Annotated in this window: 92 protein-coding genes, 1 rRNA gene, 15 pseudogenes and 1 other annotated feature; of the genes and pseudogenes, 21 read left to right on the forward strand and 87 right to left on the reverse strand. The window is 41.4% G+C overall.

Annotated elements, in window-relative coordinates; translation table 11 throughout:
- Together MFLO_RS02325 and MFLO_RS02330 are read right to left on the reverse strand one after the other, a co-directional pair.
- Nucleotides 1–90, reverse strand: a 16S ribosomal RNA gene (locus MFLO_RS02325); the annotation flags it as partial.
- A gap of 328 nt (nt 91–418) precedes the next feature.
- Complete coding sequence (locus tag MFLO_RS02330; protein ID WP_241433512.1) at nt 419–1075, reverse strand: HD domain-containing protein; 657 nt, start codon at nt 1073–1075, stop codon at nt 419–421.
- Nucleotides 1076–1523: 448 nt separating this feature from the next.
- Between MFLO_RS02330 and MFLO_RS17110 the strand changes: the two are divergent.
- Nucleotides 1524–1643 (forward strand): annotated as a pseudogene (locus MFLO_RS17110) (DUF2975 domain-containing protein); the annotation flags it as partial.
- A 10-nt stretch (nt 1644–1653) separates the two neighbouring features.
- Complete coding sequence (locus MFLO_RS02340) at nt 1654–1881, forward strand: helix-turn-helix domain-containing protein (RefSeq protein WP_036096110.1); 228 nt, start codon at nt 1654–1656, stop codon at nt 1879–1881.
- A gap of 14 nt (nt 1882–1895) precedes the next feature.
- Here MFLO_RS02340 and MFLO_RS02345 read toward each other — a convergent pair whose 3' ends face one another.
- From MFLO_RS02345 to MFLO_RS02355, 3 genes are all read right to left on the reverse strand, one after another.
- Nucleotides 1896–2768: a VOC family protein gene (locus tag MFLO_RS02345; protein WP_036096111.1), complete on the reverse strand. Its 873-nt coding sequence runs from the start codon at nt 2766–2768 to the stop codon at nt 1896–1898.
- Nucleotides 2769–2859: 91 nt separating this feature from the next.
- Nucleotides 2860–4092 (reverse strand): peptidase T, encoded by a 1233-nt coding sequence (gene pepT / locus MFLO_RS02350; protein WP_036096113.1) that lies wholly within the window; start codon nt 4090–4092, stop codon nt 2860–2862.
- A 69-nt stretch (nt 4093–4161) separates the two neighbouring features.
- Nucleotides 4162–4671, reverse strand: coding sequence for a DUF1697 domain-containing protein (locus MFLO_RS02355; RefSeq protein ID WP_036096114.1), 510 nt, complete (start codon nt 4669–4671; stop codon nt 4162–4164).
- Nucleotides 4672–4759: 88 nt separating this feature from the next.
- On the opposite strand from MFLO_RS02355, the pseudogene MFLO_RS02360 reads away from it, so the two are divergent.
- Nucleotides 4760–5516, forward strand: a pseudogene (locus MFLO_RS02360) (exodeoxyribonuclease III).
- Nucleotides 5517–5564: 48 nt separating this feature from the next.
- Here MFLO_RS02360 and rplT read toward each other — a convergent pair.
- From rplT to MFLO_RS02385, 7 genes are all read right to left on the reverse strand, one after another.
- On the reverse strand, nt 5565–5924 hold the full coding sequence (gene rplT / locus MFLO_RS02365) for a 50S ribosomal protein L20 (RefSeq protein ID WP_036096115.1): 360 nt from the start codon (nt 5922–5924) through the stop codon (nt 5565–5567).
- Nucleotides 5925–5968: 44 nt separating this feature from the next.
- The gene (gene rpmI / locus MFLO_RS02370) at nt 5969–6169 is read right to left on the reverse strand and encodes a 50S ribosomal protein L35 (protein ID WP_036096117.1); all 201 of its coding nucleotides are present in this window, start codon (nt 6167–6169) and stop codon (nt 5969–5971) included.
- Nucleotides 6170–6191: 22 nt separating this feature from the next.
- Complete coding sequence (gene infC, locus MFLO_RS02375; RefSeq protein WP_077913138.1) at nt 6192–6707, reverse strand: translation initiation factor IF-3; 516 nt, start codon at nt 6705–6707, stop codon at nt 6192–6194.
- A 73-nt stretch (nt 6708–6780) separates the two neighbouring features.
- Nucleotides 6781–6922, reverse strand: a sequence feature (ribosomal protein L20 leader region).
- A gap of 244 nt (nt 6923–7166) precedes the next feature.
- The gene (locus MFLO_RS14460) at nt 7167–7655 is read right to left on the reverse strand and encodes a DUF3324 domain-containing protein (protein ID WP_077913130.1); all 489 of its coding nucleotides are present in this window, start codon (nt 7653–7655) and stop codon (nt 7167–7169) included.
- Nucleotides 7656–7707: 52 nt separating this feature from the next.
- Entirely contained in the window at nt 7708–8007 is a 300-nt protein-coding gene (locus MFLO_RS14465; protein WP_077913131.1) for a WxL protein peptidoglycan domain-containing protein, read from the reverse strand.
- 17 nt (nt 8008–8024) lie between these two features.
- Nucleotides 8025–8177 carry a hypothetical protein gene (locus tag MFLO_RS15540; RefSeq protein WP_206538300.1) on the reverse strand — a complete coding sequence of 51 codons (153 nt, stop codon included), beginning with the start codon at nt 8175–8177 and terminating at the stop codon, nt 8025–8027.
- Nucleotides 8178–8251: 74 nt separating this feature from the next.
- On the reverse strand, nt 8252–9001 hold the full coding sequence (locus MFLO_RS02385; protein ID WP_036096120.1) for a WxL domain-containing protein: 750 nt from the start codon (nt 8999–9001) through the stop codon (nt 8252–8254).
- Between the two features lie 452 nt (nt 9002–9453).
- Between MFLO_RS02385 and MFLO_RS02390 the strand changes: the two genes are divergently transcribed.
- Both MFLO_RS02390 and MFLO_RS02395 read left to right on the forward strand, forming a co-directional pair.
- The gene (locus tag MFLO_RS02390; RefSeq protein WP_036096122.1) at nt 9454–10734 is read left to right on the forward strand and encodes a hypothetical protein; all 1281 of its coding nucleotides are present in this window, start codon (nt 9454–9456) and stop codon (nt 10732–10734) included.
- Nucleotides 10735–10822: 88 nt separating this feature from the next.
- On the forward strand, nt 10823–11776 hold the full coding sequence (locus MFLO_RS02395; RefSeq protein WP_036096124.1) for a hypothetical protein: 954 nt from the start codon (nt 10823–10825) through the stop codon (nt 11774–11776).
- Nucleotides 11777–11862: 86 nt separating this feature from the next.
- Here MFLO_RS02395 and MFLO_RS02400 read toward each other — a convergent pair.
- The 12 genes and pseudogenes from MFLO_RS02400 to MFLO_RS02455 all read right to left on the reverse strand — a co-directional run bounded on the left by MFLO_RS02400 (nt 11863) and on the right by MFLO_RS02455 (nt 22933).
- Nucleotides 11863–13198: pseudogene (locus tag MFLO_RS02400) on the reverse strand (GntT/GntP/DsdX family permease).
- Between the two features lie 18 nt (nt 13199–13216).
- Nucleotides 13217–14224 carry a sugar kinase gene (locus MFLO_RS02405; protein WP_036096126.1) on the reverse strand — a complete coding sequence of 336 codons (1008 nt, stop codon included), beginning with the start codon at nt 14222–14224 and terminating at the stop codon, nt 13217–13219.
- Nucleotides 14225–14236: 12 nt separating this feature from the next.
- The gene (dagF, locus tag MFLO_RS02410; protein WP_036096128.1) at nt 14237–14977 is read right to left on the reverse strand and encodes a 2-dehydro-3-deoxy-phosphogluconate aldolase; all 741 of its coding nucleotides are present in this window, start codon (nt 14975–14977) and stop codon (nt 14237–14239) included.
- Entirely contained in the window at nt 14974–16077 is a 1104-nt protein-coding gene (locus MFLO_RS02415; protein ID WP_036096129.1) for a DgaE family pyridoxal phosphate-dependent ammonia lyase, read from the reverse strand. The genes dagF and MFLO_RS02415 overlap by 4 nt, the downstream gene beginning before the upstream one ends.
- Nucleotides 16049–17173, reverse strand: coding sequence for an amidohydrolase/deacetylase family metallohydrolase (locus MFLO_RS02420; RefSeq protein WP_036096131.1), 1125 nt, complete (start codon nt 17171–17173; stop codon nt 16049–16051). Before MFLO_RS02420 ends, MFLO_RS02415 begins: the two co-directional genes overlap by 29 nt.
- Before the next feature lie 60 nt (nt 17174–17233).
- Nucleotides 17234–17938, reverse strand: a complete 705-nt coding sequence (locus tag MFLO_RS02425; protein ID WP_036096133.1) for a GntR family transcriptional regulator — start codon at nt 17936–17938, stop codon at nt 17234–17236.
- 140 nt (nt 17939–18078) lie between these two features.
- Nucleotides 18079–18546: a MarR family winged helix-turn-helix transcriptional regulator gene (locus MFLO_RS02430; RefSeq protein ID WP_051993444.1), complete on the reverse strand. Its 468-nt coding sequence runs from the start codon at nt 18544–18546 to the stop codon at nt 18079–18081.
- Nucleotides 18547–18572: 26 nt separating this feature from the next.
- Nucleotides 18573–19643 (reverse strand): alkene reductase, encoded by a 1071-nt coding sequence (locus tag MFLO_RS02435; RefSeq protein ID WP_077913132.1) that lies wholly within the window; start codon nt 19641–19643, stop codon nt 18573–18575.
- A 269-nt stretch (nt 19644–19912) separates the two neighbouring features.
- Complete coding sequence (locus MFLO_RS02440; RefSeq protein WP_036096137.1) at nt 19913–20350, reverse strand: hypothetical protein; 438 nt, start codon at nt 20348–20350, stop codon at nt 19913–19915.
- 1025 nt (nt 20351–21375) lie between these two features.
- Entirely contained in the window at nt 21376–21666 is a 291-nt protein-coding gene (locus MFLO_RS17115) for a DUF5960 family protein (RefSeq protein ID WP_051993446.1), read from the reverse strand.
- 397 nt (nt 21667–22063) lie between these two features.
- On the reverse strand, nt 22064–22294 hold the full coding sequence (locus MFLO_RS02450; protein WP_036096139.1) for a hypothetical protein: 231 nt from the start codon (nt 22292–22294) through the stop codon (nt 22064–22066).
- Nucleotides 22295–22312: 18 nt separating this feature from the next.
- Nucleotides 22313–22933, reverse strand: a complete 621-nt coding sequence (locus tag MFLO_RS02455; protein WP_036096141.1) for a hypothetical protein — start codon at nt 22931–22933, stop codon at nt 22313–22315.
- A 228-nt stretch (nt 22934–23161) separates the two neighbouring features.
- Here MFLO_RS02455 and MFLO_RS02460 point away from each other — a divergent pair, with 228 nt between their 5' ends.
- Nucleotides 23162–23929 (forward strand): tyrosine-type recombinase/integrase, encoded by a 768-nt coding sequence (locus MFLO_RS02460; protein WP_077913139.1) that lies wholly within the window; start codon nt 23162–23164, stop codon nt 23927–23929.
- A gap of 95 nt (nt 23930–24024) precedes the next feature.
- Here the strand turns inward: MFLO_RS02460 and rplS are convergent, their stop codons facing one another.
- The 7 genes from rplS to MFLO_RS02495 all read right to left on the reverse strand — a co-directional run bounded on the left by rplS (nt 24025) and on the right by MFLO_RS02495 (nt 28049).
- Complete coding sequence (rplS, locus tag MFLO_RS02465; RefSeq protein WP_036096142.1) at nt 24025–24369, reverse strand: 50S ribosomal protein L19; 345 nt, start codon at nt 24367–24369, stop codon at nt 24025–24027.
- Nucleotides 24370–24504: 135 nt separating this feature from the next.
- A complete protein-coding gene (locus MFLO_RS02470) occupies nt 24505–24888 on the reverse strand; it encodes a hypothetical protein (protein ID WP_036096143.1) in 384 nt (127 codons plus the stop codon).
- A 1-nt stretch (nt 24889) separates the two neighbouring features.
- Nucleotides 24890–25630, reverse strand: a complete 741-nt coding sequence (gene trmD / locus MFLO_RS02475) for a tRNA (guanosine(37)-N1)-methyltransferase TrmD (RefSeq protein ID WP_036096144.1) — start codon at nt 25628–25630, stop codon at nt 24890–24892.
- Nucleotides 25630–26148, reverse strand: coding sequence for a ribosome maturation factor RimM (rimM, locus tag MFLO_RS02480; protein WP_036096145.1), 519 nt, complete (start codon nt 26146–26148; stop codon nt 25630–25632). Before rimM ends, trmD begins: the two co-directional genes overlap by 1 nt.
- 9 nt (nt 26149–26157) lie before the next feature.
- Nucleotides 26158–26544 carry a YlqD family protein gene (locus MFLO_RS02485; RefSeq protein ID WP_036096146.1) on the reverse strand — a complete coding sequence of 129 codons (387 nt, stop codon included), beginning with the start codon at nt 26542–26544 and terminating at the stop codon, nt 26158–26160.
- Between the two features lie 90 nt (nt 26545–26634).
- A complete protein-coding gene (locus MFLO_RS02490; protein WP_241433513.1) occupies nt 26635–27084 on the reverse strand; it encodes a YdcF family protein in 450 nt (149 codons plus the stop codon).
- Between the two features lie 218 nt (nt 27085–27302).
- Nucleotides 27303–28049 carry a gamma-glutamyl-gamma-aminobutyrate hydrolase family protein gene (locus MFLO_RS02495; RefSeq protein ID WP_036096223.1) on the reverse strand — a complete coding sequence of 249 codons (747 nt, stop codon included), beginning with the start codon at nt 28047–28049 and terminating at the stop codon, nt 27303–27305.
- 194 nt (nt 28050–28243) lie between these two features.
- Here MFLO_RS02495 and MFLO_RS02500 point away from each other — a divergent pair, with 194 nt between their 5' ends.
- Together MFLO_RS02500 and fghA are read left to right on the forward strand one after the other, a co-directional pair.
- A complete protein-coding gene (locus tag MFLO_RS02500) occupies nt 28244–29362 on the forward strand; it encodes an S-(hydroxymethyl)glutathione dehydrogenase/class III alcohol dehydrogenase (RefSeq protein WP_036096147.1) in 1119 nt (372 codons plus the stop codon).
- A 5-nt stretch (nt 29363–29367) separates the two neighbouring features.
- Nucleotides 29368–30207, forward strand: a complete 840-nt coding sequence (fghA, locus tag MFLO_RS02505; protein WP_036096148.1) for an S-formylglutathione hydrolase — start codon at nt 29368–29370, stop codon at nt 30205–30207.
- A gap of 77 nt (nt 30208–30284) precedes the next feature.
- Here the strand turns inward: fghA and MFLO_RS02510 are convergent, their stop codons facing one another.
- The 20 genes and pseudogenes from MFLO_RS02510 to MFLO_RS02600 form a co-directional block, all read right to left on the reverse strand.
- Nucleotides 30285–30515 (reverse strand): KH domain-containing protein, encoded by a 231-nt coding sequence (locus MFLO_RS02510; protein ID WP_036096149.1) that lies wholly within the window; start codon nt 30513–30515, stop codon nt 30285–30287.
- 15 nt (nt 30516–30530) lie between these two features.
- A complete protein-coding gene (gene rpsP / locus MFLO_RS02515) occupies nt 30531–30803 on the reverse strand; it encodes a 30S ribosomal protein S16 (protein ID WP_036096151.1) in 273 nt (90 codons plus the stop codon).
- A gap of 92 nt (nt 30804–30895) precedes the next feature.
- Nucleotides 30896–32533 (reverse strand): hypothetical protein, encoded by a 1638-nt coding sequence (locus MFLO_RS02520; RefSeq protein ID WP_036096153.1) that lies wholly within the window; start codon nt 32531–32533, stop codon nt 30896–30898.
- Between the two features lie 65 nt (nt 32534–32598).
- A complete protein-coding gene (locus MFLO_RS17120; RefSeq protein ID WP_420912510.1) occupies nt 32599–33234 on the reverse strand; it encodes an LPXTG cell wall anchor domain-containing protein in 636 nt (211 codons plus the stop codon).
- A gap of 87 nt (nt 33235–33321) precedes the next feature.
- A pseudogene (locus MFLO_RS17125) lies at nt 33322–34254 on the reverse strand (Lmo1799 family Asp-Ala repeat surface protein); the annotation flags it as partial.
- A 477-nt stretch (nt 34255–34731) separates the two neighbouring features.
- A complete protein-coding gene (ffh, locus tag MFLO_RS02530) occupies nt 34732–36090 on the reverse strand; it encodes a signal recognition particle protein (protein WP_036096154.1) in 1359 nt (452 codons plus the stop codon).
- 12 nt (nt 36091–36102) lie between these two features.
- Nucleotides 36103–36415: pseudogene (locus MFLO_RS02535) on the reverse strand (putative DNA-binding protein).
- A 136-nt stretch (nt 36416–36551) separates the two neighbouring features.
- Nucleotides 36552–37523, reverse strand: coding sequence for a signal recognition particle-docking protein FtsY (gene ftsY / locus MFLO_RS02540; RefSeq protein ID WP_036096156.1), 972 nt, complete (start codon nt 37521–37523; stop codon nt 36552–36554).
- A 35-nt stretch (nt 37524–37558) separates the two neighbouring features.
- A pseudogene (gene smc / locus MFLO_RS02545) lies at nt 37559–41120 on the reverse strand (chromosome segregation protein SMC).
- A gap of 18 nt (nt 41121–41138) precedes the next feature.
- Complete coding sequence (gene rnc, locus MFLO_RS02550) at nt 41139–41828, reverse strand: ribonuclease III (protein ID WP_036096158.1); 690 nt, start codon at nt 41826–41828, stop codon at nt 41139–41141.
- A gap of 177 nt (nt 41829–42005) precedes the next feature.
- Nucleotides 42006–42242: an acyl carrier protein gene (locus MFLO_RS02555; protein WP_036096159.1), complete on the reverse strand. Its 237-nt coding sequence runs from the start codon at nt 42240–42242 to the stop codon at nt 42006–42008.
- A 62-nt stretch (nt 42243–42304) separates the two neighbouring features.
- Nucleotides 42305–43051 carry a 3-oxoacyl-[acyl-carrier-protein] reductase gene (gene fabG, locus MFLO_RS02560; RefSeq protein WP_036096161.1) on the reverse strand — a complete coding sequence of 249 codons (747 nt, stop codon included), beginning with the start codon at nt 43049–43051 and terminating at the stop codon, nt 42305–42307.
- On the reverse strand, nt 43052–43993 hold the full coding sequence (gene fabD / locus MFLO_RS02565; protein ID WP_036096162.1) for an ACP S-malonyltransferase: 942 nt from the start codon (nt 43991–43993) through the stop codon (nt 43052–43054). It lies immediately after the preceding gene.
- Nucleotides 43986–44996, reverse strand: a complete 1011-nt coding sequence (plsX, locus tag MFLO_RS02570) for a phosphate acyltransferase PlsX (RefSeq protein WP_036096164.1) — start codon at nt 44994–44996, stop codon at nt 43986–43988. The genes fabD and plsX overlap by 8 nt, the downstream gene beginning before the upstream one ends.
- Nucleotides 44993–45583 (reverse strand): transcription factor FapR, encoded by a 591-nt coding sequence (gene fapR / locus MFLO_RS02575; RefSeq protein ID WP_036096165.1) that lies wholly within the window; start codon nt 45581–45583, stop codon nt 44993–44995. Before fapR ends, plsX begins: the two co-directional genes overlap by 4 nt.
- 173 nt (nt 45584–45756) lie before the next feature.
- Nucleotides 45757–47776 (reverse strand): annotated as a pseudogene (gene recG, locus MFLO_RS02580) (ATP-dependent DNA helicase RecG).
- 22 nt (nt 47777–47798) lie between these two features.
- Entirely contained in the window at nt 47799–48689 is an 891-nt protein-coding gene (gene sdaAA / locus MFLO_RS02585) for an L-serine ammonia-lyase, iron-sulfur-dependent, subunit alpha (protein WP_036096167.1), read from the reverse strand.
- Between the two features lie 18 nt (nt 48690–48707).
- Nucleotides 48708–49370 (reverse strand): L-serine ammonia-lyase, iron-sulfur-dependent subunit beta, encoded by a 663-nt coding sequence (sdaAB, locus tag MFLO_RS02590; protein ID WP_036096169.1) that lies wholly within the window; start codon nt 49368–49370, stop codon nt 48708–48710.
- Between the two features lie 38 nt (nt 49371–49408).
- Nucleotides 49409–51073: a DAK2 domain-containing protein gene (locus MFLO_RS02595; protein ID WP_036096170.1), complete on the reverse strand. Its 1665-nt coding sequence runs from the start codon at nt 51071–51073 to the stop codon at nt 49409–49411.
- Between the two features lie 14 nt (nt 51074–51087).
- A complete protein-coding gene (locus tag MFLO_RS02600) occupies nt 51088–51453 on the reverse strand; it encodes an Asp23/Gls24 family envelope stress response protein (RefSeq protein WP_036096172.1) in 366 nt (121 codons plus the stop codon).
- A gap of 299 nt (nt 51454–51752) precedes the next feature.
- On the opposite strand from MFLO_RS02600, the gene rpmB reads away from it, so the two are divergent.
- Nucleotides 51753–51941, forward strand: coding sequence for a 50S ribosomal protein L28 (gene rpmB, locus MFLO_RS02605; protein ID WP_036096174.1), 189 nt, complete (start codon nt 51753–51755; stop codon nt 51939–51941).
- A 143-nt stretch (nt 51942–52084) separates the two neighbouring features.
- Here rpmB and MFLO_RS02610 read toward each other — a convergent pair whose 3' ends face one another.
- The 13 genes and pseudogenes from MFLO_RS02610 to MFLO_RS16925 form a co-directional block, all read right to left on the reverse strand.
- A complete protein-coding gene (locus tag MFLO_RS02610) occupies nt 52085–52456 on the reverse strand; it encodes a hypothetical protein (protein ID WP_036096175.1) in 372 nt (123 codons plus the stop codon).
- 13 nt (nt 52457–52469) lie between these two features.
- A complete protein-coding gene (locus MFLO_RS02615; protein ID WP_051993450.1) occupies nt 52470–53114 on the reverse strand; it encodes a thiamine diphosphokinase in 645 nt (214 codons plus the stop codon).
- A gap of 54 nt (nt 53115–53168) precedes the next feature.
- Nucleotides 53169–53825, reverse strand: a complete 657-nt coding sequence (gene rpe, locus MFLO_RS02620; protein WP_036096176.1) for a ribulose-phosphate 3-epimerase — start codon at nt 53823–53825, stop codon at nt 53169–53171.
- A 2-nt stretch (nt 53826–53827) separates the two neighbouring features.
- Entirely contained in the window at nt 53828–54706 is an 879-nt protein-coding gene (gene rsgA / locus MFLO_RS02625) for a ribosome small subunit-dependent GTPase A (protein ID WP_036096178.1), read from the reverse strand.
- Nucleotides 54707–54726: 20 nt separating this feature from the next.
- On the reverse strand, nt 54727–56760 hold the full coding sequence (gene pknB, locus MFLO_RS02630) for a Stk1 family PASTA domain-containing Ser/Thr kinase (RefSeq protein ID WP_036096179.1): 2034 nt from the start codon (nt 56758–56760) through the stop codon (nt 54727–54729).
- Nucleotides 56757–57512 (reverse strand): Stp1/IreP family PP2C-type Ser/Thr phosphatase, encoded by a 756-nt coding sequence (locus MFLO_RS02635; protein ID WP_036096181.1) that lies wholly within the window; start codon nt 57510–57512, stop codon nt 56757–56759. The genes pknB and MFLO_RS02635 overlap by 4 nt, the downstream gene beginning before the upstream one ends.
- 20 nt (nt 57513–57532) lie before the next feature.
- A complete protein-coding gene (gene rsmB / locus MFLO_RS02640) occupies nt 57533–58858 on the reverse strand; it encodes a 16S rRNA (cytosine(967)-C(5))-methyltransferase RsmB (protein WP_036096183.1) in 1326 nt (441 codons plus the stop codon).
- A pseudogene (fmt, locus tag MFLO_RS02645) lies at nt 58859–59801 on the reverse strand (methionyl-tRNA formyltransferase).
- Between the two features lie 9 nt (nt 59802–59810).
- Nucleotides 59811–62208: pseudogene (priA, locus tag MFLO_RS02650) on the reverse strand (primosomal protein N').
- 6 nt (nt 62209–62214) lie between these two features.
- Nucleotides 62215–63411 (reverse strand): bifunctional phosphopantothenoylcysteine decarboxylase/phosphopantothenate--cysteine ligase CoaBC, encoded by a 1197-nt coding sequence (gene coaBC / locus MFLO_RS02655; protein WP_077913134.1) that lies wholly within the window; start codon nt 63409–63411, stop codon nt 62215–62217.
- A 128-nt stretch (nt 63412–63539) separates the two neighbouring features.
- Nucleotides 63540–63743, reverse strand: coding sequence for a DNA-directed RNA polymerase subunit omega (rpoZ, locus tag MFLO_RS02660; protein WP_115753733.1), 204 nt, complete (start codon nt 63741–63743; stop codon nt 63540–63542).
- Nucleotides 63744–63747: 4 nt separating this feature from the next.
- Complete coding sequence (gmk, locus tag MFLO_RS02665; protein ID WP_036096185.1) at nt 63748–64362, reverse strand: guanylate kinase; 615 nt, start codon at nt 64360–64362, stop codon at nt 63748–63750.
- Between the two features lie 20 nt (nt 64363–64382).
- A pseudogene (locus tag MFLO_RS16925) lies at nt 64383–65260 on the reverse strand (YicC/YloC family endoribonuclease).
- Nucleotides 65261–65677: 417 nt separating this feature from the next.
- Between MFLO_RS16925 and MFLO_RS02675 the strand changes: the two are divergent.
- Nucleotides 65678–67394: pseudogene (locus MFLO_RS02675) on the forward strand (Rqc2 family fibronectin-binding protein).
- Nucleotides 67395–67585: 191 nt separating this feature from the next.
- Here the strand turns inward: MFLO_RS02675 and MFLO_RS02680 are convergent.
- The 17 genes from MFLO_RS02680 to MFLO_RS02755 all read right to left on the reverse strand — a co-directional run bounded on the left by MFLO_RS02680 (nt 67586) and on the right by MFLO_RS02755 (nt 81169).
- Nucleotides 67586–68401, reverse strand: a complete 816-nt coding sequence (locus MFLO_RS02680) for an acyltransferase (RefSeq protein WP_036096186.1) — start codon at nt 68399–68401, stop codon at nt 67586–67588.
- Nucleotides 68402–68482: 81 nt separating this feature from the next.
- Nucleotides 68483–69571, reverse strand: coding sequence for an ABC transporter permease (locus MFLO_RS14995; RefSeq protein ID WP_241433517.1), 1089 nt, complete (start codon nt 69569–69571; stop codon nt 68483–68485).
- Nucleotides 69572–69631: 60 nt separating this feature from the next.
- A complete protein-coding gene (locus MFLO_RS02690) occupies nt 69632–70738 on the reverse strand; it encodes an ABC transporter permease (protein WP_036096188.1) in 1107 nt (368 codons plus the stop codon).
- 14 nt (nt 70739–70752) lie between these two features.
- Entirely contained in the window at nt 70753–71691 is a 939-nt protein-coding gene (locus tag MFLO_RS02695; protein WP_036096190.1) for an ABC transporter ATP-binding protein, read from the reverse strand.
- A gap of 116 nt (nt 71692–71807) precedes the next feature.
- Nucleotides 71808–72926 carry a sensor histidine kinase gene (locus tag MFLO_RS02700; RefSeq protein WP_036096192.1) on the reverse strand — a complete coding sequence of 373 codons (1119 nt, stop codon included), beginning with the start codon at nt 72924–72926 and terminating at the stop codon, nt 71808–71810.
- Nucleotides 72919–73572 (reverse strand): response regulator transcription factor, encoded by a 654-nt coding sequence (locus MFLO_RS02705; protein ID WP_036096193.1) that lies wholly within the window; start codon nt 73570–73572, stop codon nt 72919–72921. Before MFLO_RS02705 ends, MFLO_RS02700 begins: the two co-directional genes overlap by 8 nt.
- Nucleotides 73573–73674: 102 nt before the next feature.
- Nucleotides 73675–74784 carry an N-acetyldiaminopimelate deacetylase gene (locus tag MFLO_RS02710; protein ID WP_036096196.1) on the reverse strand — a complete coding sequence of 370 codons (1110 nt, stop codon included), beginning with the start codon at nt 74782–74784 and terminating at the stop codon, nt 73675–73677.
- 64 nt (nt 74785–74848) lie between these two features.
- Nucleotides 74849–75559: a 2,3,4,5-tetrahydropyridine-2,6-dicarboxylate N-acetyltransferase gene (dapD, locus tag MFLO_RS02715; RefSeq protein WP_036096198.1), complete on the reverse strand. Its 711-nt coding sequence runs from the start codon at nt 75557–75559 to the stop codon at nt 74849–74851.
- A gap of 45 nt (nt 75560–75604) precedes the next feature.
- Nucleotides 75605–76483 (reverse strand): LysR family transcriptional regulator, encoded by an 879-nt coding sequence (locus MFLO_RS02720; protein ID WP_036096199.1) that lies wholly within the window; start codon nt 76481–76483, stop codon nt 75605–75607.
- Entirely contained in the window at nt 76480–76932 is a 453-nt protein-coding gene (gene cbpB / locus MFLO_RS02725; RefSeq protein ID WP_036096201.1) for a cyclic-di-AMP-binding protein CbpB, read from the reverse strand. Before cbpB ends, MFLO_RS02720 begins: the two co-directional genes overlap by 4 nt.
- A gap of 177 nt (nt 76933–77109) precedes the next feature.
- A complete protein-coding gene (locus tag MFLO_RS02730) occupies nt 77110–77340 on the reverse strand; it encodes a YkuJ family protein (protein WP_036096202.1) in 231 nt (76 codons plus the stop codon).
- Nucleotides 77341–77531: 191 nt separating this feature from the next.
- Nucleotides 77532–77753: a hypothetical protein gene (locus MFLO_RS02735; RefSeq protein WP_036096203.1), complete on the reverse strand. Its 222-nt coding sequence runs from the start codon at nt 77751–77753 to the stop codon at nt 77532–77534.
- A gap of 193 nt (nt 77754–77946) precedes the next feature.
- Complete coding sequence (locus tag MFLO_RS02740) at nt 77947–78579, reverse strand: DUF5105 domain-containing protein (protein WP_036096204.1); 633 nt, start codon at nt 78577–78579, stop codon at nt 77947–77949.
- 9 nt (nt 78580–78588) lie between these two features.
- Nucleotides 78589–78879: a hypothetical protein gene (locus MFLO_RS14475; protein WP_051993452.1), complete on the reverse strand. Its 291-nt coding sequence runs from the start codon at nt 78877–78879 to the stop codon at nt 78589–78591.
- Nucleotides 78880–78935: 56 nt separating this feature from the next.
- Complete coding sequence (locus MFLO_RS14480) at nt 78936–79172, reverse strand: hypothetical protein (RefSeq protein WP_051993454.1); 237 nt, start codon at nt 79170–79172, stop codon at nt 78936–78938.
- Nucleotides 79173–79205: 33 nt separating this feature from the next.
- On the reverse strand, nt 79206–80255 hold the full coding sequence (locus MFLO_RS14485) for a glucosaminidase domain-containing protein (RefSeq protein WP_051993456.1): 1050 nt from the start codon (nt 80253–80255) through the stop codon (nt 79206–79208).
- An 80-nt stretch (nt 80256–80335) separates the two neighbouring features.
- Complete coding sequence (locus MFLO_RS02755) at nt 80336–81169, reverse strand: YusW family protein (protein WP_036096205.1); 834 nt, start codon at nt 81167–81169, stop codon at nt 80336–80338.
- 222 nt (nt 81170–81391) lie between these two features.
- Between MFLO_RS02755 and MFLO_RS02760 the strand changes: the two genes are divergently transcribed.
- From MFLO_RS02760 to MFLO_RS15000, 6 genes and pseudogenes are all read left to right on the forward strand, one after another.
- Nucleotides 81392–81721: a PadR family transcriptional regulator gene (locus MFLO_RS02760; protein ID WP_036096206.1), complete on the forward strand. Its 330-nt coding sequence runs from the start codon at nt 81392–81394 to the stop codon at nt 81719–81721.
- On the forward strand, nt 81714–82196 hold the full coding sequence (locus MFLO_RS02765) for a DUF1700 domain-containing protein (RefSeq protein ID WP_036096207.1): 483 nt from the start codon (nt 81714–81716) through the stop codon (nt 82194–82196). The genes MFLO_RS02760 and MFLO_RS02765 overlap by 8 nt, the downstream gene beginning before the upstream one ends.
- Nucleotides 82193–83278 (forward strand): DUF4097 family beta strand repeat-containing protein, encoded by a 1086-nt coding sequence (locus tag MFLO_RS02770; RefSeq protein ID WP_036096208.1) that lies wholly within the window; start codon nt 82193–82195, stop codon nt 83276–83278. The genes MFLO_RS02765 and MFLO_RS02770 overlap by 4 nt, the downstream gene beginning before the upstream one ends.
- A 189-nt stretch (nt 83279–83467) precedes the next feature.
- Entirely contained in the window at nt 83468–83701 is a 234-nt protein-coding gene (locus tag MFLO_RS02775; RefSeq protein WP_036096209.1) for a FeoA family protein, read from the forward strand.
- Nucleotides 83691–85530: pseudogene (gene feoB, locus MFLO_RS02780) on the forward strand (ferrous iron transport protein B); the annotation flags it as partial. The gene MFLO_RS02775 and the pseudogene feoB, both read left to right, overlap by 11 nt.
- Before the next feature lie 179 nt (nt 85531–85709).
- The gene (locus tag MFLO_RS15000; RefSeq protein ID WP_173400570.1) at nt 85710–85868 is read left to right on the forward strand and encodes a FeoB-associated Cys-rich membrane protein; all 159 of its coding nucleotides are present in this window, start codon (nt 85710–85712) and stop codon (nt 85866–85868) included.
- Between the two features lie 52 nt (nt 85869–85920).
- On the opposite strand, the pseudogene MFLO_RS02785 reads toward MFLO_RS15000, so the two are convergent.
- From MFLO_RS02785 to MFLO_RS02795, 3 genes and pseudogenes are all read right to left on the reverse strand, one after another.
- Nucleotides 85921–87169 (reverse strand): annotated as a pseudogene (locus MFLO_RS02785) (MFS transporter).
- Nucleotides 87170–87262: 93 nt separating this feature from the next.
- Nucleotides 87263–87730, reverse strand: coding sequence for a MarR family transcriptional regulator (locus MFLO_RS02790; RefSeq protein ID WP_036096210.1), 468 nt, complete (start codon nt 87728–87730; stop codon nt 87263–87265).
- 70 nt (nt 87731–87800) lie between these two features.
- The gene (locus MFLO_RS02795; protein ID WP_036096234.1) at nt 87801–88031 is read right to left on the reverse strand and encodes a helix-turn-helix domain-containing protein; all 231 of its coding nucleotides are present in this window, start codon (nt 88029–88031) and stop codon (nt 87801–87803) included.
- Between the two features lie 128 nt (nt 88032–88159).
- On the opposite strand from MFLO_RS02795, the pseudogene MFLO_RS02800 reads away from it, so the two are divergent.
- The 5 genes and pseudogenes from MFLO_RS02800 (at nt 88160) to MFLO_RS16930 (ending at nt 93707) form a co-directional block, all read left to right on the forward strand.
- A pseudogene (locus MFLO_RS02800) lies at nt 88160–88890 on the forward strand (NADPH-dependent oxidoreductase).
- 66 nt (nt 88891–88956) lie between these two features.
- Nucleotides 88957–89913, forward strand: a complete 957-nt coding sequence (manA, locus tag MFLO_RS02805) for a mannose-6-phosphate isomerase, class I (protein ID WP_036096212.1) — start codon at nt 88957–88959, stop codon at nt 89911–89913.
- A gap of 173 nt (nt 89914–90086) precedes the next feature.
- Nucleotides 90087–90842 (forward strand): hydrogen peroxide-dependent heme synthase, encoded by a 756-nt coding sequence (gene hemQ, locus MFLO_RS02810; protein WP_036096236.1) that lies wholly within the window; start codon nt 90087–90089, stop codon nt 90840–90842.
- Nucleotides 90843–91011: 169 nt separating this feature from the next.
- Nucleotides 91012–91779, forward strand: coding sequence for an ABC transporter ATP-binding protein (locus tag MFLO_RS02815; RefSeq protein WP_036096213.1), 768 nt, complete (start codon nt 91012–91014; stop codon nt 91777–91779).
- Nucleotides 91766–93707 (forward strand): annotated as a pseudogene (locus MFLO_RS16930) (ABC transporter permease). The gene MFLO_RS02815 and the pseudogene MFLO_RS16930 overlap by 14 nt, the downstream one beginning before the upstream one ends.
- Nucleotides 93708–93743: 36 nt before the next feature.
- On the opposite strand, the gene MFLO_RS02825 reads toward MFLO_RS16930, so the two are convergent.
- The 3 genes from MFLO_RS02825 to MFLO_RS15655 all read right to left on the reverse strand — a co-directional run.
- Nucleotides 93744–94004 carry a DUF3116 family protein gene (locus MFLO_RS02825; RefSeq protein ID WP_036096214.1) on the reverse strand — a complete coding sequence of 87 codons (261 nt, stop codon included), beginning with the start codon at nt 94002–94004 and terminating at the stop codon, nt 93744–93746.
- A gap of 114 nt (nt 94005–94118) precedes the next feature.
- Nucleotides 94119–94397 carry a DUF3116 family protein gene (locus MFLO_RS02830; RefSeq protein ID WP_036096216.1) on the reverse strand — a complete coding sequence of 93 codons (279 nt, stop codon included), beginning with the start codon at nt 94395–94397 and terminating at the stop codon, nt 94119–94121.
- Between the two features lie 198 nt (nt 94398–94595).
- Nucleotides 94596–94802: immunoglobulin-like domain-containing protein (locus MFLO_RS15655; RefSeq protein ID WP_036096217.1), on the reverse strand; the 207-nt coding region annotated here is incomplete at its 5' end.

Here is a 94802-nt window from a genome sequence, read left to right on the forward strand (position 1 = left end):
AGAAGCAAGCTTCTCTTTGGTTCGTTCGACTTGCATGTATTAGGCACGCCGCCAGCGTTCGTCCTGAGCCAGGATCAAACTCTCGTTAAAATGAATTTGAATACTTATTCAACACCGTGAATAAGTTTCCTTAGCGTCATACTTGACTTCACTAGCAATTGCTTACTAGATTTGTTTTGGAAATCACTTTTGATTTCCTGCCCTACGAATTGATTGGTGAAACATACTGTCTCATCGCTTTTTCGTCTTCTTTTTGTTCAGTTTTCAAAGGTCAATCTGTTGAAGTGACAACTTTAATATCATATCATGATATCAGATTCAAGTCAACAACTTTCAAATAATATTTTACATTAATTGGCTCTCCTCAAGAGAACTTTTTAATTATATATCATTCCATACACGATTTCAAGAGAAAAGTTTATCTTTTTATCACGTCTTCTTTTTTTAATTGTTCAATAAACAGTTGCATATATTCATGACGGTCTTTTGCCATAGCTAAGGCACTTTTTGTATTCATCAAATTTTTCAATTTAAAAAGTTTATCATCGAAGTGCTGTAGCGTTGACTCTGCATTTTCACACGCATAATCAAGCGGTGCTTGCTTCTTAGACGCTCCATATGTAAAAGCACGAATAATTCCGATAGCACCTAGAGCATCAAGTCTGTCTGCATCTTGCACTATTTTTTCTTCTATACTTATTGCTTGAATCGGGTTACTCCCTCCTCGGTAGGAAACAGCATTGATTGCTCGCATGATGTCATTGATAACATTGGGACTCAGCTTCTCGCCTTCCATCCATTTTATCAATTCTTCTTTTGCCAGATTAGTATTAGATACTAGCTTTTCATCTGGATAATCATGAAAAAGAGCGGCTAGCTGAATGACTAGGGCGTTGCCGCCTTCAGTTGCCTGAAGTTTGGCCGCAGTCCGCGCGACGCGTGCGAGATGCTCAAAGTCATGTCCGGTTTTGTCTTCACTAAAGCGGATGCGCATCCATTTTTCTGCTTTTTTTATAACGGAATCCATATTATTCACCTCATCACTAGTTTCTGCTTTTACTTTAGCATATTCCACTTTAAACTGCGATCATTCATTTTTATCTAAATTCGATATATTTTTATTGTTTTTGGGTAAATTATATGCATTTTGAATCACATATTCTTTATTTGAAGTGGTTATATATAAGGCTTGATACGTTATTCTTGAAAGTTTCGCTTTTTTTGATTGGTCTTCCTATTTTACTGCTTTGTTTAATCGCACCCCTTCTATTGCGCTTGATGGAATTGATCATGCTTAATTTTACCTGTTTTTTTATTGTTGTACTTGGTTGCTGTTCCATTTTTTGCCACTTTTTTCAGTCATTTCACCTTTTGATATTTATTGAACAGGGAGTTGCATTTTCGAATTTACCCGTTCTAACACTCCAAAAAATTAAGTTCAATGCACTTATAATTGCTGTGCTTTTTGCGCAAATCTTCCTTTTTTATTTACTCACCGATCAAGCAGATACACTCGGCATTCTTTTAATTGGGCTAATGATTGTCTTTTATTTCTTTTGTTATTGCAGTGCTTTACGGCTGTCTTGCTAAAGTTGCTTGCTAATGCCGTCGCGCTTCGATCTGAAAATGATTTAACGGTTTGAGGTGAAAATTATGCCAATCCTTGTAAATATCAATATTCTCTTAGTAAAGAAGAAAATGAGTGTAACAGAATTAACGGAAAAAGTCGGAATTACGATGGTCAATCTATCGATTCTTAAAAACGGAAAGGCCAAAGCTATTCGTTTTTCAACGCTTGAAGCAATTTGCCAAGCGCATGATTGTCAGCCTTGTGATATTCTTTCTTACACGCCCGATGAAAATGAAAACAAGTCCGACTGATGCGGACTTGTTTTTTAATAGGTAATTTTGATTTTGATACCATTTGGATCAAGCAGCTCGATTGTATCCGCCTCTGAAGCCAGAAAATCAATTTCATTTGTTTCGAGATGATTTTTCAGCCGATCAAATTCAGTCTGCTCAGGCAAAATAAAACTATAATAGTCTAGCCCGATATCGTTTTCATTCATCGGAGGAATTCCCGTTCCTGACCAAACGTTAGCGCCGATATGATGGTGGTAACCACCTGCTGCTAGGAAAATCGCTTGGTTAGGGAAGACGGTTTTAAGCGATAAACCGAGCATCTTTGTGTAGAATTGCTCCGTTTGATTCAAATCCGCTACTTTAAGGTGAACATGCCCAATACTTGTGCCGCTTGGAAAGCCACTCCAATTCTCTCGTTCGTCAGCCGCCGCAACCACACCATCTGCATCCATCTCGATAGTGATTCCTTCAATACGGCCGTCTGCGCGTACATCCCATACTTCACTTGGTTTATCACGGTAAACTTCAATCCCGTTTCCTTCTGGATCATTCAAGTAAAGCGCTTCACTGTACCCATGGTCGCTCGCCCCAATAATCGGCGCTTGTTTCTTAATATAGTGCAAGAGCGCATTCCCTAAATCACTTCGTTCCGGCACAAGAAAAGCTGTATGATAAAGTCCAGTTTTCCGACCCGTTTGCACCGTCATCGCAACACTTCGCCGCAGTTCAAGCAGTACCGTTCCGTCCGCCTTAATTCCAAGAACACTAACCCCCTCTGTTTGTTCAAGAAGATCAAGCCCGATTATTTCTTGATAAAACTGAGTCATGGCTTCTAAATTCATTACCTTGAGAACCACTTTCCCAAGCTTAAGCGTTGAAGCAATTGTAAAATTTTTAGTTTCCACTTCGCTAACCCCCTATTTATAAAAAAACAGCCCTTAAACTTGAAAATAGAATCCAAGTTCAAGGGCCGCAATTCTCTATCTATTGTTTCCCTTATCCTCGTTGTTCAAATAATTGTACCATTTCAACGATTACTTTTGCTGCCAGCTCCATGTTTTCAACTGAGACATACTCGAATTTACCGTGCATGTTTTCTCCACCTGCGAAAATATTCGGTGTTGGCAACCCTTTAAATGATAGTTGTGAACCATCTGTACCGCCGCGAATTGGTTCAACAAGCGGTTCAATATCCAAGTTTTCCATCGCTTGGTGTGCAATATCAACAATTTCCATAACTGGTTCAATTTTTTCGCGCATATTATAATACTGATCATTCATATCCAGGACAATGGCATCTTTTCCGTATTTATCTTGCATTTTCGTGGCGATGTCAGCCACTTTTGCCTTGCGATCTGCAAATTTAGCAGAATCAAAATCACGAATAATATAATACGATTTTGCCTGCTCCACATCACCATTTAGTGAAATCAAATGATAGAAACCATCGTAACCATCTGTGAATTCGGGTGCTTCATTTTCTGGAAGTTGGCTGTTAAATTCCATCGCAAGTTTTGATGCATTGACCATTTTATCTTTCGCCGTTCCCGGATGCACACTGTTTCCATTGAAAGTCAGTTTCGCCGCTGCCGCATTAAAACTTTCGTATTCAAGTTGCCCGCGCGGCCCGCCGTCCATTGTATATGCATAGTCCGCTCCAAAAGCTTTTACATCGAAAAGCGCCGGACCGCGACCGATTTCTTCGTCTGGAGTGAAAGCTACCCGGATTTTACCGTGCTTAATTTCTGGATGCTTGATCAAGTAATGCATCGCCACCATAATTTCTGTAATTCCAGATTTATCATCTGCTCCAAGCAATGTCGTTCCGTCAGTTGTGATCAAAGTTTGTCCTTTATAACCAGCAAGTTCTGGGAATTGCTTCGTTGAAAGTACAATATTCAGCGATTCATTCAAGATAATATCGTTTCCATCATAATTTTCGTGTAGCTGCGGTTTCACATTCTTTCCAGTGAAATCTGTCGCTGTATCAAGATGGGCCAAAAAGCCGATAACCGGAATGCTTTTATCTGTGTTCGCAGGAAGCGTTGCCATTACATATCCGTTTTCATCAATCGTCACATCGCTCATTCCAATTTCTTTTAATTCCCCAACTAGTAAGTTGCCAAGCTCAAGCTGACCTTCTGTTGTCGGGCAAGTTGTATTCTCTTCATTGGACTGCGTATCCACTTTCACATATGTAGTAAAGCGTTTAATCAGTTCCTCTTTCATCACTTACACTTCCTTTAGTTTATTTGCTAATTCCATTATATGTCGCAATACCTAAAATATCTAACATTATTACTCTAATAATTCGTTAATTTTTAGACTGGTTTTTAAACTACGAGCCGTAACATCCTCTTTGATCCAATCACGAATCACTTTCTCCACTTGGACTTTATGCGTTTCTTTTGTAAACATTTTTACATAGATAGCATATCCTTTTGCACGATATTCGGCATCCGCTGTACTTTCCATTTTATCTTCGAGCCATTCATTACTGAACAAAATCTGAACCCGCTCGTCTCGTTTTGGCACTGAAAACGGATTTTCACGGCAAACTGCTTGATAGTCTTCTTTCGAAAGCACAACCGTCCGAGTATTAATACCATACTCTGAAGACAGGATATTTTCGATAATTTGCTTTATTTCTGTTTTGGAAAAAGCACCCTCCAAAATGATATTACCGCTCTGGATATAGGTTGTCACATTTTGAAAGCCTTTCTCAAAAAGTGTGCTTTTAAGCGCTGCCATTTTAATTTTATTATGCCCGCCAACATTAATGGCACGCAGCAAGACAACGTATTTCATCTCTTTTTCCTCCTTATAAGTAGTCTTATTATAGTACAAAAGGTATAATAAAACACAGAAATAGAGCATTAAGGAGGGATTTCAGAAAATGAAAATGATTTCTTGGAATGTAAATGGTCTACGCGCCGCAGTGAAGAAAGGCTTTATGGAGTATTTTAATGCGGCCGATGCCGATATTTTTTGTTTGCAGGAAACAAAACTGCAAGCGGGTCAAATTGAACTTGATACGCCGGGATACTATTCATATTGGAATTATGCAGAGAAAAAGGGCTATTCAGGGACAGCCGTTTTTACAAAAAAAAGAACCACTTCATGTTACATATGGGATGGGCGCTGAGGAACACGACCAAGAAGGGCGAATGATTACGCTTGAATTTGAAACCTTTTATTTGATTACGGTTTACACGCCAAATTCACAAGGAGAACTGAAGCGCTTACCGTATCGAATGACTTGGGAAGAGGCTTTTCTTAACTACTTAAAAAGCTTAGACGCCGAAAAGCCTATCATTTTTTGTGGCGATCTCAACGTGGCGCATGAAGAAATTGACCTTAAAAATCCGAAAACCAACCGTAAAAATGCCGGGTTTTCTGATGAAGAACGCGAAAAGTTTACAGAAATCCTTGCCGCCGGATTCACCGACAGTTTCCGCCATTTTTATCCTGACAAAACCGATGCCTATTCATGGTGGTCCTACCGGATGAACGCTCGTGCGCGCAATGTTGGCTGGCGGATTGACTATTTTATCGTTTCTAACCGGATTGCGGATTTAATGACGGATGCCGCGATTCACGCGGATATTCTTGGATCGGATCACTGTCCAGTTGAACTTGATATTACTATTTAAAAAACAAAAAAACCTGTTGAACTCTCGTCCAACAGGTTTTTCCATGTATTATTTAGCTAATTCTTTTTTAGCTGCATCTGCAAGGCTTGTGAAAGCTGCTGCATCGTTTACAGCCAAGTCAGCAAGCATTTTACGGTTAACTTCGATACCAGCAAGTTTTAAACCGTGCATAAGTTTGCTGTAAGAAAGATCGTTCAAGCGAGCTGCCGCGTTGATACGAGTAATCCAAAGTTTACGGAAATCACGTTTCTTTTGACGACGATCTCTGTAAGCATATTGGTAAGATTTCATTACCGCTTGGTTAGCTACTTTAAATAATGTATGTTTCGAGCCATAATATCCTTTGGCTAGTTTAATGACCTTTTTACGACGTTTGCGAGTTACTGTTCCGCCTTTTACGCGTGGCATATTGTCTACCTCCTAGATTTTACAAAAATTATTTCGAGAACCGATTATTTCATTTTAGCGACCATTTGGCGAATACGTTTGAAATCGCCAGCTGATACCATTGCTGCTTTACGCAGTTTACGTTTTTGCTTTTTCGTTTTGTTAGCGAACATATGGCTGACATAAGCATGTCTGCGTTTTAATTTTCCAGATCCTGTTCTCTTGAAACGTTTAGCGGAACCGCGGTGAGTTTTCATTTTTGGCATGAATATTTCCTCCTCAAAACTTTTACTTTTCTTGAAGCGGTGCAAGGACTAAGAACATTGAACGTCCGTCCATTTTCGCTTTTTGCTCAACTGTGCTTAAATCTTTACACTCGTCGGCAAAACGGTCAAGCACCTTTTGACCGATTTCTTTGTGGGTGATCGCACGTCCTTTAAAGCGAATCGAGCATTTTACTTTATCGCCTTTTTCAAGGAATTTACGCGCGTTGCGTAGCTTCGTATTGAAATCATGTTCATCAATCGTTGGACTGAGTCGCACTTCTTTCATCACGATGACTTTTTGGTTTTTACGGGCTTCTTTATCTTTCTTTTGTTGTTCAAAGCGATATTTCCCGTAGTCCATAATACGTGCAACCGGGGGCTTCGCGTTTGGAGCAACAAGCACAAGATCAAGGTTCGCTTTTTCAGCGATCGAAAGCGCTTCGTTCTTACTTTTCACGCCGAGCTGTTCACCGTTTTGATCAATCAATCTGAGTTCACGTGCACGAATCCCATCGTTTACCATCATGTCTTTGCTAATTTTGAGCCACCTCCGTTTATTATTGGTCGAACAAGTCAGAAAAGAGCAAGTCATTGTTTGTCCACCAGCAAAGCGGACAATATAAAAACGGGTTTGCTATAAAAGCAAACCCGCACATTCAAAGTCACAGCCAGACCGGTGTGACGAATCATTGAACTTTTTGCCTGAAAACAATTGTTAACGAGGCGAGAAGCGGGTTGCTTCTTCTTTCTTGTTAATTAACCTTTACAACTATAGCATGAGCTGAAGCTACTGTCAAGTTCACTAAAGAAACCTCTTTGCAGTAGCTTTTATTCTTTTTGCCTTCCAAAGGACTAGACCTGCCAAGAGCAAATACCAACAAATTAAAAAAGTCAATATAGTTGAGCTTGCGAACTTTCTCAACTAAAAACTTCGCCTATCACGATGGATAGCGGAATTTTTAACATACAAATATACATGATTATACTTTTACTTTTTTTACGCTTTCTTCTTCGCCAAATTAAAAAAAAGAACGAATAACAGAATAACACCGGAAACAATCATAACTATCCACCACTTCGAAAAATCATTTTCCTCTAATTCAACATCCATTTTATTAAGATGACTTGCTTTTTCTCTGTCAATTTGAAAGTTTTTCGTAAACACCCAGTTTTCTTCTGACGATTTTGCTTTTAAATGAAGTGTATATTTTCCCGGCTTGAACCGCTCTCCTTTTAATGCAATGGGGTAGGAAAAATGTGAATTTGGCGCTACTTGCATATTTTTTTGTGAAGCTTTATATAATACTTGCTTTTCTCCTTGTTCTGTAACCTCAGCTTCAATTTCAAAACGATTTAAAAATACTGATGTCGGATTTTGTAATTGAAAAAAAATGGCGTTTCGAGCATTTGTTTGCCCAACGGTCACTTGCTTCAATTTTAAATCTTGCATCACTTTTTGCTCCGTTTCTTTTAGCGTAATTCCTATTACATAGGCATACCTATTCTCAACACTTAATCCTTGATTTCGCTTATTTTTATTAGGCTTCTTCTTTTTCCTCTAAAGTAATTCCTCCAGCTAGCATTCCGTTAAACATGCGCTCTGGCATCGTGACAAGTAACTTCAAGTCAAAGGATGACTTCGGAGAAATTGTGATTTCATCTGGAACTTCAACCAAATCCTTCATCAAATAAGGCAACGTTTCATCTTTTCGCTCTGATGTTTCCCCGTATTCCACTACTCCATGCATATTCGTCGTTGCAGAGTGAACAGTTGGACGAATGATGACTTTTTTATCTGTATTATTCGTTAGTTCAATTGTTAATTGTTTGTTTTTGATTCGGCTTCATTTTTAAATCAAAATAGCTTTTTTTTGACATCTATTTGGTTTTTTGGAAGCTTTGCATGCACCGAAAAATTAAATTCAGTTGCATGCGCATGTGTTGGGATTGTTAAAGCCAAAAGAACCGCCAAAATTATGCAACCATAGATTTCGCCAAATTTTTTCATCTTCATTTCATGCCCCTTAAAACAAGATAAAAGGCACATTCACATTTCGCAAATGAAACCTTTTAACTGTTGTATTATTGATTAGCCGGTGTATCCTCAAGTGTCCACAGTAATGTTGTCGAGTATTTATCTGCATATTTGGTCGATTTCCCTGGAACTTTAAGAGAAATGCTTTTTGCTGCAGATGCATCATCGCCAAAGGCAAGTACATAAGTACCAGAACCTTCCCCTGCACTTGCTGCCATAATTTTTTCTGCCACTCCTGTACCATCTGGAGTAAGTGAGAATGTGCTTTGAACCGTTGAAGGCTTTGGTGACGTGGATGCGGTATTAATGGTCCCATTTGAAAAAACTAGCTCGGCTCCAACCAATTCTTTTTTATCCGTTTCAGAAGTAAACTGACCCTGCTGTTTTACTTTAAGAGACCAGCCAGCTTCTGTTCCACGGTTGTCTGTTACTTGAATGTAGTTGGGACCATCTCCTCGACTTCCGCCAAATTTCTGTGCCTCTGCCTGATAAACTTGATCGACAGGTGAAATCTTTTGTGTTCCAAAACTCAAGCTAGATGCATAGTCAATACTTAACGGACCAGCCGTTCCTTTTTGAGGGCCAGATGGATCTGTCGGATCTGTTGGTCCTTCTCTCGGGTCAAACGAAACAGAAGGGTTTGTTGGATCAACCGGCAAAGTGATTTCGTCATTCGGTGTAAACTCGACTAATAAATTTGATTTGTAGTCCACCGCCTTAGCGCTATAAGCACCTCCACTTGCAACTACACCCATTACAGCTGCAGCCAAAACTGTTTTTACTACCTTTTCCCCCATACTCTTTTCTCTCCTTTATCATTTCAATATTTTATTCTGTTTTACAGAAGTTTGGTCATGATAAACAATATGACCACTATCTTACTTAAGCTTGCTTTTTTATCCTAACAAATTTTACCACCCTTACTTTGTTACTTTGTTCCAATCAAAATTTGATTTATGTATTTTTTATGAAGTTTTAGTTTTAAAATCACAAAAATTAAAATTAATAACTCTTTTAGTAAACTAAAACTTTTACATTTCATGTTCTATAACCATAAATTAACAACACCTTACATAAAAATTCACAAAAAAGTCATTTAAAGAAAGACGAATGAAACAAAGTATCACAAAACAACCGATTATTATTGTTATTATTTAGTTTAGTTCTGGAAATTAACATGAATGAAAATACTAAAAAGAAATTCTTAGCCATAAACTATTTTTAGCATTACCAAGGGAGGAAACGATTTATGAAAAAATGGTTTGATCTATTGCTCGGCTTCATGGGATTGATCGCCATAGGTATTTTGATAGTAAGTTCATCTCATATTTTTGCCGCAGATAATCCATCTAAATCTTTAATGTTATCTTCAAATAGAACTGAAGTAAGGGCAAACTCATCATTTGAGATTACTGTTCAAGATAAAAGCAACTCAATTAATAAAGTATATATCTCAACTAATGAGAATTTTACTTATCAAAATTTAAAGGATGACAGCACAGCTAAGGTCACAAATGATTCAATTAATCATCAGCTTATTGTTGAGTGGCAGAGTGATCAAGAGCATGAAGCTACATTAGTTTTTGTACCATCAAATTTGGGATCTCTGACATTAGAAGCTTTTGACGAAACACATACAATTTCTGATTCCATTTCTTTAACAGTTAAAGAAGAAAACAGTAAGGTACAAAATCTGTTGTCTAGAACTACAGATTCATTGTTTGATAATATTACACCGTTCATCAATTCACCATATGGCACAACAGTTAATATAAAAGGGCAATATGTAGCAGGGAAACCAGTTCAAAAATCAAAAGAAATAATCCCATTGATTCATTATACTACAGGTTCGATTGCGACAGATTTAACGGCTGATGGAAAACCAGTACGCTCTCCTTCCATGAATACTACCTTTAAGCAAGGAACTATTTTAAAAATTAAAAATGTTGGATATCATCAAGGAAATCCTTGTGTATTAGTAATGAAAATTCTCTCGCCAACTCTTACTTTAGATGTTTATAATGACTTTCCTACAAGAATTGCGGCTGCAAATGATCCTTTGAGACTTAGCATGGAAGTTTGGTTGGAGGACATAAATGGTAAAGCAATCAGCGCTTCTGGTGTGAGTGTATTATTCCCATTAAAAATTCAAATAGGCAATTTAAGGGACGATAAAAATCGTAATGTTGTAACAACATTCTCTAACCGGTCTGCTATCACAAATATTCTTGCAAGAGATAGTTCTCTAAGCGGTGCTGGCTCTTCCTTTTTAGACCCTTTAGGAAATAGTTATCAACTCGTTGGAAGAGCTTGGTCAAATATGAGTTACAATGTTTTGTTCAACGCATCCGAACATTTGATACTCACTGTCAGCTTGATGGATAATAATGGAAATGTCGTGCCTTTAGACAATCCTGTGGATATATTGTATTATCATAAGTTATTTGATTCCTCAAGTAATGCCATGGTGATTCAACTTCCTTATCCACCACCAACTGTAGAAGCAGTAACAAACGAAAAAAACATTTAAAGCAAATCTTAATCTTAAACAAACTCTTTTAGAACAAAATCTCTCTCTTTATCCTGACAACTTATCGATCAACTTTACTATGGGAGACTTGATTAAAACAGATTCCCTCGCCTCGATTCGTATTTTGGACAGTAGTGATACAACGGTAATGAATACTAAGTCGCTTCAAAAAGACACAAATACAATTAGCCTAAAACTTACAAAGAGCACCTTGAATTCACTTCAAAATAATCTGCTTACGATTACCGGTAACTTCGATCTAAATATGGATGCTCCAACTTTAATTGATACCTTTCAGTCCGATGGTTTTTTCCATATTCCTATTGAGGCATCAAATGATAATCAGCCCAGTGAAAAAGTGATCGGGGAAGCACTTGTAAAAATGCCTGCTCCAACAGGCACACCCATTAAACAAACCGTTTCCTTACATTCAGGTACTGATGAATTAGATCCAGTTGACCTTGTAACAGACTTAAAAAGTGTTTTGCCTCAAGATACAATCAAAATTCTATCTATAAAAGAGCCGCGTACATTTGAAAAGCTCGGAAACACTTCAATTGATGTTTTAATTGAAAGTGAACTTACTCACGTCCAAGGAATTGTGTCTGTTCCTATTCAAGTTGAAACTGGTTCGTTAAAACTTGTCAGTGTTCCACAAAGTATTGATTTTGGGACGCTACCTATCAGCTCTTCCGTTTTAGATGCTCCAGTAAAACAAACTGTGAACGATTTAGCTGTACAGGAAACTCGTTTTTTTGGAAAGTGGGAGCTTGGTGCCTCTATTAGCAAACCGTTAGTTGGTCAAGTTCACAGACGACCTCTCGGAAAACTTTTTTACTTTATAAATGGTCAGCGTTTACCGCTATCGAATTCACTTCAAATTGTAGAATCTGGAAAGTACACCGGCCGAAAGCAACCCTTAGCTTTTTCAAAAATGTGGAATGCGAAAAATGGATTAATCTTAGAAATTCAACAGGGTGAGGCATTACGCGAAAATTATCAAGGGGAGGTAACTTGGAACCTTAGAAATGTTCCGGTTTGATCCCAATTGAAAAAGGTTTTCGCTGAAGAAACAATTCTTCAGCGAAAACCTTTTTTATTTAAACTTTATCGAATTATCGCATGTTTTCAAACGAAAATATCAACCAAGAGTACCATGACAAACACACTAAATGAAAGTAAGGTTTCAAGCGCTGTCCAAGTTTTAAAAGTTTCTTTAATCGTGAGACCCATATACTCCTTCACGAGCCAAAAACCAGCATCATTGACGTGCGAAAGCATAAGTGAACCTGCTCCTGTCGCAATAACTAGTAAAGCTGTATTCACTCCAGTCATTTGTTCGACAATCGGTGCAACTATCCCAGCTGCGGTAGTTAAAGCCACGGTTGCAGAACCCGTTGCTACCCGGATCAAACCTGCCACACAGAAGCTCATCACAATTGGGGATAGATTCATTTGACCAGCAAGGGTTGCAATTGATGATGCAACGCCTGTATCCATTAAGATCTGCTTGAAGGCTCCACCTGCCCCAATGATCAAAATGATAGATGCTAGTGGCTTCATACTGTCATCTGTTAAGCCGCGGATGATTTCTGCATTCAGACCAAGGCGAAAACCAAGCAAGTAATAGGCAACAAATACTGAAATCAGCAAAGCAATGAGCGGACTGCCGACAAATTCAATAATGCCTACCATTCCTTCCGGCAATTTAAACAAAGCCGCAACCATCGTAAGAAGCATCAAGATGATCGGTAAGAAAACGATGAAAAAGGATACACCAACAGATGGCAGCCTTTCATTATCTTTGATCGTGTCCGGGCGCATCAAGTTTGGCTCATGAACGGGTGTTACACGTTTGCTGATGAGCTTGGCGAACAGTGGCCCGGCGATGATACCGGCTGGGAGGGCGAAGCACAATGAATAAAGTAAGACTTCACTCACGTTAGCATTGTAAATTCCGATTGCCGTCATGGCACCTGGATGAGGCGGGATAATGCCATGCGCGATGGATAGTCCGGCAAGAACAGGGAGTCCAAGCAGGAGAATGTTTTTTTTTGACGGTTTTTTGAATTGATAATACGATCGGGAGTAAAATGACTAGACCCACTTCAAAAAAGACGGGGATACCGATAATGAGACCGGAAAAGAACATCGCCCAAGGTAAGCGCTTTACGCCAAAGCGTTCGACAAAGAAATTGGCGATCTGCATGCCGGCGCCAGAAGTCGACATCATCTTTCCTAAAATTGTACCAAGGGCTAGAATGCCTACTAAATGTCCAAGAACACTCCCGACCCCCGTTTCAAATGCGGCTGTGATCTTTTCCAAAGGCATTCCTGCAAAGATGGCCAGAAATAGCGTGGCTATGGATAAGCTTAAATAAGCATGCCATTTCCACCAAGAAACTCCTAAAATGACGATCAAAATGGCAATAATTGTAATTGAAAATAAGTAAACGTCATGCATATTCCATCTTCCTCTCTTTTAGCGAACCAAACTTTGTTGTTTTCCGTTCATCAACGCTTCAACATCTTTTCTATTTGTATGCGGTACATCACCTGTAATTGTATGTGCTAAAACAGCATTACTAACGGCGAAATCAAGTGTCCTTTCTTCGGACCACCCTTCGCTTAAACCATAAATAATTCCCGCTGCATAGGCATCACCTGCTCCAATTCGGTCAAGCATTTCGACCTGCATTTCACGGCTTACTTTAAAACCTTCTCCTGCAATAAAGCCAGATAGTGAATGCTCACCAACTGCGGAACCGCGGATCGTTCCAACGTAATTGCGTACTGGATATTTCGCTTTGAAGGCTGCAATTCCTGTTTGAAGTTGTTCTGATATTGGTCTATTTTTATCTACCGGGATTTCGAGCAATTCAGTAATATCCAAAATTCCACCGAAAACAGTATCTGCCAAAAACAAGATTTTTTCATACTGTTCTTTGACAAAGGCTTTACTGTGTTCAGTGTTAAGGCTTGGGCGATAATTGAAATCGAAATAGAGCGGCTTTCCCATTTGGTTAGCGCAACTCGCTAATTTTAAAGCGGTTTCACGAGTTTTCTCATTGAGCAGTAATGTGATGCCGCAAATATGGATAATGTCACTTGTGCAAACAGCCGCTTCGATATTATAGCTCGCTGGTTCTGCTTGGCAGAACGCACTGGCAAGCCGATTTTGATAGGTAACCATCGTTGGTCTGGCACCGTAACCAAGTTCAACGAAATAACTGCCAATGTGGTTACCGTTAAAGGAAACAAAATCATCGTTTATCCCATATTTTCGTATGTGGGCTGCGGCTGTCTTTCCAATGTTGTTGTCGGGAAGCGTAGTAAGCAGGCTTACCTGCATGCCGAAATTTCTGAGATTTGTAAGTAAATTCACGCCTGTTCCTGTGACTTGGTAGGTGAGCTGGTTGGTTTGTTCTAGCAACTGATAGTCTGGCGGCGTAAAACGGAGATTTACTTCACCGTAAGAAAGCACCTTCATCTACGTTCACCCTCATTCTGTTAATTTTTTCATGATATTATATAAAACTTTTACATCTTCCGGACGTGTATCATTTGTTTTAGAATCAATGATTGAGCTGTATACGTGCGGAATTACTTTTTTCACACCTGCATCAAGTGCAATTTTTACGATTTCCTCAAAGTTTTCAAGTGTGATTCCTCCTGTCGGTTCAAGGTAAAAATCATTTTCGGCACATGCTTTTGCGACCGCACGATATTCTGCTTCATGTGCAAGTCCTTTCATCGGAAAGTATTTAATTGAGCTTCCGCCCATATCTTTTAAGAGTGCAATGGCTGTTTCGATCGGAACTTCTGCTGATTCGGTCTTGCTGCTTAAGGGACCTGTTGCAATATTGACGAAGCCTACTTTTCCAGTTGGTGAAACAAGTCCATTCACGATGGTATCTTCTTGGCGTAATAGCGCGCGGCTTGCTCCAACTCCAGTGAAAACTTGATTGACATGTTGCGGTTGAAGTTTTTCGGATATACGTGCTACCATCGCACTTTGATTAGGATTTCCAGCGCCAAGTCCTACTGACAACGCATTATCGGTTGCATCAATATATTTTTGCATATCTGTTACAGCTGCTTCATCGGAAGAATAATTGATCGATAGTACCCCTAAAACTACATGTCCTTCGGCCGCTTCGTAGCATTCCTCCGCATTTTTCACAGACCCTGCTAAAACATTTAAACAAATTCGGTCATTTAAGTAATTGGGTGTTTTTTTCATAATTTATTCTCACCTTCCATGATTTCTTTTAAGCGTTTTACAATTAAGTTCATTTCAGTTTTATCAACAGCACGAACATCAAATTCGATAATGCCATTATTCGCTTGGTATTCACGTGTGTAGATCGCAGGATTTTCTTTCTTTAATTCGGCGATCACTGTTTTGGCATTGTTTACTTTCACGGAAGCACGATAAATTTCGCGCCCTGCTGCATCTTGTACTTCTTTTGCAGCAACGCCTTCGATTTGATTCAATGACTCAATAAAAGGTTCAAGGCGTTTTCGCATAGCTTCACCAGTTTCGCCACTGTTTGTTAAATAACGTTCGACGGCTCCGGTAAAAGCAATAATATTTTCTTTACCAATTTTCATCGCCCGACCGATGCCTTTGGATTGCATCCGTATCCAGCTGATCGCCTCACGTTTACCAATCACCATCCCAGATGTTGGTCCATCAATAGCTTTTGCTCCGCTATAAATGACAACGTCGGCTCCTGCTTTCGTATATTTATGTAAATCTTCTTCAGCGGCTGCGTCCACGATTAGCGGTATATGATATTTTTGACTGACTTCTACCATTTCTTCTACTGTAAGCATACTTTTTTGCACCGTATGATGACTTTTTATGTAGAGAAGTGCTGCTGTCTGTTCGGTAATCATCATTTCAACATGTTCTTTGGAACACATGTTGGCATATCCTGCTTCACGAACTTTCCCGCCGCCAAGCTCTACCATCACTTCAACTGCCGTCCCGTAATCAACGTTATGCCCTTTTGGAAGTATAATATCTCGTTTGGTAAACTCTGAAGCATAAGGATGATACAAATGATAGGTACTTCCTCGTCCGATAAAAGCTGCTACAGATTGGGCAATTCCAGCCGAGGCACTGGAAACAATTACTGCATCTTCGGTCTTTAACAAACTTGCAAGGTAACTCCCTGTTTTTTTAACGAGCTCGTCCATTTCAAAAAAGTTTTGTCCGCCGAATTTTTGCAAAGCAACGGTTTCGTCAGGAGTTTTGGATACACCGAGAATTGTCATTTTGCCAGAAGCGTTAATCACTTTTTTGAGGTCATATTTTTGATAAATATCCATTGTCATATACGTTTCCTCCTACGATCGCACAGATTGGCTGAATCAGCTTTTGTGTTGTTTGTTCATTGCCGTTTGAGTCCACCAGCTTTTTGGAGCCTTCTGCTGTTTTGAAAATGGTAATGTCGGCATCAAAGCCTACTCTTAGATGGCCTTTTTTGCTTAAATTAAACTGCTCAGCGGCATTTTGTGTCACCATCGGGATGATTTCGGCTAGCGAATAACCGGTGACAAGCAGTTTTTCCATTGTTGTCGCAAGATCATAAACCGGTCCTGATTCGCGATTTTTATGATAGATATCTGTACTTATTGTATGCGGTTTCAAATATGCTTGTTTGGCATAGCGCGCCGTTTCAAAATTAAAGCTGTCCGTACCGTGTCCGACATCAAAGCGAACGCCGCGTTTGTAGGCTTCAATGGCCTGCGCTTTGATGGTTTTTGTTTCTTGATCTAAGATGCCGTTTTCCTTGCCGTTGAAGCAGTGTGTCAAAATATCACGTTCGTCGAGTCTTGATAGGACTTCTGAAAGTGTAGGCGGATTGGAACCGATGTGCACCATGAGCGGTAAATCGCCAAGTTTGGATTGCAAATTTTTGGCAACTTCAAGCGGCTTGTAGCCGTTGTCGCCCACTACGGTTTTACTCATTCGCGCCTTCAAGCCGACAATAAATTGGGGCAATTCCGTCACGGCTTCTATCGCCGCATCTTGCTGTACCTTTTCCATGTCTGCTAGTTCATTCTGTGCAATAATTCCTGTTTTTGAAATATTAATGAGTGCATATACATTGGTTTTAGCGTGTTTCGCATGGTCATAAAAAGCCTTGATTGTATCTGCACCAGTCGATCCGGCATCAATGATTGTCGTTACGCCTTTGGTTACTCCGATTTCGTCCGGCTGATCATAATAAATTGGCATATCATCATCACAATGAACGTGACTGTCAATCCAGCCGGCTGATATGTAATAATCACCTTTTAAATCAATGATACGATCAGCTTCTCCATTTAACTCACTTGAAACTGCTTTAATCTTTCCTGCTTCCATCGCTACAGAAAGCAAGTTCCCATCCACCGTCTTTCCATTTTTAATGATCAAGTCTGTCACATGATCACCTCCCTTTCGAAAAACATTATAACATTACAATGTTTAAAAGTAAAATTAAAATCACACCTGATATTCGATTTTATAGGGAAATACTTCTGTATTATACAGACCAATTGAAAGTTCTATCAATTCTCCGGTTTCGCCGTATGATTTTCGCGTTCGTTTTAGACAAGTTGCTGCATTCGTTTCCAATATTTTTTGCTCAGCTTGTTTCAGTGCCGCGACTTCAAATGTGTCATCAAAGGAAGCAACAATTTGATGATTTTCTTTTAACAACTGATAAAGGGAAATATGATCCAAATTCAAATTTTTAATCGAAATATTTTTGACCTCTGGAATATAATGCTGATAAAAAATATAAGCAGCACCATCAAGTCGGTAAATCCGCTTAATACAAGTGACAGGCTGATCAAAAGCATGTTTAACAAGTGGATCTTGAGCTGGATCAATCACATCAATTGCCAAAATTTCTTTTTGGATGGTAAAACCGGATTCTTCAATAATTGTCGAAAACGATTTGGCTTTGGAAAGTTTATTAAAGAGTTGATTGCTAATGACAAGTGTGCCTTTGCCGCGTTGTTTTTTCACGTAGCCTTCTGCTGCTAAAAGGGCGACGGCTTGTCGGATCGTCACTTTGCTGACGTCAAAAAGTTTTTCAAGTTCGAGTTCGCTTGGAATGTAGCTGCCAACGGGATAGCTGCCATTAAGAATTTTTTTCTTAATTTCGATTGATATTTCTTGATACAGCACGACATTTCTCTTCATAGCGCTCCCCTTCCTTTCAAGTTGATACGATTGAAACTTTGTTTTCAGTATAGCATGAAATCTGCTTGAATTTGAATTTTTTTTATTGCTACAAAAAAAGAAAGCCGAAAATCTAATGCTGATTTTCGGCTTTCTTGCGATTACGGTTTTAGTGAGGTAGATAAATTTTCAGTGATTTGCGCAGAAATCCTAAGAAACTCTTGGATATCTGTTTCCGTCAAACCGTTCAAAGCTTGTTTTTCCATGCCGTTCCATATTTCTTCCGATGCCTCTAAGCGTTTCTCGCCTTCTGCTGTAATTTTGACGATTGTGATCCGCCGGTCAGAGGGTGACTTTTCTCTTGTTAAAAAACCGGATTTTTCCATTCGTCCTACCGATTTTGCAACTGTCGAATGATCTAAACACAGTCTGTTTTTTAGTTCATTTTGCGAGCAGCCGCCAGTTTCTGCGAGCACTTTCAAGATCATTTCTTGGCCGCGATATAAGCCGATGCTACGCAAATGTTCAGCTACTGCTTTGCTGTGGGATTCAACTAGTGAAATGATGCTTCCCCCTACCGGACATGAAATCGCAAAAGGGTTCGCAGCTTTTCGTTTTGTTTCGCTCATTTGAATCCTCCTCTCTAATGCTTATTTTACGCATTTAGAGCCGGATAGTCCACATATCCCTTCGCACCTCCGCCGAAAAATGTTGTTGGATCGGCTTCATTTAGCGATGCGCCTGCTTTTAAACGTTCGGCAAAATCTGGATTTGCAAGTGCCCAGGTTCCGATTGAAATTAAGTCGGCCACACCGGAATCGAGATCGGCTGCAATATCTTCAAGTTTCCTGCCATACCGATTGACAAGTAGAGCTTGATCCCAGTTTGCACGAACATCTGCCAAAATCTCTTCCCTATCGATGTGTAAAATATGCAGATAGGCAAGCCCTAATTTGTTCAGCTCAACCGTGAGCTCGTGGTACAATTCTGCACCATCTCTTCCTTCATCAATCGTACTAAATGAAGCGTAAGGCGAGATGCGGAAGCCGGTTCGGTCTGCGCCGATTTCTTCTGACACAGCTTTGGCTACCTCTACGGCAAAACGAATTTTATTTGGCACTGAGCCGCCGTATTCATCTGTGCGGAAATTCGAGTTTTCTCCGAAGAATTCGTGAATCAGATAGCCATTCGCTCCGTGGATTTCAACCCCGTCAGCTCCTGCTTCGATTGCTGCCCGAGCTGCTTTTCTGAAATCATCAATAGTCCTTTCAATATCCGCTTTATTTAGCTCGCGCGGAGTAGGAACCGGCTGCATTCCTTTTGCTGTAAACATTTTTCCATTTTCTGGTGCAACAGCAGATGGCGCAACCCCTTCATGGTGATCTATCGTATTATCCGGGTGATTCATACGCCCAGCATGCATAAGTTGAATGAAAAATTTCCCACCTTTTTCGTGAACTGCATCTGTCACTTTATGCCAAGCTTTAATATGTGCCTCATTATAAATCCCGGGGCTATTCATGTATCCTTGTCCTTCAAGCGATGGTTGCGTTCCTTCGCTGATCAAAAGTCCCATTGAAGCGCGTTGTGAGTAGTATTCAGCCGAAAGTGCATCCACAGTCCCATCTTCATTTGCGCGACTTCTTGTCATTGGTGCCATTGCTAAACGTTGATTAAGTTCCATATTTCCTACTTTTACAGGTGTCCAAATTTTTGTATTTGCCATTTTTATCATTCTCCTTAATCTAATTTAAGTTGCCGTCAACATTTATAGCATAAACTATAAATAAGTGGACGTCAACATAAAAGTTTTAGAGCTTTTAAAATCGATTTTTATATTAAGGACATACAACTGTTTTTTGTTTTCTGTTTAATAGCCTTGGGGGCGTTGTTTGAGTACTTATTGCCATTATGAGTTGAATGTACTTGATCGCAAAAAAACACATCAAAACTATAAAAATTTGATGTGTTTAGATTTAAAAAAGTGCTTGCTCACTAATAAATCCGTTCTTCATTTTTAACTCGTTTGTCATAAGACATTAACTCCAAAGGAATGTTTTTTTCGGCCAGAAGATTTTTAAAAGCTGTCTCACTGGTAATTGGAGGGCTAAGACGATTCGTTTCAAGATCAAGTATCCAGTAAGTTTGGTTCTCATGTTTTTTGAACCAAGCTCTCGCCTCTTCTTCACTTTCTGTTTTGGCAATTAAAAACTTTTTATTCCAGTTTATTTTGACGATACTATCACTTTTGCCATTAGTTCCAGAATTATCGAGCTGTATGCCTTCGTTTTCATTATCATGAATAACATGTAAAGTTGGATAAATTTGCCATATCTCATATCGGTCATTGACCTTGACGGCATAATCGCCTAATCCCGCACATCCGGACAGTAGTGCAACACCTATAATAAGTAGTCCCAATATCTTTTCCATGTATTTGCCTCCTATTAAGTTAAGTTTTCACGTCGAGTAATAATCAGTGCTATACCCCAGTTTTATATCCTCATTTATTTTAACAGTCCAATCTAATATCTGGAAAGATTTATTTTTAACCTCTTCAAACGTTAAAACTCAAAAGTTGCTTCGATAATATAACCTCTTTCATCTCGAGAATTAACCATAAACTTACCGTTTTTTAATATAGATGTACCGCGAATGGGGTTTTCCTATTTTCATCAAACAGTACATAACGCAATGTTTGATAGTTCTTTTCAATTATCTCTTATTTAAATTCTTGCTGAAGCCATCTAGCTTTTGATCTCACTGATTCCATTAATTCAAAAGCTTTATCCAAAAACTTTTGAGTTAAACGTTTATCGTCACACATCTTTTTGAACGTAGAAAAAGATGATCAATGCAAACGCACCAACCGCCTTCATTCTAACTTAACGAATTTCTTTAATACGAGCCCTTTTACCGCGCAGGTTACTCAAGTAATTTTTAATGTCAAAGGTATTTCAGAAAGATCTCAAAATGCTATCATATCAAGTGTTAATAGTGATTTTTATATCTAAGATAGTTCATTCATAAATCACTGTTTTTCTATTTTCTGCCCCTTTTGAGCACAGACTCATTTAATAATCTAAATTATATCTCCATCTACGACTTCCTTGTTTTCGAATTCAAAGTTTCTACTAGTTTCTGACATTTTCTAAATTGTGATAGTCAAAATGACAGTTAAAAATCTGTTTCAGTATTCTAAAAATCTTAGAGTTTGTAAAATATTCTCCCTCCAAAAACACAATATCATCAATACTAAAAGTTACAACATACTCATTAAAATGTTGTAGCTAGACAATACCTGTCGTTACATTTAAGTAAACGGGTGACAGTTTTTTATATTTAAGTAGTCTTTCATTCTGCCCCACACGAATTTCAACAGTTCTTTTGCGATCGATCGCAATCAACAACATAAAATATATTCTTGGCGATCTATCTAACTGGGATCATCAAACAAATTATACACACAACTTCTTCCTACACATAATCTTTATACGTGTAAACATTGATGTTCCTACCATTTGACGACTTACTTGTCTTTTTAAATAAAAAATATGGTTGCACCTATCTCTTGTGCGCGGGCTTGGAATTCGAAAAGACTTGGTCTCATTCATTTCCATTAAATATAACAAATCTTTCTGAACCGCCCACAACGGCACATCTGACACTACTATTTTATGGAAATCATGAAAAAACTTATCTGCGTTTGTAACACTATCAAATAACGCATTCGTGTGTAACCAATTCATTTTATCACCTCTAATCGAATAAATTTATTATGCGAACAAACACTCTGCCATTCAATAGGTAAATAGACATAAAAACACACCAATCGTTTTATAGATTGATGTGCAAAAACATTCAATTTTCAACTCTTTTTTTCCTTAAAATCTGTACAACCAAACTATGATCGCTACAGGTACCACAATTGTGATAATTAACATAAAAATGATTAAAAGGTGTCGCCTAATGTAAAAGCATTCGCTAAAACCATATAGTTTCCCCCTAAAATTCGTTTACAACTTTCACTTGTTTAGATCTGTTTCAATTGCAACTCGATACTCATTATTTTGTTTATAAATTATAGAATGTGGGAAGGATTCCCCTCCTTTTCTACTATAAAGAGTTGTTCCTTTCTGAAGAAAATTAGAGTCCAAATTTTTTTTCAGGTATTTTTCTACTACTAATTTCTTTTTTTACTTTTCCGATCTTTTCAATAATTTCTTCTTCAGATGATGGCTCCTCAGTCAGAGTGTAATAGATACCATCCACTTTTACTAAATCAGGAATATTACTCTTTTGATAATTATCGTAAATTAAGTAACCACAACCGATCGTTAAAAGGATTATTAAGACCGTGATAATAACTTTTTTCATAATCAATCTCTCCCGTGCTTACTTATTTACACTTTTTACATAAACCCCAGAGCTAGTATTTGTATACTTTGTTGTCGATCCCGTATAAACACCTGATCCATTATATTTTTTCACATTCCATTTTATTCTATTTACATTTCCATATACAGCTGGTCTTGTCCATTTTTTAGGATTTGCTTTTACTATTTGTCCTCCACCTGCTCTACTAACCGAAGCAGATATTGCTCCATATCCTAAATTAAAAGATACACTATAATTTGACGAAGAAAAATAATATGCTGAGATATTATATTGATAATGACTCCAACCCGGATGCCATCCCAACTTACCATTAGTCATTTTCTTTGTAGACGAAACTTTGGTCCATTTTTCATAACCTAGAGAGGCACTTCTAAGCATTGGATTTGAAGTACTTTTTACTAGGAATTCATCTGGCAAAGGTTGTCCCTCTAAAGATAAACCCTCATTAGCTTCATTAGTTGTTACAACTGGCAGTAATTCAGGTGCTAGGATACTCAATTTAACATCTCCGACATCATCTATACTAGGTCCAACAGCTTGAACATTCCCCGCAGCTGTTAGTACTAGAATTCCCACTAACATAGGTGATACAATTTTGACTATTTTACTTTTTTTCATGCAGCTTTCCTCTTTTCGTTGTTTTTGTTTTATTACACCCTGAGTATAGCATGAAATAATTTTTATAAAACCGAAAATGTAATGAAATGTTTGATTTTAATCATGAACGACCAAAATCTAGCACTTTTCTTTGCTTATAATATACAGATTATTCGATCTAAAATGTTATATTTTCAACTCTTTAAGCAAAAAATGACTCCGCACTACTTGACGGAGAAATTGGAAAATTTGATTTACGGAGAACGTCAACTTTCCAATTGCTCAGTTTCATTGATAAAGTCGAAATTAAATGCTGTATTTCAATTTGCGAAACGGCGAGGTTATATAATAGATACCTCTATTGAAAAAGTGGAGATTAGATATAGCAGAAATCAAGATAGTAAAACTAAGACTAAATTTCTTGAAGATAATGAATATACGAAGCTCATTGAGTACACAAAGCAAATAAATATTCGTTACGCACTACTTTTCGGATTCATTTATTGCACAGGCCTACGAGCTGGAGAAGCAATTTCATTGACTGAAAATGACGTGTTAGTAGATGAAAACGGGGTCTATGTACTCGTCTCTGGTACGCTTGAGTACAAGGGAAAGAAAGTAACAGAACAAATAAAATCAAGTAGTACAAAAACGTCTGCTGGAATGAGAGAAGTAGACCTTCCTCAAAATGCAATAAAGTTATTAGAAAAAATGGCACATTTGAATGCTGAGACGAGTCCTGAGTACATCTTTTCAACGAATAAAGGTACTCCTATTCAGATAACTGCTATTAATACCTTCTTGAGAAAAGCAAAAGAGGCACTTAAGATCGACAAACAAGTGAGTAGCCATATTTTTAGACATACCCATGTTTCAAAATTGGCAGAGTTAGGTACTCCCCTTTTCGCTATTCAAGATAGAGTCGGGCATGAGAACAGTAAAATCACTGAACTAATCTATCTGCATGTTACTAAAGGTGTGAGAGAAAAAATGAGAAGAGACATTGAACGTTTATAAAAGTTCTGCCCCTTTTCTGCCCCTTTTTGCTTTTTGTAAAAATTTAACCAAAATCCAAGACAAGCAAAAACCCTTGATTTCTCAAGGGCTTAAGCTTAACGAATTTCTTTAATACGAGCCGCTTTACCGCGTAGGTTACGCAAGTAGTAAAGTTTCGCACGACGAACTTTACCGCGACGAAGAACTTCTAGTTTAGCGATACGAGGTGTGTGTACAGGGTATGTACGTTCCACGCCTACGCCATAAGAAATTTTACGAACTGTGAATGTTTCGCTGATTCCAGATCCGCGGCGTTTAATAACAACACCTTCAAAAAGTTGGATACGTTCGCGCGTACCTTCGACAACTTTCGCGTGAACACGTACTGTGTCCCCAGGACGGAATGCCGGAATATCAGTTTTTAACTGATCTTTCGTGATTTCTTCAATAAGTTTATTCATCTTATTCTCTCCTTCAACTGACATTCTTACGTTACTCGAACGAAGCGGAATATCGTTATCATTCTGGATTGCTCCAGACACTCATATAGGTTACCACAATCTCATAGCTCTGTAAAGTTTTTTTTCTTGCACTGTTTAAAATCTCGTAATTTTAATATTCACAGCCGTCCCATAAGCCAGCTGATAAACACGATCATCCACAAATTGTTCTGTAAATTGACAATGAATTAAGCCGTTCCCACCCGCATCAAGCGCTTTTTTCTGAAGCTCATGCAGCAAGTTTTCAAACCCCGCCGTTTCAAGTAGTGCTTCATCGTCCGATTTGATTTTTTGACGAACACTTTTGGCAAAAACGATCGTCAAGACATCATGCGGCAAATTGATCGAGCCTGTCGAAACTTGTACATTCTCCCAAGTCTGGCCAATACGCTTTTGATGATTTTTTTCCGCCACGTATTCCTCACGGTTTCGGTCGCGCATCTGGCGTTCTTTTTCCTCAGAATTCCCAAAAACTGCCATGTCATTTCGTCCCTTCTTCATTTTTAATCTCTTCGAGCCACTGCTCTTCTTTCTCACTCATGGTATAGCTATCAAATAAATCTGGACGACGCAGATAGGTTCGCCGCAACGACTCCCTTCTCCGCCAATCCTCTATCACAGCATGGTTGCCGCTAAGCAGCACATCTGGAACTTTCATTCCAGCATAATCCGCCGGTCGCGTATAATGAGGATGCTCCAAAAGCCCACTTGAAAACGAATCGTGAACCGCTGAACTGGCATTCCCAAGTGCGCCGGGCAAGAGTCGAACAATACTGTCTGTCATTGCCATTGCACCAATTTCACCGCCAGTTAAAATATAATCGCCAAGTGACACTTCATCCGTCACGAGATGCTCACGAATGCGCTCGTCATATCCTTCATAATGTCCGCAAATAAAAATCAGTTGATCTTCACGAGCAAATTCCTCCGCCATTTTTTGATTAAATGGCTTTCCAGCAGGGTCCATCAAAATAATCCGTGGTTTTTTCTCAGGGAGCTTTACTGCATCAACTGCATCGAAAATCGGCTGCGCCTTAAGTAGCATCCCAGCACCACCGCCATAAGGATAATCATCCACAACTTGATGCTTGCCTTCCGCATATTGCCTAAAATCCGTCACTTTAATTTCAACAATCTGCTTTTCAATCGCTTTTTTGATGATCGACTCAGTCAAAATTCCCGTAAACATCTCTGGAAAGATCGATAAAATATCAATTTTCATTAATCAAGCAATCCTTCCATTGGTTCTATCATGATTTCTTTTTTTGCAGGATCAATTGTTTTGACAACATCAGCAATATATGGAATCAAAATATCTTTTCCTTTTTCCGGTTTTACAACCCAAACATCATTCGCACCCGGCGTTAAGATTTCGATTACTTTGCCAAGTTCAGTCCCGTCCGTTTTAAAAACCCTGCAACCAATAATTTCGTGGAAATAAAAAGCGTGTTCCTCTAATTTGGAAAGCACATGCTCTGGAACTTTTAAAATACCCTCTTTCATACTTTCCACTTGATTGATATTCGTATATCCTTCAAACGTCAAGAGATCAAATGTCTTATGCGTCCGGTGTGATTTCACCGTCAAAGCAATCGGGTCTTTTGAGTCTTTCATAAAAAGTAGCAACTCACTGCCCGGCTGATAACGTTCTTCTTTAAAATCTGTACGCGAAATCACCCGTACTTCGCCCATGAGTCCATGTGTATTCACGATTTTTCCAACATTGTACATTTTTTCCATTTTACACCTCTAACGTATTTCAGTCACTATTCCGTCTGTTACGACAATAGTCTTATTAAATAGTGAAGCATCCCACTTATCGCCAACAGCAATTTCTGCTAAGGCTTCCATTTCACGCTCGCGAATCTCGCTGCCAAGCGGTAAGGTTTGCAGTTGTTCAACTTGAAAGTCTACCAGTTTGATTTTTTCCTTGCGAAGATGCACTTCTCTTTCAAAATAATCACTTACTTGTTCTCTTTGGAATTTATTTTTATGCTCAACTTTCTTTTGTTCAAACAAAAGCTGTTCACGTTCCTTTTCAAGTGTTTGCCGCTGCGTCTCATAATATTCTAAAAGCTCGGCGCGGCTTTTTTCAGTAAGTACTTGTTTTACAGTGATTTTCTGGATAATCTGCATCTAAATCCCCCCCGCCTGCACAAGTTTATACTTCTATTCTATCAGTTCAGAGCAGGATTACCAATGAATTTACTAAAATAACGATTATTTTTAACGGTCAAAAAACAGTCCGTAGCTAATCGAAGCCGCTTCTCGCACATAATTTCTAAAGCGTGAATCTGATTTTGTCTTTGCTGGAGAACCCGACGCGTCAATTTCTGCACGTTTTGCAAGTAGAAGCGCTCGGTACATATGATAATCACTTGTAATGATTACCGTTTTCCCGAGCGCAAACTTTGTTTTGGAATTCAGCAAGTTTTCAGCAGTTCGACTGGAATGCGCTTCCGTTTGAATGAGTGATTCAGAAATCCCCTGATCCATCAAATAATGCTTCATCACCTTCGCCTCAGGTTCCGTTTCATCTTCTCCTTGTCCTCCGCTTACAATCACTTGTTTAACGTGATTATTTCTCAAAAAAGAAACCGCTTGATCCAGCCGTTCTTGTAAAATTTTACTAGGTTTTGCTGGATCACCTTCTACTTTCGCACCAAGTACAATCACAGTATCAGGATTACGCTTCGGCTCTTTTTTTTGCTCCTTGAATCATAAGCACCGCTAAAATAATTAAATAAAGCAGTACCACACTTACAAGCACTAGTATAAAAAGCTGCATTTTTTTTCTTCAACTCCTCTGCCCCTTCCCATCTTGTTGTCTGCATTTGCAATCTTAGCAAATCAACTTTAAGAAAGGTTTAAAAGAAAGAAAAGATAAGCACAAATTATCGCTTATCTTTTCCTGCCGTTTTTTTCGTTTCTTCCACAAATAAAGCAAAAAGTGCTTCACTTTCCGGATCTTTATCATACATTAATTCAGGATGCCACTGCACCCCAAGCAACCAGTTTCCAGTTCCTTTACCTTCTACTGCCTCAACCATACCGTCTTTTGTTCGTCCTGTCACTTCGAGTTGATTAGCAACTTGTTTAATATATTGATGATGTAAACTGTTTACCCGTTTCTCTACTGAATGAACCGTCGCAAGAATACTTTCAGGATCAATCTCAACCGTATGAGAAGGAAGCTGATCGTCCGCCCGTTGCAAATGTTGCAGTAAGCCTGATTCTTTCACATAAGAACCGTCTTGATAAAGCGATCCACCGAGTGCCACATTAACGAGCTGCATACCGCGGCAAACCGCTAGAATCGGCTTCCCAAGCTTCATTGATTCCTCAATTAGCGCAATCTCAGAATGATCACGCGGCGGAAAATAATTGCCAATCTCAGGAAGCGGCTCTTCTCGGTAGAATTGTGGCGTAATATCTTGCCCGCCCGTCATTAATAAGCCATCAACAAGCCCAATAGCTTGTTTAGCAGCCTCTGCATCGCCCACTGGGATTACAAGCGGCAGCCCACCAACCTTTTGAATCGCATCGACATAACGTTGCTGCGTATATGTTACACGGTGTCCGTAAAATATATCGGCACCTTTTACTAGTTCATTTCCTGTAATTCCTATGATAGGTTTCATCATTACTAACCTCCATTCCACATTCATATATTGTAACTTATTTCCCCAAAAAAAGGCTCTCCTAATGCCTAGAAAACGCCATTTCAGTAAATTTATTCCGCTGAAACCGAATTCATTTCCCGCGAAAACTCCATCTCACTATGTTAAAATGCAAATGAAACACAAAATAATATACATAAAGGAGTGGAAGTTTTATGAAATCACGAGCAGCCGTAGCATTTGCTCCCGGAGAGCCGCTTCAACTTGTCGAAATTGATGTAGCTCCCCCAAAGAAAGGTGAAGTATTAGTTAAAATTGATTTTACTTCCGTCTGCCATACCGACGCCTTTACCTTATCCGGTGATGATCCCGAAGGCGTCTTCCCTGCCGTACTAGGCCATGAAGGCGGCGGAACCGTTGTCGAAGTAGGAGAAGGCGTTACAACCGTTGCTCCTGGCGACCACGTTATTCCGCTTTATACCGCCGAATGTGGCGAGTGCAAATTCTGCAAATCAGGTAAAACTAACCTCTGCAGCGCCGTCCGCGAAACTCAAGGAAAAGGTCTAATGCCAGACGGGACAACACGCTTTTCCTACCAAGGCAAACCCGTTTACCACTATATGGGGACAAGTACCTTCAGCGAATATACCATTATCTCTGAAATCTCCCTTGCCAAAATCAATCCTGCTGCACCGCTTGATAAAGTCTGTTTGCTTGGTTGCGGCGTAACAACAGGTCTTGGGGCAGTTGACCACACCGCCAAAGTAGAACCTGGATCAACCGTAGCCGTATTTGGACTTGGCGCAATCGGCCTTGCTGTAATTCAAGGTGCCGTAAAAGCCCGCGCCGGACGAATCATCGCAATCGACTTAAACGAAGATAAATTCACACTTGCACGCGAAATGGGGGCCACAGATTTCCTAAACCCCTCCAAGTTTGACCAGCCGATTCAAGAAATCATCATTGAAATGACAGACGGCGGTGTCGATTACAGCTTTGAGTGTATCGGAAACGTTGACGTCATGCGCTCTGCACTCGAATGCTGCCACAAAGGCTGGGGTGAAAGCATCATCATCGGTGTTGCCGGAGCCGGCAAAGAAATCCACACCCGTCCTTTCCAACTTGTCACTGGCCGAGTTTGGCGCGGTTCAGCTTTTGGCGGCGTAAAAGGCCGAACCGAACTTCCAGGAATGGTCGAAGAAGCAATGAATGGAAAAATCCAGCTTGATCCGTTTATCACCCACCGAATGCCATTTGACGAAATCAATCAAGCTTTTGATTTGTTACACAGCGGCGAGTCGATCCGAACCGTCCTATCTTATGAAAAGGAGTGACTGCATTGCCAAAAAAACCACTTGAACAACTTGAAAACCATCACAGTTTCGGCGGAACCCAACTGAAATACCGCCATGATTCTGCCGTACTCGATTGCCCGATGACATTCAGCTTATTCCTGCCAGATACCCATAAATTCCCGCACCCTCCACTTCTATGGTGGCTATCCGGTCTTTCCTCGACCGATGACAATTTTACTCATAAAGCAGGAGCCCAGCGTACAGCAGCCGAACTCGGTATCGCCATTTTGATTCCTGATACAAGTCCGCGCGGCGAGCATGTCGCTGACGATCCTGAGTATGATCTTGGTCAAGGCGCAGGTTTCTATCTCGATGCGACTGAGGCACCGTGGAGTGAACATTATCAGATGTACCGCTACCTGACCGAGGAGCTATCCGATCTAATTAAACAGCATTTCACTTTTAGCGGCAAAGAAGCCATCTCTGGGCACTCAATGGGTGGTCACGGGGCGCTTGTGATTGGACTGAAAAACCCGACACGATTTAGCTCCATTTCTGCATTTGCACCGATTTTATCGCCAAGTCAAGTTCCTTGGGGCATAAGAGCCTTCACAAATTATCTTGGCAAGGTCAACCAAATTTCTTGGAAAAACTGGGATGCATCCGAGCTGATTCAAGCGGTAACGTACCAAGTGCCTATCCTAATTCACCAAGGGAGACAAGACCCGTTTCTTGCCGAGCAGCTCGATCCGGCGTATTTTCTTTCCAAAACAGCTCCCGACTATCCGCTCACTTATCACCTTGTTGATGGTTACGATCACAGTTACTATTTTGTGGCGAGCTTTATCGAAGCACATTTACGGTTTCATGCCCAGCATTTTTAAACAGGTCACAGGCAAGAAGTGCTTATATGCAAAAAATCCGTTTCCCTAATAATAGGGAAACGGATTTTTTCTCTAAACTAGTCGATAATTTCAAGTCGAACCTTTTTGTCCGCCTTGAGTCCTGCTGCGTAAACAAGCGTGCGAATCGCTTTTGCAATCCGACCTTGCTTGCCGATTACACGACCCATATCTTCTTTGTTTACAGATAGCTTATAAAAGCATGTCGATTCTGTTTCTTCTTTTGCAAGCGAAACATCATCTGGATGGTCAACAAGCGGCTTTACGATGGCGAGAATCAAATCTTCCATTCGCACTTAGCCTCCTTATTTACCTAATTTTTGGTTATGGAATTTTTCCATGATGCCTTTGTCAGAAAACAAATGGCGAACAGTGTCAGAAGGTTTTGCACCATTGTGCATCCATTTCAAAACTGCTTCTTCGTCGATTTTAACTTCAGCAGGATCTACAAGCGGGTTGTAAGTTCCAACTGTTTCAATCGAACGGCCGTCACGCGGGAAACGCGAGTCAGCAACTACAATACGGTAAAAAGGCTTTTTATTCGAGCCCATGCGTTTTAAACGAATTTTAACTGCCATGTTTAGTTACACCTCCATAATGTCTTACACAAGTATATATATTACCAGTAAAGGATTTGTTTGTAAAGTGTTTTTTCTTTACAGCGTAATATTTATACTTTTTCCCTCAAAAATCCAGTTTTAAGGAGGTGATAAAATTTCGTATAACCGGAAATGTTATGTTCAACATCATCAATTCTGACACGGAATGAATGATGCCGTATAAAGAAGCTATTAGTAATTCTTTCTGGGTTCTTGAAATAGATTGCCACTTCTGGATAAAACAATCCGTTGAGTTGATAGTTCGCTCGTTTTTTAATCGTTTCAACAAGCCTGTCGCGCGAAAACTCCTCCGTAAATCCAGCCGGAAGCGGAATATCTTTTTCATAAAGCTCATAAGCAGCCGTTGTAAGTTCTAAAAACGTTGGAAAAGTCGTCTCACGATTGAAAATAAAATCGAGCGCATCAAAAGCATTTTTCATTCCAAATGACAGATATTTTTCATCTGGAAAATATTTCGTAATTTCATTCGCCGCATAACTCAGCCAGTGATCGTGATTCTGCCAAAAGTTCTTAGCAATAAAGTGATCAAAGGCTTTCTCAGCTCCGCGCAAGAAATCTTCCGTTCGGTCAACTTCATAAAGACGAAGCAACCCAAGAACAGCCTCTCCTTCGTAATAAATAATACGAAAAGGATCTTTCACTTCAAGCGACGGATAATCGAGCACATGAATAAACGAACCGTCGTCTTCCTGAAGTCTGAGGATTCCATATGCAAGTTTTCTTGCAAGTAAAATATCGCTTTTATCGTCTGTAATCTGCATATACTTTGAGAATGCAAGTAGTGCAGCAGCATTTGCTCCGAGCTTAATTTCACGCATTTCCGGCTCAATCATATAAGCAAAATCTTCTTTTTCAAAAATAAAGTTTTCCTTTAAATAAACGAGTGCTTGAGTAGCGCGCTCGAGTATTTTTGAGTTACCTGAAAGCTCATACGCTTCGAGCATCGAATAGAGGCTAGACGCATGCCGCAGTGTGTTGTAGTGCTTAATCGTTTTATCGAAACATGAGAAATAGCCGTAATGGAATTCCCCTGTTTTTTTCACTTGTTCAGCTAAGTATAACCCAGCATTTTCTACAACTTCCTTTACACGCTCCGGCGAAAGCGATTCATTTCGCGTTCCGTGATAAAGCGAGTCCGTATGTAAAGGAAACCATTCCGTTCCATCAAAAAACCAGCCATACGTATTGAAAGTCGTTACATTCGTATAACCGTTTAATTCAAGCTGACCATTATTTTTACCAGTTTGCATCAAATAGCGATTCAAGTTCGTCACATTGAGACAAATTTCTTCCTTACCAGATTTTAAAATAGCATTTCCGTTTAGCTCTTGCTCAAGAAGTGCAAATGAAAAGTTTTTATCGAAAGCGATACCGCGGCGATAATAATTTTTCTTTGTTGCAAGAACCTCTTGATTCCACTCATAGAGCGGCATATCTGCGTAGTCGAAAGCAATATCAATTTTCAAAGAGACAGCGCCTGAGTCTTGCCATTTTCTGGCTGTTTTTTTCATTTCATTCATCAAACTCCGAAGCGAAAGATAGCTGAAATTAAGGACATGTGCTCTTTTTTCCTTGTAACCGATCGTCAAAAAACCATTCCATTTCATCTCATAAGTTACATTTTCCTTAGACAAAAGGAATTCTGTCACTTCATTTTCTATTCCCCTAAAAGCTGCTTCAAAAGACATTAAAAACAACTCCTTTAAAAGCTGCCCACCCATTCAAGCGAATAGGTGGGACAGCCCTCTATTTTTTATTTACTTGCTTTTTTTCTGCGTTTCCCAAACAGAAGTCCACCAAGAGCAGCGAGCATTCCGGCACCGATCCAAGGAGCGGCCTTACTTTCCGTATCTCCAGTTTTCGGAAGCCATACACCGTTTCCAGAACTGCTTGAAAGGTCACTTGCCCCAGAACCAACCGTATAAGTGAGAGTTCCGCTTCCGCCGCTAGTAGAAACCGGCATTACTTTCGTAGGAAGATGACCACTTCCAGAGCCGTTTCCAGATCCTGAACCATCGCCATCCGCATCGGAATCGGCATCTGCGTCGGCATCCGCATCAGAGTCTGAATCAGAATCTGAGTCAGCATCGGCGTCAGCGTCAGAATCGGCATCCGCATCAGCGTCGGCATCTGTATCATCCATACCCGGTTGAACAACAGCTACGACAGTAGAGCCTGTTTTCGACCGTTGAGCATTTGTTGCAGTAAGGGAGAATCCAACGATATCCCCTGCACTTAGAACCGTTCCATCTGGAAGAGTGACCCTAAACGAACCATCGGCACTTACAGGAACATTGTGAATAACCGTTCCGTCTGGAAGATAAACATTAACTGTAAATGTCGTTCCAGCAGGAGCAGCAGCAATTGCAGCGCGAATCATAGCTTGCATTGCTTTATAAGGAGTTTCCCCGGTAATCACCTTATCCCCCGCCCGAATCGGGTCAATCGAAGGCTGATCAACCAAGAAATCTCTCCAATCAATATCCACATCTGAGTCAGCGTCGGCATCTGCGTCGGCATCCGCATCAGCGTCAGCATCCGCATCAGCGTCAGCATCCGCATCAGCGTCAGCATCCGCATCTGCATCTGCGTCAGCATCCGCATCCGCGTCAGCATCCGCATCTGCATCGGCATCAGCGTCGGCATCCGCATCTGCATCGGCGTCGGCATCAGCATCGGCATCAGCGTCGGCATCCGCATCCGCATCAGCGTCGGCATCCGCGTCAGCATCCCCAATTTCAGTATCTAACATTGTTTTAGCTGCTCCGCTTGAAAGCAAGTCAATATCTAAAAGACCGTCACCGCTTCGAGCAGCGAATTCTAATTTCCCATCGCTTGAAGCCGGCAAAGCCATAATTCCAAGTGCTGCAAGATCAATTGTCAATGTAAATGTATTCGTGGCAAGCACTCCAACAGAAACAAGATTGTAATCAATCTTCGCTCCAATCGCGTTGTGCACAGTATCTAAAATTAAATTATTTCCAGTTACAGTTCCAGTCTTCGGCGGAAGCCCAATTGGCCCAACCTGTACAACTGGGATACTATATCCAATTGTCGTATATGATCTGACATTCGGATTTGAAAGTAAGCTTGTAAGCTCAGAAGGTAATTGGAAGTACGTATAGTAACTAGGAATTACCCCAACCCCTGCTAATTGCGTCCCTGATAAAGTTAATGTCAGCTTCCCGTTCGCATAAACAGGATTTAAATTGGAATTTCCAAGCAAATCAAGTGTTGCAGCATCAACACTTACATCTCCGATTTGAATACCATGTTTTAACCCGTCAAAATTAACCGAAACCGGAGCAACCATCATTGTCGTCGTTGTTACAAGGGCTGCAATCAGTTTGGCTTTTTGTGCACGTTTCACATTTAAACTGCGCTTATAATCCATCTTTCTATTTCCCATTTATTTTCCCCCCTATTGCCATTTGGCAAATCCATTCACTCAAATCAAGGGGTTTTCTCTATTGTTTTTCCTATTTGCTTCACCAGGCTGTTTGTGATCCCCACGCCAACAATAAACTAACAACCGTAACGCACAAAAGTAACTTTTCAGAATTATAGACCTATACATATCCCTCCTAACATTTGTTCTCTATGTAATTGTGTTGAGTTATTTACAATATAAGGAGTTGGACACAAAAAATAAAGCAAAAAGAACTAGAACTCAAAAAACAGTACTTTTGGTTATGATTCGATAAAAAGTTATAGCAAAATCCCTATTAAGTCACGTTTTTTAGACTTTGGACTAATTGTAAATAGGTATATAGAACTATTGAATACATAGTTTTCAACAGTTTTCAAAAAATAACAATCCTTATCCAGATTAACAAAACCAATAGAAAAAGGCAAAGCGTGAGCTTTGCCTTTTTCAAAATCCGCCTTAAAACGGCATCTTAAAATTCCCAAATGGATTCTTTTTTTTCTTACCTTTTCCGCCCATTCCGCCAGACATTTGCTTCATCATTTTCTTCATTTCATTGAACTGTTTCAGCAAACGATTGACTTCTTGAATTGGTCTTCCGCTTCCGCGAGCAATCCGCTTACGACGATTGGCATTGATGATATCTGGATTATCTTTTTCCATTTTCGTCATCGATTTAATTATCGCTTCAATATGCCCAAGCTGCTTATCATCCACTTGCATATTATCGAGGCCTTTCATTTTATTCGCCCCAGGAAGCATTTTTAAAAGTTCATCGAGCGGTCCCATTTGCTTCACTTGCTGGAGCTGATCAAGAAAATCATCGAGTGTCATCGAGTTCTCTTTAATTTTTTGCTCCATTTCCCGCATCTTATCTTGGTCAACATCCGTTTGTGCCTTCTCAATCAAGGAGAGAACATCGCCCATTCCAAGAATCCGTGAAGCCATCCGGTCTGGGTGGAAACTTTCAAGAGCCTCCATTTTTTCGCCCATCCCGACAAACTTAATTGGTTTCCCAGTTACAGCACGAATTGATAGTGCGGCACCGCCGCGCGTATCGCCATCAAGTTTCGTCAAGACAACTCCGGTTACACCAAGCTGCTCATTGAAGCTTTCTGCCACGTTTACGGCATCTTGACCCGTCATAGAATCAACGACAAGCAGAATTTCAGACGGAGAAGCCACTTCCTTGACTTCCTTTAATTCCCCCATCAATTCCTCATCAATGTGAAGACGTCCCGCTGTATCAATTAAGACATAATCAAGATGTTCTTCTTTCGCTTTCGCGATGGCCTGTTTGGCGATTTCAACCGGGCTGACTTGGTCTCCCAGTGAGAAAACAGGCATATTCAGTTGTTTTCCAAGCGTCTCCAGTTGCTTAATTGCCGCTGGGCGGTAAATATCAGCAGCCACGAGCAGCGGTTTGCGGTTATATTTTTTCCTAAGCAAATTTGCGAGCTTCCCAGTCGTTGTAGTTTTCCCGGCCCCTTGAAGACCGACCATCATCACAACCGTCGGCGGCTTGTCGGCCACTTCCATTTTGCTTTCTTCTCCGCCCATCAAATTTGTTAGTTCTTCTTGGACGATTTTAATAACTTGCTGACCTGGCGTTAAGCTCTTCATAACATCCGAACCTACCGCACGTTCACTTACCGTTTTAATAAAGTTTTTGACAACCTTAAAGTTAACATCGGCTTCAAGAAGTGCAAGCCGAACTTCACGCATCATTTCTTTTACATCAGCTTCGGTGACTTTCCCTTTGCCGCGAATTTTATTCATCGTTTCTTGAAGTCTTCCAGCTAATCCTTCAAATGCCATAAATCTGGCCTCCTAATCTATTTTCTTCAACTCGAAAAACAGCTGCTCGATCGTCTCATCTTGCAAGCCCGCAGCATGATAAGCCTCTGTGAGCTTTGTTAAAAGCTGCTCGCGTTTCATATATTTTTCAAGCATACCAAGTTTTTTTTTCATAGTTTTCAAGACTATCTTCCGTTCGCTTAATATTATCATAGACGGCTTGACGGCTCACTTCAAATTCTTCCGCAATTTCGCCAAGCGAAAAATCATCTAAATAATAAAGCGAAATGTAAGCCTTTTGTTTTTCAGTTAATAATCCTTCGTAAAAATCAAACAACAAATTCATCCGAGTTGTCTTATCAAACAAACGAAACACCTCTTCCTTTCTCTAGATTACGTGTTTAGTCAAAGAATGTCAACCGGAAAAAGACTAGAACAAATTTGTGAGTAATGAACCCCACCTTGTTCTAGTCCTACCTGCTTTATTTGCTTTCCTGATCGATCAAATCTGCAAACAGACCATAAACATAATCCGTTGCATCAAACGGTTCAAGATCATCTATTTTTTCGCCGAGCCCAACAAATTTAACCGGAATTTGAAGTTCATTCCGAATCGCAATCACGATGCCGCCTTTCGCGGTGCCGTCTAGTTTCGTCAAGACTATCCCGCTGACATCCGTCGCCTCCTTAAATTGTTTTGCCTGCACCAGTGCATTTTGCCCCGTTGTTGCATCGAGAACTAGCAATACTTCATGAGGTGCATCCGGAATTTCTCGCGTAATGACACGCTTCACTTTTTCAAGCTCATTCATCAAATTAACTTTATTTTGAAGCCGCCCAGCCGTATCGCAAAGTAGCACATCTGCTTGTTTCGCTTTCGCCGATTGAACCGCATCAAAAACTACAGCCGCCGGGTCGCCACCTTCTGCATGCTTGATGATATCAACACCGGCGCGTTCGCTCCACACTTCCAGCTGATCAATTGCGCCCGCTCGGAACGTGTCGCCCGCCGCAAGAACCACTTTTTTACCTTCTGATTTGAACTGATGCGCGAGTTTTCCAATCGTTGTTGTTTTACCCACTCCGTTCACACCGACAAACAAAATGACTGTGAGTGCATTTTCCTGCATATTCAGCCCAGCTTCGGCGTCACTGTCCCCCTGATAAATCGCGACGAGCTTTTCAACGATCACTTCCTCAACTTGCTTTGGATCGCTGATATTGCGCAGTTTCACTTCTTTTTTTAACTCATCAACGAGCTCCATCACGGTTTCAAAGCCAACATCCGCGCCGATCAAAACTTCCTCAACATCATCAAAAAAATCTTCATCGACTTTCCGGTAGCGCGACATGATTTCATTTAACTTCCCAGAAAAACTGCTACGTGTTTTCGTCAAGCCTTCCTTGTACTTTTCCGTTGTTTCTTCATTTTGCCCTGTGATTTTATCTTTTATTTTTTTTGAAAAAAAGTCATCGAATTTGTTCTCCTTTACTTAATCAATTCGGCGGTTTCTTCCAGTCTGACCGATACAAGCTTTGAAACACCCGATTCTTGCATTGTAACCCCATAAAGGACATCGGCTTCTTCCATTGTTCCCTTACGGTGCGTGATCACAATAAACTGCGTTGTTTCATCAATTTTTTTGAGGTAACGGCTAAACCGTACTACATTCGCTTCATCAAGCGCCGCTTCCACTTCATCGAGAATACAAAACGGTACCGGCCGGACACGGATAATCGCGAACAATAGTGCAATCGCCGTAAGCGCCCGCTCGCCGCCGGAACGAAGCGATAAATTTTGCAGTTTTTTACCAGGCGGCTGTGCCACAATGTCAATCCCGGTCGTGAGAAGATCCTCAGGGTTAAGCAAAACGAGCTCCGCCTTCCCGCCGCCAAATAGCTCAGGAAAAACGATCGCAAATTCATGCTTAATCGCTTCAAAACTTTCACCGAAGCGTTTCTTCACTTCGTCATCCATTTCATCCATCACTTGGAATAACGTTTCCTTTGCATTTAAAAGGTCATCCCGTTGGCTATTCAAGAATTCAAACCGTTCTTTAATCCGGTCAAACTCTTCAATCGCTCCAATATTAACCACACCAAGCTCTTCGATCGAACGCTTCAGCATTCGTACTTTACTTCGCAGCACATCTTCTTCAAGCTCAGGAACACCTCGCTCTGCCGCTTCTTCCGGGGTAAGCATATACGCTTCTAACAGCCGGTCCGTGCGATTTTTCAGATCAACTTCGCTCCGCCCGATTTCAATCTCAGCTTGGTTTTTCTGCTCTGCATAAAAGCTTGCTTGATTATTTTGATCTGTCAGTTTCGCTTCAAGCGCGGCAATTTCTGTTTGCAGCTCCGCCCGAAGCGCGTTCTTCGTTTCGATGGCTTCCGCTGTCTCAGCCTTTTTACGACGCAGTTTTTCAATCTCACGTCCGGCTTCTTCTGCTGACGTTTCAACCGTTGTAATGTTAGCTTTTAGCGCCTTTATTTTTTCTTCCGCCGCTTCCTTTTGAGAATAGCTATCTTGGAGTGTTTCATCTACCCGTGCAACATCATTTGTTGCCGATTGAAGCTGTTCCTTCTGCGCCGCCATTTTCACTTCAAGCGCCGCAAAAATCTCTTGATCGGCTTCTTTCTTACTGCTTGCGGCTTTGCTTTCTTCTGTAAGCTTGCTCACTTCGCGGTCAAGCGCTTCAATCTCGGCCGCTAAGTCCGCTTTCTTGCGTTCAAGCTCAGCTTGCCGCTCAAATAGTTCCGCTTTTTCTGCTTCCCCATTTTTCTTTTCAATATCATAAAGCGAGAGCTGTTTATTCACACGCTCAAACGCTTCTTGTTCACGTTCAGTACGACTTTTCATTTCATTTTCGCGTAAACGTAAATTTTCACCGATTTGACGGGTTTCTTCCAGTTCTTCACGTTTATTTGCGAGGCTTGCCTTTACTTGTTTCACGTGTTCTTCATATTTCTGTGTTTCCGCTTCAAGCATCGCAAGCGATTTTTCAAGCTGTTCAAGTTCAAGTTTACGTGTCATGATCGACGATTTACCTTGCTTCGCCGCCCCGCCCGTCATCGAACCGCCAGCATTTACAACATCACCGTCAAGCGTCACGACGCGGAAACGATGGTTCACAAGTCGCGCAAGTCCCGTTGCTCCGCGTAAGTCTTTAGCAAGAATCGTGGTACCGAGTACATTTAGCACCACCGGAGCAAACGTATCATTATAACGAACTACATCTGACCCGAGTGCCACAAAAGCTGGTTCATTTTGAAGCGCCTTTAGCGTTGCCGCTGGAATCTCACGTGGCTTGATTGTCGAAAGTGGCAAGAACGTTGCCCGCCCAGCACGAGTTTTCTTCAAATACTGAATTGCCTCGCGCGCCGCTTTATCATCCTGAACGACAACATGCTGCGCACTGGCGGAAAGCGCAATCTCCATAGCTTTTTGATACGCTTCTGGAATTTCAATCAGTTCGACAAGCGCGCCATTAATGCCTGAAAGTTCATCTTTCGCCTTTAAAACTTCACGTACGCCTTGAAAAAAGCCGGCATAATCATCTTGCAACTCGCCAAGCGTTTCCTTGCGTGATTTTGTTTGCTGTACCTTTTCATAATGGCGGTAGAGCTCGCGTTCCGCTCGCTCAAATTCAGCTGCCTTCTTCTCAACAACCGCTGATACCTCCTGATAAATCCCCAGCTGTTCCGCGAGTTCTTCACCGATCGCCGCAAGTTCTGCTGCACTTTGCTCTGTCCGCTTGGCTTGTTCTTCCCGTGCCTTTAGATGTTCCCGATTTTCATGGTCGAGCCGCTCTGTGCGCGCATTTTGCTGTATGATTTCGCGTTCCAAGTGACTGAGGTCATTGCGAATCGTCGTCTCTTCATATTTCAGCTCAAATAAATCGCTCTTTCGAGTCTCGATTGCTTCTTCCGAAAGTGCATCATAATGTTTCAGCTTTTCAAGCAACACTTTACGTTCTTTTGCTGAAACTTCATACGCGGTTTCTTTTTCGCGTTTCCGCTCTAACAAATTACGTTTTTCTGCTTCAAGTGTCTCGATTTTCGCAAGTGCTTGAAGCAGTGTTTGCTGCTGTTCGGTTTCATTTTCGCTACCGTGTTTTTTTTCGTTCAAGCACAAGGTTACGTTCACCTTCAAGCTGTTCCAATCGTTCGGTTTCAAGAAGCAAATCGCTTCGCAATACTTCAAGATCGGCATCAACTTCGGTTACGTTTTCTTTTCGACCAAATAGATCATTTTCAAGCTTTGTGATTTTTTGACGCAGCTCAATAAGGATCGACTGATTTTCCATGAAATTTGCACGACTTTTTTCAAGATTCGCCGCGATAGACTCCATTTCAAACGCAAGCAAACCCACTTCATATTTTTCAAGTTCTTCTTGTTGATACAAATAATCTTTGGCAATTGAAGCCTGCATCTCAAGCGGTTCAAGCTGTCCTTCAAGTTCATAAAGAATATCTTGAACCCGGTTCAAGTTTTCTTCAGTTTCAAACAACTTATTTTCAGCTTGTTTCTTACGATTTTTATATTTTAAAACACCCGCTGCTTCTTCAAAGATTGAACGGCGCTCTTCTGGCTTACTGTTCAAGATTTCATCAATTTTCCCCTGCGAGATAATCGACATGGATTCCCGGCCAAGCCCAGAATCCATAAATAAATCTACAATATCTTTTAAACGGCACGTTTGCTTATTTATCAAAAATTCACTGTCTCCATTTCGATAAATCCGCCGCGTAACCACCACTTCACTATAATCGACCGGTAAAAAGCGGTCGTTATTTTCCAAAACCAAAGAAACCTCAGCAAAATTAATCGGTTTTCTTGTGTCGCTACCTGCAAAAATGACATCGCCCATGCGCCCGCCGCGTAAGCTTTTTGCAGATTGTTCACCTAGAACCCAGCGGATCGCTTCGGTGATGTTGCTCTTACCGCTGCCGTTTGGACCGACAACCGCTGTCATTCCGGGAACGAAATCAATCGCTACTTTATCAGCAAACGATTTGAAGCCATTCATTTCCAGTCGTTTTAAAAGCAAACCGCTTCTCTCCTTTCTTTACTGATGCATCAGTTTACTAACGGCAAATTCTGCCGCATTTTGTTCCGCTTGTTTTTTCGTTCGCCCAGTTCCTCTTCCAAGAACTTGACCATTGACGATAACTTGCGCTTCAAAGGCCTTATTATGCGCCGGCCCGGTTTCGCCAAGAATATCATATTCGATCAAAACATCTCGATCGCGCTGTACAATTTCTTGAAGCTGTGTTTTATAATCTACTGTTTCAAGAAAGGCTCCAGCATCAATTTTTGGAAATACAATCCGCTCTAAAAATTGAATCACTTTTTGAAGCCCATTATCTAAATAAAGCGCACCGATGAACGCTTCAAACACATCTGCAAGAAGTGCCGGGCGCGTTCTTCCGCCAGCCTTTTCTTCGCCTTTTCCAAGACGAACATATTTTGAAAAATGCACACTATCCGCAAACTCAACAAGTGACGGCTCGCAAACAATCGCAGCACGCATTTTCGTCATTTGACCTTCAGCCATATCTGGATACTTTTTGAATAAATAATCGGAAACGGTCAGCTCTAGGACAGCATCTCCGAGAAACTCCAAACGTTCATTGTCTTTTAAATGTTCTTTACGGTGTTCATTGACATAAGAAGAATGTGTAAACGCCGTTTGCAGCAAACTAAGTTCCTTGAAACTAAACCCTACGCTTTCCTGCAACTCTTCCCAAATATTCATGAACTTGTTCCTCCTTCTCTTTACTAGTCAAGTTCATTTTCTAAACAGCTAAATAACAGCAAGCTGCTTAGAAAATAAACCATCTGACGTTAGAAAAAGAGGCTGTCAAATCGCTTCTCCTTCGCCTAAGCTTTAGAACAAAGCGACTGGACACCCTCGTTTATCTCGTCACTGAAATTATGCATTTGCCTCTATGTACTTCACTGCATCGCCTACTGTAGCGATGTTTTCAGCGTCGTCATCAGAGATTTCTACTCCAAACTCATCTTCAAGTTCCATTACAAGTTCAACTACATCTAGAGAATCAGCCCCTAGATCATCTTTAAAGGAAGCTTCTAAAGTTACTTTAGATTCTTCGACGCCTAAACGGTCAACGATGATTTTTGTAACTTTTTCCAATACTTGTTCTGCCATGGTTATACTTCACCTCCCTCCAAGTATTATAGCGGAAAACATGACGCGCGTAAACAGTTAATTTACATGTTCATTCCGCCGTCAACAGAGAGGACTTGCCCCGTGATATAACTCGCATTGTCGCTTGCAAGGAAATAAACGGCATTCGCAATATCCGCTGTTTTTCCGTAAGCATGTAGCGGAATTTGTTCAAGCATCATTTCCTTTGTTTTCTCATCCAGTTCAGCTGTCATTTCAGTTTCAATAAAGCCCGGTGCAACAGCATTCACATTAATACCACGCGGTGCAAGTTCACGAGCTGTTGTTTTCGTAAGGCCAATCATACCGGCTTTGCTTGCAACGTAGTTGGCTTGGCCGGCGTTTCCGATGATGCCGACAACGGAAGCCATATTGATGATTTTTCCAGCGCGTTGCTTCATCATAATTCGGCTTACTGCTTTTGTTGTCAGGAAGGTGCCTTTCAGATTGATATTAATTACATCATCCCATTCTTCTTCTTTCATCCGCATCAAGAGATTATCGCGTGTAATGCCGGCATTGTTTACGAGGATATCAATGCGGCCAAAACGCTCCATCACTTCCTTAAAGAAAGCATCCACATCTTCTGGGCTCGATACGTCTGCTTTCATTGCTTCTGCTTCGACACCGTATTCGCTCAAAAGATCAAGCGTTTCCTTGGCTGCATCAGCACGACCACCATAATTGAAAAAGATGTTTGCTCCTTCCTTCGCAAGTTTCAAAACAATTTCACGGCCGATGCCGCGCGAGCCACCCGTTACGACAGCTACTTTCCCGCTAAGAGTTCCCATTTATTTTCCTCCTTTAAGTTCTGCTATGACCGCTTCAAGGCTTTCAAGGTCAAAAGCATTTAGTACCTTAACCTCACGATTAATTTTTTTCACGAGACCAGAAGCCACTTTTCCGGCGCCGATTTCGACAAAAGTATCAACCCCTGCTTCGATTAAAGCTTCAACCGATTGTTCAAAACGGACTGGAGAATAAATTTGGCGAATTAGTTTATCTTCGAGAAGTGCTTTATCTGTAAGCGGTTCTGCATCAACGTTGTTCACAACCGGAATATCTCCGTCAAGAAGTGTTACCGTTTTAAGAACAGCACCGAATTTTTCAGCCGCAGGTTTCATTAATGCCGAGTGAAACGGACCGCTTACAGCAAGTGGCATAACGCGTTTAGCTCCTGCTGCTTTCAGTTCTTCTGCCGCTTTGTCGATTCCTGCTTTCGTCCCAGAAATCACGATTTGCCCTGGACAATTATAGTTCGCAATTTGAACAGGTTCGCTTTTCGCGATTTCTGCCGTTACGTGTTCGATCGTTTCTGCATCAAGACCAAGCACAGCTGCCATCGCACCCGCACCGTCCGGAACTGCTGCTTCCATCAGTTTGCCACGCTCATGAACCAAATAAATCGCATCTTCTTCCGAGAGAAAACCAGCGGCAACAAGGGCGCTATATTCGCCAAGACTATGCCCGATTGCATAATCTGCCTTAATTCCTGCTGTTTCAAGAGCACGCAAAATGGCTACACTCGTTGCGACGAGGGCAGGTTGCGCATTTTCCGATTTCGTAAGCAGTTCGATCGGTCCTTCTGTAATGATATCTGTCAGCGAAAAACCTAGTTTGGCATCGGCTTTTTCAAAAACCGCTTTCGCTTCTGGATATGTTGCACTTACATCTTGACCCATTCCGACTTTTTGCGAACCTTGACCGGGAAATACAAAAGCTATCTTATTCATTCGTTTGTCCTCCTAATCTACCTTGATCGATTTCTGCTTTAATCGTTTCAACAACTTGTTTTTCAACCATATCACGCGCTTGGCGGATCGTCGTAAAAATGCCGTGCGCATTCGATGAACCGTGCGCTTTAATTACCGGAGCTTGAACGCCGAACAAGCAAGCACCGCCGTATTCGCTGTAATCCATTTTTGCCCGTAGCGAAAGCAGATCTTTTTTCAAAACACCCGCCGCGAGTTTATTTTTAAAACTGCCCATCAAGCTCATCTTAAGCATCGAGAAAAAGGCAGCACCGGTTCCTTCCAGACTTTTCAACACCATGTTTCCTGTAAATCCGTCCGTAACAACCACATCCGCCACGTCCATCAGTAAATCACGAGATTCAATATTTCCGATAAAATGATAAGCCGATTGTTCTTTCATCAGTTCATAGGTTTTCTTTGTAAGTTCGTTTCCCTTCGTTGCTTCCGTCCCGATGTTGAGCAACCCGATTCGCGGTTTTTCAATCTTGCGCACCTGCTCCGCATAAATCGAGCCCATCAATCCAAATTGCAGCAAATGCTCCGGTTTCGCATCCGAATTCGCCCCAAGATCAAGCATCACAAACCCTTTTCCACTAATCGTCGGAAGCGTTGGTGCAAGCGCTGGACGATCAATCCCTTTGATTCGTCCGACAACAAAAAGTCCGGTTGACATTAGCGCACCAGTATTGCCCGCAGAAATACAGGCGTCTGCTTCACCGTCTTTTACAGCTTGGGCAGCAAGCACCATCGAAGAATTCTTTTTGCGTTTCACAGCGCGAACCGGCTCATCATCACTTTCAATTTTTTCATCTGTATGTACAATGGTGACACGCGTCTTATCCGTCAAGTGTTCCAAAATCTCTTCTTCTTTTCCAAAAAGAATAAATTCCACATCTTTAAACTGGCTGGCCGCTTCCATTACACCGAGAACAATTTCTTTCGGCGCGTTGTCCCCGCCCATCGCATCAATCGCTATTTTCATTTTTCGTCAGTCCTTTTACTTTTTTCTGTAGCATGGTACATTTCAAACTTACCCTTCAAAACAACCTCGTCGCCGACAAAACTTCGGACATCAACAATCGTAATCGTCCGTTTTCCAGTTTGCTGCCTCACAAATGCCTTAGAGACTACGCGTTCGCCGAGTTTTACTTGGCGGACAAAACGCACAGTTGCTTGTGTTGTAAGTGCAAGTTCGTTCGGAATAACTGCTGTCGCAAGCGAATTCGCTTGCGCAAACAAATGATGTCCCCTTGCAATTTTATTTCGCTTGAAGACATGCTCCTCGCGCACATCAAAAATCGAAATGGCACTCTTATTCAGCTCAATGTCAATAATTTCACCGATAATTTCTTCAAGCGGCAAACTTTTGACCGAATCTGCAAAGTTCTCACTTGCCACATGTTTAATCCGCTCACGCAGTTCTGGAATCGACAGTGCCACACGATCAAGTCGTACAGTTTGCACACTGACATTAAATTTCTTCGCCAAGTCATCATCCGTGATAAACGGATTTTCTTCGATGACTTCGCGCAGCCTTGTTTGCCGTTCCTTCTTCGGATATTTTTTCATTCGACTTCCCCATCTCTTTTGTTTCATGATACTAATACCAGCTACTAAATTTCGGGTAAAAAAACGGGACAGGAAAAATCGAAGAATTCTCCCATCCGAACGTCGATTTGCAAGTTATTTCTATACGTTCATTATGTTATATAAAAAGCTGCTTCCTTGCAAGCTTTTTCCATCTAATCAAGCTTCTCCGAACCAAAGACCCCTAAGTCATCAAGCAAGTTTCGCAGTTTTTCATAGCGCGGCTGATTCATAAAATCTTCTTCAAAAATCAGCTTCGCCGCATCTTGGCGTGCCACTTCAAGCACCCGGTAATCGTGCACCATATCAGCCACTTTAAATTCCGGAATCCCGCTTTGCTTCTTACCGAAGAAATCCCCCGGTCCTCGCAGTTCAAGATCACGTTCACTAAGCACAAAACCGTCGCTTGTTTCTGTCATGATCGACATCCGCTCTTTGCCGACTTCCGTTTTTGGATTAGCAATTAAAATACAATAGGATTGTTCGCTACCGCGGCCGACCCGGCCGCGCAACTGGTGCAACTGCGCGAGGCCAAACCGATCAGCATCATAGATGACCATCATCGTTGCATTCGGCACATTCACTCCGACTTCGACAACCGTCGTTGAAACAAGGCAATCAATCTGTTTGTCATTAAAAGCGCGCATTAATTCATCTTTTTCTGCCGGAAGCAGTCTCCCGTGCATAAGACCTGGTGTATATTTGCCTTTCCATTTCGTAAGCAAAATATTGTAAAAATCAACCGCATTTTGAACATCAAGTTTTTCCGACTCTTCAATCAGCGGACAAATGACGTAAGCCTGTCTGCCTTTTGCGATTTCTTTTTCCATAAATGCAATCACACGATCAAGCATCTCATGTTTCACCCAAAACGTTTCAATTTCTTTTCGCCCCGCCGGAAGCTCATCGATAATCGAAACATCCATTTCACCGAATGCAGTAATCGCAAGCGTTCGCGGAATCGGGGTTGCCGTCATAAAAAGAACATCCGGATACTCGCCCTTTTCTCGCAAGACGCGGCGTTGATTTACGCCGAAACGATGCTGTTCATCAGTAATTACAAGCCCGAGACGATTAAAAATTACATCCTCTTGAATCACAGCGTGCGTCCCAATTAAAACGTCCAGTTCTCCCGCTTCAAGCATCGCAAGCAGTTCACGCCGCTTCTTGCCTTTAACACTGCTTGTAAGCAAGCCGACTGTCACGCCAAACGGCTCAAGCAAATCAAAGAGCGAATTCGCATGCTGTTCAGCAAGAATTTCCGTTGGTACCATGAGGGCGCTTTGAAAACCGCTTTTCGCCGCCGCAAACATCGCAATACTTGCCACGACCGTTTTCCCAGAACCTACATCGCCTTGAAGAAGCCGGTTCATATGAAAATGCGATTTCATATCACCGCTGATTTCATTCACTACACGCTTTTGCGCATTCGTGAGTGGAAATGGCAGAGCATCAATATAAGTTCGCAATTCTTCTACATCATAGTCAATTGAGATGCCATTTGAGCGTTCCCGTTCAATCTTCCTGAAAAACTGCATTTTCATTTGGAAAAGCAAAAATTCCTCGTAAACCATCCGCCGCCTCGCTTGCTTAAGTTCCGCATCATCTTTTGGAAAGTGCAGCATACAAACCGCGTCAGAACGAGAAACTAGCTTATAACGTTCTAATAATTCTTCCGGAATCACTTCAACAATCAGCTCATGAAAAGTATCAAAAGCTTGTTTCGTGTATTTAAAAAATCGTTTTATTGCGCATATTGCCTTTCAGTCTGTAAACACCCTCAAGATTTTCATCGCTACTTTTTAAGCCGCTCCCGAATTTGCTTGCCGTAATTTGCGCTCGATTTTTATCCCATTTTCCAGAGATTGTCACTTGTTCGCCCGCTGCGATCTTGCTTTTCAAGTATGGCTGATTAAAAAAATCAATTTTCAAGATTTGCCCGTCAGCAGATAAACGAAACGATAACTTTGATTTTTTCCTACCATAATAACTGACAACCGGTTCGGTTAATACTTCGCCATAGACCGTTATCCGTTCCCCGTTTTCCACTTCGGACAAATCCCGCATCCGGTAATCTTCATAGCGGTACGGGAAATTCCAAAGCAAATCATATATTGATTCAATTCCGAGTTCCTTAAACGTTTTAGCGGTTTCCTCTCCGATTCCCTTCAGCATCGTAAGCGGTATCTTTGTTAAATTATTCTCCAATGCCCTCAGGCGACAAGCCGAAGATTTTTGCTTGAATCATGCGTCCCGTCGGCGTCGCCGCCAGTCCTCCCTCTGCTGTTTCTCTTAGACTGCTTGGCATTTGAAGACCAACGCGGTGCATCGCCTCAATTACTTCATCACACGGGATGCGGCTCTTAATCCCTGCAAGCGCCATATCTGCTGAAATAATAGCTTGCGACGAACCAAGCGCATTACGTTTCACACAAGGTACTTCAACAAGTCCGGCAACTGGATCACATACTAAACCTAGCATATTTTTCATCGTCATTGCCATTGCATCAGCTGATTGTTCCGGCGTTCCGCCGGCAGCTTCAACAAGGGCCGCTGAAGCCATTGCGCTTGCTGAACCTACCTCAGCTTGACAACCGCCTGCCGCTCCGCTGATAAACGCATTGTTTGCCACAACAAAGCCAAATGCGCCGGCTGTAAATAGAAAATTGATCATTTGTTCTTGCGTCAGGTTCAGTCGATCTTTGACCGCAAATAAGACGCCGGGAACAACCCCTGCGCTTCCTGCTGTCGGCGTAGCACAAATAACGCCCATTGCCGCATTGACTTCATTCGTTGCGATAGCTTTTTGAACAGAACGTAAAAGCACATCGCCCGAAAGAAAATTGCCTTTATCAATATATTCCTGCATTAAGACTGCATCGCCGCCAGTCAGTCCTGTCGTCGACTCGACACCCGCTTCGCCGTCTTTAATGGCTTGTTCCATCACTTCAAGATTCCGCTCCATCGCTTCGATTACTTCCTCGCGTGACTTTCCGGAAACGCTCACTTCGCGTTCAATCATGATTTCTGAGATTGGTTTATTTTCGCGATTTGCGATATCCACTAATTCTGCGACCGTACGAAACATAACTTTCACACTCCTAAATTAAATAATTATACTGGCTACTTGGAAAACACCTTTTAATTTTGCAATTCCATCAAGGAGACTTTGATCAACAGGCTGATCTACTTCGATCACCATTAGGGCATCATCGCCTTTTACTTTTCGCGAAACTTTCATCGCACCGATATTAATCTCATGATCGGCAATAATGCGCGTCGTATTCGCAATCACCCCGAACTTATCTTCATGAAGAATAAGTAGCGCCGGCGCCGTCCCTGTAAATTCAAGTTCAAATTCATTCAAGCGGATAATTTCCACTTTGCCGCCGCCAATTGAAGCACCAACAAGCGTCATTTGCTTCATGCCGTTTTTCAGCACAAGCTTAACCGTATTCGGATGAGGAGCTTCCTCCGTTTCTTCGATGAATTGAATGTGCATGCCCCAATCCTCTGCAAGCTTAGGTGAATCTTTCATTCGTGGATCATCCGGTTCAAAACCAAGCAAACCCCCGATGAGGGCAACATCTGTGCCGTGACCTTTATACGTTTTTGCAAATGAGCCGTACAAATGAATGTCCACTTGCGCAGGCTGTTCGTTAAAAACACTTCTTGCAATCGCTCCAATACGGCTTGCTCCCGCCGTATGGGAACTTGAAGGACCAATCATTACCGGCCCGATAACATCGAACACACTATTAAACTTCATCTGAAACATCCTTTCCCCGTCATCGTTTGACGATTTTGTTATTCAACAGAAAAAATGTATGGATAAACCGGCTGACCGCCGTCATGCACTTCAAATTCCACATCAGGGAATTCATCAGTAAGAGCATCCACAAGCTCTTCTGCCGTTTCGGGCGTTGCGCCTTCCCCGAAAATTAGCGTCACAATTTCACTGTCTTCATCAAGCATCGCTTGGAGCGTATCCAGCGCCGTAGCTTTGAGTGTCTTTTCACTATATTTGATTTTCCCTTGGATCATCCCAATAAAATCATCCTTATGAATTTCAACACCTTCAACAGTAGTATCCCGAACAGCCGTCGTCACAGAACCACTTTTCACTTCATCAATAACCTGTGTCATTGCCCCGACGTTCTCAGAGAAATCAGCACGTGGTTGATACGCAAGCAGTGCCGCAAGCCCTTCTGGAATCGTCTTCGTCGGAATCACTTGAACACTTTCCTCACCAAGCACAGCCGCCGCTTGCTCAGCTGCCATCAAAATGTTTTTATTGTTCGGCAAAACAAAAACTTGCTCCGCATTTGCCGATTCTATTGCTTTTACAATATCCTCCGTACTCGGATTCATCGTTTGACCGCCAGAAAGCACGACCGTCGCTCCGACACTTAAGAACAATTCTTTGATACCTGCTCCGGCCGAAACCGTCACAATCCCGAATGGAACTTTCTCTTTTGGTGCCGCTTGTTCCTCCGGTTCGGATACAATTGCATCGTGCTGTTCGCGCATATTTTCAACCTTCATCTTAATCAAGCTGCCGAATTCCTGTCCGTAATTGAAAACATCACCTGGATGCTCTGTGTGGACGTGTACTTTAGCCACTTCATCATCAGAAACAACTAAAAGCGAATCCCCCATCGTACTTAAGTGATTGCGGAATTCAGTTTCGTCAAAGGCTTTTTGGCCGGGCTTATTCTCATTAATTCGCACCATAATCTCCGTGCAGTACCCATAAACAATGTCTTCTGTCGACATAAAGTCCTGCACATGGCGGTGGTGCTCCGCGCTCACAAGCTCGCTCATCGAAAGCATATAGTCAGGAATTTCCATGTTACCCGTTAGGACGCCATAGAATCCTTCATAAATAATAATCAATCCTTGACCGCCGCTATCGACTACACCTACTTCTTTTAGTACAGGAAGCTGCTCTGGGGTTTTTTCAAGCGCTTCTTTCCCCTTAGCAAGAATGTCCTTCATAACCGCCTCGATCGTTGCATCTTCTCGGCTTGCTGCTTCAATCCCAGCTTTTGCTGCTTCACGCGCAACCGTCAAAATCGTTCCTTCAACAGGTTTCATTACAGCCTTATACGCCGTCTCAACGCCCTTAACAAATCCGCCGGCAAAGTCAACTGGTGAAAGTCTTTCTTTTCCTTCAACTGCTTTTGCGAAACCGCGGAATAGCTGCGACAAAATAACCCCTGAATTACCACGAGCTCCCATTAAAAGACCCTTTGCCAGATTTGCACTTACTGCGCCAGCATTTGCCGTTTCGTGCGTCTTAACCTCTTTCGCACCACTTGTCATGGATAAATTCATGTTCGTCCCAGTGTCGCCGTCAGGAACAGGGAAAACATTCAGCGAATCTACAAAGTCAGCATTTTTGGTTAAATTTTCCGCGCCGAGCGCAATCATTTTTGCCCATTTTTCTCCGTCTAACTGATAAGTATCCAACTTTAGAATCCCCCTTAATCTTCGTCCAAGACTTTGACACCTTGAACAAAGATATTTACAGAGTCGACTGTAAGTCCAAGTGTTTTTTCAAGTGTATATTTAACACGTTCTTGCACATTATGCGCCACTTCGGAAATTTTCGTACCGAATCGAACAATAATATACATATCGATGTGAAGACCAGAGCCTTCTTTTCTAACAATAACGCCCTTTGTATAATTTTCACGACCGAGAATCTCCGTTAAGCCATCGCGAATTTGATGACGACTTGCCATTCCGACAATCCCGAAGTTCTCTTCAGCAGCACCGCCTGCAATCGTTGCAATGACTTCGTCTGTGATTGCTACCGTGCCGAGTTTTGTTTCTATTTCAAGTGACATGATATTTCCTCCTTGAAACCAGTTATTCAACTGATCTAGTTTGCTCATTTAAGCATTAACTTTTCTCGTTCGCATCTATTTTACTATATTCGCGAAACGATTGAAAGCCCATCTTCTTGAACCCGCAACAAAGCGCACTTTGCTGTCAAGTAAAAAATCTTTGCAGCATTTCCGCATAAGGACTTGCAAGAAAGTCATTTGTATGATAAATTATTCTAGTGTATGAAATTAACTGACGAGATGCTCTTCAGATTTTTATCCGAAACATCTTGAGAAGTTTGGTATAAGGAGGGGTTATAATGGCTAAAGAATGTGTGATTACAGGTCGTAAATCTCGTTCTGGCAACCGTCGTTCCCACGCGATGAATTCAAGCAAACGTACTTGGAAAGCGAACTTACAAAAAGTGCGCATCTTAGTAAACGGTAAACCTAAGAAAGTTTGGGTATCTACTCGTGCGCTTAAATCTGGAAAAGTAGAACGTGTTTAATCTTAATCAGAGAAGCAGAAATGCAGTGAAAACATTCACTGCATTTTTTCTTTGTCCAAAAATACTCGCAAACAAAAAACCGCAAAAGCTAGACTAAAAATCCAACTTCTGCGGGTCATCTCGCTTCGCATGTTCGCTTCAACCTAGTTTTTCTTTTCCGTTTCAGCATTTTCCTGCCGCGCATCAATTTCCGCAGCCTTACCAAGAATTCCACAGATTACCATAAACATTCCGGCAAAAATATGCACGAAAATGAAAGCTGGGATACCGCTTACGAAAATAATCGGAATGGCGATCTTAAACTTTTTCTTGACTAAAAAAGAATAGCCGACTACAAAGCTGATAATAAAAATTAAACTTGCCACCGTCATAATCATGATTGGTGTTTTTAAGTTGTCGGAGTACTGAAATGAAAAAGCATTACGCGTTGTAAAAACTTGGACAACCAAACTAAACAAAATGGCAATCCCACCTGTAATTAATGACCAATTATATTTGCTTTTAAAAAGTTCCAAAAACACCGCTCCTTTAATCTTTGCTTTGAATCATCAAAATGAGTCCTGTTTCAAATGTAAATCGACCTTGCACGCCAAGAAATTCATTGCTTGAAAGTGCTCGTCCAAACGGAAAAGAGGCCTCGTGAAGCGGATATTTAAATCCTTCGAGCGTAAGACCTGCCACATTCCCCATCGTGATAAATGCCGCGTATTCCATTTCCGCTTGCTTCTTGACATGGTAGCTACCCGGCAGATACATTTTCATCCAGTTAGAAACGTCTACAAGCTCAACAAGTGGAACCGCCGACTCAAACTCTGGCTTCGTGAGCATCATCAAATTTGCAAGCAAATGATCCATCCGGCCGCCTGTTGCACCAAAAATCCGAATCAAATCCGGCTTTTTTTCCATCGCGAACAAAAGTCCGATTTCCGTATCCGTCAAATCTTTTTCAGCTGGAAACTCGCTCACATCAGCGACATGCTCTTTAAGAGACGCAAGCTCTGACTCAGAAAGCGAATCAAAATCCCCCATCGCCTTAATCATCGGGATACCGCGCTCAAGCAAGTATTTCGCACCGCCGTCAACACCGATCCAGTCCGCTCCGGAACTCGTATATGGCGAAAGATCTGGTAGCTCGCTTTCAGGTCCTCCCACCATGATATGTATCGTCTTCAAATTTCCAACCCCTTTTTGGCAAAAGAAGCCGCATTATGCTGCTTCTTTCTACCCTTATTCCCCAACAATTTGACGCAGCTTATCAATCGGTATCATGCGGTCGGGATTTCCATAAATGTAGCTACCCGCAACGAAAATATCCGCACCCGCATCAAGGCACTGCTTCGCGGTTACATCGTTAACTCCGCCGTCCACTTCAATCGCAATCGAATACCCTTTTTCAGCACAATACGCTTTAAATGCCGTAATCTTATTCAAGACTTCTGGAATAAATTTTTGACCGCCAAACCCGGGATTAACCGTCATGAACAGCACCATATCCAGTTCATCTAACACATGATACAACGTGTCAATCGGCGTTGCAGGATTTAACACCGCGGCCGCCTTTACATCAAACGAGCGGATATGCTGCAGCGTGCGGTGAAGGTGCGGACACGTTTCTACATGAACCGAAATAATATCCGCACCAGCTTTCGCAAACTGCGGAATATACGCATCCGGATTTTCAATCATCAGATGGACATCAAGCGGGAGTTTTGTCCGTGGTCGAATGGCTTTTACAACATCCGGCCCGAACGTGATATTCGGAACAAAATGACCGTCCATCACATCGACATGAAGGTAATCTGCTCCAAGTGCTTCTACTTCTTTAATGTCGCGTTCCAAATTAGCAAAGTCAGCGCTTAAAATTGAAGGTGCAATTTTTCCCATTTTTAATACCTCGGCTTTCTCGATTTTAGTTCTGTTAAAATTTGGAGATAATCTTCGTAACGAAAGACAGCAATTTCATTCTCCGCTACCGCCGTTTTGACCGCACAAGCAGGTTCATTTTCATGCAGACAGCCGCGGAACTTGCAGCCACTCCGACGATCTTCAATTTCTGGAAAACAGAATTGCAGCTTCTCCGGTTCCAAATCCGTCCATTCAATTGAACTGAAACCGGGTGTATCTACAATAAATCCATCACCGATCGGCAGAAGTTCGACATGTCGCGTCGTATGTTTCCCTCTGCCGAGCGCATTTGAGATTTCACCTGTCGAAAGCGTCAAATCCGGATTGAGCCGGTTTAACAGCGTAGATTTCCCTACTCCTGACTGACCGGCGATAACCGCAACACGGTCTTTCACAAGGCTGATAAGCGCCGTCCGGTCTACTTCATCATTCGCAAGAAACACTTCATAGCCGACAGCCTGATATACTTCCGTTGCAGCTTCAACCGCCGCTTTTTCAGCTTCGCTCGCAATATCCAATTTGCTGATACAAATAATAGGTGTGATATCTTCTTTTTCAATTGCAACGAGAAACCGATCCGCCAAGTTGGTTGAAAAACCGGGTTCCGTTGCCGAAAATACAAGAATGGCAATGTCGATATTAGCGACCGGAGGACGTACAAGTTCGTTTTCTCGCGGTAAAATTTCAAGAATATAGCCATCTGTCTCATTATCTGCTTGAAAAACCACATCATCACCGACAAGCGGCGTCAGTTTACGCTTTCTAAAATTGCCACGCGCCCGTGTTTGATAAGTTTTTCCTTCACTATAGACATAATAAAATCCGCTGAGAGCTTTAATAATTTGACCTTCCAGAGCCATTACCTCCTTTACGCATATAATCAACCAGGATAATCTACATTTCCTTCATCCACAGTTTCACCGTCGCGCATTACTTTATAAGCCGCCTTTGAACCTTCTTCAACTTCAAACGTAAGGGTTACATTCGTATTTTTAGTAATATCCATTTCGCGATAAGGCGATGACATGCTGTGGTTTTTATCTTCAATATAAATCACGATATGCTGAGGAGTTGGCGTAGTATTTTCATCCGCCGCGTCTTCATTCCCCGTATCCGCTGTATTGTCTTTGGTGTCGTCAAATGGAATTGTCAACGTCCGCGTTACCTTTTTCACTTCTTTTTCTTTTGGCCCGCGAGAAAGAACAACTTGAATGGTGTCTCCGGCATTAATGCTCGCGCCAGAACCTGGGCTTTGCGAAATTACTTGGCCCTTTTCAACCGTATCCGAGTATTCCTCGCTCGTTTTAATCGTGATTCCGGTTGATGCCGCGTAATCATCCAGTGCACGCTGATTATAACCGCTCAAATCCTTTAGCGTCATTGGTTCTTTACCTTTGCTGACCGTAAACATAACATTCGTTTCCTTTGCAATCACTTCCGCACCTGCCGCCGGATCTTGCGAAATAATCATGCCTGCCTCAACCGTATCGCTGTACTCCTCTTTCTGATCGACTGACTTAAAGCCTTGTTCTGAGAGCTTCGCCTTGGCATCATCGTAATCTTTATCTGAAAAATCTTCCATCGAAATTTTCTTTGAACCAATACTGATATAAAGTGTGACCTTCGTTCCTTTTATTTTCATCTCGCCCGCTTCCGGATTTGACTTAATAACACGGCCTTCCTTTACTGTATCACTGTTCTTCTCGACCGTTTTCCCAATCGTAAATCCTTCACGCTGAAGGAGCGACATAGCCGCCGCTTCCGTCTTGCCTGCGAGATCCGGTATCTCCACTTCATCTGGTTCGCGTCCAAGCGCCCATAAAGTCGTAATTAATCCAGCAAACAGCAAAATAATCACCAGTACAATCCAAAAAACCTTCTTCTTTTTGCTCTTGTTTTTCTTTTTGCCCTGTTCTGTTCCTTTTTTCGCATCCTCTTTCGGCTTTTTTTCCTCAGCCGGAGTCTTATCCGATTCGCGCTCCGGGACAACTGTTTCATCTAAATTCCGAATCGCATCCTTCGCTAGAACAATCGGAATTGTCTTTGTATCGCCATCATCCGCTTTAATCATATATTTCGGTTCATTTAATCGCTCTGGATCAAGACATGTTCTAAGATCTTCTTCCATTTCTTCAACCGACTGATAGCGAGCAAACGGGTCTTTCGCTGTTGCTTTGATAATAATATTTTCTAGGCTTTGCGGTATCGCCGGATTCGCTTCCCGAACTGACGGCATCTTCGCCTGCAAATGTTTGATGGCAATTGAAACAGCAGATTCTCCGTCATAAGGTACTTCACCGCTCAAAAGTTCATATAGCACGATACCAAGCGAATAGATATCCGATTTTTGCGTCGCCATTCCGCCGCGCGCTTGTTCAGGAGATAAATAATGAACAGAGCCAAGCAAAGAGTTAGTTTGCGTAATCGAAGTTTCCGAAAGCGCCATTGCAATTCCGAAGTCCGTGATCTTCACAACACCTTTACGGTCAATCAAAATATTCTGCGGTTTGATGTCGCGATGGATGATATGATGCTGATGCGCGGCTGAAACCGCCGAAACAATTTGGCGCATAATATCAACTGCTTTATCAAACGGAATCGGATGATTTTCTTGGATATACTGTTTCAAATCCATGCCGTCAACATGTTCCATTACAATATAATGCAAGTCATTTTCTTCACCGACATCATAAATGCTGACAATATTCGGGTGATCTAAACTTGTTGCCGATTGTGCTTCGCGCTGAAAACGTCGAATCAAATTGCTTTCATCTGCGAGGTCAATTCTAAGAATCTTAACCGCTACGTCGCGATTCAAAATCATATCGTGCGCGAGAAAGACATTTGCCATTCCACCGCCGCCAATCGGGCTTAAAATTTTATAGCGTCCGCTAAGACGTTTTCCGATCATCATTTGGACGTTCCTCCTTCTTGCAGATTTCTTGTAAGGAGAAGAACCGTAATGTTATCTTTGCCCCCATTGGCATTTGCCTTCGTAATAAACGAATCCGCTTTTTCCGCGAGTGTCCGTTCACTTAAAAGCGTCTGCTTAATTTCTTCTTCTGAAATCATATTGCTCAAGCCATCGGAACATAAAAGCAAAATGTCCGTTGCTTCAAATGGTACCGTAAAAGTATCTGTGTCAACGGTTCCTTCCACACCAAGCGCCCGAAGCAGAATATTTTTTCGGGGATGGTTTTCAGCATCCTCTTTTGAAATTTCACCTTTTCGCAAAAGCTCATTCACAAGAGAATGATCTTCCGTTACTTGCTTCAGTTCTTTTCCATTCAGCAGGTAGCCTCTGCTGTCGCCTACATTCGCGATGATAACTTGGCTTCTTGTGAAAACTGCTGCAACGAGCGTTGTTCCCATTCCTTTTAAACCAGATTCTTCACCAGCATAAGCTACGATTTCCCGATTGATCTTTTGAATCGTTTCGCGAAACCATGCTTCTACATCTGGCGCATATAAAAATTCATTCGTTTCTTGCCATGCCTCGCTTAAGAGCCGAACGGCCATTTCAGAAGCCACATCTCCAGCTCTGTGACCGCCCATTCCGTCAGCAACAATAACAATCGGGTTGCCCGTTTTATTTTCGAATACTCCGCCGTTGTCTTCATTATGATGTCTGATTCTTCCTCTGTCGGTTCTAAATTCTACGTGCATAATCCGCTTTCTCTCCAATCTTAAGGACGTCTCTTGAAACTAGAAACGTAAAAACCATCGCTTCCAAAATCAGTAGGTAAAACTTGCAGGTCATCGCCCGTTCTTAAATGTCTTAACTTTTCAGGAACAGCTACTGTAAGCTGTTCAAATTCTGGATGCTTTGCTAAAAATGCTGCAGCAACTGCGCCATTTTCCTCGTGGTCAATTGTACAGGTACTATAGACTAATATACCATTTTCTTTTACCAGTTGGCTAACTTCATCTAAAATGTCGAGCTGAATTTCAGAAAGGCGCTCAATATCTTTTTCCGTTTTACTGTATTTAATATCCGGCTTCCTCCGCAACACACCAAAACCTGTACACGGCGCGTCAACGAGCACACGGTCAAAGCTTTTCACATCAAATTGCGTCGCCGCTTCCCGCGCATCAAGGGTTTGTGTTCGAATATTCAAGAGTCCAAGCCGCTCTGCCGCCGCACTAATCAGCTTCGTTTTATGCTTGTGAATGTCGAGAGCCGTCACATTTCCCGTTCCATGCATTTTTTCTGCGATATGCGTCGTTTTTCCGCCCGGCGCCGCACAAGCGTCGAGCACCTCTAAATCATCTTCCAGTTCAAGCGCATAAGCAGCGAGCATTGAACTTTCATCTTGAATCGTACAGCGACCTTCACGAAACGCATCCGTCCCAGCAATACTTCCACGCGTCACAAGAATGGCTTCTGGAATCTCTGCTGCGGCTTCCGCTTCAACTCCTGCTTTATGAAACTCCGCCAGAAGAGCCGTTCTGTCAGTCTCTGTTTTATTCACTCGGACCGACTGATGTGGCGGAACAAGAAAGGCCTCAGCGAGTTGTTCTGCTTTTTCATACCCATATTGATCAATCATTCGGCGTGCTAAGAAAAGCGGCAAGCTCCCCTGAACTGCCAAGCGTTCTCCTGCATCCGAAAGTGCATCAAGCGGCTTAACCCCTTGCCTTAAAATGCTCCGCAACACACCGTTCACAAAACTGGTTACACCTTTATGTCCGCGTTTTTGGGCAATTTCACCCGCCTCGTGCAGGACTGCGTGTTCTGGAACCTTATCTAAGAATTCGAGCTGGTAGACCGAAAGCCGAAGCAGCATCAGTACCCAGTCATCCGGTTTTTTCTTCAAAAATGGTTCAAGATAATAATCGAGCGTAATCTTGCGCTGCAAAGTTCCATAGACAAGCTCTGTTAAAAGAGCCTTATCTTCCCTTTTAAGCGGATATTTTTTCAGAGTTTCGTTAATCAGCAAATGGCTGTAGGAACCTTGATTTTCAATTTTGAGCAACAGCTCAAGCGCCAGTTCGCGCGTCGTTTTCTTCATTTAATTGCCAAACCTCGTTTCTTTTGGAAGTGTGCGCCCTGCTCCTTGCATGAAGGCACTTGCTTCCATTTTCGGCTTTCCGGCCGGTTGAACCACATCTGGAATCAAAATCCCACCATCACCAGCAACTATCCCGAATTTCGACTTAGAAAGTGCAATAAAACTTCCGGGAAGAAGTGCTACGGTTTCAACCGACAAATGCGCCTTCAAAATCTTAAATGCTTGACCGTTAAGCGTTGTATACGCCGTTGGAAACGGTGCAAGTCCGCGAATGTGATTAAACACTTCCCGCGCAGAGCGCGTCCAGTCGATTTTTTTCCTGCTCGCGGCTGATGTTTCGTGCAAACGTAACCTTTGCTTCATCTTGCGGTACCGCTGTAATTTTCCCTTCAAAAAAGTCCGGCAACGTCTCCATCAAGAGTTTAGCCCCAACATCTGAAAGCTTGTCAAACATTGATCCAGTATCATCTTCATCCGTAATCGGAATGCTACGCTGTGCAATCATATCGCCGGCATCAAGCTGCTTGACCATATACATAATCGTAACGCCGGTTTCTTTATCCCCGTTCATCACCGCATAATGAATTGGTGCCCCGCCGCGGTAAGCCGGCAAAAGCGACGCATGAACGTTAATCGCACCAAATTTCTGCGCATTAAGCAATTTTTCGGGCAAAATCTGACCATAAGCGGCGGTTACGAGCAAATCTGCTTGCAAACGAATAAGCGCTTCAAGCTCTTCGGAACTGCGTAGCTTCTCCGGCTGAAAAATCGGAATTCCCAGTTCGAGTGCCTTTCGCTTCACAGGCGGCGGTGTCAAAATCCGTTTGCGTCCAACTGGGCGGTCGGGCTGCGTGACCACTGCTATAACCTCATAGCGTTCAGCTAAGTTTGAAAGAATCGGCACCGCAAATTCCGGTGTTCCCATAAAAATAATTTTTTTCATAAAATCCTCCTACATCAGCACATATGGCTGAACATCGATCGAAATCGTAAGTCCTTTCGCTTGCTCTTTTTGAAAGTGATCTAAGAGCTCCTTTAATTCTCGTTTCAATTCTGGTTCAAATTTATATTTAATCATACATTGATAGCGATATTTATTATTAATCCGGCTGATCGTACTTGGCACCGGCCCAAGAATCATCGAATTTGCAGCCAGTTTCGTCTTCAAATGGCTGGCAATCGAATGAATCGTTTGGATCGCTTTTCGTTCATCGCTATCACTGACACTAATTAGCGTTAAATAATAAAACGGCGGATAGGCGCCGCGTCTTCGCATCTGCATCTCATGCTCATAAAAACCAAGATAATCATGCTCTTTCGCAAATTCAATACTATAATGTTCCGGGCTGTAGCTTTGTACAACAACTTCACCTGGAAGTTCATGCCTTCCCGCGCGTCCGCTGACTTGGGTGAGCAGCTGGAAAGTTCGCTCTGAAGCGCGAAAATCCGGCAGAAATAGCATTGTATCAGCATTCAATACCCCAACAAGCGTTATGTTAGGAAAATCCAGTCCTTTTGCAATCATCTGCGTACCGAGCAAAATATCAGCTTCTTGATTTTTAAAGCGCGTCAATAGTTTTTCATGCGCACCTTTTGTTCGCGTTGTATCGACATCCATCCGGATAATCCTCGCCTCAGGAATCAGTTTCGTCAAGCTTTCTTCAACCTTTTGAGTTCCTGTCCCAAAGTAACGGATATGCTCGCTTTCACACGATGGACATTTTGACGGAACACGTTCCTCATGCCCGCAGTAATGACATTTCATCCGATTGGTTGCTTGGTGATAGGTTAGCGAAATATCACAATTCGGACATTCCACCACATAGCCACAATCCCTACACATCACAAATGAGGCGTAGCCCCGCTTATTCAGCAAAAGAACAATTTGCTGTTTAGCTGCTATTCGTTGTTTGATTTTTTCCAGTAAAAGAGTTGAAAATTCTGTTCGATTTTCATTGCGCAACTCCTCACGCATATCTACCACATGGACTTCCGGCATTACTTGGCGGTTAATCCGGTCGGGCAACTCGAGAAGCGTATACACGCCTTTTTTCGCTCTGGCAAATGATTCAAGCGATGGCGTGGCACTTCCGAGAACAACCGGACAGCCGTGGCGCTTTGCTCGCCAAATTGCGACATCACGTGCATGATAACGCGGATTATCTTCTTGCTTATAACTTGCTTCATGCTCTTCATCGATAATGATAATCCCGATATTTTCAAACGGAGCAAACACAGCAGAACGCGCTCCAACCACGACTTTGGCATCTTTGCGTTCAATTTTGCGCCATTCATCATATTTTTCACCATGAGAAAGTGCACTGTGAAGAACCGCCACTTGCTCGCCGAAGCGGCCTTTAAATCGCTCAACCATTTGCGGAGTCAGCGAAATTTCCGGCACAAGTACAATGGCTTCCTTTCCTTCAGCAAGCACTTTCGCGATAGATTGCAAATAAATTTCAGTCTTACCGCTTCCTGTTACGCCATGCAGTAAAAATGTTTCTGCCTGCTTTGCATCCATAATTTTCGTACAAGCTGCTTCTTGCGCACTTACAAGCGGAAGCGGTCTAGTAGGTTCAAATTCATGTCCAGCATAAGGATCGCGCCCGATAACTTGTTCAGTAATGCTTAAAAGTCCTTGCTTTTCGAGCCCCGAAATAGTTTCTGCAGAAGTACGAGCCGCTTCCTTCAAATCTTTGAGCGTCATAAAGCGACCCGGCTCAAGCTCCGTCATCACATTTAACACGCGGGCTTTTGCTTTCGCCGTTTTCGGCAAATTTGCGATCGCTTCGTCAAGTTCAGCAATGTTCACATTAGAGCGCACCGTTTTCATTTTTTTTCTGCGTTACTTTATTTTTCACTGCATAACCGATTTCAATATCGCCATCTTGCAGATATTTTTTAAATTGTGGTAAAAGGCCAACTTGTTCTGCCTTCTTGAAATCAAGTGTTCCATAACCGCCAAACAGCCGTTCAAGCTCTTCATCGCTGTCATTAAGGCGAATAAAGTATTTTTCGTACTTCGCGCGCAGAGCTGGCGGAAGCATCGCTTGATAAACCGAAACACGAAACGATAATGTATCACTAGCGATCCAGTCGCCAAGCTCCAACAGTTCTTGATTTAAAACTGGCAGAATATCCATTGCAGAGTCGATTTCCTTCAATTTGTCAGTATCTGCTTCGGCTTGAATAGCAACAACGAAACCCTGTACTTTCCGATTTCCAAATGGAACCGAAACGCGCGTTCCGACTTGGATGATATCCAAAAGCTCGGTTGGAATCAAGTAATCGAACGGGCGGTCAACTTGCCGAGCTGGAACATCGACGATCACCTTAGCAATTCGATTCATCCAGCTTCACCCCAACTTTTCAACAATTTTAGCTGTGATCTTCTCAGCTACTTCACGTTTTTCAAGCAGAGGGAAATCTTCAACGCTTCCGTCAGCTCCGTAGAAAGTCACAATATTCGTATCCGTTCCAAATCCGGCTCCGTCTTTTGAAACATCATTTGCCACAATATAATCGGCTTGTTTCGTTTCCAGTTTGCGCTTTGCGTTTTCCGCTACATTTTCCGTTTCTGCCGCAAACCCGATCACCACTTGCCGAGCTTTTTTCCGAGCACCAATTTCAGCAAGAATATCCTTGGTACGCGTCATTTCAAGCGCGGTATCCCCGGGTTGTTTCTTGATTTTTTGATCTGCTACATGAAGAGGCGTATAATCCGCCACTGCAGCCGTCATCACAAATGCATCTTGCTTCTCAGCTCTTGTTGTAACTGCTTGATACATCTCTTCCGCCGAATCCACATACACCGTCTCAACCGCATCCGGAATAGGACGATCTTTTACTGTCGTAACGAGCGTTACATGAGCTCCCTTCAAATAAGCTTGTTCAGCTACTTGAAAGCCCATTTTCCCTGTTGAACGATTCGTAAGATAGCGAACCGGATCAATTTTTTCCCGCGTCGGCCCAGCTGTTACCAGCACATTTTTACCAAGCAAACTTTTATTGTCCTCACTAAAAAAGCGGCGAATGTGCGCAACAATTTTTTCGGGTTCTTCAAGCCGACCGCGGCCAACATAGCCGCAAGCAAGATAGCCTTCATCTGGTTCGATAAAACGAACACCATCTTTATAGAGCTGAGTAATATTTCTAACGACTGCCGGATGATTCATCATATGGACATTCATTGCCGGAGCAACCCAAACAGGTGCTTCGGTTGCAAGCAGTGTTGTTGTTACCATATCATCTGCGATGCCATTTGCCATTTTGCCAATCATATTCGCCGTTGCAGGCGCAACAAGTACAAGGTCAGCCCAGTCAGCCAAATTGATGTGCGCGACAACCCCCGAATCTTTTTCATCAAAAGTATCTGTATAAACATCATTTCGCGATAAGACTTGAAAGGATAACGGCGGAACAAATTCCTGTGCATGACGTGTCATCATCACTTTAACATTTGCTCCTGCCTGTGTAAGCTTACTCGTGAGTGCTACAGCTTTATAAACGGCGATGCCGCCAGAAACTGCAAGCAATATATTTTTTCCGTTCATTATTTTCACCCCAACTGCCTGATTTTTATTGTTATTATAACATGTTTAACCGTAAGCAAAACCGGATACGCACTTTCTTTAAGAAAAACAAAACTCCACATGCGGATAACAGCATGCGGAGCAGCATTTTATACTTCATGATCATCAAGAACAAGTTTGCCGGCATAAATTTCTTCGAGTGCTTTTCCGACATATTTATGTGATTCATAACTTGGCAGTACGCCCGGATCATTTGTAGCCTGCATCTCGCGGGCACGGCTCGCCGAAACAGTGACAAGCGAATATTTTGAATCAATTTTTAAAAGCAGATTATCGATTGATGGATATAACATCATTTTAAAACCCCTCCAACATATTTTGATAACGGTGAATAACCCGTTCCGTTTTTAAGTGTTCCGTTTCTACGATGCCTTTTACTTTGCGTACGGCTTCCTTGACCACATCATTCACAACAGCATAGTCATAAGAGGCCATCATTTCAATTTCAGCACGAGCCGTTTTCATTCGCTCGTTGATCACTTCAAGTGATTCAGTACCGCGACCGATCAGCCGGTTCTTAAGCTCTGAAAGATCAGGCGGCGTAAGGAAAATGAAAATCCCTTCCGGCATCCGTTCTTTCACTTGCATAGCACCTTGAATTTCGATTTCAAGAAAAATATCGATTCCTTCTGCAAGCTTTTGTTCGACATAATCAAGCGGTGTACCGTAATAATTACCGACATACTCAGCATATTCCAGCATTTTTCCGTCTTTGATTGCCTGTTCAAACTGCTCTCGGCTACGGAAATAATAATCGATCCCATCTTGTTCGCCTTCTCGCGGCTTTCTCGTTGTCATTGAAATCGAATATTCAAATCGTGTTTCCGGATCTTTAAAAATTGCTTCGCGAACGGTCCCCTTACCGACACCGCTTGGACCCGAAAGAACGATCAAAAGACCTCTTTCTGCCATCTTGTTCCCTCATTTCTTCCTCATTCAACATTTTGAACCTGCTCACGGATTTTTTCAAGTGTCGTTTTCATTTCCACGACATTTTGAGTGATACTAAGCGACATTGCTTTTGAACCAATCGTATTGACTTCTCGGTTCATTTCTTGAATTAAAAAATCAAGCTTTCTGCCGATTGCACCTTCCTGCGTAAGTATACTATAAAATTGTTTCAAATGGCTAGACAATCTTTCAATTTCTTCATTAATATCTGCCCGTTCTAGCAAAACAGCTATTTCACTTAAGACCATTCGCTCATCAAACTCAGTTCCGGCTAGCTTCTCTAGGCGCTCTGTCAAGCGCTCTCGGTATGTCGTTTCCATTTCAGGAACAGCCGTTTTTACATTATCAAGCAACACTTCGATTTTTTTTTAAATGCTCTTTGAAGTAAAGCGCAAGCTCTGTTCCTTCGAGAGAGCGCATGGCGTCAAGACGCTCGGTAGCTAAGATAAGCACTTCTGTGAGTATTTCTGGAAGTTCAGGATCTACTTCTGGCGCTTCATCAACTGACAAAAACGCCGGCTGAGCAAGCAATGCTTCAAACGAAATTTCATCTGCGATTGCATATCGCTCTTTCGCTTTTTTTAAGAAACGAAAATAATGATCCAGCATTTCCCAATCCACGTTCAAAGTTTCCCTAGCAAATTTGCCACCCTCAAACGAAAAAAAAACACTCAATCCGACCGCGGCTGATTTTTCCCGCAATGGCTTTCTTCAGAGTGTGTTCAAGTGATTGGAATTGTCTTGGCAATCGAAAAACCGTTTCAAGATAGCGATGATTGACGGCCTTAAGTTCGATTGTCAACTTAAAATCATCTGTTTGTTTAGATGCACGTCCAAATCCTGTCATGCTTTTCACCATGAAGCTTTCCACCTCAATCCTCGTTTCATCTTAGATTATTATAGCAAATCTGATTGGAAAATCCTAGTTATAAAGGGAGTCAGTAACAAAATGAGAATAGCGAAAACAGTTAAAAACTGCAAATTTCGGAATTTCAAAAACAGCATTCACTCCCTATTTCTTGGATCAAAAAGGAAATAGCTTAGTTAATTACAGTAAGACTAACAGCGTAGAATCTATATTGTTCTAGGCTCTAGCTGAAAGACCATCATACGCTGATTGTACCTCGTTTCAATTGTTCTACCAGTGCCTCTAAATTCAAGACAATTTTATCCGCCAGAAGCTCCGTTTTCAAGCCTAAAAATCCTAGTTAAACGTGAAAAACAACGGAGATGTGCTACAATAGAACAAGACTAAACAGTAAAGGAAGAAAAAACGATGGCTTTTGATGCAATGTTTTTAAAATCAATAACAGAAGAGCTGCGGGAAAATGCCGAAAGCGGCCGAATTATGAAAATTCACCAGCCCTTCCCGCATGAACTGATTCTCTATATTCGTAAAAATCGTGAAAACAAGCGGATGCTGATTTCGGCACATCCGAGTTATGCACGTATCCAGTGGACAAGCGATATCCCAGAAAATCCAGCCGAACCGCCAATGTTTTGCATGCTGCTCAGAAAACACCTTGAAGGTGCGATCATCGAACAGATCGAGCAAGTTAAAAACGAACGGGTTTTAATCTTCAAAATCAAAGGAAAAGACGATATTGGAGAAAACCGCTATCTTGATCTTTATATCGAAATCATGGGGCGGCACAGTAACGTTTCACTTGTCGACCGTGAACGCGGAACGATTATTGATTCAATCAAACACTTATCGCCTGCACAAAACACTTACCGGACAATGCTTCCCGGCGCCGAGTACATTCTCCCGCCAACCGCAAACAAAAAAGATCCTTTTCTCGTGACCAAAACAGAATTTAACGCAGATCCGATTAATCTTGCTGAAAAACCTGCAAAACAACTTGTTGGAAAATATGCCGGATTCAGCCCTCTTTTTGCCGAAGAAATCCTAGGCAAATTTGAACAATCTGGCAAAATCGATTTATATCAAGCATTTGCTGACACGTTAGAACAAGTTTCTCACTACCTTGGCGAAAACGCAGCCCCAATAACATTTGAACGAAGCGGTAAAGAAGATTACTATTTCATGCCGCTCTCTAGTGCCGTAAATCCAAAACCATTTGAATCGCTCAGCACCATGCTCGATCAATTTTACGGCGGCAAAGCAAGACGCGACCGTGTTCATCAAATCGGGCATGATCTTGAGCGTTTGCTTGGCAATGAAAAGGCGAAAAACGACTTGAAATTACAAAAACTCGCCAAGACACTAGAAGATTCGCATGAAGCTGATCGTTACCGTATCCTCGGTGAACTTTTGACGAGTAATCTCCATTTAGTTCAAAAAGGGATGACGGAAGTGACCGTCCAAAACTTTTATGAAGAAAATCTGCCTGACGTCGTGATTCCGCTTGACCTTCGGCTGACTCCTTCGCAAAATGCACAGCGCTATTTCACACGCTATCAAAAACTACGAAATTCAGTATCGCATGTGAAAGAGCAAATTGCACAAACAAATGAAGAAAATGCCTACCTCGACGCCATTTTATCTCAGCTTGAAACTGCTAGTCCAGCTGATGTTGAAGAAATTCGCCAAGAATTGGCTGAAGAAGGCTACTTGCGCTATAAAAAACCAAAAAATAGCACGCGAAAAAAATGCGGCGCCGAAGCTTGAAAAATATCGTTCCACAACGGGACTTTCCATTCTGGTTGGTAAGAACAATAAACAAAATGAATATCTAACAAACAAATTGGCAAAAAATAACGAACTGTGGTTTCACGTGAAAGACTTGCCGGGTTCTCATGTTGTAATCCAATCAACCGATCCCGATCAAACGACCATTCACGAAGCCGCTACAATCGCTGCATACTTTTCTAAGGCAAGGCTTTCCGCAAGCGTTCCCGTTGATGCGACCCTTGTGAAACACGTCAAAAAACCAAACGGGTCAAAACCCGGCTATGTTATTTACGACAATCAAACGACTTACTTTGTCACACCAGATGAAGAAGAAATCGCAAAACTACGCGACAAATAACCACATTCCCATCCGCAATAAAAGCATTCGCGCGAGCGCGAATGCTTTTTAGTCATTCAACTTTATTCATCTTCTTATTTCTGAGAAACCCTTAGATTTTATCCGTTTGCTTAACAAGTAATAAAATTCATATAGTCAAAGAAAATCGCCTTCTAGTATTCGATCTAAAATGCCCATTTTCTTATGCTCTCTCAGCCTCCAATAAAGAATCGATTCTTCGTTTTCTTTTCCTTCATTTCCTGTAGAAATCGTAATTTTTCCCTCGGGGATTCACTGGAATCAAAGAACACATCCAGTTCCTTAAAAGATAGCGTGTCCTGCTTCGCATCATAGACAAACTCATCCGTATCATTTTCAAGCGATTGCGCCGTATCCTCCTCTGTAAAAGCATGTACACAAGGACGTGTCCAAAACGTATTTCGCTTAAGCACCTTCGCCGGATTTCCGCCCGCAATGACATTCGACGGAAATTTCTTCGTAACGATCGCAAACCCCGCTGCGACAGAACCAGAACCCATCTGAGCTCCCTTCAAAAAGCGCACATCTTGCCCAACCCAAACATGATCGCCGATAAAAATGCTTTGGCTCGGATTGATACGTGATTTTGAATCTGCATCATAAATCAAGTGTGGATCAGCGTTCCGAAACATAATTTCTGATGAAAACATATTGTCATCACCTATAAACAAATGCTTCCGCTCCGATAAAATGATCCGGCAAAGACCGTTAAACGAGTTATTTTGGCCAAAATGAAGGACAGAAGAGTGATAGACGTGGACAGCCAAACGGTAATTCCAAATTGATTTCCCTAAGTAAATCACCGAGTTGTTTCCAAAAAAAGTGATCTGCGTGCCCATAAGTTTTGCGCCGTCTTCTACAAAAAGCACATTTCCCGTTCCATGAAATGTAATCTTACTATTTGAAAAAACACTATCCTCCGTCTCATTTAAATGAATATAATTTTGACTAACATTTGCTGTATCTTCATAATTCGCAACTATTTCCAAAGTTTTCCATTATCCTTCCCAAATCGTGATAACTTTATCATATCATTTTTTTGACAGAAGCAAAATAGCCCTTCCTCATTTTTAAACAAACGAATTTAATTCCTCATTTTTCGTAAATTTGTAGCTTGCTAAACTAAAGAAGAAGAGTGTATACCCGGAAAGTACTAGCAAATTCAATCCAAGATCAAACATGCTACCGTTTTGCTGCAGTTGCGAAATCGCATCCATGATCCAATATTGCGGCATAAATTCTGCAATTTTTTGCATGAACGCAGGCATAATAGCAATTGGAATCAGCGCACCTGAAAGCATCGTTGAAAGTGTAAAAACCGTAGTTTGAACCGAAGATAAGCTTCTTCTGCTCTTGGAAAGAAATCCGAATGCAAGTGAAATAGAAACCGCAAAAACAGCAAAGACAGCAAGAAGTAAGAAAAGTTTTAAATAAGAAAGCCCCGGGTCAATTTGAAAAGCAAATTTCATCAATAGTAAGCAAAACAAAATTTCAAATAATAATGTTGCAAAAGCAAACAGTGCGTGACCGAATATATATGCCTTGCTACCAAGTGGCGTTGACATCAACCGATAAAACGTCCCTTCTTCCTTTTCCTTCAGCAAAAGTTCACCTAGACTTCCCGCTGCGTATAGAAGCATCATACACAGGAAACCAATAATTTGCGCCGACATATTTTTGCTGACTTCCTGCCGATTAATAATATTCGTATTTTTAACTTCAAGCTGATTCGCTTGATAAATCTTACTAATTTTGGAAAACTCTTGACCAGAACCTACTTGCGCCATCTTGCTTAGTTTTTCAATTTGTGCTGCTAAAATGCGCTCAACAGATTTTGTCGTGTTTTCGCTTTGCAGTGCCTTAACTGCGAAATGAGCAGGTTTTCCGTCCGCCAAAGCTTGATCTGAACCTTTTTTCATAATAATCAGTGCATCTTTTTGTCCACCCAAAAGTTCTTTTTCGCCTTGAACCTTCGAAACCTCTGTGACACTGACCGGTTCTTCCTTAATCAGCCGTGTAAGCTCTGTCGTATATACACCTTTATCTTGATTTACAATCCCGATTTTAATGGCCGCCGAGTCACCAATTGCTGCCCCGTAAGTAATAAAGTAAATCAAAATACTCAAAATCGGCATCCCCACAATTAAAATTAATCGCATTTTTGACCTGCGTAAAGTTTGCCAATTATGCTTAAAAATCCATAAAATCTGTTTCATTTCTTAAATGGCCTCCCTTCGCTTTTGATGCCAAACTACTAGCCCTAAAAGTATTATCGTAAGTCCTAAATTACCAAGTATAGGTAAAAACATTGCACTTAAATTATGATTGTATAGCAGTTCCCGCACCGAAATATTTGCCCAGCCGATCGGCGAAAACATCTGCACCGTTGGAGAAATCATCGGGAAGTAAGATCCGCCGATAAACGCTAAAATCATCACGATAATCGTCGAAGCTCCTGCAACTGCCGGATTTCCATTCGTAAAAATATCGAGTGCCATTCCAAGAAAAACTGAGAAAAGTGCCAAACTGAAATATACGAGGAAAATAAAGATCGCATAACTGCCCCAGTTTACTCCAAATAAAAATTGTGAAACAAGCATCAAAATGATCAACCCAACAATTTGAATTGCAAACTCGCCTAGAAAATTCCCTGTCATCACCTCAAGTTTTCGAATTGGCGCAGCAACCAAACGAATATCCGTATGTTTCACTTTTTCAATCCGATAACTATTAATCCCAAATGTAACGCCAAGCATCATCGTCATGCTGATCATTGCAATCGCATAAAATTCAAACGAAGACATCGCTTTACTCGAATCCGTTTCATCCACTTGAATCGCATCTTTTGGGATTTTTACAGCTTGCATAACTTTTTCTACTTCCCCCGGAGCAATCGCAGCCGTTCCTTTAATAAGGCTGTATTGCGATGAAAATGCGCTGATATAACTGTCAATCACGGTTTTTTCCATCGTTTGCGGATAATTCGTGAAAACCGTCAATTTGTCATTATCTGTCGCAACAAAGGCAGAGTATTTGGCACTCGCGACTTTAGCCTTACCGTTTTTTTCTGACTTGACAGCAATAAAGCGGACATCTTTTGAACCTGCTTGTTTGGCAAATTCTGTAAAGGCTTGATGCAAGGTTCCTGTCCCCGCCTTTTCATAAGCAATTTGTAATTTGACTGGTGACTGATCTTCACTAAACGAAGCAGACAGTACATTCCCGAGCACAAAAATTAAAGCAAGCGGGAAAATCAAAGTAAAAATAATGTAGTTTTTATTACGAACCGCAAGCTTCACTTGCTTTTTCATAATGTGAAATATCATTTCGTTTCCCTCCCTTAATCTCGAAGATTTCGACCTGTCAAATTCAAAAAGACCGTTTCCAAATTGATTTTTTCTTGATTGAGTTCAATTACTTCTAACTGCTGCGCAAGTATAAGTGCCAAAATTGCATTTAACACACTGACTTCACTGCTCGCTACTACTTTGAACGTGCTTGTACCACTCCATTCTACTTTTTCAACCCCTGAAATTTGTTCAACTTGCTCTTTTAACCCCTCCGCATAATCCGAAAGCACAATATCAAGTGTTTTAATATCCGTCACTAAACTAATCAACTGATCTTCCGTTCCCTCTGCGATTACTTTACCGTGATCTATAATGGCGATATAATCACAAATTTCTTCCACTTCCTCCATATAATGACTCGTATAAATAATGGTTGCGCCTTGCTGGTTCAGCTTTTTAATAGATTTTAAAATATAATTACGCGACTGCGGGTCAATTCCAACTGTTGGCTCATCCATAATGACAAGTTCCGGTGTATGCGCAATCGCACAAGCAATATTAAGTCGCCGTTTCATTCCACCGGAAAACTTTTCTGGGCGAATGTTTGCCTTATCTGTCAAACCAACAAATTCGAGTGCTTCTTTGCTTTTTTTCAGTAAATCATCTCCGCGATAACCATAAAGCCCGGCAAAGAATCTGACATTTTCAAGTGCCGTCAATTCGTTATAAATAGCAAGTTCTTGGGGCACAAGTCCGATTCGACTTTTCACTTTTCGGTTTTCTGCACCGAGCAATTCACCAAAAACACGAATATCTCCGCTTGTTTTTCGGATTAAGCCACAAAGCATACTAATTGCTGTACTTTTTCCAGCACCGTTAGGTCCAAGCAACCCAAAAATCTGCCCTTGCTTGATCGTAAGCGATAATTGATCCGTTGCAATAACCGTTCCAAACTTTTTAGTCACTTCTTGCATTTCAACTACATTCATTTGAAATCCCTCTTTCCACTGTTCATCTTAATTTCATTATAAAAAGAAGTGAGAAACGCAACCAGTGCAATTTCTCACTTCTTTGTCGTGAAGATTTCACGTTTTGTATGGTTTTTTCACGAAATCGGGATGATCGTTGTGACTGAAAAGCCGTCTTCCGCATGAAATGTCACATGACCACCAAATTGTGCCGTACGCTCTTCCATGCCGATCAAACCCAAACTTTTCACAAATTCACTTAAGGCTGTTCCATCATCTTTTACTTCAAAACGAATAAATTTGTTAAGTACAACTAAGCTCACAGTTACTTGTTCGGCATCCGAATGTTTCAAAATATTCGTCAATGCTTCAAGTAAATTGCGCTCGAGACAATACCACATCGGCTGAGTGATTTTTTCAAGCATCCCCTTTGTTTGAAAAAAAGTGCGAAACTGGTATTCCGTTTCAAATTGAGTGATTTTCTGCTTCAACCGCGTAATCCCCAAGCTTTCTTGCGGTGGCTTGATACTTTTAAGCGTATGACGGATTTCATCAATTCCAACTTGATTAATTTTGATCGCATTTACAAGTAGTTCCTCAGCTTTTTTCGTATCGCGATATAAAATTGCCTTGGCCGCTTCAAGCTGGATTAAGCCTCCGGAAAGCGAATGACCAAGTTCATCGTGAATCCGATGTGATAGCGCATTTCTTTCCTCAAGCTGAACCAAATGCCTCTCTTCAAGGCTTTGTGTCTCAAGTCTTGCCAGTTTATCCTGCAGCTTCCCTACTTGTATCCGCAAAAGTTCGCTTTCCGCAGCCATTGTTTGCTGCCGTGTACCTTCTCGTACTAAGATACCATCGAAGAGCGCTGTCGCGCCGAGCAAAAATAAATACGCCAACCGGAACCACGTTTCCTGTTCGATAAGCAAAGGTGTTAACCCTAAAAGAACAAGCATACTCAATTTCCCAAAAGAAAAACCGTTTCCTTCAAATAAAAAAGTAAAAAGTGTGGATGGAAAAAGCAAGAGTAAATACGGTAAAGCAATCAATCCGATTGAAAATACTGCCAAACAGAGGATGAACTTAACTATAAAGCGATTTTTATGAATAAAGTCTGCAAATAACAAGATTGCAAAATAGACAAGCACAGCCGTTAAGTAAAAAGCCGTTTCAAGCGATGATCGTTGCAAATAAGTGATAGTTAAGAGCAAAAATAGTCCAGAAAGCCCATCAAACAGCAGTTTATAGCTATTCATCACGCATGACGCCCTTTTTACCTGTAAAAAACAAAATGGCAAGCTGCGTGCGGTGTTCAAGCTCAAGTTTACTAAGAAGAGCAGAAATATTGTTAGCAACGGTACCTTCTGAGATAAATAATTCTTTTGCGATTTCTTTATTTGAGTAACCGCTCGCAACAGCCACTAAAATATCAGTTTCACGTGGCGTTAGCCCAAGCTTTGAAAGATCAGCAACTGGCTTTTCTTTTTCGTTAAATCGTCCGTTTCTAAGCTTATCCCAAATTTCAGCTTGAATAATACTTTGCTCCTCCATTACACTTCGAATCGCTTGAACAATCCGTTTTGGATCATTATTTTTTAGAAGATAGCCTTTTGCGCCATTTTGAATTGCTTCTTCAATATAAGCATCATCATCAAACGTCGTTAAGATAATTACTTTTGTCTCTGTTTTTGCTGTAATTTCCTTTGTTGCAAGCACACCGTCCATAATCGGCATCCGAATGTCAATCAGCGCAACATCAACCGGATTTGCCATACAAAATTCCACCGCTTCTTGTCCATTTTCAACCGTTTTAACCACTTGCATGTTATCTTCCATATTTAAAATGATTTCCATTCCTCCCGTAATAAAGGAATTATCATCCGCCAGCAAAATTTTAATCATCCTCCAAAGCCCCCTTTCTCTGTCTTTTTTATTGTAAAATAGACGCGCCCAAACCGTCAAACTGAAAAAAGCTGCGCGGGCGCCCGCGCAGCTTTTTTCGTCTTATTTAGCTAAAAATTTTGTCAGCACTGAGATCGCGAAAGGAATCGCTTCTTCTTTCGGATTTAATTTCGAGTGATGTAGCCCGTAAGGAGAATCCACACCAAGCCAAAACATCATCCCGGGAATTGCTTCAAGAAAATACCCGAAATCTTCTCCCGTCATCGCTGCCTTCGCTTCCACATACGCATCCGGAAATTCATCTTTCAAAAAGCTGACAAATCGCTCCGTTTCTGCAGCATGATTATACACTTGACAGTAATCCGAACCTGGTCGAAACGTTACTTCACACTGAAACGCTTCTTCCATACCGCGAGCAAGCTCGCGTAGCCGCTTCCAGATCAATTCCATCGTTTCTTTTTTCGCCGTCCGAATTGTCCCATCCAGATAAGCGCGTTCCGCAATCACATTTTGAACATCGCCGCCGCTAATTTTTCCAACCGTAATCACAGCCGCGTCCATCGGATCGACATTACGGCTGATAATCGTCTGCATTTGCCCAACAAATTCGCTCGCCGCAACGACCATATCATTCGCGAGATGCGGATAAGCAGCATGTCCGGCGCGGCCTTTAAACGAAATAAAAAGCTCTGATGTATTGGCAAACAAAAGCCCTTCCTTTGTTGCAATCTCACCAACTTTATATTCAGGAGCAATATGCAGTCCAAAAATTTCGTCTGGATAAAAACGCTTGAATACATCACTTTCCAAGATCGGCTTCGCACCGCCCGGACCTTCTTCTGCCGGCTGAAATATGAAAACAAGATTGTTTTTCGGCTGATTCTGCGCGAAAAAATTCAATACGCCGAGGGCAATACTCATATGAAAATCATGGCCGCAAGCATGCATTCTCCCTTCATGCGTCGAAGCAAAAGCAAGACCTGTTTCTTCCTCCATCGGAAGTGCGTCAATATCCGTCCGCCAGCCGATCGTCTTCACTGGGGCCGTTCCAGCGAGCCTCACCAAAATCCCTGTCCGCCACGTCTCCATTTCCAAAAAATCGCAGTGCAGGTTTTGGATATAATCGAGTAAAAAACGTTGTGTCTTCACCTCTTCGAATCCCGTCTCCGGAATTTGGTGTAATTTCCGTCTGATTTCGATAAATTCATTCATCTGCCTGATACTCCATTCATAGAAAAACTGGACTCGGCTAAACCTGCCAAATCCAGCCTCTTTTTTATAGTTGGCGCAATCCTTGCATAATCTCCGTTTTCGAAGCCGTTTTCGCATCCAATTCTTTCAAAACGCGCGCCGGAATTCCTGCTACAACCGTACCCGGCTCCACGTCTTTTGTCACTATCGCACCAGCCGCTACAACAGCACCTTTACCAACGCGAACGCCTTCAAGAACTACAACATTTGCACCGATTACAACATCGTCTTCGATTACAACTGGGTTCGCAGACGGCGGCTCAATCACACCAGCAAGCACAGAACCTGCACCAATGTGGCAGTTTTTACCAACCGTTGCACGTCCGCCTAGTACCACATTCATATCAATCATTGTGCCTTCTCCGATGACCGAACCAATATTAATGCTCGCTCCCATCATGATAACTGCATTATCATGAATCGTCACTTGATCGCGAATGACAACCCCAGGTTCAATCCGAGCATTAATGTTCTTCATATCAAGCATCGGGATTGCAGAATTGCGGCGATCATTTTCGATCACATAATCTTCAATCAGCGACTCATGTTCTTTTAAAAGCGGTTCAACCACGGACCATTCACCGAAAATAGTTCCTGCTCCCCCGCTGATGAACGTTTTAACGTCGTCCGGAAAAGCTATTTTATCAAGCTCTCCTTTTAAATAAACCTTTACAGGTGTACTTTTTTTACTGTGTTGAATAAACGAAATAATTTGATGCGCATCCATTTGTTCCATATATTGAATCCTCCTCAGGTTTGTACTTCCTTAAGTTTGCCACAGCTACTTATGACTTTCAAGATATTTATCAACAATTCTCATAAAGGCATCCACCTGCGGTAAAGCAAGCGATTGTTCATACGTTAATAAGCTAGTTTCGCGTCCAAGAACAGAACCGTCTTTTTCCGTCAACGGAATTTTATGCACATTCGTATTCTCGCCAAGAAGCGTTACTTCCGGCAAAATTGCAAAGCCTATTCCATTTAGCGCCATTTGTCTCGAAGTCTCAATTTGATCGACAAACATTGCCTGCTTCGGCATCTTGCCAAAATTCCGTTGCCAGTAATCTTGAATCACTTGATAGTAGTTTGAATCACTGCGAAACTGAATGAATGGTCGCTCTGTCTGAAAAACCTCATCAATTTGCTCGATTTCACGGTCAACCAAAATTAACTTATCGGTAAAAAGTGGCTTCTTCACACTCTTCCAATTCGTCTGTCCGCGTACGATGCCGAGGTGAACCGCTCCGTCGGCTAGAAGCTGGTGAACTTCACTACTCCAGCCAGTTTGAAGTGAAATTTTGACATTGGGGTAGCTCTTTGAGAACTCTTTTAATACCCGCGGCAAAAAAGCTTGCGCAACCACACTTGCGCAGGCAATACGAAGCGTTCCACGTACCACGCCTTCCATTGCTTCAAGATTTTCTTGAATTTCCCGTTCCTTCGCAATGACACTTGCTGCATGGTTGACAATTGCTTCTCCTTCCGGCGTAAGTAGTAGGCCTTTTTGTGTCCGAATAAAAATTTTTGTATTCCAGCGATTTTCAATCGTTTGAAGCCGCTGCGAAAGTGCGGGCTGACTTAAAAACAGCTTTTCTGCACTTTTACGCATATTCAGTTCATCTGCGAGACAAACTAAGAGTTCGTATTCTGTGACTATCATTTTCTGTCCTCCACTTTAGAATGAATAAAACGATTGACTTGTTTCAAAATAATCCGTCGCGTAATAATCCCTTGAAATTCTCGCTCTTCATTAATGACGCTGACAAATGGCGAATTAACGAGCATCCCAACAACGCGCTCCGCATCAAAATTTTCTTTCACATATGGAAAATCAGTTTGCATCACATCTTCCACTTTTAATGTTTCAAGCCGTTCATATTCGATTCGCTCAAGTCCAAGAATTGATTCAGAAATCATTGCTGCACTGATCAAACCATATAGTTTAAAATTATAATCCAAAACCGGAATAACCGAATAACCGCATTTTGTAAGGACAAGCAGGGCATGTTCCAAGTTATTTCCAAGTTGAACATGTGCTACTTTTTCGGCCGAAATCATACTTTCTTTAAGCTGATCTTTTATAAAAAATCCAAATTGATTTGAAATCATCTTGTTTTTCCTCTTCTCATAAAAAAATCTTCCAACTTTTTACCTTTTCCTTCAAAAACACGAGCTTAAACATTCTCTTTAATCTTACCATAGACGTATCTTTATTTCCTGCATTTGTTTTCAACTTGCAAGCAAAAAAAATACTAGAACAGATTCATCTGTTCTAGCGCTTCCTGCTTAGTTTTCTTGTAAGGCTTCAAAAATTTCAATCGCCGTTATGTCAATATCATCGAATTGAAATTTAGCTTTCGGTTCTTCCATTTCTACTTCAAAAGAATTTGATGCTTGGAAGTATTTGACTTCACAAACCACTTTCCCGTCCTTTTCAAATCGTCTTGACTGAGCTTCTGCAGCATCGTCCTCCTGCATAGCATGCAAACGTTGAATAATTCCCATTAACTGAGACATTACGCATTCTCCTCTCAAAAATCCACCGATGAGTCAAATCACTCATCACTACTTTCACTATACTATCAAATTTTAGCGCAAATCGCACCTATTACGCAAGCATTCTTGCAAAATAAGCCGAAGAAATTCATATTTTGGAAGAAAACATAAAAAAAAACACGCCTCATCGTAATAATCAGCGTGTTTCTCGGTTATTTATCAGTTTTTTCATTATTAATAGTCTGAAGATGCAGTTTTATCGCACGCATAATCGTCTTCTTGCGGTTGAAGCCTTTCACACAAATCGTTTCATTTCCAAGCGAAACGACTACTTCGCCCCATGAACCGCATGGATTAAAACCATAAGCATGGACTTTCAAAAGACCATTTTGGGTCGGAAAAAAAAGCATTTCATAATTGCCTGCTTTTGCCATTTGGAAATCCCCTTCCGATCATTTATGTTGAAAATGATTCTCATTCTTAACGACAATTTTACGCTAAAAGCCGACAAAGCGCAACACATTTTTCGAAGGGGCTTATGTAGCTATCATAAGACGAATATTTTTGCGTGATCTGACGATGTCAAACTTGAACTCAAATTGCAACAGTTTACCTTTCGAAAAAAAATTAAAGCCCAAAAGCTTGATACAAATCTTCAAAAAAGACTGCTTCATTTTCAATTTGCCACTTTTCTTTATCATCCGGGTTTTGTCTAAGTTTAAGAACGACAACACTGTCTTGTCTTTTTGCTGGACTATTTAAATACATATATTCTAAAACATCAAAACTGGTTTGATTGACTAAACTTGTCATTTCTTGTTCAGAGCTTTCAGCTGTGATCTTATTTTCTAGATTTTTGACAAGTTGGTCCGCTTTTTCTTGAATTTTTTCATTTGAAAAATCAAGACCATTCACATGTATATCAATGATAGCCACTGAACTGTTTTCTTCTTTTACATCAACACGATATGTAGCAGTGTTTTTCAAATGCTCTTTTAGCTTTTGATTTAATCCTTCAATTCGATCATCCGAAATCCCTTTCAGCTTACCCTTCACGGACGTGACAAAATCATTCTTATTTTCTTTTTGAATTCGTGTATCATCTAGCCCGTAAATCGTTTCAAGTTCTGGAGTATCCTCTTGAAAAATATAACTATCAATAAGTGCTTTTGCTGCTTGATCTGCTTTTTCCGGTTGACTGCATCCTGCTAGCAACAAGAGTGCTGTTCCAAGTACCGTAAAAAAAAGTATTTTTTTCATTTCCTCCTCCTAATGGTGGCTTCTATTATAGTTTTTCTTTTCTTGAATAATCTTTTGACGATCTGCATTAGAAAGATTAGGGTCACTTAATTTTTGACCATATTCTCTATTTTTCTCTCCAATTTCACGTCCTCTTTGACTTGCACTAGTTGTCACATCTGTTTTTGCATCTTGATTCTTAGTTGCTTCACTTTGATTAGCACGATTTGAACTACCACTATTGGCAGAATTCGTTTCCGAACTCGCTTTTGGTGTTTCTGTTGCACTTTGGCTTGTATTTTTTTTCAGTCTCTGATGCAACTTTTTCTTGATGTGCTACTTCAGCTTGCTTTGCTTGCTCAGCTTGTTTAGCTGCCTCAGCTTGCTTTTTGGCCTCTACTTGTCTCTTGACTGCTATTTTTTTTTGTTTGAACGGCTTTAATTTTTATTTCGACCTTTTGACGAATCAACTCAATTTTTGCTTGAACTGCTGATTGCTGAACTTGCGAAAAATTTGAAAGGTTAGCAGCCTCAGCAGTAGTATGCGTCTGTCCCAAACAAAAAAGAACGCTTAGACAAATCATTAAGCTCCACATCTTTTTCTTGTTTTTCATCTTATCTCTCCTTTAATAAGAGTTTTTTACCAGTTAATTCAACCAGTAATTTGGCGTAAAGAAAACTTTTGTTCGTTTCGGGTAATAAGCACTTTTTAAATTATTATTAGATGGATAGTGCTTTACAGCTGTTCCTGGCGCTTGCGTAAACAACTCGCCGCTCGACAGCTTTGAATTGTCCCACCAGATTGCGAAAGCTTGAACGGTTCCCGAATACTTGTCCGTTCCTTGGATCGGCGTCAAATTTTTTACCATTGAATGATAAATGTAGCCAGTTTTCCACTGTCCATCTACTTGAACACTTGTTTTATACCAATAAGTGTTAAATTTTCGAACTTGAATTTTGGTTCCAGTTTTCCACAAACGGAGTGGGTGTTTTTCTTTAAACTGCGTATGGCTTAAAAGCGGAGCCCCATTTACGACTCTTGCCGCCACATTCGTGCTAGGTAAATTTGCTCCTGCTTCTCGGTCCCAATCTGTCAGCCGATACTGCTCAACCAGACTAATCAGTTTTTCACTGTATGCTGGGTCTGTTGCATATCCATCTTGTTGCAGCCTTTTTGCCGCTAACTTATAATCTTCCAATCCGACTAAATTTTGATAGCGTGACTTTTGTAAAAATTCTCCATGATTTTCGATACTTGCATTTTTGTTCGGGTATTGACGAAATTGAGCATCAATTGTCACCCATTTTCCGTTTTGATACTCCTTTGTTGGCATGATAATAAATTGCCCTTGAAAGCTCCCTTTAATTCCGAATAAATTATGTGCTCTTACAGATAGTTCAGAACTGCCCCATCCGCTTTCAAGAATCGCTTGAGCACTAGTAATAGAGGGCAGAATACGATATTTCTTCCAACCGCTAAGTGCGCCCGCCTTTATGCTCTCTAGAAAATTATCCGTTTTAACTGATCTACCCATACGTGGTTCGAATTCCGAATAAAAACCTTCACCGATTTCCCGTTTTTGAACCAAATAGGTTTGATCCAATGAAGCATTTGCTTCTACTTTTTGTTCAGGATAGAACTGAGATAAGAAAAGCATCAGACAGGCTGCAAGCACAACTATAAAATTCTTTTGCATTTTATCCTCCCTTTACTAGGACATGAAAATGACTCGAAAAATCGAGCCATCTTCATGTATATCCAATCATCTATCAATTATTATTTGATTTTAAATTCGAACTCCGCTTTATTTGGAAATTCTACTTCGTATTTGAATTCTTTGAAATCATTTTTAAGGTTCAATTTATTCAGTACATGCTTTACAATTTGATTTTGATTTTTCGATTGCATGTTGAATCCTGCAAAAAGATTTTCAATCGCTACTTGAGCTTTTGCACCTTTTAGCTTTTCTCCTGTAAGCTCATTTTCATATTTTGCTTCTACCTTACCATCTTTTTTCACTTGATAGTCGATTTCTACATCGCCTTTTTTATATTCAATTTCAATCTCTAAGTCTTTAACTGCTAAAACACCAGTTGAAGGTGCAACCACTTCACCTTCGTTACCATTTCCAACCTCTTCACCTGGATCTGGAGTCACTGTACCGCCATTTTCGTTTCCTTCATTGTTAGAAGAGCCATATCCATAGCTACCAAAATTAACTTGTGTTGTCCAAGCATTGGAAACATACGTTACTTTAAGACCTTTGTTGCTGCTGTATGCAATGTCAGAAAGAATTCCTTTTAGTTGGTACGTATAAGCACTGACACGTTGTGCAATTTCTTGAGCTTTCGCTTTTGCATAACCTGCCTTCACCCATGTTCCAGTTTGAGTTAGTTTGTTATAAACTTTGTCAACATTGGCTGCAGTCAATTTGATTCCTGTAAGCTGTTCTAAATCTACCTTGTTGAATTCCTTGATTGTCTTATAAGCGTCTTGATAGACAATACTTCCTTCAGCACTTGCTGCGTGTGTTACGACTGGTGCTAATGTAGACACCCCCAAAGTAAGAGCTAATCCTGTTGCTGCTGTAATTTTAACTAGTTTGTTCATTTTGCATTTCTCCTTTAACGGTTTTATAGTTTGCATAGTATTGTTTTATTTATACTAGCTGAATACACTATAACTTGTATCGGAATAAACGTCAAGATTTTTCTACTATTTTTTTTTATAGTAGTGATTGTATCGTTGCTAAAAAACGTTGATAATGCTATACTTAAGATTGAAAAAACTAAATATAAAAAAATGAATAGTATTTCTCAGGAGGATTAAAATATGCGTCCAACCGCTCAATTTAAAAAAGGCGTTTTAGATATTTGCGTATTGTATTTATTGCAATACCATGATCAATATGGTTATGATTTAACCCAACAAGTAAATAAGCACATTCCCATTACAGAAGGTGCATTATATCCTTCACTAAGAAGGCTTGTCAAAGATGGTTATTGTTCGACATATTTACAAGAATCTCCGAGTGGACCTTCGAGAAAGTATTATCATATTACGAATACTGGTCGAATTTATTTAAAAGAAATGCTTGCGGAATGGGACCATTTTGTTACAAGTTTTCAACAATTACGAGAGGAAGCGGATCGAGATGAATAAACAATCGTTTTTAAAGCAATTGCAAAAAGCCTTTGCTGGTCTTCCAAAAGAAGAACGTGAGGAACTTTTGCAATACTATGAAGAATACTTGAATAACCCTGATTTTGAAGAAAAAACACTCGATGATATTCAAGCAGAAATTGGAACTCCAGATCAAATTGCACAAGCCTATCTCGAAGCAAATAGTGAAATTGAGCTCGAGAAACAGGCATATAATCGGATGCGACGTTTAGGCTTCTTAAAACAAGCAACTATTTTTATTGGATTTACGCTTTTGGCACTTATTCTATCCTCCATTTTCATTAGTAGTTTAGTCGGAATTGTGCTTCTAGCTCTTGATGTTTGGGTTTTTCAACAGCTACAGGTATTCCAAATTTTTGCAGCCGTATTTTTACTTGGCCTAATTTATCTGACTTTCTTAATTATCAAACATCTTTATAGCATGTATCACACTAGAAAAGGACGATTCTCATGAAAAAACAGTTTTGGATAGCTTTTTTACTCATTTTTATTGGCTTGGCAGGAATTCTAATTTGTTTTGTTACTCAAAACAGTCATGATAGAGGAGAAAAGTATTCTCGTGAATGGAAAATTACCGCTGCACAAGCAAAAAAAATACATATTGCCAGTAATAAAACAGTTGATTTGCGGATCAAAAAATCTACAGATAATCGAATTTCTATTCGAATAGAAGGAAAATTATCTAAGTCCGAAAATAAAGCTATTAATCGTATTCAGCCTGAGTCTAATCAATTTAATCTTTCAATCGGAACAAACTATACATGGCTTGAAAAATGGCATCGTCCTAATTACGGTATCCAAAAAATCACACTATTTATACCTCAAGAAAGCGTTCTTGGGGAAGTGAAACTCGACTTTCAAGATGGAAATATTTATTTTGATCAAATCAAAGGAAAAAGTTTGGATTTAGCCTTGAAAAGTGGGAAAATCATGGGTAATGAATCCAAATTCACGACGACAAAAATCGATACTAATCGTGCTTCAACTGAGTTAACAAATTGGGACGGAACGTTGCTTTTAATATCAAATAAAGGCGATCAATTTGTTAGGGATTCTCGTGGCAATTTTACTTTTCAAAACCAAACTGGAATGACGCAAGTTCACCGTCACACCAGTGAAAAAGGTGAGATTTTAAATCTAACTGGTAAAATCGTTTCAACTGAATCTGCCATTGATGCCTTCACAATTAATTCTGCAAAAGGAACGGATGTCATTGAAGGCTTGAAGGGTGATCTGCTACTCAGCACCATTGAAGGAGACAGTATTTTGCGTGATAATCGAGGTAGTCAAGTGATTCGAAGTGAAAAAGGAATCGTGATTATTAACCAAGTTCACCTTGCTGAAAAACTTGATATTAAAACGAAAACTGGACTAATCAAACTAACACTGACTGATGTCTACAAAGACATGCCAATCGCAATTGAAGCTTCTCACGGTCAGGTTTCTTCAGACTTCCACTGGGAAACCACTCAAAAAAATCCAAGAATTAAGATCCAAACCGAACATGGCGAAGTGAAAGTAATTCAGGAAAACTAATACAAAGCTCAAAAGTGCGTTGCCAAATGGCAACGCACTTTTTACGCGGCGAAGTGGCGAGAGACTAATTCGCAAGCTAACTTTTGAAATTTCAGCAAAATGACTTCATCTTTTTCCCCATTCGTGATAGAATGAACTTGACTGATAATGATTCTCAACAATCGTATTGAGACACGGGAGGAAATGGATATGCAGTTGAATCAAGCATCTGTAGGCGATCGCGTGACGATTACAAAACTGAATCTTTCCAGCAAGCTGCTTAAAAGACGACTGCTCGCACTTGGTTGCAGCGAAGGCTGTGAACTCTGTATTAAGCAAAAAGGAATTTTGCAAGGGCCTTGTACATTTGAAACAAAAGGGCAATATATCAGCATTAGAAACTGTGATGCTTGCGAAATTATGGTCGAACTAAATGGCCGGTAATTATTGTCTGCTTGGAAATCCGAATACAGGGAAAACCTCATTATTTAACGCACTGACAGGTTCTTATGAATATGTTGGCAATTGGAGCGGGGTTACCGTCGAAAAGAAAATCGGCACACTTCGCGAAAAAAAAAGGCAAACTGATTGATTTACCAGGTATATATGACTTAAATCCGATTTCGCGCGATGAAAGTGTCGTTGCGCGTTTTTTATATGAAGAGTCTTTCGATTCGATACTCAATATTGTCGATGCTTCGCAAATTGAACGCAATTTAAATCTTACTGTTGAACTGCTCGAATACGGTGCTCCTGTTGTGATGGGGCTGAACATGGTCGATGTTGCGCTCGCTCGCGGCATCAAAATTGATATTCCCAAACTGACCCGTGCACTTAAAATTCCGGTTCTTCCGGTCATTGCACGTTCTGGCAAAGGCACGGACGAACTGCTCGCAGCACTTACGGAAAAACATCAGGCGCCGCAAAACCCGCTCGTACTCGAATACGGTGAAACCATCGAACAGGCGATTAAAGAGCTTTCAAAACTTTTTTCTGGAATAAGAGCAAAAAAAGAATTGCGCTGGCTGGCCTTGCAATTTTTGACCGAGAATTCTGTTATCCTTGACGCCCTTCGCGAACAAGATTTTTATCCAAGGGCAGAACAAATTCGGCGTGATGCCGCGAACAAACTTGATTCTCAGTTAGCCGATCACATTCATCAAGTCCGCACTAACTTTATCGCCGATATTTGTTTAAGTGCCGTTGAACATACCAAAAATGCTCATTTGCCTTTTTCAGATAGAATCGACCGAATTGTGACACACCGCTTTTTCGGTATCCCGATTTTTCTCGGCATTATGTGGCTGATCTTCCAAATCACCTTTACTTGGGTGGGGACGCCGTTATCAGATTTACTTGACGGCTTCATTAATGGCCCTTTTAAAGAAGGAGCCGCTTCTCTCCTCGACTCAATCGGAACCTCAACCTTCCTGATTAAGCTGGTGACAGACGGCATCATTTCAGGCGTTGGCGGCGTGCTTGTTTTTATTCCGCAAATCTTGATTATTTTCTTTTTCATTTCTGTTTTAGAAGATTCCGGTTACATGGCTCGAATTGCTGTTGTGATGGATCGAATTATGGAGCTGTTCGGCTTAAACGGCAAAGCGTTTATCCCGATGATCATCGGATTCGGCTGTAACGTTCCCGGAATCATGGCTGCACGCTCGATTGAAGAATCGAAAGAACGGACATTAACCATCTTGATTACACCGTTCATGTCCTGCTCAGCACGGCTTCCGGTCTATGCACTCTTTGCTGGCGTTTTCTTTGCCAAATACCAAGCGCTCATCGTCCTTTCACTTTATGTGATCGGCATTGTGATGGCTCTTGTTGTGACAAAGATTTTATCCGTCACGATTTTGAAAAAAGAAAACTCTGTATTTGTCGTTGAACTTCCGCCTTACCGCATTCCTTCGCTGCGAACACTTTGGCGCAGTACATGGGAAAAAGGCAAAGGTTTTTTGAAAAAAGCCGGCACATTTATCTTTGCTGGTTCAGTGATCATTTGGCTGCTTAATTACGCTGGTCCCGGAGGCTTTGACGTCCCAATGGGCGAAAGCTTCCTTGCAATCATCGGCGGTTTCCTTGCACCAATTCTTGCGCCGCTTGGTTTTGGCACATGGCAAGCTGGAGCTACATTGATTCCAGGGTTTCTCGCAAAAGAAGTGATCATCTCAACAATGGCGATCATCTATTCCGTCAGCGAAAACAGCCTGTCAAGCATCGTGGCCGGTTTTTACACGCCGCTTTCCGCCTATGCCTTCATGCTTTTCATTTTGCTTTACATTCCGTGCCTTGCGACTGTAGCTGCAATTCGCAAAGAAACTGCATCCTTGAAATGGACTGCATTTGCCGTAGCTTACCCGCTCGCAACAGCTTACGTCATCGTCCTTATCTTCTATCAAGTTGGACGACTTTTTATCTAAGAAAGGAGCGTAAAAACTTGCTTAGCATCCTAGTTAACCTGTTGCTTGGTGGCTTGATTTTTGGTTACACAGCTTATGCGCTCGTTCGTTATGTCAAGCGAAGCAAAAAAGGAAATTGTGCCGCTTGCGAACTGGAAGAAGCTTGTGAAACAGAAACAAAACTGCCCGAACACTTACGATCTTAAATTGACTAAAAAACCGTCAAGCAGTTGCTTGACGGTTTTTCTTGTGCGAAGATTAGGATTTAACCATCTGGACGCCGCGATATAAAACAAGACTTGCGCAAACGATTAAGACAGCTCCCATAAGAGCCGGGGCAGCATGACCGAAGAGCACATAAACCTGCCCTCCGAGAATCGGCCCAATAATCCTCGCAAGCGACTGAATCGACTGGCTTCCGCCTTGCACTCGCCCTTGTTCGCTTGTTTCAGCAGATTTCGACAGCATACCGTTAAACGACGGGCCAAAAATTGAATCGCCGAATCCGAAAATAAACATCCCGCAGATAAACAGCCAAAAAAGAACCGTTAAGAGCTGAAATGGCAATCAAGATATAGCCGGAAGCTTCTGCCGCCATCCCGAAAAGCGCAATCTGCTTATCGCTCATTTTGCGCAGTAGCCGTGGCATGATCAAGCTTTGTGAGACAATATCCTGCACACCTAAAATCGAAAATATCAAACCAATCAAAGCAGGTTTCAAGCTGAACGTATCGATCGTAAACTGCGACAAAATGGCTTGAAGCGAGCCGCTCGGCACAAACAGCAAAAATGCAGCTAAGAGCAGGCGGTTCAAGTTTTTCACAGCCAGAATCTCGATCAACTGTACAAATGGATTTAACCTCCGTGCCGTGATCTGCTTCAATCGGTACTTCTTCTCAAGACTTTCCGATAAAAAGAAATAAGCGTAAATCACGTTCAAAAAAGTAATATTTGCCGCAAAATAAAGCGGCGCAGCACTTCCGAACTGAGAGGCAATCAAACCGCCGATCGTAGGCCCCATAACCGTTCCAACACCCGTTACCGCGCTGATCCAGCCAAAGTATTTCGTTCGCTCTTCACTTGGCGTAATATCCGCAAAATAAGCGAAAATTGTACTGATGCTCCCGCCCGTAATGCCTTCAATGATCCGGCCGAGAAAAAGCACCCAAAGTGCTCCGCCAATCCCGAAAATGAGAAACCCGATAGCGGCGCCAAGCAAACTAATAATCAGAATCGGACGCCGTCCAAATCGGTCGCTCAGTGCGCCGAGAATCGGAGCCGAGAAAAACATGCAGATCCCATATACAGACGTAAGTAGCGTGACAATCACAGCTTGGCTGCTCGAACTTTCCACATATGGTGCAACGAGAAAAGGGACAACGGGTGTGATAATACTAAAGCCAATCCCGATTAAGAAAACCGAAATAAGTCCCGCAAATAACGCATGTTTCTTTACAGTCGGTTTTGAATTAGATGGTTTGTTTTGATGCGATGAAATCATGAACATCTCCTTTTGTTTCTTTGTCAACAAAATAATATCGAATTTTTGTTTCTTTGTCAACAAAAAACCATCCCGCATAAAATGCGGGATGGTTTAACTTCAATTCAAATGGATATTGGCTTTTTCAATTTCAGCATCGAGATGCTCGCTGTAGCGGTTTATAAAGCTGATCATCATATCGTACTGCTCATCGGTGATTTCTGCAAATACGGCTTTGTCACGTTCACGAAATTGTTTATGCAACTCTTCGTGAGTATCAAACACTTCTCTTCCCTCCTGCGTCAGCCTAAAAAAAATCTCTTTTTTATTATCTTCTTTTTGATAACTTTCGATCAGTTTCTTAGCGATCAGCCTTTTTGTGAGTTTGCTTACTGCACCGCGTGTCACATAAAGTGCCGCCGCAAGTTTCGTTACATTCGGCTCCGGAAGCTTTTCAATGTATTCAATCGTATGTACCTCAGAAGGTTTGTAACCCCTAAGCCGCTCTTCCATCTCGGTTTTATCCAGCCAAGCACGCTTGTCGAACAACGCTCTGAAACTCGCCGTCAGCTCTTCTTCTTTATTCATTTTCACTGCCTCCGATTTATTCGTTTCATTCAAGTATACGTATTTTTTGTTTCCAAAACAACAAACTTGTTTAGCGATCGTACGGCCGAAATTTATCTCGTAAATTCATTTGCTCTTCCTGCCGTTGCTTGAGATCAAGCTTGTGAAACAGCAAGGTTTTTCCTTTTTTCGCACATGGTATTTTTTCACGTTTCACAAGCGATAATAAAGCTTGTCTTGAAACGCCGAGAAAACGTGCAGCTTCTTCCGTCGTCAAAAAAGTTGCTTCAAGCCAGTTTCGATCTTTATCTTGCGAATTCATTTCCAACTGCGCCACCTTCTTCCACTATTAAGTGTAGAAAATCTTGGCCTTTTTTTCAAGTAAAGCATTAACAGCACTGCTAAAAAACGCTATACTGAAAGAAAATAAACTGATGAGGTGAAAAATCAATGAATCATGTTATCAATCAAATGCTTGCACACCGCTCAATCCGCGCTTATCAAACCGGACAAACAATCCCAGAAGATGAACTTGACCTAATCATTCGTGCTGCAAAAAGCGCCCCTTCTTGGATTAACGGCCAGCACTATTCAATCATCGGCATAAAAGATGCGGCACGCAAAGCAAAACTTGCAGAACTGACACGCAACCCTTATGTCGCAGATTGTTCCATTTTTCTTGTCTTTGTCGGCGATTTTTATCGCGTATCCCTTGCAAGCGAGCTTCATCAAAAAAGTTTTAGCACAAAGCAGGAAGCCGATTTATTGCTCGTCGCAGCAACCGATGTCGGGCTTGCCTGCCAAAATGCTTTAACTGCCGCGGAAAGTCTTGGATACGGCACTGTTTGTATCGGCGGAATCAGACGTGATATAGACGCCGTTTCCGAATTTCTCGAACTTCCTGAGATGGTACTTCCGATTGTCGGACTTTGTATTGGAACACCAGCGAGCAACCCGCCAGTAAAGCCGCGGCTGCCAAAAGAAGCGTCCTATTTCGAGGAAACCTATCGAACAGATACTCTTCCGCTGCTTGAAGCCTACGATAAAACGATCATCCCGTTTTCTGAACGTGAAGGAAGTGTTGGCTATACCGAACGAATCGCAAGTTTCTACGACAAATCCTACTATCCCGCTTGACTAAAGCCTTAAAGAAACGGGGATTCTTACACACAAACGAGTAGATTTTTCTGTTAAATTAGTATATACTTTTATTCGTTGATAAGAGATAAAATACTGGAGGTTTCATAATGAAGGAAGCATTATTTTTAAATCCTGTCTTTCAGGATCGCATTTGGGGCGGCACAAAACTGCATGATTATTTCGGCTACAACATTCCATCTGACAAAACGGGAGAGGATTGGGCCATTTCAGCACATCCAAATGGTCCTTCCACAGTAAAAAACGGCGCCTATCAAGGTAAAACCCTTACCGAGCTTTGGGAAGAGCATCCAGAACTATTTGGCAATCCGCGTGAAGCTCATTTTCCGCTACTCACAAAGATTTTGGATGCGAATACGGATTTATCGGTACAAGTCCATCCAGATGATGCTTATGCACATGCACATGAAAACGGCGAACTCGGTAAAACGGAATGCTGGTATATTATTGACTGTGCAGACGGGGCAGAAATTGTTTATGGTCATACGGCACAATCAAAAGCTGAATTCACCGAACTTGTTGAAGCAGGCAATTGGGATCAACTTTTACGCAAAGTAAAGATTAAACCGGGCGATTTTTATTATGTCCCAAGCGGAACGATTCATGCACTTGGAACCGGCACACTTGTACTTGAAACACAGCAAAGTTCGGATACGACATACCGCGTGTATGACTACGACCGAACTGATGCAGCAGGCAACAAGCGCGAGCTCCACCTTGATAAAGCAATCGACGTGACAACCATTCCGCACGAAGATGCAAAACTGGATATCGTGACGGAGCGGAACGGCGATGCGGATATTACTACTTTTGTATCAAATGATTTCTTCAGTGTTTATAAATGGGAAATTGACGGCACTGCAAAGTTTGAAGCCACTGCCCCGTATACACTCGTAAGTATTTTAGATGGTGAAGGCGTGCTTTCGATCGACTTTGATTCGACTCGTATTCGAAAAGGCGATCATTTCCTTTTGCCAAACGATATTTCGAACTGGACGATTGATGGAACACTAACAGCGATTGTCTCAACACCGCCGCTTAACTAATATTTTTTGAAAGACTCTTCAGATGGGGAGTCTTTTTTTTGCGCGAGTTCGCTTGGCCAAATCAATTTGACGAAAGAAAACCCCTTCTTTTCAGCCAGAAAAAAAAGACTTTCCGGCGCAGCTATGATAAAATCAAGCTAAGTGAATTTATTTACATAAAAGGAGTGACACACATGAATGAAGCTGTACAAACGCTTGACGGCTGGTACTGTCTGCATGATTTCAGATCGGTAGATTGGACGAGCTGGCGCGAGCTTTCTGAATCTGACCGTAAACGTATCTTAACGGAGTTTGATCAATTTTTGGCTGAACTGGAAATCACGAAAACTATCGGTGAAGGGGAACAAACGTTGTATACAATTGTCGGTCAAAAAGCGGATTTCGTTTTCTTCTTATTGAGATCTACACTTGAAGAATTAAATGCGATCGAAAATCGTTTCAACAAGCTTGAAATTGCGGATTTCTTCATCCCGACATATTCCTATGTTTCCGTTGTCGAACTGAGCAATTATTTAGCTGCTCACATGGCAGGTGATGAAGATCCATTTGAAAACAAACACGTGCGGGCGCGGCTATACCCGGCACTTCCATCAAAAAAACATATCTGTTTCTATCCGATGAATAAAAAGCGCGAAGGGGTAGATAACTGGTATATGCTGGATATGGAAGAGCGCCGCCGGATGATTCGCGAACACGGGATGATCGGTCGGACTTACGCTGGTAAAGTGAACCAAATTATCGGTGGTTCGATTGGGCTTGACGATTACGAATGGGGCGTCACTCTCTTTGCAGATGATGCACTTGATTTTAAACGCATCGTCACAGAAATGCGCTTCGACGAAACTAGTGCCCGCTTTGGCGAATTTGGTGCTTTTTTCGTCGGCAATCTACTTCCACAAAAAGATATCGAAGCCTTCTTTACAATTTAACAAGCAAGAAAAAAAGCTTGAATCAGCTGAATTGATTCGAGCTTTTTTCTTGCTTCGTGACGAAAATGTAAGGCTCATTTGCCATTTTGTCATCTTGCTGACGGGCAGAGCTACTTTTTTTCGGTTAGACTTAAAAGTAAAGAAATACTCATTTCTGAGGAGGATAACAATGGAACCTGTACTCAAAGCACAACATGTCCGTAAAGTATACGGCAGCAAGGGCAATGTCTATACAGCCCTTGTTAATATCAATCTAGAAATTAATGAAGGCGAATTCGTTGGAATTATGGGTCCTTCCGGAGCGGGGAAATCTACGCTTTTAAATGTCCTTTCAACGATTGATCGGCCAACTTCTGGAGAAATTAAAATTTCTGGGAAAGATCTTGAAACTATGAACGAACAAGAGATGTCGCTGTTTCGGCGTGATCGCCTCGGCTTTATTTTCCAAGATTACAATTTACTTGATACTCTTTCGGTTCGCGAAAACATCATTTTGCCACTTGCTCTGGCTAAGCGTCCCGTTACTGAAATTGATGCGGCCATTGATAAAATCGCAGACACATTTTCGATCCGCTCGATTCTAGACAAGTATCCAAATGAAATTTCTGGCGGGCAAAAGCAACGCACAGCCGCTAGCCGAGCCATTATCACGAACCCAAATTTAATTTTTGCAGATGAACCGACTGGTGCCCTTGATTCAAAATCGGCAGCTGATTTACTTGAAAGTTTGCGTGATTTAAATGAAACAAATAACGCCACGATCATGATGGTGACGCATGATGCCTTCGCGGCAAGTTTCTGTAAACGGATACTCTTCATCACAGACGGGGAAATCTACACGGAAATCTACCGCGGTACTAAGACACGCAAAGAATTCTTTCAGAAAATCCTTGATATCTTAGCTAAATTAGGGGGAGACATGAATGACGTTATTTGACATCGCCAAGAAAAATATCAAACATAATTTCATTCATTATTTTCTTTATTTTGCTTCGATGATTTTTTCGATCATGATTTATTATACCTTTGTAGTTCTTTCAAAGGACCCAGCTGTCATTGAGCGAATTGACCGTTCGGATAAGCTTTCGGTTGCCTTTTCTGCTGCTTCGGTTATTCTGCTTGTCTTTGTTGCGATATTCATTCTCTATTCCAATAATTTTTTCACACGCAAGCGGAAAAAGGAAATCGGTTTGTATTCGCTACTTGGGCTCCGCAAAGCTCAAATTGGGCGGCTGCTTTTTTACGAAAACTTCATCATGGGGATCGGCGCGCTGATCATCGGTATTGTCCTCGGCACTTTTCTTTCGAAGCTGTTCGTTGCGATTTTGCTAAATATGATGGATTATGAAGTCGTCAGCACGTTCGCGTTCTCCTGGGAAGCTGTTCTTAGCACTGGGCTTGTCTTTCTTTTAATCACCTTATTTACATCACTTCTCGGTTTCCAGATTATTTACAGAAATTCCCTGCTTGATTTATTTCATTCCGAAGCAAAACGTGAAAAATCGCCTCGCCCGTCCCTGATCCTCTCGATCATTGCGCTTGGCTTTATCGGGCTCGGCTACTTCATCGCGCTTCAGCCGCTAACCGCAAAACATTCGCTTTGGAAATCGCTTGGGTTTGGCTACACAGCCGTGATAATCTTGGCTTTAACCATTATCGGTACCGCTCTATTTATCACTTTTTTTCTTGCCGTATCTGCTTAAAAAGCTGCGTTCAAACAAACGTACATTTTACCGCGGTACGAATATTATCACGAATTCCCAGCTTGCTTTCCGCATTGCTTCAAATGCGAAAACATTGTCTGTGATTGCAATTTTAAGTGCGACAACACTCTCAAGCATCGGAGCAATTGGAAGTCTTTACTACAACGTCAATAAAAACGCAGAAAAACAAGTGATTGCGAGCTTTGAATATATGGTTCCGACTAATCAAAAGACGGCTGACAAAATTCTAAGGACGGCAAATTCGGACAAAACACATTCGGTTACTTTTGAGCAAGAAACCGCGCTATATCATGTAAAGCTTGATTCCTCCGCACCTAAAATTGATGAAAGTCTGGCAGATGAGGGCGGTTTCCAAGTTATGAAACAATCTGATTATATGACACTGTTCAAAGCATTCTATCCAAAAGAAACTACGCCTAAAATCGGCACAGATGAAGCTCTTCTTATCCCTTCCATCTATGTGGGCGGTCGGGATGACTTAATAAAACCTAATAGAACAGTTATAAATTTAAATGGAAAAGCAACACCTCTACATTTAAAATATAGCAACCATTCTGTTATTCAATCCATTTTTGCTGGAACGCTTATCTTGCCGGATACACAAGCAGCCAAGATTACACAAAAGCCGTCAATGAAAATTCAGTCGATCCAAGTTAAGAATCCTAAAACGGCTGATACACTTAGTGACCGAATACAAGAAGTCCTGCCTAAAGATACCATTTTCCAAAGCTACCCTGCTGTTTATCGCAGTATGATGAATACCGCTGGTGTCCTAATGTTCATCGGAATGTTTATCGGGCTCGTCTTCTTAGCAGCAACGGGAAGCATTATTTACTTCAAGCAACTGACCGAGGCTTATAACGATGTTGGTACTTACGGTATCTTGAAAAAAATCGGTGTGACCCGTAAAGAAATTCGGTACAGCATCGCAAAACAGGTACTGGTGATTTTCCTAATCCCACTTGTGCTTGGTATTGCTCACAGCAGTATCGCACTCGTTTGTTTATCGAAGATGCTCGATCTTGATCTAACTCTTCCTGTTGTGATCAGCACGGCTAGCTATACCGTGATGTATATCATTTACTACTTAGTAACTGTAAACAGTTATACAAACATTGTGATGGGAAAACGTCTGAAATAAAAAAGCGAAACCCTCACCGGTTTCGCTTTTTTATTGTTATTCATCTGCGGATAGTTTGCGGTAGAGCAGATCACCTTTATCCGTTAAAAAATACTTTTTTTGGTTATAAGGAACATTTTTCAACCTAATGAGAAAATTTTCCTGCTCAAGCCAGTATAAGACGCGCAAAAATTCATTCTTAGAAATCGTCATTTTGGCATGAGCAAAGGAATCTTGCTGCATATTAATCAAGACAAATTCAGGATCTAGGATAAAAGACAATACCATTTTTTGTTCTTCGTCAGTCGGCCGCCACATCGTTCTCCCCCCTGATGCACTTAATCTAATTTAAGTATACAACGAAGCTGTTTTTTTAGAAAGCTGGAGAAGCTCTGACTGTGGCCTTGTCATTCTTAAACCAAAGAATCCGATTTATAGATGTTCACTTTTTTTCAACTGCTGATAAAGCAGTTTACCTTTATCGGTAATAAAATAGGTTTTTTTCGTATCCATATATGGCTGCTTACGTAAAACAAAGCCTTTCCACTCTAACCAGTACATCGTATAAAGTAATTCATTGCGCGTTGGATGGTTTTCATTAAGTCTCGAATCCGTATCAAACTTTGTCTCTTGGAAGTTCACGAAATAAAACTCAGGATCATAGACATATTCAAGTGTGATTAGCTTCAAATTATTACTCGGTTCATTCAATTTTGTTCACCCTATACTTATACTTTAATATAATTATAGCAAATCTATTTCGGAATGAACATCCTTGAAAAGCGAAGACCGGTTAGCCAAGCTAACCGGTCTCTCTTGTATGCTCTTTAGTTGTGCCAAAGTTTTTCTTGGTTGAAGTTATTTTGTTTCTGGAAGATCAGCCGAACTCCCATTTTCAATAAAATGTTTTTAACGCACTACAATTGAAGTTTCTGCACGTTGGGCAAATGTACTATCAACGCCAACTACTTTTACTACATCACTTGCAGATTTAATGAAGTTAGCTGCGTTTGGAATTGTGTAATTTCCACTTCCATCTGTTTGTGCTTGCGTCACAACTGTTCCGTTTACGAATAGACGAACACGAGAAATATCTGCTCCATATGTTCCGGAAAA

Origin of the sequence: Listeria floridensis FSL S10-1187 (genome assembly GCF_000525875.1) — a bacterium.
Classification (GTDB): domain Bacteria; phylum Bacillota; class Bacilli; order Lactobacillales; family Listeriaceae; genus Listeria; species Listeria floridensis.

Bases quoted from the DNA above. Each gene is read 5' to 3' on its own strand.
- MFLO_RS02340 (WP_036096110.1), top strand. From the start codon at position 1,654: ATGCCAATCCTTGTAAATATCAATATTCTCTTAGTAAAGAAGAAAATG.
- pepT (WP_036096113.1), bottom strand. From the start codon at position 4,092: ATGAAAGAGGAACTGATTAAACGCTTTACTACATATGTGAAAGTGGAT.
- MFLO_RS02355 (WP_036096114.1), bottom strand. From the start codon at position 4,671: ATGAAATACGTTGTCTTGCTGCGTGCCATTAATGTTGGCGGGCATAAT.
- rplT (WP_036096115.1), bottom strand. From the start codon at position 5,924: ATGCCACGCGTAAAAGGCGGAACAGTAACTCGCAAACGTCGTAAAAAG.
- rpmI (WP_036096117.1), bottom strand. From the start codon at position 6,169: ATGCCAAAAATGAAAACTCACCGCGGTTCCGCTAAACGTTTCAAGAGA.
- MFLO_RS15540 (WP_206538300.1), bottom strand. From the start codon at position 8,177: ATGAAAAAATTTGGCGAAATCTATGGTTGCATAATTTTGGCGGTTCTT.
- MFLO_RS02385 (WP_036096120.1), bottom strand. From the start codon at position 9,001: ATGGGGGAAAAGGTAGTAAAAACAGTTTTGGCTGCAGCTGTAATGGGT.
- MFLO_RS02390 (WP_036096122.1), top strand. From the start codon at position 9,454: ATGAAAAAATGGTTTGATCTATTGCTCGGCTTCATGGGATTGATCGCC.
- MFLO_RS02405 (WP_036096126.1), bottom strand. From the start codon at position 14,224: ATGAAGGTGCTTTCTTACGGTGAAGTAAATCTCCGTTTTACGCCGCCA.
- dagF (WP_036096128.1), bottom strand. From the start codon at position 14,977: ATGAAAAAAACACCCAATTACTTAAATGACCGAATTTGTTTAAATGTT.
- MFLO_RS02415 (WP_036096129.1), bottom strand. From the start codon at position 16,077: ATGACAATGGATATTTATCAAAAATATGACCTCAAAAAAGTGATTAAC.
- MFLO_RS02425 (WP_036096133.1), bottom strand. From the start codon at position 17,938: ATGAAGAGAAATGTCGTGCTGTATCAAGAAATATCAATCGAAATTAAG.
- MFLO_RS02430 (WP_051993444.1), bottom strand. From the start codon at position 18,546: ATGAGCGAAACAAAACGAAAAGCTGCGAACCCTTTTGCGATTTCATGT.
- MFLO_RS02435 (WP_077913132.1), bottom strand. From the start codon at position 19,643: ATGGCAAATACAAAAATTTGGACACCTGTAAAAGTAGGAAATATGGAA.
- MFLO_RS02440 (WP_036096137.1), bottom strand. From the start codon at position 20,350: ATGGAAAAGATATTGGGACTACTTATTATAGGTGTTGCACTACTGTCC.
- MFLO_RS17115 (WP_051993446.1), bottom strand. From the start codon at position 21,666: ATGAATTGGTTACACACGAATGCGTTATTTGATAGTGTTACAAACGCA.
- MFLO_RS02450 (WP_036096139.1), bottom strand. From the start codon at position 22,294: ATGAAAAAAGTTATTATCACGGTCTTAATAATCCTTTTAACGATCGGT.
- MFLO_RS02455 (WP_036096141.1), bottom strand. From the start codon at position 22,933: ATGAAAAAAAGTAAAATAGTCAAAATTGTATCACCTATGTTAGTGGGA.
- rplS (WP_036096142.1), bottom strand. From the start codon at position 24,369: ATGAATAAACTTATTGAAGAAATCACGAAAGATCAGTTAAAAACTGAT.
- MFLO_RS02470 (WP_036096143.1), bottom strand. From the start codon at position 24,888: ATGGCAGTTTTTGGGAATTCTGAGGAAAAAGAACGCCAGATGCGCGAC.
- trmD (WP_036096144.1), bottom strand. From the start codon at position 25,630: ATGAAAATTGATATTTTATCGATCTTTCCAGAGATGTTTACGGGAATT.
- rimM (WP_036096145.1), bottom strand. From the start codon at position 26,148: ATGGAAAAAATGTACAATGTTGGAAAAATCGTGAATACACATGGACTC.
- MFLO_RS02485 (WP_036096146.1), bottom strand. From the start codon at position 26,544: ATGCAGATTATCCAGAAAATCACTGTAAAACAAGTACTTACTGAAAAA.
- MFLO_RS02495 (WP_036096223.1), bottom strand. From the start codon at position 28,049: ATGAAACCTATCATAGGAATTACAGGAAATGAACTAGTAAAAGGTGCC.
- MFLO_RS02500 (WP_036096147.1), top strand. From the start codon at position 28,244: ATGAAATCACGAGCAGCCGTAGCATTTGCTCCCGGAGAGCCGCTTCAA.
- MFLO_RS02510 (WP_036096149.1), bottom strand. From the start codon at position 30,515: ATGGAAGATTTGATTCTCGCCATCGTAAAGCCGCTTGTTGACCATCCA.
- rpsP (WP_036096151.1), bottom strand. From the start codon at position 30,803: ATGGCAGTTAAAATTCGTTTAAAACGCATGGGCTCGAATAAAAAGCCT.
- MFLO_RS02520 (WP_036096153.1), bottom strand. From the start codon at position 32,533: ATGTCTTTTGAAGCAGCTTTTAGGGGAATAGAAAATGAAGTGACAGAA.
- MFLO_RS17120 (WP_420912510.1), bottom strand. From the start codon at position 33,234: ATGCAAGCTATGATTCGCGCTGCAATTGCTGCTGCTCCTGCTGGAACG.
- ffh (WP_036096154.1), bottom strand. From the start codon at position 36,090: ATGGCATTTGAAGGATTAGCTGGAAGACTTCAAGAAACGATGAATAAA.
- rnc (WP_036096158.1), bottom strand. From the start codon at position 41,828: ATGAATATTTGGGAAGAGTTGCAGGAAAGCGTAGGGTTTAGTTTCAAG.
- MFLO_RS02555 (WP_036096159.1), bottom strand. From the start codon at position 42,242: ATGGCAGAACAAGTATTGGAAAAAGTTACAAAAATCATCGTTGACCGT.
- fabG (WP_036096161.1), bottom strand. From the start codon at position 43,051: ATGGGAACTCTTAGCGGGAAAGTAGCTGTCGTAACGGGTGGCTCGCGC.
- fabD (WP_036096162.1), bottom strand. From the start codon at position 43,993: ATGAATAAGATAGCTTTTGTATTTCCCGGTCAAGGTTCGCAAAAAGTC.
- plsX (WP_036096164.1), bottom strand. From the start codon at position 44,996: ATGAAAATAGCGATTGATGCGATGGGCGGGGACAACGCGCCGAAAGAA.
- fapR (WP_036096165.1), bottom strand. From the start codon at position 45,583: ATGAAAAAATATCCGAAGAAGGAACGGCAAACAAGGCTGCGCGAAGTC.
- sdaAA (WP_036096167.1), bottom strand. From the start codon at position 48,689: ATGTTTCGTACGGTCGCAGAATTAGTGGATATCGCAAATCGCGAAAAT.
- sdaAB (WP_036096169.1), bottom strand. From the start codon at position 49,370: ATGAAGTTTAATAGTGTGTTCGATGTTATCGGGCCGGTAATGATTGGT.
- MFLO_RS02600 (WP_036096172.1), bottom strand. From the start codon at position 51,453: ATGTCACTTGAAATAGAAACAAAACTCGGCACGGTAGCAATCACAGAC.
- rpmB (WP_036096174.1), top strand. From the start codon at position 51,753: ATGGCTAAAGAATGTGTGATTACAGGTCGTAAATCTCGTTCTGGCAAC.
- rpe (WP_036096176.1), bottom strand. From the start codon at position 53,825: ATGGGAAAAATTGCACCTTCAATTTTAAGCGCTGACTTTGCTAATTTG.
- rsgA (WP_036096178.1), bottom strand. From the start codon at position 54,706: ATGGCTCTGGAAGGTCAAATTATTAAAGCTCTCAGCGGATTTTATTAT.
- pknB (WP_036096179.1), bottom strand. From the start codon at position 56,760: ATGATGATCGGAAAACGTCTTAGCGGACGCTATAAAATTTTAAGCCCG.
- MFLO_RS02635 (WP_036096181.1), bottom strand. From the start codon at position 57,512: ATGCACGTAGAATTTAGAACCGACAGAGGAAGAATCAGACATCATAAT.
- rsmB (WP_036096183.1), bottom strand. From the start codon at position 58,858: ATGAAGAAAACGACGCGCGAACTGGCGCTTGAGCTGTTGCTCAAAATT.
- coaBC (WP_077913134.1), bottom strand. From the start codon at position 63,411: ATGAACGGAAAAAATATATTGCTTGCAGTTTCTGGCGGCATCGCCGTT.
- rpoZ (WP_115753733.1), bottom strand. From the start codon at position 63,743: ATGTTATATCCATCAATCGATAATCTGCTTTTAAAAATTGATTCAAAA.
- gmk (WP_036096185.1), bottom strand. From the start codon at position 64,362: ATGGCAGAAAGAGGTCTTTTGATCGTTCTTTCGGGTCCAAGCGGTGTC.
- MFLO_RS14995 (WP_241433517.1), bottom strand. From the start codon at position 69,571: ATGCGATTAATTTTAATTGTGGGGATGCCGATTTTGAGTATTTTGATT.
- MFLO_RS02690 (WP_036096188.1), bottom strand. From the start codon at position 70,738: ATGATATTTCACATTATGAAAAAGCAAGTGAAGCTTGCGGTTCGTAAT.
- MFLO_RS02695 (WP_036096190.1), bottom strand. From the start codon at position 71,691: ATGAATGTAGTTGAAATGCAAGAAGTGACTAAAAAGTTTGGAACGGTT.
- MFLO_RS02700 (WP_036096192.1), bottom strand. From the start codon at position 72,926: ATGAATAGCTATAAACTGCTGTTTGATGGGCTTTCTGGACTATTTTTG.
- MFLO_RS02705 (WP_036096193.1), bottom strand. From the start codon at position 73,572: ATGATTAAAATTTTGCTGGCGGATGATAATTCCTTTATTACGGGAGGA.
- MFLO_RS02710 (WP_036096196.1), bottom strand. From the start codon at position 74,784: ATGAATGAATTTATCGAAATCAGACGGAAATTACACCAAATTCCGGAG.
- dapD (WP_036096198.1), bottom strand. From the start codon at position 75,559: ATGGAACAAATGGATGCGCATCAAATTATTTCGTTTATTCAACACAGT.
- MFLO_RS02720 (WP_036096199.1), bottom strand. From the start codon at position 76,483: ATGATAGTCACAGAATACGAACTCTTAGTTTGTCTCGCAGATGAACTG.
- cbpB (WP_036096201.1), bottom strand. From the start codon at position 76,932: ATGATTTCAAATCAATTTGGATTTTTTATAAAAGATCAGCTTAAAGAA.
- MFLO_RS02730 (WP_036096202.1), bottom strand. From the start codon at position 77,340: ATGTCTCAGTTAATGGGAATTATTCAACGTTTGCATGCTATGCAGGAG.
- MFLO_RS02735 (WP_036096203.1), bottom strand. From the start codon at position 77,753: ATGGCAAAAGCAGGCAATTATGAAATGCTTTTTTTTCCGACCCAAAAT.
- MFLO_RS02740 (WP_036096204.1), bottom strand. From the start codon at position 78,579: ATGAAAAAAATACTTTTTTTTACGGTACTTGGAACAGCACTCTTGTTG.
- MFLO_RS14480 (WP_051993454.1), bottom strand. From the start codon at position 79,172: ATGAAAAACAAGAAAAAGATGTGGAGCTTAATGATTTGTCTAAGCGTT.
- MFLO_RS14485 (WP_051993456.1), bottom strand. From the start codon at position 80,255: ATGCAAAAGAATTTTATAGTTGTGCTTGCAGCCTGTCTGATGCTTTTC.
- MFLO_RS02755 (WP_036096205.1), bottom strand. From the start codon at position 81,169: ATGAACAAACTAGTTAAAATTACAGCAGCAACAGGATTAGCTCTTACT.
- MFLO_RS02760 (WP_036096206.1), top strand. From the start codon at position 81,392: ATGCGTCCAACCGCTCAATTTAAAAAAGGCGTTTTAGATATTTGCGTA.
- MFLO_RS02765 (WP_036096207.1), top strand. From the start codon at position 81,714: ATGAATAAACAATCGTTTTTAAAGCAATTGCAAAAAGCCTTTGCTGGT.
- MFLO_RS02770 (WP_036096208.1), top strand. From the start codon at position 82,193: ATGAAAAAACAGTTTTGGATAGCTTTTTTACTCATTTTTATTGGCTTG.
- MFLO_RS02775 (WP_036096209.1), top strand. From the start codon at position 83,468: ATGCAGTTGAATCAAGCATCTGTAGGCGATCGCGTGACGATTACAAAA.
- MFLO_RS02790 (WP_036096210.1), bottom strand. From the start codon at position 87,730: ATGAATAAAGAAGAAGAGCTGACGGCGAGTTTCAGAGCGTTGTTCGAC.
- MFLO_RS02795 (WP_036096234.1), bottom strand. From the start codon at position 88,031: ATGAATTCGCAAGATAAAGATCGAAACTGGCTTGAAGCAACTTTTTTG.
- manA (WP_036096212.1), top strand. From the start codon at position 88,957: ATGAAGGAAGCATTATTTTTAAATCCTGTCTTTCAGGATCGCATTTGG.
- hemQ (WP_036096236.1), top strand. From the start codon at position 90,087: ATGAATGAAGCTGTACAAACGCTTGACGGCTGGTACTGTCTGCATGAT.
- MFLO_RS02815 (WP_036096213.1), top strand. From the start codon at position 91,012: ATGGAACCTGTACTCAAAGCACAACATGTCCGTAAAGTATACGGCAGC.
- MFLO_RS02825 (WP_036096214.1), bottom strand. From the start codon at position 94,004: ATGTGGCGGCCGACTGACGAAGAACAAAAAATGGTATTGTCTTTTATC.